The following is a 113,915-nucleotide window of genomic DNA, read 5'->3' as shown; positions in this document are numbered from 1 at the left end:
ATGCCGTCGCGGGCGACGGCGGCCAGCTCGGAGCGTACGACCTCGAGGACCTCGTCGAGCTTGGCCGGCAGGCAGCCGACCTGGACCCCGAAGAGACCCGTCTCGGCGTGGCTGTAGGCGTAGGAGTACACCGAGTAGGCCAGGCCGCGGTGCTCGCGGACCTCCTGGAAGAGCCGCGACGAGGTCGCCCCGCCGACCGCGGTGTTGACCACCTCGAAGGCGAAGCGGCGGTCGTCGCCACGCTGCAGGCCCTCGCGGGCCAGGATGACGTTGACCTGCTCGAGCGGGCGTTCGGTGCTGATCTCGCCGGCGACGACCTCGAGCGGCGAGCCTTCGCGTGGAGGCACCGGCGCCGCCGAGCCCTGCAGGAACCCCTGCCCGGAGAACGCCTTCTCCACCATCGCCACGACCTCGTCGTGGTCGACGTTGCCGGCGACCGAGACGACCATCCGGGGCGCGACGTAGTGCTCCTGGTAGAAGTCGTCGATCTCGTCGCGGGTCAGCCCGGAGATCGAGGCCTCCGTGCCGGCGATGCCGCGCCCGAGCGGCGTCTCGGCACCCCATGCCTGCTCGGCGACGAGGTTGTGGATGACGTCGTCGGGGTCGTCGTCGTGCATCGCGATCTCGTCGAGGATCACGTCGCGCTCCGCCTCGACGTCCTCGGCCGTGATCAGGGACGAGGTCAGCATGTCGCCGACGACGTCGATGGCGAGCGGCAGGTCGACGTCGAGCACCCGCGCGTGGAAGCAGGTGTACTCCTTGGCCGTGTAGGCGTTGAACTCGCCGCCGACGCGGTCCAGCGAGGACGAGATCTCCAAGGCCGTACGTGACGGGGTGCCCTTGAACAGCAGGTGCTCGAGGAAGTGGGAGCAGCCGTGCTGGCGCGCGGTCTCGTCCCGGGATCCGACGCCGATGAAGACGCCGACGGCGGCCGAGCGGACCCCGGCCATCTGCTCGGTCACGATCCGCAGGCCCGAGGGGTGGACCGTACGCCGTACCAGCGACGTCACCGCGCCGTTGACCTCGGTCTGCTCGAGCGTGACGGTGGTGCCCGGCTCCTGGTTATAGCCGGAGGACCGGCCGACACCCATGTGTCGACCGGTCCCCCAGGTAGTGCGTGACGCCAAGGTCACTCCTCGTCTGCGGCCTCGGTGGCGGTCTCAGCCGGGGTCTCCTCGGCGGGAGCCTCCTCCTCGAGCACCGGGGCGAGCGAGAGCTTGCCGCGGTCGTCGATCTCGGCGATCTCGACCTGGATCTTCTGGCCGACCTCGACGACGTCCTCGACCGACTCCACGCGCTTGCCGCCGTTGAGGGCGCGCAGCTTGGTGATGTGGAGCAGGCCGTCCTTGCCCGGGAGCAGGGCGACGAAGGCGCCGAAGTTGGTCGTCTTCACGACCGTGCCGAGGTAGCGCTCGCCGACCTCGGGCATGGTCGGGTTGGCGATCGCGTTGATCGCCGAGCGGGCGGCCTCGGCAGCAGCGCCGTCGGTCGCACCGATCAGGACCGTGCCGTCGTCCTCGATGGAGATCTGGGCGCCGGTGTCCTCCTGGATCTGGTTGATCACCTTGCCCTTCGGGCCGATGACCTCGCCGATCTTGTCCACGGGGACCTTCACGGTGATGATCCGCGGAGCGGTCGGAGCCATCTCCTCGACGCCGCCGATGGCCTCGTGCATGACGTCCAGGATGGTCATCCGGGCGTCCTTGGCCTGGTTCAGCGCCTGAGCGAGGACCTCGGCGGGGATGCCGTCGAGCTTGGTGTCGAGCTGCAGCGCGGTGACGAACTCCGGGGTGCCGGCGACCTTGAAGTCCATGTCGCCGTAGGCGTCCTCGGCACCGAGGATGTCGGTGATCGCGACGTACTTCGTCTCGCCGTCGATCTCACCGGAGATCAGCCCCATCGCGATGCCGGCGACCGGGGCCTTCAGCGGGACACCGGCGTTGAGCAGCGACATCGTCGAGGCGCAGACCGAGCCCATCGAGGTGGAGCCGTTGGAGCCCATCGCCTCGGAGAGCTGGCGGATCGCGTAGGGGAACTCCTCGCGGCTCGGGATCACCGGCAGGAGCGCGCGGCGGGCGAGCGCACCGTGGCCGACCTCGCGGCGCTTGGGCGAGCCGACGCGGCCGGTCTCACCGGTGGAGAACGGCGGGAAGACGTACTTGTGCATGTAGCGGCGCGACTTCTCCGGGGAGAGGGTGTCGAGCTGCTGCTCCATCTTGAGCATGTCGAGGGTGGTGACGCCCAGGATCTGGGTCTCGCCACGCTCGAAGAGCGCGGAGCCGTGGACCCGCGGGATCACGCCGACCTCGGAGTGCAGCGGACGGATGTCGGCCAGGCCGCGACCGTCGATGCGGACCTTGTCGCGCAGGACCTGCTCGCGCACGGCCTTCTTGGTGATGGCCCGGTACGCCGCGCCGATCTCACCCTCACGGCCCTCGAACTGCGCGCCGATCTTCTCGATCAGGGACGCCTTGATCCGGTCGGCCTCGTCCTCGCGCTCGTGCTTGGACAGCGTGCGCTCACGCTTGCCACCCACGGTGTAGAGGTCGCGCACGTCGGCGCCGACGGTGGCCTCGACGGCCTCGTAGACGTCGTCCTGGTAGTCCAGGAAGATCGGGTAGTCCTGCACCGGCTTGGCGGCCTGCTTGGCCAGCTCGGCCTGGGCCTCGACCAGCTGCTTGATGAACGGCTTGGCGGCGTCCAGACCACCGGCCACGATCGGCTCGGTCGGCGCCTGCGCACCGGACTGGACCAGGTCCCAGGTCTGCTCGGTGGACTCGGCCTCCACCATCATGATGGCGACGTCGCCGGCGTCGGTGACGCGGCCGGCGACGACCATGTCGAAGACCGCGTTCTCGAGCTGGCTGTGGGTCGGGAACGCGACCCACTGGCCCTCGATCAGGGCGACGCGCACGCCGCCGACCGGACCGGAGAACGGCAGGCCGGAGAGCTGGGTGGACATCGACGCCGCGTTGATCGCGAGCACGTCGTAGGGCTGGTCGGGGTCGAGCGCCATGACGGTGATGACGACCTGGACCTCGTTGCGCAGACCCTTCTTGAAGGTCGGGCGCAGCGGGCGGTCGATCAGGCGGCAGGTGAGGATCGCGTCCTCGCCCGGGCGGCCCTCGGAACGGAAGAAGGAGCCGGGGATCTTGCCCGCGGCGTACATCCGCTCCTCGACGTCGATGGTGAGCGGGAAGAAGTCGAAGTGGTCCTTCGGCTGCTTCGAGACGGTGGTCGCCGACAGCAGCATCGTCTCGTCGTCGAGGTAGGCGGTCACGGAACCCGCGGCCTGCCGAGCGAGGAGCCCGGTCTCGAACTTGACGGTGCGGGTGCCGAACTTGCCGTTGTCGATGGTGGTCTCGACGGCAGTGATGACTGGTTCGGTCAAGGAATTCGTCCTTAGTCTTTGTCGCGGAGCGTCCCCGCGCCGGGCGTGTGCGCTCGTTGCGCACAGGGCCGGTCTTCGATCGAGACCCTCAGCCTTCGCGGCGGATGCCGCAATCTGGGAGTCACTACCGAGGACCGAGCCGGTCGGGCGGGCCGCTCCTGGTGATGATCTTTTCTTCGTACGCCGGCCGGTGGCCGTAGCACTCTCGGTCCAGCCTATCCGTCGACCACCCGAAACGTGGAACGCGCGCCCCCGACGCGTCTCAGACGACGGTGACGGGGTGGCGTACGACGGCGTCGAAGAAGTAGCCGCCAGGGTTGTGGGCGGCGACGTCGGGCTGGGTGCGGCCGGCCCGGTCGGTGGCGCGGACGAGGACCTCGTACGCCCCGGGCGCCGGGTTGCGCCAGGTGTGGTCCCACTGCGCCCAGCCGAGGCCGTGGCCGCCGGTGGGACGGCCGGGCGCGTGCGGCACGGCCAGCGCCCAGGTCCGGCCGCCGTCGGTGCTGATCTCGACGCGCGCGATCGGCGCCGCACCGGACCAGGAGCGGCCGCTCAGCACGATCCGCTCCCCCGCCGGGATCTCGGCGTTCCACTCCAGCTCGAGGGCCGAGCGGACGGGGTTGACGGTGAGCGGGCCGTCGACGTTGTACCACTTGGTGTCCCACGGCGAGGTCAGCACGCTCGTGGACACCTCCAGCGAGCCGAGCCACTTGATCGAGGCGATCCCGATCCAGCCGGGCAGCAGCAGCCGTAGCGGATACCCGTGGTCGGGCAGCAGGTCCTCACCGTTGGCGCCCCACACCAGCAGGGCGTCGTCGTAGGCCTTCTCGATCGGGAACGGCCGGCGCACCCGGCCGTAGTCGACGCCCTTGTCCACATAGCTGGCGTCGAGCCCGGTCGCCTGCACCGAGACCGCGTCCTGGCGGACACCGACCGCGGTGAGGACGTCTTGGAGGCGTACGCCCCTCCAGCGGACCGCGCCCACCGCGCCCAGCGTCCACTTGGTGCCGCTGACCTCCTGGCCCTGCTGGGTGGCGAAGAAGCTGCGGCCGTTGCCGGTGCACTCGTGGACCGAGGTCGTCTCGACGTGCCGGAAGGCTTTGAGGTCGTCGAGGGTGAGCTGCACCCCGGCGGGGTCGCGCAGGCCGTCGCCGAAGATCTCCAGCCGGTACGTCCCGGCGTCGATCCGCGGGGTCGCGGTGTGGTTGCGCACGAACAGGTCGGCCTGCGGAGTCAGGTAGCGGCGCGGGTCGACCGAGTCCCAGCGGGTCTCGGCGTTGGTGCCGTAGTCGACGAAGCGCTCGACCGGCAGCGGCTTGAGGATGGCCGGGGCACCGGCCGCGGCGCCGGTCGTGACGGACTGGGTGGCCTGGGTGGTGCCCACCGCGGCCGCGCCGAGCGCGGAGGCCGTGAGGAAGGAGCGGCGGTTCAACCCTGCGCGTGTCATGCCCGCCAGATTAACACTACTAACTTGATATAGATAGTTCTCCGGACCCTCGGGGCACCCCGGGAAAACGAACAGCGGCCGCCCGGTGATCCGGGCGGCCGCTGCGTACGAAGATCAAGCGATCAACGACGAAGGCCGAGCTTCTCGATGATCGAGCGGTAGCGCTCGATGTCCTTCTTCTGAAGGTAGTTGAGAAGGCGGCGGCGCTGGCCGACGAGCAGCAGCAGACCACGACGGCTGTGGTGGTCGTGCTTGTGCTCCTTGAGGTGGTCGGTCAGGTGGGAGATGCGGTGCGACAGCAGCGCGATCTGCACCTCCGGCGAGCCGGTGTCACCCTCGGTCGTGGCGTACTCGGCGATGATCTTCTTCTTGGTCTCCGCGTCAGTTCCAACTGCCATGCGAAGGCTCCCTTCCGGCCCGTGGGCCTACTCGTTGCGCGGCGCGCCCGGGCCTGTTCACCGGGGCACTCTTGGTCCGCGGCCGATTTCACGGCTTGAGCTGCCGACCCCATGGGACGGCAACCCGAGAAGATTAACAGCGAGCCGGGGTGCGCCCCGAATCGCCGCCGGATCAGGCCACCAGCACGAGTCGTGCCACCAGCCGGCGCAACCTCCACCACAGCTTCATCGCATCCTCACCCTCGCCCTCGCCTCTCCGCCATATGGATCGACGCTGCAGATCCGGGATCGGTTGCATCGGTCGGGTCATGGCTTGTCGGCGGTACCCGCGGACGCGCTCGGTGATGCGCTCGGGGACGCACTCGGTGAGCTCGTCGCAACCCCGGGTAGCGAGACCTCCGGCACGGTGGCCAGCGGCGGCTCCTGGATCGCCGGCGCGTCCTCGGCCCCCTCGGCGAAGGCGTTGGGGTCGAGCGCGGTGTCCGGCTGGACGCGGCTGGGCAGCGGGAAGACGTTGTAGAGCTGCGCGGCACCGTTGGACCAGGGATAGAAGATCCGCGGCTGGAGCGGCTCGCCGGTCATCTCGTCGGTGCAGGCGACCTCGGCCATGTCGAGCTCGTCGACGGCCAGCGGCGGAAGCGGCGCGGCAGTCGTCGAGGTGCAGTCGGGCTGGGTGACGACGTCGATCGGCTTGCCGTCCTGGTCGAAGAGCTGGACGCCGGTCAGCGGCTTGCCCGAGGCGTCGTAGGGATAGATGTTGCTGACCCACCTGCCGTCGGAGTAGATCCCCGCCTGCTCCTCGATCGGCGTGGCATAGCCGCCCGCACCTGCCTCGTTGAAGCCGTCGCTCCACCCGCGGTCGTACTCGGAGCCGCCGACGCCACCGCTCGCCCAGGTCATGAAGAGCACGAACACGGCGAACGCGTTGAGGACCAGGAGCACGACCCGCGCGAGGGTCCCGCGCTCGCCACCCGGCCAGACCCGGCCGGCGCCGATGAGCATGCTGACCGCCACCGCGACGATGAGGAGCACGACCGCGGGCGCGCTCGACATGCTCCAGCCGAACATCGCCGAGACCAGCCAGACCGCGGCCCAGGCACGCACGATCCACCACAGCGGCCGCAGCCAGGCGACCACAGGACGCAGATCCGTGCGCAGCAGCTCACCGAGCTTGGCGACCCCGGCATCGAAGCGGGCGTGGCCGGCGTCCAGGAACCCGTCGACCTGCTCCGCGAGGCCGCGAGGCGGCCTCGCGCCCGCGGGGATCCCCGCGGCCGCCCGCAGCTCCTTGGCGTACTCCACCGGATCCCCGAGAGCATCGGGCCCGCGCTCCTCGACCAGCTCGGTGAAGTCGGCCTCGAGCCCGTCGGTGATGTCGCTCAGCACCTCCGGGTCGAGGTCGGCGAGCTCGCGGCGTACGCGAGCCAGGAAGAGCCGCACCTCCGGTGCGACGTTCGCCTCTGCATCTGTGGTCGTCATGCGCGTGCCCCTTGAAGGATCTGGGTGACAGTGGTGGAGAAGTGGGACCAGTCCTCGCGCTGTTGCTTGAGCTGGCCTTGCCCGGCGGGCGTGATGCCGTAGTACTTGCGGTGCGGACCGGACTCCGACGGCACGACGTAGGAGGTCAGGGAACCGGCGGCGTACAGCCGCCGCAGGGTGCCGTAGACCGACGCGTCCCCGACATCCGTGAGCCCGCTGTCGCGGAGCTTGCGGACGATGTCATAGCCGTACGCGTCCTCGCCGTCGACGACGGCCAGCACGGTCAGGTCGAGCACCCCTTTGAGCAGCTGGGTGGTATCCATGCTTGGCACACTACTACGCAGTGCGCACTACTTGCCAGAGCATTGCACCGCGCGCCGCCGAGAAGCCGTGGCTCTCAGCGGCACGGAGGCGAGCTCAGCGAACTAGGACCGCCCGCGTACGTCGCGGACGAAGTCCTTCCAGGCGGCCGTGTCGCTCGCCGGGCCGGAGCCGCGGGCCGGGCCGGTGAAGGTGCGGACCTGGACGGGCTGAGCCAGCCGGCCAGCAGGCGAGGCGGGGACGATCCGGGTCTGGGCGGTCGGCACGGCGACACTCGACCGCAACTGCTGACCGTAGCCGCCGGGAGCGTTCCCCGCCGCGCTGTCGGAGATGAGCGTGGACATCGAGGTGTATTCGACCCGGTTGCCGGGAACCGCGAGCCAGATCAGCGCGATCAGGAGCCCGATCGCCCACCCGTAGGTCACCCCGTACGCAGCGCCCGTCTCGAGCACCTCGCCGAGCGAGGCACGCACCTGGGCCGAGCGGCCGTCGGTGAAGTAGGTGTAGAGGGCGCCGGCGAGCTGGCCCGCGGCGGTGGCGACGATCGCGGCGAACCAGCAGCCGAGGAACACCGGCCAGAACGCCCGCGGCCAGATGCCGACGGTGCCGAGCCAGGTCAGCAGTCCGGTGAGCACGAAGACGGTCGCGGTGAGGATGGCGGAGAGCACCAGCGCATCGCCGGAGAAGAGACCACCGAACGACTCCTCGCCGAAGTAGGCCAGGCGGTCACCGAGCAGCGTGGCCGCCCACCCGGCCGAGTCGGTGCCGTTCTCCTCGGCCCAGCCGGAGAACGGCGCCGAGCCGGAGAGGAACTGCAGGACCCAGAGCCCGCCGGTGACGAGGACCGCGTTGATGAAGGCCGGGATGCCCCCGCGGGCACGGTCGGCCTCGACCTCGGTCTCGAAGGCGGACGTCGGGGTGGCATGGGGCTCCATGACAGACAATTCAACCGCACCTGGAACCCGGTGGGTAGAGCCTCCGCGCTACTGCGGCATGAGGATCTCGCGCGCCCGCTCGACGTCGGCGCGCATCTGCTCCACGAGCGCGTCGATCCCCTCGAACGCGACCATGCCGCGCAGCCGCTCCACGAAGGCGACCTCGACCTCGACCCCGTAGAGCTCCAGGTCGTCGCGGTCGAGCACGTAGGACTCGACCCGGCGCCCGACCACGCCCTCGAAGGTGGGGTTGGTGCCGACCGAGATCGCGGCCGGGAACTGCTCCCCCGTGTCGCGCCGGGTCAGCCAGCCCGCGTAGATGCCGTCGGGCGGCACCGCGGTCAGCGAGTCGGTGGGCACGTTGGCGGTCGGGAAGCCGAGCTCGCGGCCACGCTGGTCGCCCTTCACGACGACGCCACGCACGGAGTAGGGACGACCCAGCGCCTCCGCGGCTCCGGTGACGTCGCCGGCCGCCAGGCACGTACGGATGTAGGTCGAGGACCACACCTGGGGCCCGCCGTCGAGCGGGATCCCCTCGGCGGAGAAGTCGTGGATCTTGCCGTAGGCGACCAGGTCGGCGACGTCGCCGGCGGCCTTGCAGCCATAGCGGAAGTTGGCGCCGACCACGCACGCCTCGGCGTGCAGCGCGTCGACGAGCACCCGCTGGGCGAACTCGTCGGGCGTCCAGTTGGCCATCTCCATGTCGAAGGGCAGCGCGAGCACGGCGTCGGCACCGGCGGCGAGCAGCAGCTCGGCGCGCACCTCCATCGTGGTGAGCACACCAGGGGCGTGCTCGGGCCGCAGCACCGCCATCGGGTGCGGGTCGAAGGTGACCGCCACCAGGGTGAGGTCCTTGGCGTCCGCCACCTCGCGTCCCCGGCGCAGCACATGCTGGTGTCCGAGGTGGACTCCGTCGAAGTTGCCGATCACGACACAGGTGCGGCCGAGGTCGGACGGCACCTCGCTCAGACTTCTCCAGAACACGCCGCCAGAATATCCATGCTCGGACCCCTTCCCGGATCCGGGCCACCTGGCAACCAACCAGTAACGTGTTCTACCCCATGCTCGTTGGGGGAACCATGGAGAGCCTCGTACGCAGAGCCGCCAGGTCCCTCGCCCCACTGGTCCTTCTCGGTGGCGTCCTGAGCGCTCCGGCCGCGGCCGCCGAGCCGCCTGCGGCGTACGACGCGACGGTGCGGATCACCGAGCACGGGATCCCGCACATCACCGCCCGCGACTGGGGCTCGTTGGGCTACGGCAGCGGCTGGGCGACCGCCGGGGAGGCGACCTGCACCCTCGCCGACATCCTGCTCAGCGCCCGCGGCGAGCGCTCCCGATGGCTGGGTGCGGAGGCGACGTACGACGACGCGGTCTCCAAGCCGGCGACCAACCTCGACTCCGACGTGCTGGTCGGCGACCTGCACAACCGCCGCGTGGTCGAGAGGCTGCTCGACTCCCCCGCCGGACCTTCGGCGCGGGCACGGGAGATGGTGCGCGGCTACGCCGCCGGGGTCAACGAGTGGCTGCGTACGCACGAGGTCACCGACCCCGCCTGCGCCGACGCTCCCTATCTCCGGCCCGACGTCACCGAGACGGACATCTGGTACGGCGTCTACCTGGCCAACCTGATCGCCTCGGCCGGGCAGTTCGTCGGCGAGATCAACCAGGCCGCTCCCCCGTCGCTGGCCGACCCTGGGCTTCCCGGCTTGCCGAAGACCGCCGCCGAGGTGCCGGCGGCGGCCGCGAAGGTCGACAAGGAGGCGCTGCTGGCCTCGCTGGGCCGCGACCCGGAGCGCGCCTTCGGGTCCAACGCGACCGCGATCGGCGGTGAGGCCAGCTCGACCGGTGCCGGGATGCTGCTCGGCAACCCGCACTTCCCCTGGCAGGGCCGCTACCGGTTCACCCAGCAGCACCTGACGATCCCCGGTGAGTACGACGTGGCCGGCGCCTCGCTGATCGGCTCACCGGTGGTCAACATCGGCTGGAACGACGACGTCGCCTGGAGCCACACGGTCTCGACCGCCTATCGCTTCACGCCGTACGAGTACACGACCCTCGGGCCCGGCACCCGATACCTCACCCCGGACGGTGTGCGGAGCGCCGAGCGGCGCGAGGTGGAGTCGAGGTGAAGACCGCCTCGGGCACGACCACGGTCACCGAGGACCTCTACCGCACCCCCGAGGGCTACGTCATCGACTCCCCGTCGCAGCTGATGGCCTGGGGACCGCAGAGCTTCTGGGCGATCCGGGACGCCAACGCCGAGCACCTCCGCACCCTCGACACGTTCCTCGGCATGGGCGACGCGTCCTCCGTCGAGGACCTGCTGGAGCGCCAGGACGCGGGCGGCGGGATGCCGTGGGTCAACACGATCGCGGCCGACCGGCACGGCGACGCCCTCTACGCCGACCACTCGGTCGTCCCGCACGTCACCGACGAGCACGCCTCGCGCTGCATGACCGTCGTCGGCCGGCTGCTGAACACGGTCGCCGGCCTGCCCGGCCTCGACGGCAACCGTGCCGGCTCCTCGTGCGCCTGGGGCACCGACGCCGACGCCCAGCGTCCGGGGATCTTCGGCGACCGGCACCTCCCCGACGTCGTACGCCGCGACTGGGTCATGAACGCCAACGACTCCTTCTGGCTGCCCAACCCCGAGTCCCCGCTGGAGGGCTACCCCGCGATCATCGGCTGCGAGCGCTGCGAGCGGACGATGCGTACGCAGATGGTGGCTCGCTACGTCATGGACCGGCTCGCCGCCGAGGGCGTCGAGACGCCGGCCTCGCTGGCGGAGCACCAGCACGACAACCGGCAGCGGACGGCCGAGGTGATGAAGGCCGACGGCGCGCTCGACCGGGTCTGCCGGCTCACCGGCGAGCAGGAGGCGTGTGCGGTCCTGGCCGCGTGGGACGGGCGCTCGGACGCGACCTCGGTCGGCACCGCCATCTTCACCGAGTTCGTCAAGCGCGCCCCGAGCGGGATCCAGCTCTGGCGCGTCCCGTTCAATGCCGACGACCCGCTGAACACCCCGCGCGGGCTGCGCACCACACCGAGCACGGTCAAGGCGATGAAGGACGCGATCACGGCCGTCGAGGCGACCGGCCTCCCGATCGACTCGCCCTGGGGCGCCTACCAGGTCGCCGCAGACCGCGGCGCTCCCCCGCTCCCTCTGGGCGGCGGCGAGGGCAACCTGGCCGGCAACGCCAACGCGCTGGCCTCCCGCAAGCCGACCCACAACCTCGGCTATGCCCGGCCGATCACCTACGGCTCCTCGCACATCCAGGCCGTCTCGTTCGGACCCGACGGCGTCGAGCCCCGCACGATCCTCACCTACGGCCAGTACGAGGACCCCGGGTCACCGTGGTCCAGCGACCAGACCCGGCTCTTCTCCGAGGAGAAGTGGGTCAGCTTCCCGTGGACCGACGCCGAGATCCGGGCCGACCTCGTCCAGACCGTACACCTGCGCTGACCCTCCCCGCCGAGGCGTCACCCCCGCAGGCCGAAGCGTCACTGCGTGGAATGTCAGCCGACGAAGACCGCCGTCGCCTTGGCGGTCTCGGGCCCGACCGGCTCGTAGAGTGCCAGGAACTCGCCGTCGGGGGCGAAGACGCCGGTGAGCCCGTCGAGCGCGACCTTGAGCTTGCGGCCGTAGCGGACGTCCTGGGCCTGCTCCTCGGAGAGGTCGTAGGGGGTGAACGCGGCGCGGGCGGCGTCGGCCAGCGGCAGCACCGCGAACTCGTCGGAGAGCTCCTCGAGCGTCCGGGCGACGTCGAGCCCGTACGGCCCCACCGCGGTCCGGCGCAGCATCGTCAGGTGTCCACCGACCCCGAGCGCCTCCCCGACGTCACGGGCGATCGCGCGGATGTAGGTGCCCGAGGAGCAGCGCACGGCGATGTCTACGTCGACCACGTCGGCCTCGCGCCGGATCTCACCGACGGTGAGCTCGTGCACCGTGACCGGCCGCGCCTTCAGCTCGACCTGCTCCCCGTCGCGTACGCGCTGGTAGGCACGCTTGCCGTCGACCTTGATCGCCGACACCGCGGTCGGCACCTGGAGGATGTCACCGACCTGGCTCGCGAACGCGCTGCGTACGCGCTCTTCGTCGAGGCCGGCGGCCGAGCTCGTCGAGACCACCTCGCCCTCGGCGTCGTCGGTGGTCGTGGAGACCCCGAGCCGCACGGTCGCCGAGTAGGCCTTCTCGGTCAGCATCAGATGACCGAGGAGGCGGGTGGCCCGCTCGACCCCCAGGACGAGTACGCCGGTGGCCATCGGGTCCAGCGTGCCGGCATGCCCGACCTTGCGGGTGCCCGCCAGCCGGCGTACGCGCGCGACGACGTCGTGGGAGGTGACGCCGGCGGGCTTGTCGACGACGACGAGACCGGAGCGAGCGCTCACTCCTCGTCGTCCTCGTCCCACTCGTCCTCGGTCTCACGAGGCTTCTTGTAGGGGTCGGGCTCGCCGGCGTAGGTGGTGCCGCGGGAGGCGGCGACCGCGTCGTCCTGCGCCTTGGCGCGGGCGAGCACGTCGTCGAGGTGGCGGGCCGTCTCGGGCAGCGCGTCGTGGATGAACTCCAGCGTCGGAGCGGTGCGGGTGCCGAGCTGCTTGGCCACCTCGGAGCGGATCAGCCCCTTGGCGGACTCCAGCGCCGCGGCCGTGCCGGCCAGCTCCGCCTCCGAGTCGGCGCCCAGGACGGTGTAGAAGATCGTCGCCTGCTGGCTGTCGCCGGTCACCCGGACGTCGGTGACGGTGACGAACCCGATCCGCGGGTCCTTGATCCGCCGCTCCAGCATCTGCGCCACGATGACCTTGATCCGGTCAGCGATCCGGCGAACTCGTGGGCTACTCATGTTCACACTCTCTCAAATAATCGAAGCAAATCGAGACGTTGGCCGGGCCGCGACTGCGACCCGGCCAACGTCAGAGGCTTGTTCAGCCCCGGGGAATCTCCACCATCTCGAAGGCTTCGATGATGTCGCCTTCCTTGATGTCCTGGAAGTTCTTCAGGACCAGACCGCACTCGAAGCCCTCGCGGACCTCGGCGGCGTCGTCCTTCTCACGGCGCAGCGAGGCGAGGTCGAGGTTGTCGGCCGCCACGGCGCCGTCGCGCAGGACGCGAACCTTGGCGTTGCGGCGGATGAGACCCTCGGTGACCATACAACCGGCGATGTTTCCGGCCTTCGACGAGCGGAAGATCGCGCGGATCTCCGCCTTGCCGAGGACCCTCTCCTCGTATTCCGGCTTGAGCATGCCCTTGAGGGCCGCCTCGATCTCCTCGATCGCCTGGTAGATGACCGAGTAGTAGCGGATCTCGACACCCTCGCGGTCGGCCAGCTCCGTCGCCTTGCCCTGCGGGCGGACGTTGAAGCCGATGATGATCGCGTCGGAGGCAGCCGCCAGGTCGACGTTGGTCTCGGTGATCGCACCGACACCGCGGTCGATGACCCGGATGCCGACCTCGTCGCCGACGTCGATCTTGGCCAGCGCGTCCTCGAGCGCCTCGACCGAACCGGACACGTCGCCCTTGAGGATGAGGTTGAGCTCCTGGCTCTCGCCCTTCTCCATGGAGGCCATGAAGTCCTCCAGCGTGCGGCGTACGCGGCGCTTGGCCTGCTGCGCGGCACGCTCGCGTGCCTCGCGCTTCTCGGCGATCTGGCGAGCCATCCGGTCGTCCTCGACGACCAGGAAGCTCTGACCCGCACCCGGCACCGCCGAGAGACCCAGGACCATCGCCGGACGCGACGGGGTCGCCTCGGTGATCTCGTGGCCGTACTCGTCGATCATCGCGCGGACGCGGCCGTGGGCCGGGCCGGCGACGATGGACTCACCCACGCGCAGCGTGCCGCGCTGGACCAGGATGGTCGCGACCGGGCCGCGACCGCGGTCGAGGTGAGCCTCGATCACGATGCCCTGCGCGTCCTGGCTGGCGTTGGCCTGCAGGTCGAGCGAGGCGTCGGCGGTCAGCACGACGGCCTCGAGGAGACCATCGATGTTGATCCGCGACTTCGCCGAGATCTCGACGAACATGGTGTCGCCGCCGTACTCCTCGGGGATGAGGCCGTACTCGGTCAGCTGGCCACGGACCTTGGTCGGGTCCGCCTCCGGCTTGTCGATCTTGTTGATCGCGACCACGATCGGGACACCGGCCGCCTTGGCGTGGTTGAGCGCCTCGATCGTCTGCGGCATCACACCGTCGTCGGCCGCGACCACGAGGATCGCGAGGTCCGAGGACTGCGAACCACGGGCACGCATGGCGGTGAACGCCTCGTGACCCGGGGTGTCGATGAAGGTGATCTTGCGCTCTTCGCCGTCGACCTCGGTCGAGACCTGGTAGGCACCGATGTGCTGGGTGATGCCACCGGCCTCGCCCTCGATGACGTTGGCGTCACGGATGGCGTCGAGCAGCTTGGTCTTACCGTGGTCGACGTGACCCATGACGGTGACGACCGGCGGCCGGACCGTCCAGTCGGACTCGTCGCCCTCGTCGCCGAGCTCGATGTCGAAGGACTCGAGCAGCTCGCGGTCCTCGTCCTCGGGGGAGACGACCTGGACGACGTAGTTGAGCTCCTCACCGAGCAGCTCGAGGGTCTCGTCGTTGACGGACTCGGTCGCGGTGACCATCTCACCGAGGCCGAACAGCATCTGCACCAGCTGAGCCGGCTCGACGTTGATCTTCTCGGCGAAGTCGGTCAGGCTCGCGCCGCGAGCCAGGCGCACGGTCTCACCGTTGCCCTTGCGTACGCGGATGCCACCGATCGTCGGGGCCTCCATGGCCTCGAACTCCTGGCGACGCGCCCGCTTCGACTTCCGGCCACGGCGCGAGGGACCACCCGGGCGACCGAAGGCACCCTGGGTCGTGCCGCGACCACCGGGGCGACCGGCACCGGGACGACCGCCACCGGGACCGCCGCCGAAGCCGCCGCCACCGGGACGACCGGCACCGCCGCCGCCACCGGGACGACCGGCACCACCCGGACGACCGCCGCCACCGGGACGACCCGGGGCACCGGCACGACCACCGGGACCGCCACCAGGACGGGCACCGAACGCGGCCGGGGACTTCGGCATCATCGCCGGGTTGGGACGCGGCATGCCGGGACGGCCACCGGCCTGGCCACCCTCACGGGCGGCCGCGGGACGCGGCGGACGCTGGTCGCCACCGGCCGGGGCACCGCCCTGGCCGCCGCCCTGGGCTCCACCCTGGCCGCTGGGACGCGGACGCCCCATGCCCTGGTTGGAGGAGAACGGGTTGTTGCCCGGGCGCGGAGCGCCGGGCTTGCCGACCGGACGCGGACCGGGACGACCGGCACCGGCGCCGCCGGTGCCACCCGCACCACCGCGGGCCGCGGGGGCCTGCGGACGAGCGCCCGGCTTCGGGGCACCCGGCTTGGGCGCGCCCGGCTTCGGGGCGGTCTTCGGGCTGGGCTTGGGAGCGGACGCCGCGGGGGCTGCCGGAGCCTCGGCCTTCTTGGCCGGCGGCTTCGGGCCGGGCTTGGGCGCTGCCGGCTTGGTCTCGGCAGGCGCCTCGGCAGGCTTCTCGGGCGCCTTGTCGGCGGCCTTCTTCGGGGCCGCGGGCTTGGGCGCTGCCGGCTTGGGGCCGGGCTTGGGGGCAGCCGGCTTCTCGACGGTGGACGCGGAACCGCCCTTGCCGCCGGCCTTCAGGCCGGGGCCGATCTCCTTGCGGAAACGCATCTCCGCAGGCAGCTCGACGGTCGAGCTCGCCGACTTGACGAACTCTCCCATCTCCTTGAACTTCTCGAGAACGAACTTGCTCTCGACTCCGAACTCCTTGGCGAGTTCGTGGACTCGGGTCTTAGCCACGCTTCTCCTTCTGGCCACAGACCCAAATCCGGGTGAAAACTGTGACCACTAGTGGGTGTAGAACACGCTCATCGCGAAGTACTCATCGAGTGCTCATGAGCTTTTGCTCCAATTCCTGGTCAGTTGACCGTCGGCGACGGTCGTGGGTGTCTGGCGCGTGTCGAGGTAGTCCTCCACCGGTGCGCTGGAAAGCCCGCCCTCGGCCCCCTTACCTTTCGGGAACAGGGCCCGGGTGAACGCCTTCCGGCGCACCGCGAGTTCGTAGCACTCACGCGTGGGGTGCAGGTGCGCCCCTCGCCCGGGTGCGGTGGCTGTCGGATCGGGCACGACGGCCGGCTGGCCGTCGCGGTCCGAGCCGGCGGTCACCCGCAACAACTCGCGCTTGGCGGCTCGCTTCCCGCAACCCACGCACGTACGGACAGGTCCGTTCTGCGTAGTTTCTTCGAGGCGTGCCACCGATCCTTAACACTACCGCTTCCGGGGTTCGGTAGACGAAACCGGGGCACAGGTCGTTCTTATTCCGTGACCGATCGTCACAGGATGGCGGCGATCTCCGGCCAGGCCAGCCTGCCCAGGTCGCGGTCGGCATCCTCCGAGCCGCCCCAGGCGAGCCTGGTGCTCGGCGGCAGAACGGGCTCGCCCGGAAGCACGACCCGATGCCCGGCCTCGGGGTGGGTGACCACGATCGTCTCCAGGTCGTGAGCCGTACGCCGCCGCCGGACCGCCTCCGCGAAGAGGACCGACGGCCACAGCTCGTCGTCTCCCCCGGCGACCAGGACGACCTCACCGGCGATGCGCTCGACCGGGATGGTCGCGGCGGGCACCCGGTCGGCGTACTTCTCCAGGGCCGAGAGGTAGGCCTCGCAGAACGACGCGAGCTCGCCGTCCGCCTCCTTCACGGCATCGTCGACGGCCTCGTCGTCGAAGGGCACGAACGGCACCGGCTCGCCGCGCAGCGTCCACGACGACCGCTGCGGCCGCTCGTCGCTCAGCCCGGCCCAGGAGACGTACGTCGGGGAGATCCCGACCACGGCGTCGATCTCGGGGTGCAGGGTGCCGAGCAGCAGCGCGGCCTGGGCACCCCAGGAAGCGCCGAGCACGACCAGCCGCTCGTAGCGGGCGTGGAGGTCGCCGAGGACGTCGTCGAACGTCTCCAGCGGCATGAGCCGGGCCTCGTTCGGCTGGCCGGGTCCGCCGAAGTAGCGGATCGACGCCGCGGCCACGCCGTGGGCGGCGAGCATCCGGCACCGGTCGGTCTCGATCCGGCCCGAGGACCCCGACAGGACGAGTACGCCGGTGGTCGCCCCTTCCGGCTCCAGCAGGATGCCGTCGGGGTCGGTCAGAGTGGTCTCACGCACGATCAGGCGACCGGGGTCTCCTCGTCGGAACGGATGTCGATGCGCCAGCCGGTGAGCCGGGCGGCCAGGCGGGCGTTCTGCCCCTCCTTGCCGATCGCCAGCGAGAGCTGGTAGTCGGGCACCACGACGCGGGCGGACTTGGTCGCCTCGTCGATGATCTCGACCGAGGAGACGCGGGCCGGGGAGAGCGCGGAGGCGACGAGCACCTTCGGGTCCTCGGACCAGTCGACGATGTCGATCTTCTCGCCCTGCAGCTCCGACATCACCTGACGGACCCGCTGGCCCATCGGTCCGATGCAGGCGCCCTTGGCGTTGACACCGGGGACGGTCGACTTGACCGCGATCTTGGTGCGGTGACCGGCCTCGCGGGCGATCGCGGCGATCTCCACGGTGCCGTCGGCGATCTCGGGCACCTCGAAGGAGAAGAGCTTCTTGACCAGGTTGGGGTGGGAGCGCGAGAGCGTGATCTGCGGGCCGCGCATGCCCTTGCGCACGCTCACCACGAGCGCCTTGATCCGGGTGCCGTGGCCGTAGTCCTCGCCGGGCACGCGCTCGGAGAGCGGGATGACGCCCTCGAGCCGGCCAAGGTCGACGAGCACGTCGTCGGGGTTGCGCCCCTGCTGGATGACGCCGGAGAGGATGTCGCCCTCCTTGCCGGAGAACTCGCCGAACTTCACGTCGTCCTCGGCGTCGCGCAGCCGCTGCAGCACGATCTGCTTCGCGGTCGTGGCGGCGATCCGGCCGAAGCCCTCGGGCGTGTCGTCGTACTCCCCGATCACGTTGCCCTCGTCGTCGACCTCGGAGGCCAGCACACGTACGTGGCCGGTCTTGCGGTCCAGGTCGACCCGGGCCTTCGTCTGGGCGCCCTCGGTCTTGTGGTAGGCCGTCAGCAGCCCCTGCTCGATGGCCTCGACGAGCACATCGAGCGAGATCTCGCGCTCCCGCTCCAGCATCCGCAGGATGCTCATATCGATGTCCATGGCCTACTCCCCCTCGTCGATCCGCTTGAACTCGATCTGCACAAGCGCCTTCTTCACGTCGTTGTACGCCACGTCACGGCGCTTGCCGCTCACCTCGAGCGTCGCGCGCTCCTCGTCGGACTCCTTGACGCGTCCGGTGAACGTGGAGCCGTCGGTGGCGGTGACCTTGACCAGGCGACCCTTGTTGCGGCGCCAGTGGCGCGGCAGGGTCAGCGGCCGGTCGACACCGGGAGAGGTCACCTCGAGGGTGTAGGGCTGCTCGCCCATGACGTCGGACTCGTCGAGGACCCGGTTGACCTCACGGGTGGCCTCGGTGACCTCTTCATGGGTGATCCCGCCGTCCTTGTCGACGGCGATCCGCAGGATCCGGCGCTTGCCGGCCGGCGTGATCTCCACGGCCTCGATGTCCAGGCCCAGGGCCAGGAGCGGGTCGGCGAGGGCCTTCTCGATGGCACTCGCGATCGCGTCCTTCCGCTCAGCACTCAACGCGATCTCCCCCTGCATCCTGTTGTCCGGTCCTGTTGTGGCTGGTCCGATTGTCCGGGCCTCCGAGCACACGGCGTCCCTGACGAAACCATACCTGTACGCCTCGGGTGTCCCGAAACAGCGCGCGGCTGTGTTGGAAAGCCGCTGACGCGACTCCCGCCGGGTGTCGTTAGGGTTCCTCACGTGACCAGCGCACGTGCCCTCCGGATGCTCTCTCGGCGCACCGCTGTGGGTGTCGCCGCGGTTGCCCCGCTGGCCGCCTCGGCGTGTTCGGCCTCGGAGATGCTGGATCCTGTCAAAGCACCCCCGCCCAGCACTCCCCCGGCCCCCGCCAATCCCGACCAGAGTGTGATCGACGCCACGGTCGCGGCGATCCTCGGGGCCGACGAGGGCGCACCGGCGGCCTTCGTCCAGCTCCACCGGGCGCACATCGAGGCGCTGGCCCCGACCAAGGGCGTGACCGCGGACCCCGCGACCGGGCGCTGGCAGGACCGTCAGCTGGCCCTGGTCACGAAGCTGACCACCGCGGCCGGCCGCGCGGTCGACCCTCAGCTGGTCACACTGCTCGCCTCGGCCGCCGCCGGCCAGCAGCAGCTCCTGCACGGACGGGGTCTGGCATGACCACCGCGGACACGGCCTCGACGGAGGCCGTCCAGGCGGCCCTCGCGGTCGAGCACGCCGCGATCTTCGTCCTCGGCGCCCTGGGCGGGCGCACCTCCGCCTCCTCGGCGCCGGCCCTCGCGCGGGCGCTCACGGATGCGTACGACGACCACGTGAACGCGCGCGAGGCGCTGGCCGCGCACGTGGTGGCTGCCGGGATCGAGCCGGTCGCGCCCTCGGCCGTCTACGACCTGCCCGGCCGGATCGGGACGGAGGCGGGCATCGGCGCCGCGGCGCTGCGGCTGGAGAAAGACATCACCGCCACGTATCTCGCGCTGGCCCCCAAGGCGACCGGCACCCATCGGACGCTGCTCATCCAGCTGCTGTGCCGGGCGGCGGCGCGCCAGCTCGACCTGGGCGCGAAGCCGACGGCGTTCCCCGGGACCTGAACCGGGCACCTGCCCGAAAAGCCGAGATGGGCCCGCGAACCGTCCGGCGCGGGAGACTCCCGAGATGTCTCCCGAGACCGGGCGGCTCGCGGGCCAGGTTTTTGGCCTGGACACGAGGCCTGAGAAGCCGCCTGCGGCGGAACCTCTCTTGCAGAAGTATGCAATCCCCGCCCAGAACCGCCCAGACCCGCAAAAGCGCATTGCAAGAACTTGCAACTTTTGGAGGAGTCATTCCCAGGAGCGAACGAGGTGGTGTATGTCGCTCAACTGTTCGGCCACGGCGTCCGGCGAGCCTTCGCTGTGGCCCACCTGGCTGCTCGGGATGTTGCTGTGGGGGATGTGGATCGCCCGCATACCGGCCTTCTGAGCACCGTACACATCATCGAAGAGCCTGTCGCCCACGTAGACACATCGAGATGGATCCGAGACCTTCACCGCCTCCATCGCCGCGTGGAACGCCTCCTCAGCTGGCTTCGTCCAGGGCACCTCGGAGGTGTAGACGTCACCGTCGAGCAGGTCGAGCACGCCGTCGCGCTCGAAGAACCCGCGGTGCCACGCGCGCGGCCAGATCGTGTTGGACAGCACCCCGACGCGTACGCCGTCGGCGCGGAGCGCCTCCCACAGCGGCCCGACCTCGGGGTCGGTCAGCGTGTGCGGCTCCCAGAACTCGTAGTAGGCGTGGAGCAGGTCCGGGTCGTGCTCGAGCCCGGCCTCGGCGAAGAGGTCGTCGATCGTGGAGCTGTGCTGATGGTCGCGGCTGCGCGCCCAGATCGTCTCGCCGGCCTGGTGCAGCCTGGACGCGTTGACCGGATGGTCGTCGTCGCAGGCGCCCTTCACCGCCTGGGCCAGCGCCAGCGACTCCGCATGGAAGTCGATGTCGTGCCACTTCGTCAGCGTTCCGCCCCAGTCGAAGATCACCGCGTCGATCGCCATGGCCCGACCCTAGCGGCGCTCAGCGGGACGGTCGCGCCGATTCCACGGCCTCGATGAGCTGCTCGCGGAAGTCGGGGTGGGCGCAGCGGTCGATGATCCGGCGGGCCCGGGCGGCCGGCGAGAGACCACGCAGGTCGGCGACGCCCTGCTCGGTGACGACGACCTGGACGTCGTGGGCGGTGTGGTCGACCCGGCTGACGAACGGCACGATGCGCGAGACCGTTCCCTGCTCGGCGGTCGAGGGCGCGACGAAGAAGTTGAGGTGGGCGTTGCTCGCGAAGTCGCCCGAGCTCCCGACGGCGTTGACGTTGCCGTGGATGTCGGCCTGCTCCATCGGGTCGATCGCGATCAGGCCGAGCCGGCGGATGACCTCGGGATGGTTGGAGATCTCCTGCGGCCGCAGCAGGATCCGGCCCTTGTAGTGGTGGACGTCGCCGCCGAACCGCCGGGTGCCCGCCTCGGAGAGGCCGAAGGCGGTCGCCGAGACCCCGATCAGCTTCCCGGAGTCGAGGAGATCGAGGAGACCGTCCCGGATCGTGTCGGTGTAGGCCGTCAGGTGCTCGAACTCGGCCTTCTGGAGGCTGGCGAGGACCGCGTCGGCGACAGGCCCGGCACCGGCGTGGAGCGGGAGCAGGCTGGGATGCAGGCGGTCGTGACGTACCTCGTGGCGGAGGAAGTCCACGACCAGATCGGCCATCGCGTGGCTCTCGTCCCCGATCGGGCTCGGTGGGGTGCCCGGGTCGGGAAGGTCGGTCTCGACGACGGCGACCACCTTGGCGGGATCGACGAGCAGGTAGGGGTCACCGATGCGCTGCATCGGCGTCGTCAGCTGGATCGGCGCCCGCAGCGGCGGCAGCCGGTTGCCGTGATGGATGTCGTGGAACCCCTCGAACCCGCGCGGGTGGCGGCTGTTGACCTCGAGGACCACCTTGTCGGCGAGGTCGAGCCAGGTCTGGTTGTTACCGACACTGCTCCCGGGCACGAGCAGCCCGTTGGGCAGGATCGCGGCCACCTCGACCACCGCGACGTCGAGAGCGCCGTAGAACCCGGAGACGGCGTGCTGGGCGACCCGGGAGTGGCGTACGTCGACGTCCTCCGGCCACTCCCGCACCTCGCCCAGCGCCTCCGGCACCGCCTTCGGATGCCCGGCCCCGGCGAACCCGGAGAGCGCCACGGCCTCCCCCGGCCCGATCTGCGCCGCCGCCTCTTCCGCGCTCATCACGCGCGTGGCGAGCGCGTCGTCGAGAATCCTGTCCCCCGTCATGGGGTCGATCTTGCCGCAATCTCCACCGCCGAACCCGCAGAAGTGGCGGCCGAGAATGCAGTTGTGGGCGACGAGACTCGAGTTTCGTCGCCCACAACTACAGATTCGGCGGGTGGGTCAGCCTGCGACGACCTCGGTCAGGTGGGCGACGGCGTCGCCGAGGGCGACCTCGGTCTTCTCGCCGCTCTTGCGGTCCTTGACCTCGATCTTGCCCTCGACCAGGCCCTTGCCGACCGTGACGATGGTCGGGACGCCGATGAGCTCGGCGTCCTTGAACTTCACGCCGGGCGAGACCTTGGGGCGGTCGTCGTAGAGCACGTCGATGCCGGCGGCCTCGAGCTCCTCGGCGAGCTTCGCCGCGGCCTCGAAGACGGCGGCGTCCTTGCCGGTGGCGACCAGGTGGACGTCGTACGGAGCCACGTTGCGCGGCCAGCACAGACCGATGTCGTCGAGGGTGCCCTCGGCGATGGCGGCCACGGCGCGGGTGACGCCGATGCCGTAAGAGCCCATGGTGACGGTGACCAGCTTGCCGTTCTCGTCGAGCACCTGCAGGCCGAGCGCGTCGGCGTACTTGCGGCCGAGCTGGAACACGTGGCCCATCTCGATACCGCGGGCCAGGGTGAGCGGGCCGGAGCCGTCGGGAGCCAGGTCGCCCTCGCGGACCTCCGCGGCCTCGATGGTGCCGTCGGGGGTGAAGTCGCGACCGGCGACCAGGTCGATGACGTGCTTGCCCTCGACGTTGGCGCCGGTGACCCAGCGGGTGCCGGTGACCACGCGCGGGTCGACCAGGTAGCGGATCCCGGACTCGGACTTCTCGCCGAGCACCTCGGGCCCGATGTAGCCCTTCACGAGCGACGCGTGCTTCTTGAGCTCGACGTCGTCCATGGGCTCGACCTCGATCGGCTCCAGCTGGCCCTCGAGGCGCTTGATGTCGACGTCGCGGTCGCCGGGCAGGCCGATGGCGAGCGGCTCGGAGGTGCCGTCGGGGTGGCGCAGCATCACGAGCACGTTCTTCAGCGTGTCGCCGGCCTCCCAGGGACGGTCCTCGCGCGGGTACGCCTCGTTGAGGTGGTCGACGAGAGTCTGGATCGTCGGCGTGTCGGGGGTGTCCTCGGCGTGAGCGGCCGGGACGCCCTCGTAGGAGATCGGCTCGGGGGCCAGCGTCGTGACCGCCTCGACGTTGGCGGCGTAGCCGCCGGGCGAGCGTACGAAGGTGTCCTCACCCGCCTCGGAGACGGCCAGGAACTCCTCGGAGGCCGAGCCGCCCATCGCGCCGGAGGTCGCCTTCACGATGACGTACTCGAACCCGAGGCGGTCGAAGACCTTGACGTACGCCGCGCGGTGGTCCTGGTAGGACTTCTCCAGGCCCTCGTCGGTGTAGTCGAAGGAGTAGGAGTCCTTCATGATGAACTCGCGACCGCGCAGCAGCCCCGCGCGGGGACGCGCCTCGTCGCGGTACTTCGTCTGGATCTGGTAGATCGACAGCGGCAGGTCCTTGTAGGAGCCGTAGAGGTCCTTGACCAGGAGCGTGAACATCTCCTCGTGGGTGGGCCCGAGGAGGTAGTCGGCTTCCTTGCGGTCCTTGAGCCGGAAGATGCCGTCGCCGTACTCCGTCCAGCGGCCGGTCGCCTCGTAGGGCTCGCGGGGCAGCAGCGCCGGGAAGTGCACCTCCTGGGAGCCGATCGCGGCCATCTCCTCGCGGATGATCTCCTCGACCTTGCCGAGCACGCGCAGTCCCAACGGCAGCCACGAGTAGATCCCCGGAGCGGCGCGGCGGATGTAGCCGGCACGGACAAGCAGCTTGTGGCTCGCGACCTCGGCGTCGGCGGGGTCCTCACGCAGAGTCCGCACGAAAAGGGTCGACATACGGGCGATCATGCGGGCAAGCGTACGGCTCGCAGGACCGCACTCGCGAACCGGATGGAATTGGCGTTGCAACCGCCGCGGCACCCCGCGCATCTTGACTTTCATGAGAGGTAACCGAATCCCGGCACTGGCCACGGCCATCCTTGCTGCTCTCATGCTCCCGGTGGCGTTCCTGTCACCGGCTTCTGCCGCTCCATCCGTCAGCGTCCGACCGCTCCCGCTACCCCTGGGAGCGCCACCGACGGTCCCCTACATCGCCGGTTCCGTGGGCGACTACGACGTGATCGACGGGGACACGAAGGTCTCGATCCCGATGACCGCTACCGGCCACGCCAACCTCCTCGGTGCCTCCGGCAACGGCTACCTGGTCCGCGTCTTCCCGGAGCACCGCATCGTGCGTGTGGAGCCGGGGAAGGCTCCGAGGCTGCTCGTCGACCTGGGCCTGTCCGAGGACGCCAGGCTCTCGTCCGACGGCCGCTACCTGCTGCTGCTCACGTATCCGGACAACAACGCCGTCGCGCGGGTCCTGGACGCCGCGACGGGTAAGCAGATCGCTCGCCGCACGTTCCGGGTCCGCTCTCGGGTGATTCCTCTTGACGTACGCGGGACGAAGGTCTTGATCGGTGCCCATGCACCGGCCCGAACCCTCACCTGGAACTGGAGCACCGGAGCCATCACCACGATCGCGAACCGGACGGCGTACGTGGCCTCCTACGCCACCGACCGGCTGGCGACCTACGACACCTTCTCTGGACAGCCGGAGTGCACGTACGTCTCGAAGATCTCAACCCCGACCCGGACGATCTGGCGCACGTGCGCCGAGAAGGTCGTCTCCTTCTCCCCCGACGGCGCTCGGATCGCCACCGCGCAGAACAACGGCGGCGCCGAGCACGTCATGCGCCGCAGCCTCAACGGCACCCTGCTGACCCGCTACACCAACATGAACGGGGTCTGGGTAGGACGTTGGGAGACCAACTCCCGGATCCTGCTGCAGTCCTATCCCAACGACCGTACGACCTCCTGGCTGGTCCGCTGCGAGGCCTCGGCCTGTGAACGCGCCGCCAAGGGACACTTCGAGGACCTGACATGAAGACCACACTCATCCGCGTCCTGGCAGGCATCACCCTGGCCGCCACCGCGCTCTCGCTTCCGACCTCACCGGCATCCGCCGCCACCGATGTCGACGTACGTCCCGGGTCGCTGCCCACGGGCGACCGGCCGGCGATTCCCTACCTGCACCACCCCTCCGACGACTCCTGGTCGGTGGTCGACCCGAAGACGGGCATGAAGACCCCGTTCACCATCGGAGAGGCCGACTCGGTCACGCTCGTGGGCAGGTCGGGCAGCGGGTTCCTGCTGCGGATCCACTACCGGACCGACCGGCTCATCCGTGCCGAGCTGGACAAACCTCAGCGCACGATCATCGACGGGATCCACTACCAGTCGCTGACCAAGATGTCGGCCGACAGCCGCTACCTGCTCACGACCGCCTTCGTCTCCAACGGTACGCAGGTGCAGGTCCGCAACGCGGTCACCGGTGCGATCGTCGCCCGGCACACCTTCCGCAACACGACCGAGCCGAACCCGATCGACGTCAGCGGCACCCGCGTGCTCATCGGCGGGTTCGCTCCCGCGCGCACGATGGTCTGGAACTGGAGCACCGGCACGATCCGGACGATCGCGTCTCGCGCGGCCTACACCGGCGCCTTCAGCACCGACCGGGTGGCGACCTACACCAGGAAGCCGTTCGAGGACGGGGCGTGCACCGTCGTGTCGAGCGTCTCGCAGCCGGGCACCACGCTGTGGCGGTCGTGCACCGAGGCGGTCGGAGCCTTCTCGCCCGACGGCGCCAGGATCGTCACGGAGGCGATCGGATGGGTGGATGGCGCGACAGTGGTACGCCGCCGCAGCGTCCGTGGCACTCTGCTGGCGAACTACCGCAACCCCAACGGTGTCTGGGTGCACGGCTGGGAGAGCAGCACCCGGGTGCTGCTCGAGTCGGCACCCTACGCCGGGTCCAGCTGGCTGGTCCGCTGCGAGGGCACCGCGTGTGAACGCGCCTGGCAGGCGTACTGAATCAGCACATGATCAGAACATGATGGTGGAGAAGCGGGCCGTCTCGAGGAAGCCGGCCCGCTCGTAGGCGCGGCGCGCGGGGGCGTTCCACTCGTTGACGTAGAGGGAGATGCGGGGGGCGATCTCGTTGCGGACGATGTCGCAGACCGCGGCCATCCCGCGAGCGGCGAGGCCCTCACCGCGCCGGTGCGGAGGCACCCAGACACCCTGGATCTGGGCGGCCTCGGGGGTCGCGCAGGCGACCTCGGCCTTGAAGACGACCTCGCCGTCCTCGATCCGGGCGAAGGACCAGCCGCGCGAGATCAGCTGGAGGACCCGGGCACGGTAGAGGTCGCGGCCGCCGCCGGTCTCAGGCGAGATCCCGACCTCTTCGGAGTACATCGCCACGCACGCCGGATAGAGCACCTCCATGTCGGCGCGAACCGTGCGGCGTACGAACGGGTCGGGCTCGACCAGGCTCTGCAGCTGCTGCTCGAGATGCGGCTGCTCCCAGCGCTGGTCGCGCGGCGTCCCCCAGGCATCGCCGATCGATCCCCACAGCGAACGCACCGCGGGCTGCCGCCCGACGATCGTCGAGACGGTGCGTACGCGTCCGCGGGCCCGCTCGCCGAAGGCGGCGGCGTCGTCCTCGGTGGCCTGGATGGGGACCAGGTTGGCGCCGACGTGACAGGCCGCGATCAGGTCTCCGCCGTCCCAGCGCCCCCAGATCTCTCCGCCCAGCCAGCGCGGCTCGAGGTTGGTCGTGCGGGCCCGGTACTCGGCGAACACGTTCACCACCGGATCCAGGGCGGTCAGCTCCAGGAACGCGCTGAGATCCCCCGCATGCAGCGGGCGGATTCCCTGGCGCGTCGTGAGCATGTCACCGAGCCTAGGGCCAATCTGGTCGTACGTCCCCCTGCGGCTCGCTGGCCGGATCACCCGAAGATGCGCTCGATGGTGTGCATTCGCTCGCGGACGGTCTTGAGGCGTACGTCCTGGCCGGCCTCGCCGGTGTCGCCCCAGACCGCCCGGCCCACCATCACGCCGCCGGCGCCGAGGGCGCGGATCCGCGGCAGACGGTCGCTGAAGTCGTCCCAGCCCATGCCGTCCGACCGCGCGACCCAGGGCGCTCCCCCGAACTCGGCGCTCTCGATGGCCGCGAGGCCCTCGTCGCTGACCTTCAGCTTGAGCACGATGCCGCCGCACCGCGAGCGCGCGCCGAGAGCGGCCAGGTCGTCGAGGCAGCCCGGCGTCGTGCAGTAGGGCTCGAGGAAGACCCGCTCGTAGCCGGGAAGACGGTCGAGGATGGCCAGCGCCGTCGACGCGCAGCCGCCCTGGTGGTCGTCGAACCCGACCTTCACCGCGTCGGTCGACCGCTCCGGGACGACGAGATCCTCGACGGTGTCGATGTCCGGGAGCCCCGCGCAGGCGAGCCCGCGACGTACGCCGCCGTGCCCTTGGGTGGGACGTACGACGATCCCCCAACCAGGGGTGTCGGCCACCAGATCGAGGAGCTCGGGCCTGATGTCGGCCGAGTCCGGGGCGCGGAAGAGGGCGTCGTCCGCGTGATCGATGGCAAGCCAGAAATTGGTCACTGTAGTCGCCAGTCTGAGAAGGGAAGAGATGACGTGTGGAGGCGCTAGGCGAAGCCTAAGCAGCCCGGGCGCGCATCAGCGGCATCTCCGGTTAATTGCAGATTTCGAGTCGCGGGCGCGGCCCGTCAGTACTCGCCGCCGTCCGCGACGATGCACTGGCCGTTGATGGCGGCGGCGCCGTCGGAGGCCAGGAAGACGCACACCTTGGCGACGGCGTCGGCGGTGACGAACCGGTGCCCAGGGATGCGCGCCGCCCGGTAGGCGATGTACTGGTCGACGGTCACCCCCTCCTTGCGCGCGTGCTTGACGAACACCTGCCGGGAGGACTCGCTCCACATCGGCCCGGGGGCGACGACGTTGGCCCTGACGATGCCCGCCTCCTCCTGCGCGATCGCCTGGGCGAGCCCGGTCAGCGCGTGCTTGGAGACGCCGTAGGCGGCCCGTCGCGAGGGCGTCCGGATCCCGAAGACGGAGCTGACCAGGACGACCGCCCCGGAGCGGGCCGCCCGCAGCTTCGGCAGGGCGAGCGAGGCCGTGCGCCACACCGAGGACAGGTTGAGGTCGAGGGTGAGCTGCCACTCGGACCGGTCGATCTCGGCGACCGTGTCAGGGCTCGGGTTGATGCCGGAGCAGTTGATGAGGCCCGACAGGGTGTCGAACCCGGCGAGCGTCTCGGCCAGGGCGTCGACGCCCTCGTCGGTGGTCAGGTCGGCCGCCACCCGCGCCACCGCCCCGGTCTCGTCGGCGAGGTAGGCCAGCTCGGTCGTACGGCTGTAGCCGTGCACGATCACAGGAATGCCTTCGGCGCTCAGCCGGCGCGCGACCGCACTGCCGAGGTCGCCCGTGGCTCCGAGGACAAGAACCGGTGGCCGAGGTTGTGCACCCGGCGACTCAGGCTGTGTGCTCATGGCGCTCCTTGATCCGTTGGATCGCCGTCCTCACCACTTCCTCGTGTGCGGGCGGCAGACCAGTGAGAGCTTCGAGGTGGCTCAGGCAAGTGATATCACCCATTTGCCCGAGCCGATATGCGGTTATCGGAATCGCCGGCGCCAGGACCGGGTGATGCAGCCGCCGGACCAGTGCCTCGGTGATGTCGGTGTCCATGCGGAGGGCGTCGCGCTCCCGGCCGATGGACGGCGGATCCTCCTCGTGGTTCAGGATCTGCAGGTAGCCGTCGACCGGGACACGGCCACGCAGGATCAGCTGGTACATCGCCGCCTTCCGCAGGAACAGCGACCGGAACGCCTCCAGCACGAACTCCAGCTCGTCCCAGTAGCGCTCCGGCGCCTGGTCGAGAAGCTCCCCGTAGTCGTCGCGCTCCTCGGTCAGGTAGAGGCAGATCAGCCGGTCCATCCACGACAGGCTCTCGCGTACGCTCAACCGGGCCACGGCGTCGAGGTCACCGGGCTGGAACCCGGCCTTGAGGAAGGTCATCACCATCCCGCCGAGGTGCATGTTGACGAAGCGGGCGCCGTCGAGCGCCATCGCGCGCCCGTCGAGCAGCCGGTCGCGGATGCTCTCGGCCACGAAGTAGCGGTAGAAGGTCTCGTGGGCGAACTCCGCCGACTCCACCGAGTCCTTGGTCCGCCCACTCACTCCGAAGATCTCGGGGTGGTCGAGCAGGTCGGCGATCCATTCGTACGTCAGGAAGTCACGCTGCCGGGTGATGTCGAGATCCCGCTGCAGGTTGGCGAAGAGCCACTCCGAGACGCGCGGCACCGGGATCAGGTCCTGCTCCTGCGACCCCGGTTCGTCCATCCCGGTGAACATGTCCCAGGCGATGTCGCGATAGGTCTGGAACCGCACCCGGCTGGGAATGCGCGAGCTCTTCCGGTCCCAGGGCTGGCCGCAGATGTGCTTGAGGTGGACGGTGTAGCCGTCCCACAGCGTCCGGGGCGCCGGAGCGCCCTCCTCGATGGACGCGTAGAGCTGTTTGAGGACCAGCGGCGTCGCCGGGAAGAAGCCGCCGCCGCGCTCCATCTCCGCCGCCAGGCTGCTCAGCTTGTCGTCGCCGCCACGTTCCGCGGCGAGCGCGCGCACCTCGACCGGGGAGATCGGCTCGACGCGTACGACCACAGGGGCCTCGACGCCGAGGCCCTCCAGGCGTGCGGGGCTGCGCAGCTGCTCGGCGAGCTCGTCCCGCTCCGTCTGCAGGTTGCGCTTGCTGATCACCACGAACCGGCCGCCGCGTCCGAAAGCGGAGCGCAGCTCGCTGAGGTCGGGACGGGTGACGCCGTGCTCCTCGGCGCTGGAGGAGATCAGGTCGAAGTCGTCGATGACGACCGGCGAGCGGTCCTCGCCGACCAGGTCGCCGAAGTCGACCGCGCCGTCACGCAGGCTGATGTAGCGCACCTGCTCCTGCGAGGCGGTCCAGTCCCGGACCTCGATCGTCTTCCCCGAGCCCGAGGGTCCGGTGAGGAAGAAGAGGTTGGACTCGGTGTTCGCGAGCCACCGGCCGAGCGCCTCGATCAGCGGGATCGTGGTCTGCTCGGTCGTCAGCCCGCTCAACGGCGCCACCCGAGCGCGCGGGAAGGTCAGCCGGGCGCTGGTGGACGTGGGCATCGGCGCCGCGTCCGTGTCCGCCGGCGCCAGCACGGGCCCGGGCGGCTCGGTCTCCTCGTCACGCCAGGCGTACGCCTTCCACCACTTCGCCTGCCAGATGCCGGTGTTCTTCCGGATCCACTCTCCCCGGTGGGCCGGGTCGAGGGTGCGGGGCACCGCACCTCCGACGACGCGGATGAGCTCGTCGAGCGGCATCAGCTTCGAACCGGACGTACGCCGGTAGAAGGTGCTCCGGGCCATCGCCACACCGGAACCGCCGTCAGCTTTTCCGGTCACCTGCCGGACCCAGGCGCGCAATTCGCTGTTGAACTGCTCTGGTGAGAGAGATTCGTCGGTCATGTCCCCTCGCCGAGTCGTCGCGAACGCGGTTGAGAGTATCCCGCAGGCGTCCCAATTCTGTCTCAGAAACGTCCCAACTCCGGTGGGACTGTCTTTACATCGTCCCCACTCCCACCCGCCTACTGGCGAGTTGGATGTGGCCTCCGCCACCGTGGAGATGTCCCCGACAGGGACAGCGCCGGCCCCACCTACCGGGCCCCACCGCTGAAGGAGATGACGACCATGAGGAACCACAAGTTCAGCATCGCCACCTTCGCCGTCACGCTTCTCGTCGTGTTCGGCTTCAACCAGCTGCTCAGCGCCGAGCCGCCCACGTGCCAGGCATCCGCCGGCACCTCGTCCGTATCCGTCGTCCTCACGGAAGGAGTGCTGTCATGACCGACTTCCTGCGCCCCGGCGACACCGTCCGGGCTCGCGGCGGCGTCCGCTCCGGAAAGCGCGGTGTCGTCGTCGCCACCGCCGCAGGCCGCACCAAGGTCCGCTTCAAGGGCAGCAGCGGCAGCAGCTGGGTACGCAGCGGCAACCTGAGCTCCACCGGCAGCACGCTGCCCTGGATCCTTCCGGTCAAGGCCGCGCTCGTCCTGTTCCTGGTCGTGCCGGCTGTCCGGTTCGTCGTCGTCTACCTGTGGACCCACGGCGGACTCGACGGCTTCGCCACGGCTCTCGGAACCCAGATGGGCCAGGCGGCGGTCGCCTGGGGTCATCTGATCACCACGGACCCGGTCGGAGCGCTCCTCCACCTCGGGTTCCTCGGCGTGGTCTCGAGGTTGATGCACTGGTGAGACCACCACGACCTTCGAGGCGTACGCAGGGGGACGTCTCGAAGCACAAAACGAGGCCCGGTCCGAGACTTCGGACCGGGCCTCCTTGCGTGCGGGCGGGGCGGCGCGGATGCTGACCGAGGTATCTCGGTGGATGCGCACTGTCATCGTGGAGTTCCACGAGGACAGTGACCGCTCACCGAGTTACCTCGGTGAGCATCCACCCGTCAGCCGCTGACGGAGACCGATGCCCCGGCGCCCTCGACGGGCTCCATGCCCTCGGCGATCTTCATCGCCTCCTCGATGAGCGTCTCGACGATGGCGGACTCGGGGACCGTCTTGATGACCTCGCCCTTGACGAAGATCTGGCCCTTGCCGTTGCCGGAGGCGACGCCGAGGTCGGCCTCGCGGGCCTCCCCGGGGCCGTTGACGACACAGCCCATGACCGCGACCCGCAGCGGGACCTCGAGGCCGTCGAGCCCGGCGGTCACCTGGTCGGCGAGCTTGTAGACGTCGACCTGCGCGCGACCGCAGCTCGGGCAGGAGACGATCTCGAGGCGGCGCGGGCGGAGGTTGAGCGACTCCAGGATCTGCAGGCCGACCTTGACCTCCTCCACCGGCGGCGCGGAGAGCGAGACGCGGATGGTGTCGCCGATGCCCTTGGACAGCAGCGAGCCGAAGGCGACCGACGACTTGATCGTGCCCTGGAAGGCCGGGCCGGCCTCGGTGACGCCGAGGTGGAGCGGCCAGTCGCCGGCCTCGGCGAGGAGCTCGTAGGCGCGGACCATGACCACGGGGTCGTTGTGCTTCACCGAGATCTTGAAGTCGTGGAAGCCGTGCTCCTCGAACAGGGACGCCTCCCAGATCGCCGACTCGACCAGCGCCTCCGGCGTGGCCTTGCCGTACTTCTCCAGCAGCCGCTTGTCGAGCGAGCCGGCGTTGACGCCGATCCGGATCGACGTGCCGTGGTCCTTGGCCGCGGCGGCGATCTCCTTGACCTGGTCGTCGAACTTGCGGATGTTGCCCGGGTTGACCCGGACCGCCGCGCAGCCGGCCTCGATGGCGGCGAAGACGTACTTCGGCTGGAAGTGGATGTCGGCGATCACCGGGATCTGCGACTTCTTCGCGATCGCCGGCAGCGCGTCGGCGTCGTCCTGGCTCGGGCACGCCACCCGGACGATGTCGCAGCCCGACGCGGTCAGCTCCGCGATCTGCTGCAGTGTCGCGTTGACGTCGGAGGTCAGCGTCGTGGTCATCGACTGCACGGAGATGGGGCTCTCGCTGCCCACGCCCACCGAGCCGACCTTGATCTGGCGGGTCTTGCGGCGAGGGGCGAGCACCGGAGCGGGCGCTTCCGGCATACCGAGGGGGATCGACGTCATGTCTACCAATCTTACGGGCGGGTCAGGCTTGGAGATGAAGCGGGACGACGAGGTCGGCGACGATCAGGACAACACCCATCACCAGCAGCGCCGAGGCCACGACGTACGCCACCGGGAGCAGCTTCGCCGGGTCGGCATGACCCGGGTCGGGCCGCCGGAAGACCTTGGCGAACGCGCGGCGTACGCCCTCCCACAGCGCGGTCGCGATGTGACCGCCGTCGAGCGGCAGGAGCGGGACGAAGTTGAAGATGCCGATGAAGAGGTTGAAGCCACCGACCAGGAACGCGAAGCTCGAGACCTTCTCGGCGACGTCGAGGTCGTCGTGGGCGGCGATCTCGCCGGCGATCCGGCCGCCGCCGACGATGCTGACCGGGCTGTCGGCCGAGCGCTCCTCGACGCCGACGATCGCGAGCGCGACGTGCCAGACCTTGACCGGGAGGCGCAGCAGCGAGTGGACGGCGTTCTCCGCCATCGTGCCCATCTCCTTGAGCGCGTAGACCGGCCCCTCCTTGGTCGTCACGATGTGGGACTCGGGCGACATCCCGAAGAAGCCGACCTTGGCGGTCTCCGGATCGGCGCTGGTGTCGTCGACGTCCTTGATCCGCTCCTGGATCACGGTCTGGGTGTGCAGCGTCATCCGCTCGCCGTCGCGCTCGATGACGATGGTCGCGTCACCGTCCATGTTGTCGCGGATCAGCTTCTGGGCGACCGCCCACGAGGTCAGCTCGGTGCCGTTGAACGAGATCAGCTCGTCACCGGGCTTGAGGCCCGCGTCGGCGGCCGGGGTCGGCTTGTCGCTCGGGCGGCACTCGCGGCCCTGGTCCTCCCAGCTCAGCAGGCACTCCTGCAGGCTCGAGACGACCGGATGTCCCGCGTTGACGACGGGCTCGCGGACCCCGTAGATGCCGAAGACGCCCCACAGCACGAAGAACGCGATCGCGATGTTCACCGTGGGCCCACCGGCCATCACGATGACCTTCTTCCACCACGACATCTTGTAGAAGAGCCGCGGCTCGTCCTCGGGGCGGATCAGCTCCCACTCGGCCGAGCGGGCGTCGCTGATCAGCTGGGTGAACATGCCGGTGTTGGACTTGCGCACCTTCAGCGCGCCGTCCTCGGTGCGCTCCCCCAGCTGCTCGGCGCCGGGAGGCAGCATGCCGACGATCTTCACGAAGCCGCCGAGCGGGATCGCCTTGAGGCCGTACTCCGTCTCGCCGACCTGCTTCGACCACACCGTCGGCCCGAAGCCGATGAAGTATTGCGTCACTTTCCCGCCGAACGCCTTCGCCGGGATCATGTGGCCGAGCTCGTGGAGCCCGATCGAGACCAGGATCGCGACGACGAAGCCGATCACGGCCAGCGTGTAGAGCAAGTAGCTCATGAACGGGTCTCCAAGATGCGGGTGGCTTCCTCGCGCGCCCAGGCGTCGGCGGCGAGCACATCCTCGATCGAGAGGCTGCTTTCAGAGCGTACGCCGCCATGGGCTGCCAGCACCTCCGCAATCGTGTCCACGATGCCGGTGAACGGGATCCGGCCCTCGTGGAAGGCGTCGACGCAGACCTCGTTCGCGGCGTTGTAGACGGCGGGGTGGGTGCCGCCGCGGGTGCCGGCCTCGCGGGCCAGTCGCACCGCGGGGAAGGCGGAGTCGTCGAGCGGCTCGAAGCGCCAGTCGGAGGCCTTGGTCCAGTCGATCGGGGTCTCGGCGTCGGCCACCCGCTCGGGCCAGGCCATCCCCATCGAGATCGGCACCAGCATCGTCGGCAGGCCGAGCTGGGCGACGACGGCGCCGTCGGTGAACTCGACCATCGAGTGGATGTACTGCTGCGGGTGGACGACGACCTCGATCCGGTCGAACGGCACGTCGAAGAGCAGATGGGCCTCGATGACCTCGAGGCCCTTGTTGACGAGAGTGGCGGAGTTGGTCGTGATCACCCGCCCCATCGCGAAGTTGGGGTGCTTGAGCGCCTGCGCCGGGGTCACCTCGCCGAGCTCCTCGCGGGAGCGGCCGCGGAACGGGCCGCCCGAGGCGGTGAGCACGAGCTTGCGCACCTCGTTCGCAGCGCCCGCGCGCAGCGACTGCGCGATCGCGGAGTGCTCGGAGTCGACCGGCACGATCTGGCCGTCGCCCGCGACGCGCTTGACCAGCGGCCCGCCGATGATCAGCGACTCCTTGTTGGCGAGGGCGAGGGTGTTGCCGGCCTCCAGCGCGGCCAGCGTCGGGCGGAGTCCGACGGCCCCGGTGATCCCGTTGAGCACCACGTCGGCGGGCTGGGCGGCGGCCTCGACCGACGCCTCCTCCCCCAGCCCGGAGAGCTTGGGCGCGAACTCGGCGACCTGGGCCTCGAACCGCTCCTTGTTGGACCCGCCGGCGGTCAGTCCGACGACCCGGAACCGGTCCGGGTTGGCGCGCACCAGGTCGAGGGCCTGGGTGCCGATGGACCCGGTCGAGCCGAGGATCACCACGTCGCGTGGTCGCTGCTGATTCACCCGCACATTCTCCCAGCAGAGGCTGACAGCGCGCCAAGCGGCCGCCTCCGATATCGCCCGGGATCTTCCCGGGAAATAGCAACAGCCCCGGACTCCCCCACGGGTCCAGGGCTGTGCATGAAACGTTTTGCAACGTCTGCCCACAATTAAGCCACAAAGAGGCACGCGAAAGCAAATCCCGAAACGCGCGTCCCAGTTAAATCCTCGGTTAAATATGGGGCGCCAGGATCACGCCCAGTCGCGGAGCGACGTGACGGACCCAGGACTCGGTCAGGTGCGAGTCGTCGTAGTAGGTCACCTTCTCCCCCACGACCAGCGGGCAACGGTCCTCGGCGCACACGAAACGCTGGGTGTCGACGTACGCCGCCCTGGTGCCCTTCACCGCCGCCTCGGTGAGCGCGTTGCTGCTGGTCTCGCGGGAGTCCGGGTCGCTGAGGCACGACAGCTGGTCGGCCTCGGGAGCGCTGAGGCAGTCGGCCGGGTTGTGGTCGACGGCCGGTACATCGCCGAGGACGACGACCCTGCGCGAGATCTTCCGGAAGTCCTTCACCGTGCTGCGCACGGCGCGCGACCACTGCTCGTCACGGCTCATCCCGGCGTACGTCTTGGGCATGAAGAGCTGCCCGCGCGCGGTCGAGACGATCGTGTCGGGGTCGAGGCGCTCGAGGTGGTCCGTCGACCAGTCGCGGAAGTCGTCGCACTCGGCCTGGGTCATCTTCTTGCCGCGGTGCTGGACCGGGTAGGGCGCGCAGCCGACCTTGACGACCGGCACGACCCGGAAGCCGTTCTCCTTGCCGAGGTCGTCGAAGGCGGTCAGCCACATGCCGGCGTGGGAGTCGCCGACCACGGCGACGGTCTTCTTCGCGTCGGTGTCGCCGAGGGTGCAGTCGGCGCCGCGGGTCTCGCCGTAGTTGGCGTAGCAGTCTCCGTAGGTCTTCTGCCACCGGTCCTCGGTGATCTCCTCGCCCAGGACGGCGGGCGGGATCGGCCCGCCGCGGTCGGCGATCTCGAGAGCGGCGCGGAGCTCGCGCTGCACCTGCGGCGGGCCGCCGGTCTCGGCCGCGGTGTCGGGGACCTCGTTGGCGGCGAACCAGGCCTGCGCCTGGGCGGCCCGCTCCTTCTCCGCGTACGCCGCATAGCCGGTCGTCAGCCAGCCGCTGCCGATCGCCAGCACGAGCGCGGCCGGCCACAGGACGAGCGAGCGCAGGCCGTGAGAGACCATCGGCACCTGCTTGCGCTGGAACGGGAGCTCGACGAAGCGGTGGCTCAGCGCCGAGAGCAGCAGCGCGGCGGCGACCGAGACCGTCATCTCGAGGGCGGCGTTGCCGAGCCTGAGGAGCTCGGGGCCGAGCACGATCAGCGGCCAGTGCCACAGGTAGAGCGAGTAGGAGATGTCGCCGACGTAGCGCAGCGGGCGGACCGCGAGCAGCCTGGCGGTCGGGGCGTTCGCGCCCGAGGCCAGCAGCGCGACCGTGCCGAGGGTAGGCACCAGCGCCTGCCAGCCGGGGAACGGGGTGGCCTCGCTGAACACGACGGTCGACACGACGATCGCCGCGGCTCCGCCGATCCCGGCGGCGATGCTCGCGGCGCCCTTGAGCCGTCCGCCCCAGCAGGCCAGCAGCGCGCCGGCGGCGAGCTCGTAGGCACGGGCCGGCGTGGAGAAGTACGCGGCGGTGGGGTTGTCGCCGGTGGCGTACACCGACCACGCCAGGCTGGCGACCGCGATCACCGCGGCGACGACCGTGAAGCCCTTGCGACCCAGCCTGGGGATGAGCAGCAGCGCCAGGACCGGCCAGACCAGGTAGAACTGCTCCTCCACCGACAGCGACCAGTAGTGCTGGAAGGGCGAGGGCTCGCTGGGCTGGAAGTACTCCACACCCTCGGCGGCGAAGTGCACGTTGGCCAGGAAGAACGCCGCCCAGGTGCCGTCAGCGGCCGCGTCGGTGAGCCTGGTCGTGGGCAGCTGCCAGGCGGCGTACGCCAGGACGACCAGGATCACCAGGGTGGCCGCCGGCAGGATGCGGCGGGCCCGGCGCGCGTAGAACTGCGGGATGCTGACGGTGCCGGACTCGTCGGCCTCGCGCAGCAGCAGCGTGGTGATCAGGAAGCCGGAGAGGACGAAGAAGACGTCGACGCCGACGAACCCGCCCTCGGTGTGCGGGACGCCCGCGTGGGCAGCGACGACCAGACCTACGGCAATGGCCCGGAGACCTTGGACATCTGTCCGCCATTGCTTGGCTGACATGTGGGGTGCACCTCGTGTGGGGGATCGACTGCTTCCATTGCTGGGTCCGCCCCGCGGAGGTACGCGAAACGGCCCTCGATGCTTTCACGGACCCCTCCGGCCCGCACATCGAGGGTCGCACACTCACATGTTTGTCTAGCGGATTACTCGCCGATGAACGACATCACGTGCTTGATCCGGGTGTAGTCCTCGAAGCCGTAGACGGAGAGGTCCTTGCCGTAGCCGGAGTGCTTGAAGCCGCCGTGGGGCATCTCGGAGATGTAGGGGATGTGGGTGTTGATCCAGACCACGCCGAAGTCGAGGCGCTTGCTGACCCGCATCGCGGTGGCGTGGTCTTTGGTCCACACGCTCGAGCCGAGGCCGTAGTCGACGTCGTTGGCGCACCGGAGCGCCTCGACCTCGTCGGCGAACCGCTGCACGGTGATCACCGGGCCGAAGATCTCGTTCTGGATCTGCTCGTCGTCCTGGCGCAGGCCGGCGAGGACCGTGGGCTGGTAGAAGTAGCCGTTCTCGCCACCCTCCACCCGAGCCGGCGCTCCCCCGGCCGCGATCGTGGCGTGGTCCGGGAGCCGGTCGACCATGCCCGCCACCCGGGCGAGCTGGCCGGGGTTGTTGAGCGCGCCGACGTCGCGGTTGTCGGCGGGGAGGCCCACGGTGGTGTTGCGGGCGGCCTCCGCGAGCGCGGCGACGAACTCGTCGTGGATGCCTGCCTGCACCAGGACGCGGGTCGCCGCGGTGCAGTCCTGGCCGGCGTTGAAGTAGCCCGCCGCGGCGATCCCCGCGACCGCCTGGTCGATGTCGGCGTCGTCGAAGACGATCACCGGCGCCTTGCCGCCGAGCTCGAGGTGGACGCGCTTGACGTCGGCCGCGGCGCTCGCGGCGACCTCCATGCCGGCGCGCACCGAGCCGGTGATGGCGACCATCTGCGGCGTCTTGTGGCGGATCAGCGCGCGGCCGGTGTCGCGGTCGCCGGTGACGAGGTTGAGCACACCCGGCGGCAGGAACTCCTGGGCCAGCTCGGCCAGCAGCGACGAGCTGGCCGGGGTCGTGTCGGACGGCTTGAGCACGACCGTGTTGCCAGCGGCGAGGGCCGGGGCGATCTTCCACGACATCATCGCGAGCGGGTAGTTCCACGGCGTGACCTGCCCGATCACGCCGATCGGCTCGCGGCGGATCCAGGAGGTGTGATCCTGCAGGTACTCCCCCGCACTCTTCCCCTCCAGGGTCCGCGCCGCGCCCGCGAAGAACCGGAAGTGGTCGATCGTCGGCGGTAGTTCCTCCTCCAAGGTCAGCCGGTAGGGCTTGCCGGTGTCCTTGACCTCCACCGCGGTCAGCTCCTCGGCGCGGGCCTCCATCGCGTCGGCGATCCGGAGCAGGGCCAGGCTGCGCTCCTGGGGCGTGGTCTCGCCCCAGGTCTCGAAGGCCGAGGCGGCGGCCGCGTACGCCTTGTCGACGTCGGCCTCGGACGACATCGGGGCCTGGGCGTAGACCTCGCCGGTCGCGGGGTCGACGACGTCGTACGTCGCGGAGTCGGCGGCCCCGCACAGCTCGCCGCCGATCACGTTCCTGAAGATCTGGTCAGCCATGCGGTAGAGACTAACTCCTTCCTGTAACAGGGATGTCACAACTGAATCCGAAGTGATATTCGCACTTTGAAACGGATTCGCTTGCGAAAGCGAGATGCGGTAGGTGACCATGGAGTCATGACCGGCAACCACGAACAGCTGCAGCGCGACGCCAAGGACCACCTCTGGATGCACTTCACGCGGCATTCGAGCTACGCCGAGGCGGATGTGCCGATCATCGCCAGGGGCGAGCGCGCCTACATCTACGACGTCGAGGGCAACCGCTACCTCGACGGCCTCGCCGGGCTGTTCGTCACCCAGGTCGGCCACGGGCGTGCCGAGCTCGCCGACGCGGGTGCGAAGCAGGCCAAGCAGCTGGCGTTCCACCCGCTGTGGTCCTACGCCCACGAGCCGGCCATCGAGCTGGCCGCGCGGCTGGCCTCGCTGGCCCCCGGCGACCTCAACCGGGTCTTCTTCACCAACTCCGGCTCCGAGGCCGTCGAGACGGCGTGGAAGCTCGCCAAGAACTACTTCAAGCTGCGCGGCAAGCCGGGCAAGCACAAGGTGATCGGGCGCAACATCGCCTACCACGGCACCACCCACGGGGCGCTGTCGATCACCGGCCTGGCCGACATCAAGGCACCGTTCGAGCCGCTGGTCCCCTCGACGTTCCGGGTGCCGAACACCAACATCTACCGCGCAGCCGAGATCACCGGCGGCCTGATGGACGGCAGCGACCCGGAGGCGTTCGGCCGCTGGTGCGCCGACCAGATCGACGTCGCGATCCGCGCCGAGGGGCCCGACACGGTCGCGGCGGTCTTCCTGGAGCCGGTGCAGAACTCGGGCGGCTGCTTCCCGCCTCCCCCGGGCTACTTCCAGCGAGTGCGGGAGATCTGCGACGAGCACGACGTGCTCCTCGTCTCCGACGAGGTCATCTGCGCCTACGGGCGGCTCGGCACGATGTTCGGCGCGGAGCGGTTCGGCTACGTCCCCGACATGATCACCTCGGCCAAGGGCCTGACCTCGGGCTACGCCCCGCTGGGCGCCACGATCATCTCCGACCGGCTGATGGCTCCCTTCCTCGAGGGCGAGGAGACCTTCTACCACGGCTACACCTTCGGCGGTCACCCCGTCTCCACCGCGGTGGCGCTGGCCAACCTCGACGTCTTCGAGGCCGAGGACCTGCTCGGCAACGTACGCCGCAACGAGGCCGCGTTCCTGGCCACGCTGGAGAAGCTGAAGGACCTGCCGGTCGTCGGCGACGTACGCGGCACCGGCTACTTCTACGGCATCGAGCTGGTCAAGGACCGCGATACCCGCGAGACGTTCACCACCGAGGAGTGCGAGCGCATTCTCTACGGCTACGTCTCCAAGGCGCTGTGGTCCGAGGGCCTCTACTGCCGAGCCGACGACCGCGGCGAGCCCGTCATCCAGCTCTCCCCGCCGCTGACCGTGGGTCAGGCCGAGTTCGACGAGATGGAGCAGATCCTGCGCCGGGTGCTGGAGAAGGCATCTCAGATGCTGTGATCCGCGGCCACGGCGACTGCTCCTCGAGGGCGTAGGCCAGCTCGAGGAGCGTCCGCTCGTCGCCGTACGCCGCGGAGAGCTGCACCCCGATCGGCAGTCCCTCCTCGCTGATCGCCATCGGCAGCGAGATCGCCGGCGCGCCGGTGATGTTCTGCAGCGGCGTGAACGCGACGTGCCGCCGGAGCCTGTCGACGAGGTCGTCGAACGGCACGTTCGGCGAGAGGTGGCCCAGCTGCGGGGTGACGCCGGCGACGACCGGGCACAGCACCACGTCGTGGTGGTCGAAGACGGCAGCGTAGGCCGCCGCGGCCCGCCGCAGGCGGTGCAGCGCGGCCGGCGTCCGGCGCCAGCCGCCGGCGGTGAACTCGCGACGCAGCCCGTCGGTGAGCCCGTCGAGGAGGCTGGTGTCGAGGGTCCGGTCGATGGTCAGCCGGCCCAGATTGCCGGCGAGGAAGGCGAGCAGGCCCCAGTAGGTCAGGAAGTCGTCGACGAAGCGTGCGTCGACCGGGATCGGGACCGGCTCGACGGTGTGGCCCTGCTCCTCGAGGAACGTGGCGGTCCGCTCGACGGCCGCCTTCGTCGGGGTGTCCACGACGGCGTCGGTCACCGACTCCATGATCATCGCGACCCGGAGCCGCCGCCGCGCGGGTCCCTCGACCAGCCCGAGGGGCGGGAGTGCCGGGTTGCGCCAGTGCCGCTCGAGCGCCGCGTGGAAGGTGGCCGTGTCGCGGACGGTGCGTGTCAGCACGCCTTCGCTGACCATGTTGATCGGCAGGGTGCGGGCCGTCTCGCCGTCGACGTGCCGCCCCCGGCTGGGCTTGAGCCCGACCAGCCCGGCGGCCGCGGCCGGGATCCGGATGGAACCGCCGCCGTCGTTGGCGTGCGCGATCGGCACGGCGCCGGCGGCGACCAGGGCCGCCGCGCCACCGGAGGACGCCCCGACCGAGTAGCGGGCGTTCCAGGGGTTGAGGGTCGGCGGCCCGCTTCGGAACTCCGTGGTCGCGTTGAGCCCGAACTCCGGCATCCGGCTCTTGCCCAGCACCGTCACCCCGCTGCTGAGGAACTGCGTCGCGTAGCGACCGTCGCGCTTGGCCGGCTGCGCCCGGATCGCCTCCGACCCGTGGTTGGTCGGCATCCCGAGCAGGTCGGTGTTGTCCTTGAGCAGGGTCGGGACACCGTGCAGCAGACCGCTGCCGTCCGCTGCCCGACGGGGCGAGTCGTAGGCCTCGTACGCCATCGCCTGGAGCGTCGGAGCGACCTGGCGCAGCCGGGCGACCGCCGCCGCCTCGACCTCGGCCGCGCTCAGGTCGCCGGTCCGGACGAGACGGGCGAGCTCGACGGCGTCGTGGTCGGCGAGGGCGTCGTCGGTGAAGGCGTGTACGCGGGTCGGTGCGGTCATGTCGGACAGCGTGCTGGATCAACTCCGAAAAGTCTAGAAGATCTTCCAGACTTTATGCTGGGCGCCATGAAGCGACGGCACGGCGACAGCGCCAGGCAGCGACGCGACGCCCTCGTCCGCGCCACGATCGAGGTGGCGGCGGAGAAGGGCATGTCCGGAGTGACCCACCGCGCCGTGACCGAGCGAGCCGGGCTGCCGCTGGCGACCGTCGGCTACTTCTTCGACTCGATCACGGACCTGGCCGCCGAGGCGTTGCGCACCGGCGTGGCCGAGGACGTCGCCCGGCTGCGTACGCTCGCCGACGATCTGGCCGCGACGGAGTCCGGCACCGACGCGATGGCCGAGGCCTTCGCGGCGGCGCTGATGTCACCGCCGGCAGACGCGCTCGCGTTCCTCGAGGGGCTGCTCCACGCCGCCCGCGACCCGGAGTTCCGTCCGGTGGTGGCCGAGGTGCTCACCGCCGGCCGCGACGTCGCGGAGCGCGCGGCGACGGTCGCGGGGGCGACCCGGACCGACCCCGGCTCGGTCCTCGCCCTCGTGCACGGCTACCTGCTGCACGCGCTCGCGGCCCCCGACCTGGTCGATCCCGACGCCCTCCTGCGCGGGCTCCGCGCGCTCGTCATCGGCACCCTGGTCGAGAGCGGCGAGGTCCCGCTGGCCCTACGGCTGGCGGGGCGCAGGTCAGCCGACGACGCGGACCTCGCTCCCTAGCACCGCGCCGTCCTGCAGGGTCAGGTGGTCGCCGGACCAGAAGCGACCCGGGTCGTAGTAGTTGGTGGGGCGCTCGTCGTCCAGCAGGCCCATCTCCTGGTAGGTGGCCGCGACGACCTCGGCACAGTAGACCTGCTCGATCCCGGCCTTGGAGCGGAACCTCCCGCGCGCCCAGCGCCCGGCCAGCGCGGCGGTCGAGGGGAACGGGGTGCCGTCGAGGCGCGCGATCGTCCGCAGCAGGGCGTCCTCCCGCTTGCGGTCGATGTCGGCGGTGAGCTGGCGCAGCCAGACCTGCTGCTCGTAGCGCCCGGCCCACTGCTCGACCGCCGCCCGCAGATCATGGAGCTGTACGCCGCGGTGATGGGTGCCGGTGTAGAGATCGAGCAGCCCCTTGCCGAGCTCAGCGTGCCACATCAGCGGCGGCAGGTCGTCGAGCACGACCGCCATCCCGACATGGTTGACCGGGGCGTTGCTGAGCATCCGGATCGCCCGGTCGGCGACCGACCGGCCCCGGAAGAGCCACAGATCACCGGTGCGGGTCTGGTCCACGGCGTCGGCAAGGGAGATAGTGGTGTCGTCAGACATCTCGAGCAGGGGGTCCTCAATGGGTTTCGGCAGTGCACGCGTGTGGAAGATCGTCGGTCTCGCCGGTCTGGCCGGGGTCACCGCGACAGGCGTCATCATCGCGCGCAACCACCGCCAGCGTACGCAGCGCACGCCGGAGGAGATCCACGCCAAGCTCCGCGAGCGGGTCGCGGCGGCTCAGGAAGCTGCCTGAGCGCGGTGCAGGGATACCCGGTTAACCGGGGATTCCAGCACTTCTCAGGCATTGCAACACCCGAGAAGTGCAGGAAACACCCGTACGCCGTGATGCATGAGGCTCGAGTGACTCGCGCCTAGGAGTCGAACCCGAGCCCGAGCCGGTCCATCGTCCGCAGGAACAGGTCGCGGCGGCCACCGTTGGCGTCCGCCTTACCGAGCGAGCGGACCATCATCGAGATGCCCGCGTAGCGCGCCGGCTCGGGCGGGAACGGCAGCGGCTTGGAGCGCACCATCTCCAGCGACGTACGCTCCGTCTGCTCGCCGCTCAGCAGGTCGAGCATCACCTGGGCACCGAAGCGGGTGGCCCCGACGCCGAGACCGGTGTAGCCGAGCGCGTAGGCCACGCGGCCGGCGTACGCCTTCCCGAAGAAGGCAGAGAAGCGGGTGCAGGTGTCGATGACACCGGCCCAGCGGTGGGTGAAGCGCAGCCCCTCGAGCTGCGGGAAGGTCTCGAAGAAGTGCGTCGCGAGCTTGTCGTGGGTCGCGCCGGTCTCCAGCTCCGGCGAGATCTTCGAACCGAAGTGGTAGATCGCGTCGTAGCCGCCCCACAGGATCCGGTTGTCCCTGGTCAGGCGGTAGTAGTGGAAGTGGTTGGCGGAGTCGCTGACCCCCTGCCGGTTGGCCCAGCCGATCGCGTCCATCTGCGACGGCGAGAGCGGCTCGGTCATGAGTACGTAGTCGTAGACCGGCACGGTCATCATCTTCAGTCGTCGCAGCAACGGCGGGAAGGCGTTGGTGGCCAGTGCCACCCGCCCGGCCCGCACCGACCCGGTGAGGGTCGAGACCCGCATCCCCGCCCCGTCCCGGGCGAGACCGGTGACCGCGGAGCCCTCGTGGATCGCCACACCGGCGTCCAGGCAGGCCTGCCGCAGCCCCCACGCCAAGCGTGCGGGCTCGACGGTCGCCGTGTCGCCGAGCACCTCCAGCCCACCGAGGTACGTCGGTGACCGGACCTCGTCCCGCGCCCCGGCCTCGTCCAGCAGCCGGTGCTTGATGCCGTGCTCGGTCAGCGCGGCCGACCACTCGGCGAGATCGTCGACCTCGTGCGGCCGGGTGGCGACGTTGAGGGCGCCGGCGAGCCGCCAGTCGCAGTCGATGCCGTGCTCCTGGATCGTCGCCGCCATCTCGTCGAGGTTCTGCTGGCCGAGCCGGTCCAGCGTCGCGAGCTCGTCGGGCCAGCGCTCCAGACCGTTCCAGAATCCGTGGGTCAGGGAGGCCTCGGCGAAGCCGCCGTTGCGCCCGGAGGCCTGGTCGCCGCACTGGCCGGCCTCCAGCAGCACCACTGACCACGACGGAAACCGCGTCCGCGCCAGCAGCGCGGTCCACAGCCCCGAGTAGCCGCCTCCGACGACCACCAGATCCGCCGACGCCACCCCGAGCAAGGGCGGCAGCGGCGCGGGCTTGGCGGGATCGTCGAGCCAGTAGACGGCGGGCTTCGCATCGGTCAGCGACACATGGTTCACGACGCCCACTATGGCAACTTCGCAGACACTCAGCCACACAGAATGTACGGAATCATGGAAATTGTTCGTTACACACGACGGATTTCGTTGCATCCGGCGTTGGAAAACGGGTTGACTGACCCGCATGACCACTCGCAAGCGCAACGGGGGCGCTCACCTCGACGAGGTCAACAAGCTCATCATCGAGCAGCTCCAGCAGGACGGCCGGCGCAGCTACGCCGCGATCGGCAAGGAGGTCGGCCTCAGCGAGGCCGCGGTGCGGCAGCGCGTGCAGCGCCTCGTCGACAGCGGCGTCATGCAGGTCGTCGCGGTCACCGACCCGCTCGAGCTCGGCTTCGCGCGGCAGGCCATGATCGGCGTACGCACCTCCGGGCCGATCGAGGGCATCGCCGACGAACTCGGCAAGCTCGACGAGGTCGACTACATCGTCATCACCGCCGGCTCCTACGACCTGCTCGTCGAGGTCGTGGCCGAGAGCGACGAGGCGCTCCTCAACCTGGTCTCCAGCAAGATCCGCGCCATCGAGGGCGTGGTGAGCACCGAGACGTTCATGTACCTCCACCTGCACAAGCAGACCTACGCGTGGGGCGTCCGGTGAGCCACCGATACCCCGGCATCAGCCTGTGGCACGAGACCGCCGGCGACGACTGGGAGCCGCGTCCGGCTCTGATGGGCGACCTCGAGGTCGACGTCGCGATCGTCGGCGCCGGCTACACCGGGCTGTGGACGGCCTACTACCTGGCCGAGGCCCGGCCCGACCTGAAGATCGCGATCCTCGAGGCCGAGGTCGCCGGGTTCGGCGCATCGGGCCGCAACGGCGGCTGGTGCTCGGCCCTCTTCCCGGCCTCGCTCGACAAGGTCGCGGCAGGCTCCAGCAGGGACGCCGCGCTCGCCCAGGACCGGGCGATGCGGGCGACCGTCGACGAGGTGATCCGGGTCGCCGAGGCGGAGGGGATCGACGCCGACATCGCCAAGGGAGGCACGGTCGTCGTGGCCCGTACGACCGCACAGCTCGAGCGCGCCCGGCACGAGGTGAAGCACGCCCGCTCCTGGGGCCTCGGCGACGCCGAGATCTCGCTGCTGGACCAGGACGCCGCCAGGAAGCGGCTCGCGGCGACCGGCACCCTCGGGGCGACCTACACCCCCGACTGCGCCGCGATCCATCCCGCCAAGCTCGTCCGCGGTCTCGCCCGCGCCGTCGAGGCCCGCGGCGTCACGATCTACGAGCAGACCCGGGTCACCGCGATCGAGCCGCACCTGCTGCGGACCGAGCGCGACGTGGTCAGCGCCGACGTCGTCGTACGCGCCACCGAGGGCTACACCCCGACCTTGGCCGGTCTCGAGCGCGAGGTCGTCCCGGTGCGCTCCCTGATCATCGCCACCGAGCCGCTGACCGACCTGGTCTGGTCGAGCATCGGCCTGGAGGAGCGCGAGACGTTCTCCGACGGCCGCCACCTGCTGATCTACGGGCAGCGCACCGCGGACGACCGGCTGGTCTTCGGCGGGCGGGGCGCACCGTACTCCTTCGGGTCGAAGATCACCCACGCGGACGCCTCCGACCTGCGCACCCACCGTCGCCTGGAGGCGACCCTGGTCGAGATGTTCCCGGCCGTACGCGGCCACAAGGTGACCCACCGGTGGGGCGGTGTCCTCGGCATCCCGCGCGACTGGCACGCCTCGGTCGGCTACGACCCGGCCAGCGGCATCGCCCATGCCGGCGGTTACGTCGGCGACGGGGTCGCGACCACCAACCTCGCCGGCCGTACGCTGCGCGACCTGATCATCGGCACCGACTCCGACCTCACCGCACTCCCCTGGGTCGGACACGTCTCCCCACGCTGGGAGCCGGAGCCGCTGCGGTGGCTCGGCGTCAACGCCGGGCTGCGCGCCATGACCGTGGCCGACGCCGAGGAGACCGCCACCGGCAAGGGCTCGCTGCTGGCCCGGGCCGTCGCACCGCTCGTCGGCGGTCACTGACACCTCCGCTCATCGATGCCGCTCCGGGATACCTGGAGCGGCATTGTCGTCTGTCGAGACCCCGTTGCGACGCTCTTGTCATTCCCAGGAAACTCTAGTTGTTTTATTGGGAAAGACCTATTCAGAGTCTCGTCTCGGAGGTGACCCGCAGTGATCCTGCAACGCCGTACCATCAGATCCCGTCTCGACAGACCCCGGCGCAGAAGGCTGCTCCCCGCGGCAGCCGCACTTGTCATCGCCGCCGGCGTGCTGACCTTGACGCCCTCGACCGCCGTCGCCGAGGACGACGCCCCGGTCACCAGCGACACCGGGGTCGGCGAGCTGCTGACGCAGCTGAAGACGGGCAGCGACATCCTGACCAACAAGGACGCGGTCGAGGGCGGTGACGGCAAGGACTACTGGATCAAGAACCATGTCGACTCCAGCCTGCTGCCGCCCAACCTGCTCCAGCAGCTCGGCGTCGACCAAGCCCTCATCGACCTCGGACTGGGCGGGCGCGACTCCGGCGGCACCGTCGAGGACGACGGCCTGCGCCACGAGTACCTGGTCGTATGGGCCGGCGACAACAACATCCTCGACAAGTCCGGCTCCGAGCTGCTCGACCTGCCCACGTCGATCGGTCTTGACCTGATCGGGCAGAAGAACCTCATCGGTCCCGACTTCTTCGCCGTCGTCGACGTGACCAAGGGCGCGAAGTCGTACGGCAAGGTCGTCAACACCGCCACCGTCGGGCCGCTGGTGGAGAACGAGCCGCACCACATGCAGTACCTGTGGCACAAGGGCGACAACATCTTCGCCGGTGGTCTCTTCACCGACGTGACGTACGTCCTGGACACCTCGCAGCTGCCGAAGCTGCAGCTCAAGGGGATCAACCTGCCGACCGACACGCTGTGCGGGTCGGTGCCGGACGCCTACTGGGTGACGAAGGACCACAAGGCGTACGGCACCTACATGGGTGGGCCGGACGTCCCCGGTCCCTGCACCTACACCGACGGCTCGGTGCGGATCGGCAACGGGTTCGCGGGCTCGCCGGGTGAGCTGGTCCGGCTCGACGAGAACGGCAAGACAATCGCCGAGGCGCCGGCCGCGACGACGAAGGCCGAGACCGAGCAGCGGTGCGACAGCATCCCGCTGCTCTCCCTGCCGACCTGCGCCAACCCGCACGGCGTCCAGGCCCGCGAGGACCTCGACACGCTGGTGACCAGCGACTACAACGAGCCGCGCAACATCATCCTCAACCCGGTGCAGCCGCTCTCGTCGTACCTGCGGCGGCCGACCGTGAGGTTCTGGGACATCTCGGAGAAGGACAAGCCGAAGCTGAAGTCGGTGACGTTCCTGCCCGACGGGCCGCGCAAGGGTCGGGTCGCGCACCACGAGGAGTCGCGGGCCGCGATGGAGGTCACCGTGACCAACCGGCCCGGTCACAGGGGTGCGTTCGCGGAGACGATGCAGGGCGGCGCGATCTACTACACGCCCGACATCACCGTGGACGAGCCGAAGTGGCAGCAGGTCTTCGACCTCGGCATCACCAACAAGCAGGTCGACCCGACCAGCGACGCCTACGGCGGCGGCAGCAACGGCGCCTGGATCCAGACGTCGCTGGACGACAAGTACCTCTATCACGCGGTCGCGGGCCGCGGCGCCACCAGCGACGACAAGGGCTCCAAGCCCTACATCCTGACGCTGGACATCCAGAAGCTGCTCGCCTCCGGCGACAGCCCGGCCTGCCGGATCGACACGCTCGAGGAGAGCTACTCCGGCGGCGCGGAGAGTGACTGCCCGGCGGTCGTCGACACCCTGGAGGCACCCGGCGGCCCGCACTGGGGCGCGCTCGACAACCTCGAGCTCGGCTCGGACGGCTACTACCACGAGACCACGGACGTGAAGCGGCTGGCGTACTCCAACTACTTCGTCGCCCGCACCGGCCTCAACGGTGACCACCGGCTGTGCCTGGTCGACATCGAGGACGGCAAGCTGACTCGTGATGAGGAGTTCCGGGACGAGAACACCGGCAACACCTGCATCGAGTTCAACCGGGACTCGTGGCCGCACGGCGCCTGGGGCCCGGCGAAGCCGCACTCGATGCTCTTCGTCACCGCGGACGCGGACATCAAGTGACGCTCGGTGACGACACCACCTGGCGGGACCGCATCCTGCGGTCCCGCCGGGTCGGCGTGCTCGTGGTCGCCGTGCTGCTCGCCGTCGGGGGCATCGGCTATGTCCTGTACGCCGGCTCGTCCGGCTCCTCCGGGGCCGAGGCGGACCGGTGGTCCCGTTCGGTGGCCGAACCTGCCCCGCTGCAGGTGCTGGGCGGAGAGCGCCGGCCCGGGTTCCCGTCGGTGCAGCGGATCGAGCACGACGGACTGGTGTTCACGGTGACCGTGGCGCCGGCGCTGCCCGGCCGCAACCTGGTACGCGTCGACGCACTGCCTCTCGAAGGCCATGAGCACGAGGCGGCCGACGAGGAGCTGACGGTCGAGGTCGACGGCGGCGCGGCGCCGGTCGAACCGACGAAGCGGCCCGGTTCCGACGGGCTGTGGGCGGTCGTCGACCTGCCGTCGGGTAATCCCACGGTGCTGGTCGCGCACGGGCCCGAACACCGGATCCCGGTGATGCTGGAGACCGGCTCGACGGGGTCGGCCGACGCTCTCTGGGCCGGCCCGGACGGACCGGAGTGCCTTCAGGCCGCCACGGCCGCGGTCCTGGCCGGCGGCAAGGCGCCGACCTCCTGCCCGGCTTCGTCTCTTCGGGGATCCGACCGGGCCGGGCTGACCAGCATCGTCACCACTCTCGCCTCCCGCGGGGTCGAGGAGATCGCGCTCTCCGCCGACTCCTCGCCCCGCTCGGCGGCCGCCTCGCGGCTCGTCCGGCGGCTGGCGGCAGCGGAAGGGGTCCGGGTCGTCCCGCCGTCCGCTCGTCCTGGCCGCCGCAGCGCCCTGGTGGTCGTCGCCGGCTGGCAACCCGCGGCGGAGCGTCTCGCCGCGGTCGCCGGCCTGCCGGTCGAGAAGCAGGCGCTGCGCTCGGACGGGGTCTGGCTGGCGCCCTGGCTCCTCTCCCCCGGTGTGGTCGACTCGACCACGGGCGCGGTGATCCCGCTCGACTTCGACATCCGTGACGAAGCGGCGCAGCGGTACAGCCAGACGCTGGCGAAGTACTTCCCCGAGCAGGCGCCGACCGGGTCGGCCTACCTCGCCTGGCGCCGGGCCCGCGAGGGCGCCAACGCGCGCGGGGAGTCGGCCTTCTATGCCGCTTCGCGGGCTGCGTACATGCCTGCCGAGCCGGGCCACAGCAGCCACGAGACGACCGTCTCCTGGTTCCCCGGCGGCACGGTCACCCGGATCAGCCTCCCCACCGGTTAGCCCCATCAGAAAGGTCCCACCATGTCCCTTCTCGATCGCCTCGGCACCAGTCGTGGCATCTCCCCCGACCTCTCGATCGCCCAGGCTCCGCCCACGGAGACCGAGTCACCGGCGCAGGTCCGCGTCATCGTCGTCGGCGCCCTCGCGACCATCGCACTCGGTGCTTACGTCCTGCTCCAGAAGGGCACCCTGCCCGCCATCCTGCTCACTCTCGGCGTCGCACTCGGGTTCGTGCTGTTCCACAGCCGCTTCGGGTTCACCTCGGCCTGGCGACAGCTCGTCTCGGTGCGGCAGGGCACCTCGCTGCGGGCGCACATGCTGATGCTCGCCGTCGCGGTGACGCTGTTCGCCCCGATCCTGGCCAACCAGTGGACCTACCAGGGCGTCCCGGCGGCCGGAGCGGTGGCACCGATCGGCTTCGGTCTCTTCATCGGCGCCTTCCTCTTCGGCGCCGGGATGCAGCTCGGCGGCGCCTGCGCCTCCGGCACGCTCTTCGCGATCGGCAGCGGGCAGAGCGCGATCCTGCTGACCCTCGGCGGCTTCATCGTCGGCTCCCTCCTCGGCGCCCTCACGCTGCCGTGGTGGAACGGGCTGCCCGCGCAGGAGCCGGTCGATCTCGCGGTCACGTTCGGTGGGTACGCCGGCGGCTGGGCCGCGACGCTCGTCATCATCGGGCTCGTGGTCGCGGTGACGTACCTCGTGGGCCGTGGCCGCGAGAAGCCGCCGGTCGACCGCGCACCGGTGGCCACCGGGTTCGCCCGGGCGCTGCGCGGCTCCTGGCCCCTGTGGGTCGGCGCGATCGGGCTGGCCCTGCTCAACGCACTGACCCTCTACTTCTCCGGAAGCCCGTGGGGAATCACCTTCGCCTTCGCGCTGTGGGGCTCCAAGCTCCTCGACGCGGTCGGGGTCGACGTACTGTCCTGGACGTTCTGGCAGGACCCCGCAAACCTGGCCAAGTACGAGGCCGGCATCTTCGTCGAGAAGACCTCGATCATGGACCTCGGCATCGTGCTCGGCGCGCTGCTCGCCTCCGCTGCCGCCGGCTCCTGGCTGCTGCACCGCCGGATCCCGCTGAAGCTCGCCGTCGGCGCGGTGATCGGCGGGATCCTGATGGGCTACGGCGCCCGGATCGCGGGCGGCTGCAACATCGGCGCCTACTTCTCCGGCATCGCCTCGATGAGCCTGCACGGCTGGCTCTGGGGCCTCACCGCGATCGCTGGCACGTTCGGCGGCCTGGCGCTGCGGCCGCTCTTCGGTCTCCCCAACCCAAAGCCGACCGACTCCGTCTGCTGACCGTCGCTGCGCGACAGGTGCGGATCCGCTCGGTGCTGGTCCGCACCTTCGACATCTCCGCAGGACCCGGGCGTTAGGCTGCCGATGTCGCATCGGGATCTCGGGGGAACCATGGCTGTCTCGTCCGGCGCCAAGAAGGCGCTCGTCTCTGTCGGCGTGCTAGCCGTCATCGGTGCCTTGCTCGTCGGGATCGGGCACTGGCGAGCCCACGACCTGATGGCCGGTGACGTCGTCTGGCACACGAAGGTCGACGACGGCCCGCAGGAGGCGGTTGTCGTACGGGACCGGATCTACACGTACGAAGACGATCGGCTCGCAATTCGTGACCTCTCTACTGGCAGGACTGTCGCAGAGGAGTACCAGGACGGGATCTTGGCTCACGTCGGAGACAGTGGTCATGTGGCGCTCGTCGACCTCGAACACGTCACCGTGTACGACCGGGACGGCAGACAACAGTGGCACCGAGCCCTCGACGACATCTACCAGCCGATCGCGATCAGCCTCGACGGCCAAGTGGACGCGATCGTCTGCTCCGAGCAGAAGAAGTGCTCGACAGTTCACTTCGACGCCTCCGGACGTGAGACCTCCCGTACGCAGCGGAGCTCGCCGGACCTCGCGGCGCCGGCGTTCATCGGCTACGGCACCTTGGAGGACCCGCTCGTACGGCGGGTCCCGACGATCGCGACCGATATCGAACCGGAGTCACACACGGTCCACCAGACGCGTGACGGCAAGCCGCTGGGTTCTCCGATCCAAGTCATGGATGACCATGTCGCGGCCCAGGTCGGCGATCTCCTCGTCGGAGTCGACCGCAAGGACGGCACCTGCACTTTCACGGCAACCCGAGCAGGAGCACCGGCCTGGAAGACCAGCACACGGTGCCCCGACCTCGGGTTCCCCGAGGTCGACGTCTTCGCCAACCGCATCTACCTCAACGACCGCTCAGAGGACGCTTACGAGATCGTCACCGCAGATCTCCAGGGTCGGCAGGCCAGCAGCTTCCGCATCAGAACCGGACCGACGTCCGAGTCGGAGCGACTACAGCTGTCGCCGACGCCGAACTCGGTCGTACTCACCTTGACCGACCAGATCTCGGCCTACTCGCCCACGACCGGGAAGCGCCTGTGGGTCAAGAAGCTGAATCGCACCTCCCACGACGCCCTCGAGAAGACCAAGAAGATCTATCCCGGCATCGATGTCAGCGGTCCGGTCATCGACCACTACGACAACGCCCCGCGGACGCTGGCAGAGCTCGCCGTCGGACGGGACGTACCGTCATATGTGCACACCTTCATCGACGCCGAGTCCGGGGACGAGTCGGCTGAGCTCGCCGCACCGTACGGCTCGATCATGCAAGGCCTCGACGACGGCAGGGTCCTCGTTCTCGGACCCGACGACATGTGGCTGGTCTCCCCCTAGGGAGCCGAATAAACCTGTTGCGTACGCCGGTCGCGGTCCTCCACCATGGACCGCGACCGGCGTCCTCGTCCACGAGGCGCACCTGAGCGAGAGGAGCAGACCGATGACCGTCGTTGTCCTGTGCCTGCCCACAGACCACATCTCTCGCATCAGGAGCACCCGAAGTGACTCAGGAGAACATCTCCGCTGATCCCATCGACGGGATCGACCCGAATTTCGTCTTCGACTTCCAGGCCTACGACGACTTGGAGGACGGACAACGCTGGTCCACCTGGCTCTCCGTGGAGCCGCTCTCCCGTGGGCCGGAGCCGCGCCCGGACTGGGTGGTGACCTCTCAGGGCGCCATCGACACCGAGCTCGGCGTACTCAAGACCGGCAAGGAGGCCGACGCCTTCCTGATCGTGCGCGCCGACCCGCTGTTCCCGGAGCAGGAGGCGCTGATGGTCGCCAAGCGCTATCGCGACAGCGACCATCGCAGCTTCCACAGGGCCGCGAGCTACACCGAAGGCCGTTCGGTCAAGCGCTCCCGTGACGAGCGCGCGCTGAAGAAGAACTCGACCTTCGGCCGCGAGGTCGCCAAGGCCGAGTGGGCCAACGCCGAGTGGAACGCGCTCGTACGCTGCTGGAACCTCGGCCTCCCGGTCCCCTACCCCGTGCAGATCGACGGGACCGAGATCCTGATGGAGTGGATCGCGGTCGAGGACGAGCTCGGGGAGCTCGAGACGGCGCCGCGTCTCGCCCAGACCCGCCCGGAGCGCCACGTCCTGGAGATGTGGTGGGACGGGCTCGTCGAGGCGCTGGCCACGATGGTGCAGGCGGGCTTGGTCCACGGCGACCTCTCGCCCTACAACATCCTGGCCCAGCAGGACCGGCTCGTGATCATCGACCTCCCCCAGATCATCGACCTGGTCGGCAACCCGCTGGGTTTCGACTTCCTGCTCCGCGACATCACCAACGTCGCGAAGTGGTTCCAGGCCAGGGGCCTGGAGGTCGATGAGCAGGAGGTCTACGCCGACCTGATGGCCCACGCCTTCTGAGTCCGCTCGCGTGATGCCAGGAGCGACCTGGAGGTCCCGCTCCTGGCATCACAGTGCTTCCGCTCAGGCGAACGAACAGACCTTGGGCGCCCCTTTGAAGAAGAGGCGCCCCAGAATCACGCCGCCCAAGAACTGGGTGCGGATCTTGACCCCCGAGGGATGCACGAGGTCGGCGGAGTCGAAGTCGGGGTTGGCCGCGGTGACCATGCCGTTCAGATTCTCACGCTCGCTGATCCGCCACCCGTGCTCGACGAGGTGGTCGAGGATCTCGACATACCCGACAGCCGCTGGCCGGCTCACCTCGTCGTAGGCAACGGGTTCTGTCGCCGTCCATTCGAACCACGCCTCGGCCTGGACCAGCCGTCCGTCCGATGAGTCGTAGCCGCACTCCCCGACGTCGGCGTCATGCGTCCTTCGCAGACCTTCCGGCGTCGGGATCGCGTTGACCTGCTCCAGATGCGGCGCGAGCCGCTCCCGTCGTACCTCGAGCGCCTTCTCGTCGGTGACGATCTCAGGTGTGCTGTCAGCAGCCGCGTCCCGGATCACGATCCCGGCCACGAGGAGGCAGACGCACAAGACCGCCAGAGCGACGCCGATCTCGACCAGCACCGGGTGGGAGCCTGCCACCCGGCGGAATCTCGCCAGCGACACCTGACCACCTCCCTACCGGCAGCCCGACGTCGGACCGTGTGCAGACGATATCTCCACTGTCGGTCGGTAGGTTGATCTCATGAAGCATCACCGGGGACGCCATGTCGACATCGAGTCGGTCGCGGAGCTCGATGGCCACCTGGCGGCCGGGGCGGACACCCTGAAGGGATGGCGGCTGCGGTCGCTGGATCTGACGTCCCGTTCCGGCACGCTGCGGGAGACCGAGCTCGCCGGGGCGACGTTCCTCGGGTGCACCTTCGCACCCGGCGACGTCGACTACGCCGAGGACGAGGGCGCGCTGGTCATGCCGGTGATCCCGGAGGTCCCGGTCGACGTCTACCGCTCCCGGCTCTACACCCCCGAGGAGCTCTACGACGACCCGGTCTACGCCCGGAGCCTCGACGCGAAGGCGTACGCCTGGCTGCAGCAGCCGCTCGACGCCGACGACGAGCTCGCGATCACCCTCCACGACCACGCGATCGACTCCGCCCTGGAGGCGTGGGTGCGCGCACGACGCGACGAAGGGACCCGGATCGTCGGGATGATGGGCGGGCACGCGCTGCAGCGTGGCGAGGAGACGTACGCGACCGCTGCCCGCCTCGCCCAGCACCTGGCCGGCCGACACGTGGTCGCCACCGGCGGCGGCCCGGGAGCGATGGAGGCCGCCAACCTCGGTGCCTTCCTCGCCGGGGCGCCGAAGACCGCGTTGGAGGACGCCCTCGAGTCGCTGGCGACGGTGCCGTCGTTCCGGCCCTCGATCGGGGCCTGGGCGGAGGTGGCCCTCGACGTGCGCAACCGGGTCGAGGGCAGGCCCGGTCGGTCGCTCGGGATCCCGACCTGGCACTACGGACACGAGCCGCCCAACGTGTTCGCCGGGGCGATCGCTAAGTACTTCCGCAACGCCACCCGGGAGGCGGTGCTCCTGGAGGTCTGCGACGGCGGCATCGTCTTCCTGCCGGGGGCCGGCGGCACCGTCCAGGAGGTCTTCCAGGACGCCTGCGAGAACTACTACGCCGACATCAGCGCGGTCGCGCCGATGGTGCTGGTCGGGCGACGCTACTGGACCGAGGAGCTGCCGGTCTGGCCGCTCCTGCAGGCCCTCGCGCGCGGCCGCGCGATGGAGGACCACATCCACCTCGTCGACACCGCCGAGGAGGTCCTCGAGGTCATCGCGGCCGGCGTGACCGGATGACGTCGCGGTAGTGGTCCACCAGGGCCGCGTTCACCGCGCCCCAGGACTTGTGCGCGACGCTCTTGCGGGCCTCCCGCCCCATCCGCAGGCGCAGCTGCGGGTCGTTGTGGAGCAGCGCGACGTGGGAGCCGAGTTCGTCGCGGCAACCGGGCTCGTAGAAGAAGCCGGTGACACCGTCGGCGACCAGGTCCAGCGGCCCACCTGAGCGGGGCGCGACCACCGGGACGCCGGAGGCGAGCGCCTCCTGGACCGCCTGGCAGAAGGTCTCGTGGGAGCCGGTGTGCACGAACACGTCGAGCGAGGCGTACGCAGCCCCCAGCTCCTCCCCCTGCAGCACGCCCAGGAAGGTCGCGTTCGGGAGCAGCTGACGCAGCTCCTTCTCCTGCGGGCCACCGCCGACGAGCACGACCTTGTACGCCGGGTTGTGCGCCAGCGCCGCGAGGAGATGCAGCTCCTTCTCCTGGGCGAGCCGGCCGACGTACCCGACGATCGTCTCGCCGTTGGGCGCGAGCTGGGCACGCAGGTCGTGGTCGACGCGGCTCGGGTGGAACAGCTCGACGTCGACGCCGCGCGGCCACAGGCCGGTACGCTGCACGCCCAGGCCCTCGAGCTGGGTGAGCGCCGAGGAGCTCGGCGCCAGGGTGCGGTCGGCGGCCGAGTGCGCCTGCCGGGTGAGCATCGCGGCCGCCTGCGGGCCACCGACGGCCTTGTACTTGTCCCAGAAGCCGACCAGGTCGGTCTGGTAGATCGCCACGCTCGGGATGCCGAGCTCCTTGGCGACCAGCACCGCCTGCCGCCCGAGCAGCGCGGGCGAGGCGACGTGGACGACGTCGGGGCTGAACCGGCGCATCACCGCGCGCAGCTTGCGCCGAGTCTCGAGACCGACGCGGAAGTCCTTGTAGACCCAGAACGTCGCGCCCCGGGTGCGGGTCACCGGGAACCCGGCGTACTCGCTGGGGCCGGTGGGCGCGACGACCTCGACCGTGTGGCCGTCGACCGCGAGATGCTCGAGCACGCGGCGTACGGAGTTCGTCACGCCGTTGACCTGCGGCAGGAACGACTCCGTGACGATGAGGACACGGAGCGGTTCTGAGTTGGCGGCGACCAGCGGGACCCGATCGAGGCTGATGCTCATGTTTCCGATGGTGAGCGCCATCCGGCAACGTGATCCCCGACTTGGTTGACAGGTCGGTGAACCTACCGTGGCCAGAACTCCGTGCCGGACGACAGATAGTCCAGGCGGTGTCATCAGCGGAAACGTTGCGTGACCCGCAGAGATCTGTCACCACAATCCCTCCGCGACCGAGACAGGCTCAGGGGGTTGCCGCCCGCCCGCTCGCTTGCCACGATCGCGGCATGACCACCGATGACGAGCACATCCGGCCCGATGGCGTCGACGACCTCACCGTCGAGGCGCTCGGCACCATCAGCGAGGCACTCGAAGCGATCGAGATCGCCCGCGGTCATCTGTACGCCCTGCACCGGATCACCGGCACCGCCGACCTCACCCTCGGCAAGGGCGTCCAGCAGCTGCGCGAGGCCGGCCACACCGACCTGGCGGACAGGTTCGAGCGCGAGCTCGTCGGCCGCAACGTGCTCGACGGCAGGTGGACCTTCCAGATCGTCGAGGAGTACGACGACGGCTACTACGCCACGTTCAAGCGGCTGGAGAAGGAGGCGCGGGACGCCCTCGTCGAGGGCAAGCGGCACCTCTACGAGTCGGAGATGAAGGAGGCCCGCCGCACCCCAGGCCAGCACGGCCACGAGCGCCGGCCCACACCAGGGGCTTGAGCCGGGCGGTACCCGGGCTACTCAGCGGCGGCGAGCTGGCCGCAGGCGCCGTCGATCTCGCGACCGCGGGTGTCGCGGACGGTGGTGGAGATGCCCTTGGCCTCGAGACGGCGTACGAACTCACGCTCGTCGGCCGGGTCGGAGGCGGTCCACTTCGAGCCGGGGGTGGGGTTGAGCGGGATCAGGTTGACGTGGACCCAGCCCCAGTCGCCGTAGGAGTTGAGGACGTCGGCGAGGAGGTCGGCGCGCCAGGCCTGGTCGTTGATGCCGCGCATCATCGCGTACTCGATGGAGACGCGGCGCTTCGTCACGCGCGCGTAGTTCCAGGCGGCCTCGACGGTCTCGGCGACCGAGAAGCGGGTGTTGATCGGGACCAGCTCGTTGCGCAGCTCGTCGTCGGGCGCGTGCAGCGAGAGGGCGAGGGTGACCGGGATGCCCTCCTCGGTGAGCTGCTTGATCCGGGGCACGAGGCCGACGGTGGAGACGGTCACGTGGCGGGCGGAGAGGCCCAGGCCCTCGGGGGCGGGCGAGGTGAGGCGGCGTACGGCTCCCATCATGGCCTTGTAGTTGGCCATCGGCTCCCCCATACCCATGAAGACCACGTTGGAGAGGCGGCCGGGGCCGCCGGGGATCTCGCCGCTAGCCATCTGCCGGGCGGCGACCACGACCTGGTGGACGATCTCGGCGGTCGACATGTTGCGCTCGAGGCCGCCCTGGCCGGTGGCGCAGAACGGGCAGGCCATGCCGCAGCCGGCCTGGGAGGAGATGCAGACGGTGGCGCGGTCGGTGTAGCGCATCAGCACCGACTCGACCAGCGCGCCGTCGAAGAGCTTCCACAGCGTCTTGCGGGTGGTGCCCTTGTCGGCCTCCTGCTGACGGATCGGCGTCATCAGGTCGGGCAGGAACGTGTCGACGAGCTCCTGGCGCTGTGCCGCGGGCAGGTCGGTCATCTTCTCGGGGTCGTCGACCAGACGCTCGAAGTAGTGCACCGAGAGCTGCTTGGCCCGGAACCCGGGCAGCCCTGCCTCCTTCGCCGCTTCCTGACGGCCGGCCAGATCGAGGTCGGCCAGGTGGCGCGGCGGCTTGCCGCGACCCTTGGGCGGCGCCATCACCAACGGCAGGCGGCGCCCCTCCATCGCGGCGGCCTCTGCCTCGGGGCTGTGCGGGGCCGGTACGGTCACGGGGTCGGGCTGGGTCACCCCTCCAGTGTCCCACCGGGGTGCGGCGTACGGCGAAACCTCGATCCGGCCTGGCCCGTCAGCCCGTCTTGAGCAGGATCCAGAACACCGCGGCGCCGACTCCGACGACGACCACCACGGTCAGGATGATCCCCAACCAGACGAACTGGGCCAGTCGGCGGGTCTTGCGCGGGACCAGCAGTGCCAGCGGCACCAGCAAGGTCAGCGCGACCCACGGGAACAGCTCCTCGGCCCGCTCCTGTCCGACCACCCACGTCAGCAGAGCGCCCCAGGTGCCCGGCACCAGGATCGCGTACGCCAGGCCGAGATAGAACCCGACCAGTGCTGCCACGGTCGGGTGCGAGTCCTGCAGCCACGCCCACACGCCACCGGACCCCGAGGACTCCTCCTCCGGGCCGTGATCAGCCTCGACGTCTGGATCGGGGTCCACGTCGAGGTCCGCGGGACGCTGGGTCACCCTTCAACCGTAACGCCGAACTCCGTCACCCTTGGTAAAGAATCGCCGCCACGACGAACTGGCGCGAATCCACCCGATCAGACGTCGACGGTGAAGACATCCGGGAAGCCGAGGTCTCGCCAGCGGGCGAGATCGGGCGGCGTGCCGGTGAGCTCGCTCGCCAGCACGGTCCACGCGGTGCCGTGGCCGACGAGCACGACGTCCTCGCCCGAGTGGGCCGAAAGGATCCCGGTCACGGCCTTCGTCACCCGGGCGCGGCAGTCGTCGAGCGGCTCCCAGCCGTCGTACGCAGCCACCGTCGGCTCCGCGAACGCGCGCTCGACCGTGGCCTCGAAGTCGTCGACCCAGCCGGGGCCGCGGCGGTGCTCGCGGAGCGCCTCGACGACGCCGACGTCACCGTCGGTGAGCAGCTGGGCGGTCTGCTGGGCCTTGGGCTCGGGCGAGGAGTACCACGCCGCGCCGGCCGGCAGTCGGTCGCGCAGCGCCCACACGTCGTCGAACCCGGCCGGGTCCAGCTCCCACTGGTCCGCGGTGACACCGCGGACCTGGACGGGGCGGCCGTGGCGTACGAGGAAGAGCATCAGAAGACGGCGTAATGGAGGATCAGCCAGACCGGGGCGACGGTCGCCAGGAGCGAGTCGAGGCGGTCCATGAGGCCGCCGTGGCCGGGGATGATCTGGCTCATGTCCTTGATGCCGAGGTCGCGCTTGATGACCGACTCGACCAGGTCGCCCAGGACGGCCATCACGCAGGCGACCACGCCGAGCGCGACACCGACCCACCACTCTCCGTCGAGCAGCCACACGACCAGGCCGACACCGGTGGCGACGGTGAACACGACCGACCCGGCGAAGCCCTCCCAGGACTTCTTCGGGGAGATGACCGGCGCCATCGGGTGCCGACCGAAGAGGACCCCGGCGATGTAGCCGCCGATGTCGGACATGATCGTCAGCAGGACCCAGACGATGATGCCGCGTACGCCGTCGTCGGAGAGCCCGCCCGAGGTCCAGTCGCCGCCCTCGCCGAGCATGAGCGCGACGAACGAGCCCAGGAACGGCAGGTAGAACAGCGTGAGCACGGCGGCGGCGGAGGTGCGTACGTAGCCTTCGACGCCGCGCCGCAGGACCCAGAGCATGATCACCAGCGCCGAGACCGCGGTGGCGGTCACCAGCGCGTCGGCACCGAGGAAGTACGCCACCAGGACCATCACCGTGCCGCCGATCATCAGCGGCTGCTCGGGGACGTCCATGTCCTTGGCCATCAGGCCGCGGTGGAGCTCCCAGACCGCGGCCACGACCGCCGCGACGACGATCAGCATGAACGCCGTCTTCACGAACATCAGGCTCAGCGCCACGACCGCCAGGAGGACGACGGCGGAGCCGATCGCGGCGGGCAGGTTGCGGCCGGCGCGGCCGTAGTCCTTCTTCGGCGGCTCGGAAGCTGACGAAGAAGGAGACGGCGGCGTCTGGCTCACAAGGGATTCCTTCATGCTCAGGTCCTCTTTCTGGGTCTCGATCCGCGGCGCTCGTGGGACTCGACTGCGTCGCTCGGTGGATCTCGACACGCGGTCGCCGCTTCGCAGGCTCAGCGGCGCGCTCGCTCGATCTCTTCGCGTTGTGACCCTGCGACTTCGTCGCAGGGTCACAGGCTCAGACCTCCAGCAGCTCGGCTTCCTTGGACTTGAGCAGCTCGTCGATCGCGTCGGTGTGCTTCTTGGTGAGGCCGTCGAGGCGCTTCTCGGCACCGGTGACGTCGTCCTTGCTCGCCTCGCCGTCCTTCTCCAGCTTCTCCAGGCCCTGCTTGGCCTTCTGGCGCACCTGGCGCACCGAGACCCGGCCCTGCTCGGCCTTCTCCTTGGCGAGCTTGATGTATTCCTTGCGGCGCTCCTCGGTGAGCTCGGGGAAGACCGCGCGCAGGATCTTGCCGTCGTTGGACGGGTTGACGCCGAGGTCGGAGTCGCGGATCGCCTTCTCGACGTTGGCCATCGCACCGATGTCGAAGGGGGCGATGTTGATGATCCGCGGCTCGGGGCTGGTGAAGGAGGCGAGCTGCTGGATCGGCGTCGGGGTGCCGTAGTAGTCGACCAGGATCTTGTTGAACATCTGCGGGGTGGCCCGGCCGGCGCGGATGGTGGCGAAGTCCTCACGCGTGGAGTCCACCGACTTCGCCATCTTGCTGTCGGCCTCGTTGAGGATGTCGTTGATCACCAGATGCTCCTGTGCGCTCGTAAGTGTTGTGGGTGTGGGGTGGCGTGTGGCTCGTGCCGCTCAGCCGGCGGTGACGAGCGTACCGATCTTCTCACCCTGGACGATGCGGTAGATCGCCCCCTCGTCCTCCGCGCCGTAGACCACGATCGGCATCTTGTTCTCCATGCAGAGGGCGAACGCGGTGGCGTCGGCGATCTTGAGCTGCTTCTGCAGCGCCTCGCCGAAGGTGAGCTCATCGTACTTCGTCGCCGTCGGATCCTTCTTCGGGTCGGCGGTGTAGATGCCGTCGACGCCGTTCTTGGCCATCAGGACGACCTCGGCGTGGACCTCGAGTGCCCGCTGGGCGGCGACGGTGTCGGTGGAGAAGAAGGGCATGCCGGAGCCGGCTCCGAAGATCACGACTCGACCCTTCTCGAGGTGGCGCATGGCCTTGCGCGGGATGTAGGGCTCGGCGACCTGACCCATGGTGATCGCGGTCTGCACCCGGGTGTCGACGCCCTCCTTCTCGAGGAAATCCTGCAGCGCGAGGCAGTTCATGACGGTGCCGAGCATGCCCATGTAGTCGGCGCGGGCCCGGTCCATGCCGGCCTGCTGCAGCTCGGCGCCGCGGAAGAAGTTGCCGCCACCGACGACGATCGCGACCTGCACGCCGGAGGCGGCGACGGCGGCGATCTCCTTGGCGATCGAGGCGACCACGATGGGGTCGACGCCGACCTCGCCACCGCCGAAGTTCTCTCCGGACAGCTTGATCAGGATGCGCTGGTAGCGGGTCATGCCGTGGCCTTTCCTCGGGCGACGTCGTGCGGGGTGGTGCAGATGTTCTCGGCGTACGAAAGAGCCGGTCCGATGATGACCATTCGGTTCATCGGACCGGCTCCTTTCGTCGTACGTTGCTGCTCAACCTAACGGATCACGCCTTCACGGCGTGGTGTCAGGCTCGGTTCAAGCGCCGACGTCGAAGCGGGCGAACTGCTTCACCTGCGTGTTGGCGGCGTCCAGGACCTGCTTGACGGACTTCTTCGACTCGAAGACCGACTCCTGGTCGAGCAGGACGATCTCCTTGAAGAACGCCTTGATGCGGCCCTCGACGATCTTGGCGACGGCAGCCTCGGGCTTGCCCTCCTCGAGCGTCTTCTTGGTGAGGACGTTCTTCTCGGCCTCGACCACGTCGGCCGGGACCTCGTCGGAGGTGAGGTACTGCGCCTTGAGCGCGGCGGCCTGCTGGGCAGCCTGCTTGGCGGCCGCCTCGTCACCCTCGTAGGCGACCAGGACGCCGAGGCTCGGCGGCAGGTCGGAGGCCTTCTTGTGGAGGTAGACCGTGGTCTGGCCCTCGAAGTAGGCGACCTGGCCGAGCTCGATCTTCTCGCCGATGGTGCGGGCGAGCTCCTCGACGGTCTCGCCGACCGTCTTGTCGCCGAGCGAGACGCCCTTGAGGGTCTCCAGGTCGTTGACCTTGTTGGCGTCGGCGGCGTCGGCGATCTGCTGAGCGGCGGTGACGAAGCCCTCGTTCTTGGCGACGAAGTCGGTCTCCGAGAGGAGGCTGACCAGCGCGTTGCCCGACGCGGCGACGAGGCCGGCCGAGGTGGTGCGCTCCGCAGCGCGGGCGGCAGCCTTGGCCGCACCCTTGACGCGGAGGAGCTCCACAGCCTTGTCGAAGTCGCCGTCGGTCTCGTCGAGCGCCTTCTTGCAGTCCATCATGCCGGCCTGGGTCAGCTCACGGAGCTTCTTGACGTCGGCAGCGGTGTAAGCCATGTGTGTCTTCCTCTGACTTGTGAGTGGCTTGGGGTGGACGATGAGGCTCAGGCCTCGGCCGGGGCCTCGGGGGTCTCGGCGGGGGTCTCCTCGGCGGCCTCAGCAGCCGGGGTCTCCTCGGCCTTGGCCTCCTCGGCGCCCGGGGTCGCCAGCAGCTCGCGCTCCCACTCGGCCAGGGGCTCCTCGGCGGTGGCGCCCTCGGTGCCCTCGCTCTTGCCACCGGAGCGGGCGATGAGGCCCTCGGCGACGGCGTCGGCGACCACGCGGGTCAGCAGGCCGACGGCGCGGATGGCGTCGTCGTTGCCCGGGATCGGGAAGTCCACCTCGTCGGGGTCGCAGTTGGTGTCCAGGATGCCGACGATCGGGATCCGGAGCTTGCGAGCCTCCTCGACGGCGAGGTGCTCCTTCTTGGTGTCGACGATCCACACGGCGGACGGGGTGCGGCCCATCTCGCGGATGCCGCCCAGGGTCTTCTCGAGCTTGTCGCGCTCCCGCTTCATCTGCAGGAGCTCCTTCTTCGTGCGGCCCGAGCCGGCGACGTCGTCGAAGTTGACCTCGTCGAGCTCCTTGAGGCGGTTGATCCGCTGGTGCACGGTCTGGAAGTTGGTGAGCATGCCGCCCAGCCAGCGCTGGTTGACGTAGGGCATACCGACGCGGGTCGCCTGCTCGGCGATGGCCTCCTGGGCCTGCTTCTTGGTGCCCACGAACATGATCGTGCCGCCCTTGGCCACGGTCTCCTTGATGAAGGCGTAGCTGCGGTCGATGTAGGCCAGCGACTGCTGCAGGTCGATGATGTAGATGCCGTTGCGGTCGGTGAGGATGAACCGCTTCATCTTCGGGTTCCAGCGACGGGTCTGGTGTCCGAAGTGGACGCCGCTCTCGAGGAGCTGGCGCATGGTCACGACTGCCATGATGTTTTTTCTCCTAGGTGGTGGCCCGCGTTGCACCGCTGGTGGCTCGACCTTGCGTTTCTCGAGGTCGGGCGGGTGTCGGCGCGAGCCGGTCGGTTTTCAGTTTCGCGCCCATCGGTGGTGACGGGCCCTGACGCCTGCACGCGGTCCGACCTGAGCAGGGTGCTCAGGACTGAGGGCCGCGCCCGCGGGCGACCGGTGTCTCGGAGCGAGAAACCGTCGCGGTCTGCTGGCGTGCGAAGTCAGCCCACAGGGGGCTGCCGTCCCAAGACTAGCCGCCGACCACGGTCTCGGGCCAATCCCGCCTTGACGGGCCGATAGGTGTCCACAGGGGTATCTCGGGACCGAGTTGTCCACAGGCCGCGCGGAGCCCGTTGTGCCGGTCCTCGATCCGAGGTTGTCTGCTCGTCATGACCTCGTTTCGCCTCTCCGACCGGGCCCGCGCCCTCGTCGCGGCCCTGTTCCTCGTCGTCCTCATCGCCCCGTCAGACCCAGCCTTCGGAACGCCACGTGCCGAGGTGGCGCCGTCCGGCGCCTCGCTGGGTGGGGCTGTGGGTCACGACGAGGGTCCGGGTCCGGTCGGAGCCGCCGAGGAGATGCCTCAGGGCGAATGGCCGCTGGCTCCGCAGCCGGAGATCGTGCGCCGCTTCGACCCTCCAGACGCTCCCTGGGCCGCGGGTCATCGCGGCGTCGACCTGGTGGGAGCGCCCGGGGCGGTCGTTCGCGCCGCGATGGCGGGCACGGTCGCCTTCGTCGGCGTGATCGCCGGCAAGCCGGTGGTGAGCGTCGACCACGGTGCCACGCGGACCACCTACGAGCCCGTGGTCGCCACCGTGGCCGAGGGCGACCCGGTCGCGGCCGGTGCTGCTCTCGGCCGGCTCGGCGTCGCGGGCTCCCACTGCTTCCCGGGCGCGTGCCTGCACTGGGGATGGATCCGCAACGCCGACGCATTACCTCGCTAATGGATACAATACCCTATGAGCGCAAACGTCAACGACATCGCCCGCGAATATCTTCGTGTCAGCAAGGACAGCAGCGGCCGGGCTCGCTCCGTCACAGAGCAGCACACCGACAACGAGAGTGCGGCCGAGAGCAACGGCTGGACGCTGGGCGAGCCGTACGCCGACAACGACCGCTCGGCGTCGCGATACGCGACCAAGGTCCGGGGCGACTTCAAGCGCCTCCTGGAGGACCTGGAGACGGGCAGGTTCGGCGCAGGCGTATTGATCATCTGGGAGCCCTCCCGAGGATCCAGGCGCAACTCCGAGTGGGCGGCGTTCCTGGACCTGCTGCGCGACCAGCGCGTGAAGGTCCACGTGACCTCTCACGGACGCACCTACGACCCCACCAACGCGCGCGACATGCGGAACCTTCAGGAGGACGGGGTGGACTCTGAGTACGAGTCCGCCAAGATCTCCGCTCGTTCGACGCGCGCCCACCGTGAGCACGCAGTGGCCGGGAAGCCCACCGGCCGGACGCCAGTCGGCTACGTACGCACCTACGACCCGCAGACCCGACGCTTCGTCTCCCAGGACCCCGACCCCGAGACCGCGCCGATGATCAAGGAACTCTTCGACCGCATCGCCGCCGGCCACTCGCTGCGCTCGATCGCGCTGGACTTCGAGGCCCGTGGGTATGTCAACGGCAAGGGCACGCCCTACACGATCCAGCACCTGCGCACGCTCGCTCGATCCTGGGCCTACACGGGCCTACGAGTCCACATCCCTGGCCGCACTCCGAGCACCAACACCAACGTCATCCATCGACCCGACGTACAACTCACCGAGGCCACGTGGGAGCCGCTGGTGAGTCGCGAGACCTTCTATGCCGTCCAGAACATCCTCGATGATCCCGCCCGCCTTGTTGCCCGACCGGCGCGGGCCGCTCACCTGCTCTCCATGATTGCCAAGTGCGACGTGTGTGACGACGTGCTGACTGTCCGGTTCGCTGCCAGCGAGAAGCGTCAGCCGTCGTACGCCTGCCGCAAGAGCGCGCACGTCCGCGTCATCGAGTCCGACCTGGACGAGGTCGCTGAGGCCGTCATCGTCGGCTACCTCGCCCGCGAAGACCTCGAGGCCACCATCGACGCCAAGAAGAACCCAGGCGAGGACCTACAGACCATCCGCGACGAGATCGCCACTCTGCGCCGCCGTCTCGATGACCTGGCCGACGACACCTCACTCTCCGAGCGGGTCCTGTCACGGCGGGCCGCCGCCCTGGAGAAGGAACTGAACGACCTGATCGAGCGGGAGAAGGCTGCGAGCACGCCCGCCGTGCTCCGTGGCCTCATCGAGCCCGGGAAGGGTGCCGAGCTGCGTTGGAAGGCACTGCCCCTCGAGGTCAAGCGTCAGGTGGCCCGGATCCTGCTCTCACCGGACCTGATCGGCGAACTGCGGGTGACCCGCTCCCCTGACAGTCGGCCCTGCGACGCAAGTGACCGGATCATCTGGCGTCGTTCCTGAGCCATCCACCGGCGGGATTCCACGGTCATCGCTGTACTAATCGCACTTGTTACCGGGGCACGCTCAGCGACCCAGATTTTGTTACCGATCGCAGCGACTAACTTCGGGCTAAACGTGTCTGGAGCGGTGTGCTTACCGCGTCCAAACCCGGCAGTTGTCGGGGCCTTACTCAACACTTACACAACAAGTTGAAGCAGCGTACCGGAGGGCTTGAATCCCGCCAAGAACCCAGCCCGCCGGCACGCCCTAGGCCCCAGAAGGGACGTGTCCCACTGTGTCACAGACACGAGAAGCCGTCACCAGCCGACCCCGGGCATCGGAGGTCCGGCACCTGCGAGCGAGGCTCGGAGTTGCCACGCGGCGCGGCTCCGAAAGTGATCAGGTCGAGATCCGCCGAGACCTCGCCGTCGCGAAGATCGCTCAGTACGTCGAGCGCGTTGTATCCGAGGCTCCCCCGCTAACCGATGAGCAGCGCGAACGCCTCGCTGCACTTCTCGGCGGCGCTGCATGAGCGATCCAACCCGCGCTCCCCGCCTCGTCGTCGCACCCGACCACCGTCAGGTGCCTATGAAGCTGCTGTGGCTGGAGACCATCGCCACGCACCCCGACCTGTCCAACGGTGCCGTTCGTACGGGTGTCCGCTTGGCCAAGTACGCCGACCAGCACGGTCATGACGCATACCCCGGCCCCGCGAGGCTGGCGCAGGACACCACAGCAGATTGGAGCACCATGCCTCAGGGCAAGCGAGACAACCGCCTCCGCACGATCAAGAAGCACCTGGCCGAACTGGTCACGGCTGGCGTGGTCGAGCAGGCCACCATTGGCGGCTCCGGCGATGAGGGCAGGCGTGCCACCGAGTATCGACTGGTCGAGTGGTGGACCCGTGAACCTGAAACCACGGGTGACTCTGAAGACACGGGTGATTCCACGTACACGGGTACGGGTGATTCCACGGCCACGGGTACCCGTGGCGCTGAAGTCACTCCACCCCTGCACCACCCCTCCAGTACCCCTGCACTCTCGATCGTTCCTCCCGTCGATGCATGCCACCTCAACGCGGTCATCGACCGCATCGATGAGTACATGGACGACACCGAGCTGGCCGACCTCGCGGAGCAGCATGACCCAGACTGCTGGGACAAGCACCTCGACGGCGCGCTCGATCAACTCAACCCGACCGAGCGCTCGGCGGTACTTCACCCCTACGTCACATCGCCCGATCGATGGCAGTCGATCTACGAGGACGTGGTGACCCGCGCCTTCGCGGCGTACGACGCCGAGCACTGGCCCCATCTGGCCGCAGTCTGACAGGAGCGAGCCATGACAGCAGGACAGCGAGGCAGCCTCCCCGCCATCGGCTCAACACGAGCCTGGAGCGGGGCGGCTGTCACCGCCGCGCGTACCTACCTGGCCACGATCACCAAGTGGCCCACCCGCTGCGGACAGTGCGGCAAGCGGGTCGACAAGACCAAGCCCTGGGTAGTCGGACACATCAAGTCCCGAGCCACCCACCCCGCACTCACCTGGGACCCCAGCAACTGGCGAGTCGAGCACAGGAAGTGCAGCGACAAGACCGGACAGTCCGTCGTCATCGAGAAGGCACGCGAACAAGGACGACGCGACGCACGAACCGCGATCACACCACCACCGACCACCGATTTTCCCCACCACACCACACCCACAGAACCTCCGCCCCTTCAAAGATCTCTCTCCGATCGACCGGTGGAGCCCAACGCGGCCCTGCTGTGGTCCAGTCACGACCTGCGGGCGCATGTGTGGCTCGAGGATCTGGCGGTGCTTCCGGAGGATGCTGCGCCGCCGCTGTACATGACTCCGGTGCCGGAGGCTGCGGTCTGTTCGTACGGCTGGGAGGGCTGCACGCACCTCGAGGACGGGGTGGCGGCGGTGCCGTGGATCGAGTCGACACAGCAGATCACGATGCGCTGGTGGCAGAAGCTCAGCCTGGTCCGCCAGTTGGAGCATGACGCCGAGGGCGACCTGTGCCATCGGAAGAAGATCGAGAGCGCACCTCGCCGTGCGGGCAAGTCGGTGGGCCTGCGTGGCGGCGCGCTTTGGCGTATGGCGGTCGGGCCGTCGCTGTTCGGCGAGCCTCAGAACGTCATCCACACGGGCTCTGACCTGAACATCTGCCGCGAGGTCCAGCGTGGGGCGTGGAACTGGGCCGAGGCGTACGGCTGGACGGTCACCAAGGGCAACGGCAAGGAGGCCGTGGAGACGGACCTGGCTCGCTGGCTGGTCCGCGCCCAGGACGGCGTCTACGGCTACGACTGCTCCCTGGGTCTGGGCGATGAGTGCTGGGACGTGAAGCCCGACACCATCAACGAGGGCCTGGAGCCCGCCACCCTCGAGCGGGTCAACCCGCAGCTCGTTCTCACCTCGACGGCCCACCGTCGCGCCACGTCTCTGATGCGGACCGAGCTGGCGAATGCGCTCACGCTCGCTGACCCGGATGTCCTGTTGCTGCTGTGGGGTGCCCTGGCCGACTGCGACCCGAGCGACCCGGCTGTGTGGCGGGCAGCATCTCCGCACTGGTCCACGGACCGCGAACGGATGATCCGGGCGAAGTACGCCGCTGCGCTGGCAGGCGAGGATGACCCCGAGTTCGATGACCCGGACCCGATGCGTGGGTTCATGGCGCAGTACCTCAACGTGTGGACGATCGCCGAGAAGCGTCTGGTGGGTCGCCCGGTGCTGGAGGCGGACGCCTGGTCGGCGCTCTACTCCCCTGCCCCGGCGACGGCTCCCGATGCTGTCGCGGTCGAATCGTGGTTCGAGCAGGGTGTGTCTCTGGCGGAGGCGTGGCGCGCCACGGATGGCACTGTCACAGTCCGAGTGACCGACTTCGCCACCGTGGACGAGGTGGCGCGTCAGGTGTCACTCCTGGGCGTGCGTCGGCCGGCCATCGTCGGTTCGTCACTGGCGGATCATCCCGCGTGGCGCGCCAACCGGGTCCGTATCGAGTCGACCTCGTCCGCCATGCGTGCGCAGGTGGGCGAGCTGATGCGGGTCTTGCGTGAGGGCACGCTGCGTCACACGGCCTCAGAGGCGCTGTCGGGCCAAGTGCTGGCGCTGCGTGTCTCGCCGGGTGTCGACGGCCCAAGGATCCGGAGCACTGAGCGTGCTGACGCGATCAAGGCCGCGACGCGGGCAGCCTCGGCCGCCGCTGCCGTCGTACGCCGCCAGGTGGTCACCCCGAGCCGGTACCGCACACAAGTCTCTTGATGTCAAGCATCTCAGTTTGAAAGATTCTTGATGTCAAGATAACATTGCCTTGTGGGGTTGATGAGACGAATCAGTGACAGGCTGGCGGCCGGCAAGGCCATCCAGCTCGCCGCTGCGTCCACAGCCCTGGAGAGTGCCCAGTTCGCCGCCATCGGCCCGGAGTCCATCCCCGCCTCTTTCTTCGGCCTGTCGGCGTATTCGGATCCCGTGGCCGTTGAAGCCCCGGTCTCTCGTCGCTCGGCTCTACAGGTCCCCGCCATCAAGCGCGCGCGTGACCTGGTCCCGGGAACGCTGGGCACTCTCCCCGTCGACCTCTACGGGCCACAGAACACGCTCTCCTACTCCGAGCTGCTGGCTCAGCCTGAGCGCAACACCCCGCGCTCGGTGACCATGGCGAAGACGTACGAGGATCTGTGGTTCGAGGGCGTGGCCTGGTGGTACATCACTGAGTTCGGGTGGCACGGCTACCCGACCAAGGTTCGCCGCCTCGAGCCGCGCACCGTCGATGTGCGCATCGACGGCAAGGTGTACGTCACCCAGGACGGCAACCAGGGCATGACGTGGGAGTACGCCCCCGACGCCCGTCTGATCCGCTTCGACTCCCCCACCGAGGCGGTTCTGACGGCCGGCGCACGTGCGATCCGCGCATCTCTGACACTCGATGCGGCCGCCCTGCGGTACGCCGATGGCTCTCCGATGGCGGACTACTTCGAGCCCAGTGACGGCTACGACCCGGACCAGGACGAGGTCGACGCGGCCCTGGATCAGTGGCTGGCCGCTCGCCATCAGCGCTCGACCGGGTACGTCCCTGCCGGGTTCGACTACCACCTGAACCCCTTCGACGCGCAGAAGCTCCAGTTGGCTGAGGCTCGCCAGCACGCCGTCCTCGAGCTGTCCCGCGTGACCGGTGTCGACCCCGAAGACCTCGCAGTCTCGACCACCAGCCGCACCTACCAGAACTCGCAGGACCGCTACCAGGCGCGCATCAAGGACACGCTGCGCCCGTTCATGGTCGCTGTCGAGGAACGCCTGTCGATGAACGACGTGTGCCCCCGTGGCTACGACGCTCGCACGCGCGTGGCCGAGTTGCTTCGCGCCGACGACAAGACCCGTTTCGAGTCCTACAAGCTCGGCCTCGAGGTGGGCGCGATCGGCCAGGACGAGATCCGCGATCTCGAGCACAAGGCCCCGTTGACCCAGCCGCCGGCGCTCCCTGCGCCTTCGAGCGAGGAGGCACAGGATGCCTGATACCTACACCTTCGCTGCCAGCGGAGAGCAGTTCTCCGTTGACACCGAGTCCCGCACGATCGAGGGACTCATCGTCCCGTTCGGCGTCAACCCGATCGATGGTCGGGCCGTGACGTTCGCGGCGGGTGACATCGGCTGGTCCAGTTACAAGAGCGTGAAGCTCAACCTGGATCACGACCGCTCCACGTCCTTCGGGTTCGGGCTGAGTCTCGCTGAGACCGACGCCGGGATCCTGGGCAAGTTCAAGGTGGCCGATGGCCCCCGTGGAGACGAGGCGCTGGCACTCGCTGAGAGCGGCGTCTATGACGGCCTGTCCGTCAACCTCTACCGCCCTGAGGGCAAGGAGAAGTTCCACCTGACGCACGTGGCTCTGACCGCAGAGCCCGCCTTCGATGAAGCGCGCGTCTCCAAGATCGCGGCATCCGCTGCGTCCAACCAGGAAGGAGCCCACGTCATGGGCGACACCACCGAGACGGCCGAGGCTCCCCAGGACTTCAGCGCTGTCACCACCGCAATCACCGAGGGCTTCGCGTCCCTCAACGTCCCCTCCCGCGAGGTCGTCCCGGCCGGGGCCCAGACCTCGGTCAAGGAGGCTCCGCTGTACACCTTCGGCGCTCGCAACCCGGGTCAGAAGGAGTTCTCGGCGGACATCTTCGCCGCCGCCAAGGGCGACCACGAGGCCCACGCTCGGCTCGACAAGTTCATCGCTGAGCAGTTCGCCCCGGTTGACAGCCCCGATGTCAACGAGGTCAACCCCACCGGTTACCGGCCCGACCTCTATGTCGACTACATCGAGAAGGCCGCCCCGGTCTACAAGGCGCTCTACGCGGGTGGGCTGAACGACGCGACCCCGTTCGTAGTGCCGAAGTTCTCCAGCTCCACCGACATGGTTGCCGACCACGTCGAGGGTCAGGAGCCCGCCGTGGAGGGCACGTTCGTCACCACCGGCCAGACCGTCACCCCTGGTGCTGTCTCCGGCGAGTACAGCGTGACCCGTGAGGTCATCGACGCCGGCGGAAACCCGCAGGTTTCCGGCCTGATCTGGCGGCAGGCTCAGCGCCTCTACGTGGAGGCGATGGAGACCAAGGCCGCCGCGCTGCTCAACGGTGCTGTGCTCGCCGAGCTCGGCACCCTGATCCCGGCCGGCGACGCCGACATCGTGGGGAAGTACCAGGCCAACCTCAACAGCGCTGTGTTCGAGGACGGCTCGGAGTTCTGGGGCGACGTGCTGTCGCACCGGGACGCCTTCACCACGCTGGCCAACGCCAAGGACGGCCAGGATCGCCCGCTGTTCCCGATGATCAACCCGAGCAACGCCAACGGCACCACCAGTGCCCGCGCTCGATCGCTCACCGTGGCGGGCTACAACCACATCCCGGCCAAGACCCTGGGCGCGACTGGCGTCAACATGAAGTCGTACGTCGGTGACTTCGCCTACGCCCCGTTCTGGGCGTCGGCTCCGCTCCAGATCACCCTCGCGCCCACCGTGGCCAAGGGCCTGTCTGTCGGCCTCTTCGGCTACACCGCCGGCGCGATCCTGGACGCCAACCGCATCCGCAAGATCACCGTCGACATCACGGTCTGATCCGTCATGGCCACGATCCCCGACCTGGCAGCGGTCAAGACGTACCTGGGCACCGATCACTCCTGGAGTGACTCGGAGATCGAGGACACCCTGAACGCCCAGGTCGGGGACCAGGCTAAGAAGTGCACGGTCCCCACCGACGCCGAAGACCCGACGTGGATGCCTGACGCCCTGGCGCAGGCGCTGCTGCGACGCACGCACGTCGCCCTGTCTCTAAAGGCCCTGCCGCTTGCCGTGCAGGTCACCCTCAGCGACGTGAACGCGGCCCAGGTCCGCGTCGGGTCACCGTCCAAGGATCCGCTGGTCTACGACCTCGAGCGGCCCTATCGGAAGCTGGTGCTGGGATGACGGCACGCGAGGACATCGCCGCTGCGGCCAGCACCGTGACCGGGCTGAAGGTGACGCCGTACTACCGGCAGAACCTGACCGCCGGCAACGGCTTCGTGCGGTTCGGCGAGCGCACCCGGCCGAGCAACGGCTTCGGCTGGCTCGACACGTGGGAAATCTGGATTGCCAGCCCTGCCGACATCGAGGCCGCTGAGAAGTGGATCGAGGCCAACCAGGACGCGCTCCTGGCCGCGCTCGATCCCGCCGAAATGCTCGTCACCAGCCTGACCCCGTCCGAGCTTGTGCTCGGTTCCGTCAACACCCCGGGCATCGTCGTACGCGGCGTGCGGGGAGCCTAGAAAGGAACGCCACCATGGCACGCGTTATCCCCCGCCTCATCGCTCTCGACATCGAGACCGTAGACCGCTCCAACGAGGTCTCGGTCGCCAAGATCACCAGCGGTGCGGCTGACTCCGACTTCATGTCCTTCGCCGAGGCCCGCTCCGGCGGCTCGCGTGAGTACGTCCTCGCGATGACCATCGCGCAGGATCACGCCTCGGCCACGCTCTGGGACCTCATCTGGACCGGCGTGGGCACCGAGGTGGACGGCGTCTACGCCCCGTACGGCAACGACCTCCCCAGCGTCTCGCAGCCTCACTACGGCTTCGTGGCCGTCGTCGCTGAGCCTGATGGGGACTTCCTCGGCGCAGAGGCCACCGACTCCACCACCGCCGTGGCGACCATCGAGGTCGAGTGGAAGCTGACCGGCAAGCCCATCAAGATCACGGCCTGACCGATGGCCGGCGAGGGCAGCGTCCAGGGTCTCCGGCAGGTCGTCAAGGGCCTGCTGGAAATCGGCGTTGACCTCGAGGACCTGAAGGACGCCATGGCGGACGTGGCCAAGGCCGCGACCGACGTAGCCCAGGCCGCCGCCCCTACCCGGACAGGCGCTCTCCGCGCCTCCATCCGAGGCAACAGGGCCAAGGGCAAGGCCGTCGTCACCGCTGGCCGCGCCCGCGTCCCGTACGCCGGGGCCATCAACTACGGGTGGCCAGCCCGAGGCATCCGCGGCGTCGGGTTCATGCAGAAGGCCGACGAGGTCGTGGGCCCGCGAGCGGTCCAGATGCTCGAGGACGGCATCAACAAGATCATCCAGGACAAGGGGTTCGACTCATGACATCCGAGAAGACGGCTGACGAGGTCTTCGAGAGCCTCAACGGCTTCGATGAGATCGCGATCGAGAAGGCGTTCGGCGAGATCACCTCGCTGAAGGACAAGCCGATGATGTTCCTCCGCGCGCTGCTGTTCACCGAGCACCGCCGCGAGGGCAAGACCGACAAGGAAGCCAAGCAGGCCGCCATGGACGCGACCATGCGCGAGTTGACCGACTACTTCCGCGCAGACGAGGACATCGACGCGGGGGAAGCCTGACGGCATCCCGCGAGCGGGCAGAGCAACTAGCCGCGTTCTGCCTCGCTACCGGGGTGCCTCCGAGTGAGTACCCACACCTGACCATCGGCGAACGCAACGCCTTCATCGAGCTGAGCAAGAAGAGGAGGAAGTGACCATGGCTGGACCGATCCGCATCAGCATTCTGGCCGAGGCTGAGAAGGCCACCCAGAGCGTCAAGACCTTCTCTTCGACCGTCGACACCGAGATGACTTCGGCGGCGCGCAGCATGGACCGTGCCGAGCGCGCGGCCGACTCGATGGAGCGGGGCATGTCCCGGGCTGGTGAGGGCGCTGACGCGATGGCCACGACCTCGGCCCAGGTGGCCGGCGGTATCGGTGACCTGGCCGGGGCGATGGAGGCCACCGGGGTCATCTCCGAGGGCACCGCCATGCAGATGGAACTTGGTGCCACCGCGATCATGGGTATCACTGGTGCCTCCGACCTGGCGAACGCCGCGTTCGAGAAGATGCCCGGCCTCCAGAAGGCCATCGGCGCGGCCACCAAGTTCATGCTGGGACCGTTCGGCATCATCCTGGCGGTCGTTGCGGCCGTGGCCGCGATCTTCGTCGTGCTCTACAAGAACAACGACCAGTTCCGGGCCTTCGTGGACGAGAAGCTGGTGCCCGCCCTGAAGCGGCTGTGGCAGATGTTCGTAACAGCGATCAAGCCCGCCCTGGACCAGTTGTGGCAGACGATCCAGACATCGGTCCTGCCCGCCCTTGCCCAGGCGTGGCGGATCATCCAGGCCAAGGTCGTGCCGATCCTCGGCCGCTTGTGGCAGACCTTCCAGACGCGCATCCTGCCGGTCCTGGTGAAGGTCGCCCAGTTCATCCTCGGCAAGGTCGTCCCGGCCCTGATCGTCTTCTACGCGCGCTACCTCTCCACGGTCATCCGGGTCGTGGCCCGGGTCGTCGGCTCCATCGCCGGATTCGTCCGCGCCATGGTCAGCCTGGCCGCCGGGATCCGCTCCCGGGCTGCCGCCATCGCCGGGTTCTTCTCCAACATGCGCTCGGCGATCTCCCAGCGAATCTCCACGATCGTCTCCTACTTCCGTGCCATGCCCGGTCGCCTCATCCGCGCCCTGGGCAACCTCGGCGGTCGACTGGTCTCGGCCGGCCGAGACCTGATGCGAGGCTTCATCGACGGCGTGCAGGAGTACGCCTCCCGGCTGATCTCCGCCGTCACGGGACCGATCGGTGATGCGGTCGGCAAGGCCAAGTCGCTGCTTGGCATCAGGTCGCCGTCCAAGGTGTTCGCCGAGATCGGCAAGTTCACCATGCAGGGCTACGCATCCGGGGTCGACAAGTACGCCCGCACCGCTGCCCAGGCCGTCGAGGGTGCCCTGGACCCGCGCGCGCTCTCGCTCGAGGGCGGTGCCGGGGCCGGCGGCGGCCAGCAGGTTTACATCACGATCCAGGCGACCCCTGGTACCGACAAGGTCGCACTGGCCAAGGAGCTGGCGAGCATCCTCCGGGTCGGCAAGGCGGCAGGTGTGAGGTTCTGATGGCGCAGGAGTTCAACACCGCTGACTACCTCCGTCTGGAGATCGAGACGCCGAGCGAGATCCAGAACCTCGTCCAGAACCCGAGCGGGGAGCTCGGGGCGTGGGGCTGGATCACCCCGGTCGACCAGACGGTACTCGAAAGTACGACGAGCGGGGGCGGCCCGGCCCTGATCGTCTCCAGTCCCAACGCCCAGCAGTACCGAGCGCTGACCTCGAAGATGCCTGCCAGCCCTGGGAAGTACTACCAGGGCCGCACCGACATCGTTGCGACCTCGAGCACCGGCGTCTATCACCGACGACTCTCCGAGTTCTACCGGGCAGACGGCACGGTGATCGCGACCTACTACGCCGCGACCTACCTCAACACCCTCGGCGTGAAGTTCTACACCTCGCCGGCCGCGCCGGCAGAGACCGCCTATGTCGCCTTCGGGATCGCCGTGTCGGGCAACGGCAACGTGAACCCGCCCGTCAACTCCTCGGTGACCTTCCGCGAGGTCCAGATGATCGAGACGGCCTCCAACGTCGCGACACAGACCCGGGTCAACCAGGTCCGCAACCCGAGCCTCGAGACGAACCTCAACGGATTCGTTGCCCAGGGCGCGGGCAACACCGTCACCCGTGCGACAGACCAGGCATGGAGGGGCACCTACAGCCTCAAGTCCGTCGTGTCGTCGGCCAACACTCTTTGGGTGCGTGGCCTGCTGGCATCGGCAGGCGGCTACGGCGACCAGGCCCTGACGACCAACAAGCAGTACGTCCTGTCCTTCTACGCGCGCACCAACGCCGCGCGGACACTGGTCGTCGGGACGCGGCTACGGTCCACCACCAGCACCGCCGCCACGAGCTTCAACCGCTCGTTCGCCCTCGCAGCCAACACCTGGACTCGCGTCTCTGTCTCCTTCAACAGCGGCAAGTACAACGTCCTCGACTACATCGCCATGCTGTGCCAGACCAACGGCGGCTCCTGGTGGTTCGACGGGTTCATGCTCGAGCAGACCTCCACCCTCGGTGAGTGGTTCGATGGCTCGAACCCTCCGACCGGCTGGACGGCGAGCTGGAGCGGAACTCCCAACGCCTCCTCTTCGAACGCCGAGTCCCCCACTACGCAGTTCGCCTACGTACCGCCGATCGTCTACACCGACATCCTTGGCTCGGCCAACACGATCTCCGTCCAGCGCAACGAACTGGAGGTGGGCACGCTCCAGGCGAACATCAAGGACACCTCACTGGACCCGTCGACGGCGGACACGATCCGGCCCGGTCGGCGTGTCCGGCTCTCGGCGCTGGTCAGCGGCGCGTGGGAGCCAATCTTCCTCGGGAAGGTCTCCAGCGCGAAGGTCGACTATGACCTTCTTTACGAGGACGAGGCCAAGCGGGCCAACATCACCCTGACCGCCGTCGATGCTGTGAGCGAGCTGGCCAACACCCGCCGGAGCAACGGCGTCGTACTGATCGATGACCTGCCCGAAGTCATGGAGGGCGTGAACGTCCCCTACGACATCAAGGGCGGCATCAACCAGTCCATCGGCACCGCTGAGACGGCCTACGTCAACGACAACGCGAGCGTGCTCGACATCGTTGCAGTGGCTCGTGACACGTGGCTCCAGGAGTGGGGCAAGCCGGCGTACGCCTGGGTGAGTCGCAACGGCGTCCTCAACGTGCAGGAGCAGGGCACCGGCGGCAAGGTCATCGGCACGACCGACCACGACCTGTGGAACGAGAGCGACTATCTGGCCGACTTCGCCGTTGACTACGACACGGACAGGTGCATCAACGAGGTCGTCATCAAGGCTCTCCGGATCACCGGCACAGGCTCCGAGGCCGAGACCGAGGAGTGGACGTTCGGGCCGTACCGCGACGAACCGAGCATCCGAGAGTGGGGTACCCACTCCCAGGAGTTCACCGTCGCCGTGAACCCAGGCACCACGCTCGACACGGCTTACTTCTCCGCGTACGCGAACAGCGTCCTGGCCGCCAACGCGAACCCCGAGAAGAAGGTGAACGCGCTCACCCTGGGCATCTTCAAGGCCGAGGACATTGACAGAATCCCGACCACGCTCTCCTCCAAGGTCCTGGTCGACCTCTACGACCACGTCCGGATCTGGAACGACGAGGCTGGTATCGCGGACAAGCTCCTCAACATCGCCAGCATCGAGCACACCATCACGCCCAAGCGCTGGACGATCGGCGTCGGGTTCGGCTCGCTGGGCGCGGTGGCGAGCCCGAACGCTCAGCCTGCCTTGGCGGGTGCGCCTGCCGCCGGCGGATGGATCAACATCCCCCTGGCCAGCGGCTACCAGGCCGGGGAGGCAGGCGTGCCGCAGTACCGAATCAAGAACGGCGTCGTGTTCCTCCGAGGCAGCATCCAGGAGACGGCCACCGGCACTCTCTCGCTCAACTCCTCGCCGGGCCACACCATCGGGACCCTCCCGCCCGAAGCCCGGCCAGCCGGCGCGGACATCGCGACGCTGACCCCGCCCCAGAACCCCGCCGCCAACCAGGCCCGCCTGTTCGTCTGGACGAACGGGACGGTCAAGGTCTACCTGACCGGGTCCGGCGCGGCGGCGTACGTCTCGCTATATGCCGTCTACCCAGCAGGAGCGTGATCCAATGCCCGAGATCCCCACCGTGTCGACCTGGATGCAGGTCGTTGTCGTCATCGCCGTACTGGGCTACCTCGCCTTCAAGGCGTGGCTAGACAGCGGCCGGACCAAGCAGACCAACGATGCCGTCACCGCCCTCGAGGCGACCCTGACGACGAACAACGGCGGGTCCCATGTGAAGGACCAGCTCGACCGGATCGAGGCCAGTGTGGGCGATCTGGCCGAGCGGGTCACGGTGCTGGAGGGCACCGTGACCCGCCGGCCTAAGGCTGTTGCTCAGGCTGCCGGGGCGAGCCAGGTGACGAGCCACAGGTGATCGAGCGGGCACACGTACGCGGCTACCCACTTACCCCCGTCGCGGTGCTTGGTGGCGTCAGAGGCAGCGAGGCCACAGACGGGGCAATCGTCGGACTGTGCGTCGTTGGTCCAGCTCACGCCGCACCCCCGAGGATCTGCACATGTGTTGCGTAAGTTGATACGGTCACGGCATGGCCCTCCTAAGGGTCCAAGGCGCAGGTGACCGGGGTTCTTTGGCGGAATGACCGGTCACCTGCGTGATTTCAGGTGAACACCTCTGGGTACGTGGATGCTAGTTACAGCCGTGTAGTGCCCCGGGGTGCATCTATGAAAGCACGTCGCAGCGACAACGTCGGCGACAAGCCTGGGAGGTTATCCACACCCCCTGTGGATAACTCGATCGAACCTGTGTACGAGAGGTCGCCAGGGCCGAGTACCGGTGGGTAACTGTCCAGATGAGCGCACTTTTGTGTCTGGAATGAACCACTCGCCGTTATCAAATCGTTACACGACTTCGAGTGAAAGAGGCGTAACCTCTGCGCTTTCACGTAAAAAGTGCTCAACGTCACGCCCAACTCATCAACCTTGGTGACCAGGCAACCGTCGACTAGGGCCGAAAGTCCTCAATCGATCTTCTTGTCGATGAAGTACACGTTCTCCAGCACCAAGTAGCCGATGTCCGATCTGTACGGCGTGAATTCCCTCGGGTTATGGTCCAGCGGCCTCAGCCAGCGACAGAGCGTCGAGGTACTCCCCTGCCCACTCCGCTTCCTCCCAGCCATCTGGCATGGCATGGAGGCCAGCCCGCAAGCTGTCAGCCGCGCGCTGGTGATTGCCGACACCGAGGTGTGCGAGCCCTCCGGAAAGGCGTAGCCAGCTCGGGGTCAGCCAGTAGGCAACTGGTGACGATGCGTCATCGGGCAACGCGGTGGTGAGGTCATCAGCCTTGTTGAGGAGGTCGCCAGCGCCTCGCTGGTCCCCGAGCAGGCCTAGTCCGTGTGCGGCCTTCAGTGCGGCGTCCACCTTGTGCAGGTTGCTGATTCCGGGCGTCTCGTACGCAGCCATGAACCAGCGCGCGATACCTCGGGGGTTCGCCTTCCTGCGTTCTAGCGCTCCACGGAACCCGTGCGTTTGAGAGGCCAGATCGGGATCCCCCAAGGTCAGGGCATCGCGTGCGGCGGTCGATAGCAACGACTCGGCGCGCTTGTCGTTGCGGACCTGGCTGTTCATCCATCCTGCGAACTGGCCGTACTGAGCCGCCACGAGGTGCAGGTCCCTGGCTGCCGGCCCTCGTACGTCGCGAGCGAGGATCTGCACCGTGGCCCACTGGCCTTCGACGGCAGGCAGCAGCGCTGACGCCGGGAGCGAGTCGTCCAGGCGACGGCTGAACGCAAGGGTCCCCGGGAGGGCCTCAACTTGCTCCGCGTCGATCTGGCGCGGAGCCGCGATAGCGGCCGACACGAGAACATCGGTGGGACGCTCGATGACGAGGGAGGCCAGCTCGCCGTTTGCTCCCAGGGCCTCGTCCAGGGTCTGGGCGAGATCCAAGGAGGGACGCCGACGCCCAGTCTCCCACTCCGAGATCTGCGACTTGCTGACGTACGCCAGCGTCGCCAACTGACGCAGGCTGAGACCACGGGAGTTACGCAGCTCCCGCAGCCTCACGCCGAACGTCGGATCAACTACGCGCATCACTCGTCTCATCCCTGATCCACTGAAGGTAGGACTCGCTGCCCTTCAGGATCGGGGTGGCGATTACCTGGGGCTCATCGTAGGTGTGCAGCTCGGTGACTCGAGCGGCCAACTTGTCGAACAGATCCGAGGTGGTCTTGAACTCCAGGCGGAACTCCTCCTCCGTCTCCAGGTTGCCCTCCCACCAGTAGGTGGACGTGATCGGGCCGTCCAGGTGCCCGCAGGCGGCGAGCCGTTCGCCCACGACCTTGGATAGCAGGCCCTGGGCTGCATCTCGGTCGTCAATGGTCACGTGTACGTGAATGAACTCGGGGGTCTCCATACGCCTCAGGCTAGTGGCTGAGGCGATGTCGGACAGCGAACCCCTGCCGCTGTTCCGCCTGACGGTGATGTTCTGGGCTTACCCCGGGGCACCGCGCCAGCGGCGTCCTGGGAGCCAAGCCAACGATGTGACGGGACACGTGATGGACGATCCGATGCTGTGCGACCACTGCGGATTGCGGTGGGGTCCGGCAGGCTCTCATCCACCGTGTCTCGAACTCGAGCCCGAGGAGCGCCGAGCGCTTTACGACGAGATTAGGAAGCGCCCCGTCCAGCAGGAGCGTCCCACGCGCTAGGTCACTGGCTGTGCGGCTTGAATCGGTCAGCGATGTCCCATCACGGGATCTGAGAGTAGGTGGGCTGATTGCGGATGTCGTCCCACGTGAGACAGGCCCCGTCGTCCAGGTCCTCGGCGGTGCATTCGGGTGACCATTTGGAGGCCGGGACGGACGCCCCTGGCTCGACCGGAGCGATCGAACCGGTCAGGGTGGCCGACATTACGACCAGAGCAAGAAGCGCCCGTCTCATGGCTCAGCCCTCCGACCAGAGGCGCTTGATCGTGATGCCGGACAGGTCGGAGATGTACTGACTCAGGTACAGCGGGATGTCGTCTCGCTCCAGGTGCGCCTCGAGCAAGCGCCGGCCGAGGTCGGCCCACTCCGACTCATCGAACGCCGCAGCGGCGGCCCTGTGGCTGGCCAGGGCCTTCTCGATGAAGTTCTCGTCCTCCGTGATCTCGTCGCTGGTGACCATGGGGGCCAACCCGGGATCCGGCATCACGACCACTCCGTGGCCGCACTCGTCGCACGCGAACATCTCGGGGTCGCCGGGCTCGGTGATCACGCCATGCCACGCGTCCTTGTTGCCGCACGAGGGGCATGAGGTGTTGTTCGTGGCCTCGCCACGGGGGGATACTTCGTTCACGGTGTCGCCTACTTCTGCTAGGTGGACGCCTAGGCCCCGGTCGGTGTTCACGCACCACCGGGGCCGTACTAGGCCGGTGTACTAGCGAAGTAATGCCGACGACGTCTACCTCGACCCGCTGCTGCTCGTCGACGCCCCACGCCCGGTCCGGCTGCTCCCCCTCTGGCGGGGCGACCCGGTCCTATAGCCGCGCTCGCCGAACCGTGTGCGTCCCCAGGGCTTGTACACCGACAGCACGACCGCGATCGTCAGGGCGGTCAGGGAGACCGCCGGCGGGAAGCGCAGTCTGCTCACGTCTCCGGTCAGCTCGCCGGTCGCGGCCAGGACCTCGCCGATCGTCCGCACCTCCGCCATGCCTGGCATCAGCACCAGCAGGATCAAGGCGACGAGCACCACGTTGATCACCAGCTTCACCGCGACCCACCAGAACCGCACCAGGCCCCACTTGGTCCCCCAGCCGAGCACCAGTCCGGTCGCCAGCACGATCACGCCGGCGGCGAGCATCGGTCCGGCGAGATACGTGCCGAACACCTGAAGCGCCAGGCCGCGGTCGGCGGCATCGCCCGACCCCGTGCCGATGGCGGCCATGATGCCGACGACAACGTCGACGCCGAGCCACGCTCCCACCCCGAGGAGGTGGAGCACGAGCACTGCCTTGCGTACGCCGGGCCGCAGTCGGGTCGGCCTGCCGGATGTCGGGTTCCTGGTCATGCCATCAGGCTGGCTTGTCGGAGACATGGCGGCGTCCGCGTGGCGGAGGTGGCTGCGTACGCGATCTGGCGTAGGCCCCGAGGCCGTGCCGAATCGGTAGCTGTGGCGGGCGAGACCGTAGTTGTGGGCGACGAAACTCGACTTTCGTCGCCCACAACTCACTTCTCGGCCGCCATTTCTGACGTCTCGGCCAACGCGGCTGACGTCTCGGCGGGTCAGGCGCGGGGGTGGGCCTGGCGGTAGGCCTTACGGAGCCGGTCGCTGCTGACGTGGGTATAGATCTGAGTGGTGGCCAGGCTGGCGTGGCCGAGGAGCTCTTGTACGGAGCGGAGGTCGGCGCCGCCCTCGAGCAGGTGGGTGGCGGTGCTGTGGCGCAGTCCGTGGGGGCCGAGGTCGGGGGCGCCGGGGACGTCGGCGAGGCGGCGGTGGACGAGCGTGCGTACGGCACGCTGGTCGAGGCGGCCGCCGCGGGCTCCGAGGAACAACGCCGGCCCGGAGGACTCGGTGATCAGCTGGGGACGGCCGCGGACGACCCAGCGGTCCAGCGCCCGCGCCGCCGGCCCACCGAAGGGCACCATCCGCTCCTTACGCCCCTTGCCGAGCACGCGGATGACCCGTCGCTCGTAGTCGACGTCGTCGAGGTCGAGCCCGACGAGCTCGCCGACCCGGGCGCCGGTGGCGTAGAGCATCTCCAGTACGGCGATGTCACGCATCCCGACCGCGGTGCCGTCCTCGGCGGCGGCGATCGCAGCGGCGATGAGGGACTCGACCTCGTCGGGACGCAGTACGGGCGGAAGGGTCCGGTGGGCCTTGGGTGAGCCCAGCGCCGCGCCGGCGTCGACCTGCGCGCGTCCGGTCCGGACGAGCCAGCCGCTGAAGACGCGGGCCGCGGTGGCCCTCCGGGCCAGAGTCGTACGCGAGTGGCCGGTCGTCTGCTGCTTGGCCAGCCAGCTGCGCAGCGTGCGCAGGTCGATCGCCTCGGGCTCGGTTCGGCCCATGCGGGCGGCGTGGTCGAGCAGGCTGCGGATGTCGCCCAGGTAGGCCCGAACGGTGTGGTCGGAGAGGCCGCGCTCGGCGCTGAGGTGTCGCTCGTAGTCGCCGAGCAGCGCGGCATAGGCCTCGCCCAGCTCCACGTCCGCGGCCCCGCTCTCCGGGGCGTCCTCGGGATCAGCGCTCACCTGAGCCAGGGTAGATGCTGAGCCTTTCCTCAGGTGCGAGCCGCGCCCGGAGCCAGCTGCCACCCCTCGGGGAACCGCTCGGCGAGCCCGAGCGCCTCGAGGCGTGACAAGGCGGTGCCGGCCGTCTTGGGGTGCAGGCAGGCCGATCTGGCGATGTCGAGCTGGGAGGACGGGCTGCTCACCGGAACCGCGTCGAGGACCTGCTTCTCGACGGAGGTGAGCGAGTCGCGGCGGCGTACGGGGCCTCGGGGCTGGGTAGGGAGGGCCTCCCCCATGTCGCCGACGAGCTCGCGTACATCGAGACCGTCGGTGACGAGGACGCCCTTGCCGTTGCGGAGGAGCTCGTGGGTGCCGACCGAGGTCATCGCCCCGACCTGGCCCGGCACCGCCATCACGGGTGTGTTGATGCTGTAGGCCCAGTGGGCGGTGTTGAGCGAGCCGCTGCGCGCCGCGGCCTCGACGACCACGGTGCCGCGAGCGAGAGCAGCGATGATCCGGTTGCGGGAGAGGAACCGGTAGCGGGTGACCGGGAAGCCGGGAGCGATCTCCGAGATCACCGCTCCGCTCTCGGCGATCGCGTCGATCAGGCGCCGGTTGCGCAGCGGGTAGGGAACGTCGACACCACCGGCCAACACGGCGACGGTGCTCCCGGCTGGGCCGGTGAGCGCGCCGCGGTGCGCGGCCGCGTCGATACCGACCGCTGCGCCCGAGACGGTCACGAAGTCGTTGACCGCGAGGTCCGCAGCGATCCTCGCCGCAGCGTCGGCCCCGTAGGAGGTCGCGTCGCGGGAACCGACGACGGCCACCGAGCGGTCGAGGTCGCTGAGCAGGAGCGGCCCCCGGACCCACAGGCCGAGCGGCGTGCCGGTGCGGTGCTGGAGGGGCTCCTGCCCGGCGAGCCGCTCGACCTGGACGGGCCACTCCTCGTCTCCGGGGATGACGTAGCGGAAGCCGGCGTTGGTTGCCCGCTCCAGGTCGCGGTCGGGGTGGATCTCGGCCAGCCGCGTCCTCGCCTCGAGGCCGTCGTCGCCGAGCTCGGGATCCTCCTCGGCGAAGCGCCGGTAGACCTCGGTGGCGGTGGATCCGACCATGCAGGTGTCGAGCAGTGGGGTGCCGGGCTCGACCAGCTGGGTCAGCGCGATCCGTGCCAGCCGCTCGCGCTCGAGGTCGGTGAAGCCCGGAGCGACGGGCGCCGCGGTCATGCCGACCTCCCCTCGAAGGCCGAGACCGTGAGCGAGCCACCGCCACGCAGCGCGAGCGCCGTCTCGGTCTCGGCGACGCCCGGCCAGTCGACCCCCGCGAGGTCGGCCACCGTCCACGCCAGGCGATGCACCCGCACCGCGCCGCGACGGGTCAGAGCACCCGAGAAGATCCGCGAGTCGATGAGCGCCTCGGCGGCAGGTGGCAGCGGCCAGTGGTCGCGCAGGGCGATCCCGCTGGCCTGGCCGTTGAGCCGCCATCCGAAGTCGGCGTAGCGCTCGCGCTGGCGGCGCCGGGCCGCCGTGACCCGATCGCGGATCTCGGCGCTGGTCTCCGAACCCCACGGGTCGTGGTTCTGCTCGGACATCGGCCGCAACGTGCGGACGATGTCGATGCGGTCGGTGATCGGCCCGGAGACCTTGCGGTCATAGGCCTGGCGTTCGTTGGGCCGGCAGATGCAGCCGTCCTTGGTGATCGAGGCGTCGTAGTTGCCGCACGGGCACGGGTTGGCGGCAAGCACCACCAGCGCACGCGCCGGTAGGGTCACCGACTCCTCGCCGCGGGACACGGTGATGTCGCCGCTCTCCAGCGGCTCGCGCAGGCACTCGATGACGTCGCTCTTGAACAGCGGGAACTCGTCGAGGAACAGCACGCCGGCGTGGGACAGCGAGACCTGGCCAGGTCGGACCCGGCCGCTGCCGCCGCCGATGATGCCGGGTTTCGAGGCGTCGTGATGGGGAGCCGAGAACGGCGGCCGGGTCAGCAGCCCGCGATCGACGTCGAGCACGCCGGCCAGCGACTGCACCGCCATCACCTCGAGCGACTCCTCGCGGGAGAGGTCGGGCAGGATCGTCGGGATCCGCTCGGCGATCGAGGTCTTCCCGCAGCCCTTCGGCCCCTTGAGCAGCAGGTGGTGTCCCCCGGCGGCGGCGACCTCGACCGCGTAGCGCGTCTCGGGCATGCCGCGCAGGTCGGACATGTCCATGTCGTCGAGCCTGCGGTCGCCGCGCCAGCCGAGCAGGCTGCCACCGGTGCCGGTGGCGACCGGCGGCGCGTCCGGCACCGGCTCGCCCCGGAGCTCGGCCACGACCTGGCCGAGCGAGCGGAACCCCAGGATCTCCATCCCCGGCACCATCCGCGCCTCGGCCACCTGCGGCTCCGGCACGACGACCCGGGCGATCCCGGCGTGAGAGGCGGCGAGGACCATCGGCAGCACGCCGGAGGTCGGCCGCAGCCCGCCGTCCAGCGCGAGCTCCCCGATGAAGACCGTACGCTCCAGCCCGGCCGCCTCGATCTCACCGCCTGCTGCGAGGATCGCCAGCGCCATCGCCAGGTCGTAGTGAGAGCCGCCCTTCGGCAGATCGGCCGGGGAGAGCAGCACCGTGATCCGCTTGGTCGCAGGCCAGTCGAGGTCGGAGTTGATGATCGCCATCCGCACCCGGTCACGTCCCTCGGCCAGGACGCTGTCGGCACGCCCGACCAGCGTCACCCCGACCAGGCCCGGCGAGACGTCGGCCTGCACGTCGACCAGGTGGCCGACGGCGCCGCGAAGCGCAACGCCATGAGCTCGCGCGTATCCCATCACAGACCCCTGACGTGCTCGACCAGCGCGGATCCACGCGGCGCGTGCATCACCGCGACCAGGTCTATCCTGATCCCCGGGGCCCGCGCGTCGTGCTGCTGCAGCCAGGCGATCGCCAACCGCTTCAGCCGGTCGAGCTTGGTCTTGTCGACCGCCTCGTGGGGAGTGCCGCAGCCGTCATGGCTGCGCGTCTTCACCTCGCAGACGACGAGCGTGTCGCCGTCACGGAGGACCAGGTCGATCTCTCCGTCGTCGCAGCGCCAGTTGCGGAAGGGGAATCTAGGTAACCTGAGGAACCCGCCATGACTGACCTTCGTACCCACATCGCCGCCGCTGAGATCGCGCTCACGGCTGCCGCGACCGCTGCCCCCGACGAGGTCGACCGCGCCGCAATCCGCGACCTGCAGCACCTCCTGGTGCTCGCCGCCGACGCTGTGCCGTCCGAGTGTCCCGCGCTCCTTGATGAGGCGCTGACGTCGCTGATTCACCGTGCGTGGCCGCGTGAAGCGTCGGACTACATCACCGACGCGATGCTGTCCGTAGCGACGGCTCACGTGATTGCATCGGTGATCGCCGAATGAGCGACAATCGACGCATGAACCACGGCACGGCGTCGCTCCTCCTTCGCCTCTCAGGCAAGGCTGACGATGCGTCTACGGGTCTCGAAACACAGGAGAAGGATCTACGGGAACTAGCCGCGCGTCACGGACTCGACGTGATCGCCGTACACACCGACAACGGGAAGTCTGGTGCTCTGCGGAAGCGTCCCGGTCTTCTGGCGTGGCTGGACGACGCGAAGAGCGAACGGGCTACTCACCTTCTCGCGTGGAAGTTGGACCGTGTATCCCGTGGCGGCACGGCTGCACTCGCAACATTCCTCGACGTCGTAGAGGGAGTAAACGCTGACGGCGAGCCGTCGCATAAGCCGGTTCGTTTCCTGTCCTATAAGGACTCGTTGGATTCGGAATCGGCGACGTGGGATATCCAAGTAGCCGTCATGGGTGCGCTCGCGAAGAGTGAGCGCGACGCTATCCGCGAACGTATCCATTCTCACCGCGCCGAGGTACGGTCAACGCCGGACAGAATCCACGGCGGGCAGCGTCCGGCGTGGGTTATGAAGGTGCCCCGTGAAGGTGGCGGGCACACGTGGGCGCCGGACCCTGAAAAGGCGGCACATGTCCTCTGGGCTGTCGATCACATCATCGACGGTGGATCTATTCTGTCTGTCGCGCGTGGATGGACAGAGCGCGGATGGAAACCAAAGGGCAAATCCTGGTACAGCAACGGCACGCGAAAGATTCTCGAATCCCCGGCGCTTTACGGCGTTATCACGAATGGCGGCGTACGTCGTGACGCTGACGGCGTCGCAGTACGCCTAGATTCTCTCGCGCTCATTTCCTATCCGCGCTGGCTGGAGTTGCAGGAAGCCCTGAGCGCTCGCGCTGTCCGTCGAGACGCACCGGCCGGTAAGCGTTCCCCGGCGCTGCTTTCCGGACTGCTGGAGTGCGCATCATGCGGACGGATCATGTATCCGCATCGTCCGGCACACGCCACTGCCCGCTATCGGTGCCGTGGCGGGTTGCTGTGCCCTGGCCCGGTAACGGTGACAATCGCGCTCGCTGACGATCTGGTAACTCGTTTCGTACTGGCGCTTGTCGGTGGTCTCGTAATCGTCCCTGAACGCCCCGTTATCGATTCGGTGGACGCTGGGGAACTGGCAGCCGTCGAAGACGCTCACAGCGACGTTCAGCGCCGCCTAACGAGTGGTTCCGCGACTGCCGATGACCTGGCGTCGTTCAACGCTCTGACAACGCGCCTTGCTGCGCTCCGGGATAAGGCTGCCGCTGCCGACGCTGCCGCCGAAGTCCAACCGCCTACCGACATGCGCACGATCCGGCAGCGCTACGACGCCGCGAACACCGATAGCGAGCGTAGGCAGATCCTGGCCGATGGTCTGCCGTCGCGCATCGTCGTAAAGCCGGGGATGCAAGGCGGCAAGGTACAACCACTGTCCGAGCGGTTCGACCTGCCCGACGCTGGCGAGTACGCCGCGCAGTTGTGGCGCCAGGTCTGCGAGGACATGTAACACCACAGGATCGCCGTAGACCGGCCCGTGACCCTGTAATGGGGCCACGGGCCGTTCTGCGTCTACTAGGCCGTGTAAACGCGTTCTAGAGCCTCTGGCGCCGCTGCTTATCTCACATCCTGGGAAGTTGCGAGCGATCCCGGCGCCGCTGGGGCTTTCACTTCCTGAGGCGACCGGCGCCGCTGAAACTCATGTGAGCGTTTCGGGCGCGACTGGTCCTCACATAGTCAGGTGAGCGTTTCGGGCGCTGTTGGCCTGTTACGTATCTGTGCCGGTCCGGCGTGACGCCGGGGCGGCTCGCAAGACTTCTTCTCCGGGTTGGTTGGGGGGAGTTGCCCCGTTGTGGAGTGGTGCCCATAGCGGGGCAACTTCTTTTGCCCTAAACGCGTCCCGGTAACCAAATACCTACCGCCGAAAGGAGACCGACGATGGAGTCTTATAAGTGCGACCACTGCGGCAAGGAGTGGACCCGCGAGAACCGGCGCGGACAGAAACCGCTGTATTGCGGCGTACCCTGCCGCAAACGCGCCCACCGCGCCCGTGACCGTGCCCTGATCCATGCGGCGCGCGCCGCTGGACTCGACGCACCGCGTGTAAACGTCGCCGGAGGGCGCTAATCCGTCCCGGACGTTAGGCCGAAGTGCGGTAACTGCGAGACAGGGAAACGACTATGCCCCGGCCCTATATGTATGTAAGAGCGCTGCTGCTATTACACGCAATCTAGTAAGGGAGGAAGTACCTTCCCTGTCTCGCGATTACCGCATTCAGCCTAACGGTGAGACGGCTAGCGCCCGTCCCGACGTATCTCCGACGTAGACCCTGCCCCGCGCTACATGCCCCGGTGTTGCCCTGTCTTACGTCGGGAGTAGGTCCAGACCCACAACGGGTCACCTGTGTTTCGTGCTGGCGTGTAAACGCTGGCGCGTCCTGCGACTGGCAAGAGTCAGCCGTCCCCTGAGAAGAGGAAACCCTTATGTCCGACCCACCACTACCAATCCGTTTCGACGTCGCCGCGTTCTTTGCCGCTGAGCGGTTTCGTATCCACTTCGGCGACCGTGACCCGAAGGAACGCGAACTACGCGGCAGTGTCCGTGTCCCTGGCGACGACAGACCCGCACATGTGAAGGTGCCCGCACCTATCGAACTGTCGCGGTTCTTCAGGACGTCACCCGACGCGCGGCGTACGTCTCGTAACGTCGTTGTGACGCCCGAAGGGAACGTCACGGGCAGCAACATTGCCACTGCCGCCGTACTCGCGTTACAGGCCACTCCTGAGCCGTCTGACACGACGTTTGAGGCTCTGTCGACGTGGCGCCGCGCTTCCTACAAGCCGGACGCCGAGTTTCTGCGTCATCTGTCGATGGCTGCCGGTGTCGTTATCCGGACGCTGCCTCTAGCGGAACGCAAGAAGCGCGCATCGGGTAACGGCATGTCTCGTGAGGAACGGAACGCGCGTCATCGGGAGAACGTGCGTTGCGACGAATGGGGAACCGCGACATGGGCGCTACTGGAGTACGTGTTTTGCCCCGACGCTATGCCGGGTGCCCCTATCGATGTTGACGTTGTCATCGCTAACGGTGATCGTCTGGTAGCCGCATGGTCCGATTACATCGGTGAGGATGAAGAGTTCTTCGTTGAGGACTTCTCTAGGTACGCGATACCGCCGACGCCGCCCCGTGCGTTCTCGCGTCAACGTCTATTCGAAGTGTTCCGTGCTTTAGGTATCGAGCACACAGATTCGAGCGCACGCCGCACGGTGGCGCCGACCCCGGAAAGGGAGTTATTCGATATGTCCACTCTGCCCGTCTTGTCTCGTGACGAGATTCTAGAGACGCTTGTCCGTCTCGCTATCGACGCTGACCCCGCGCGCTTTGGTGCTGAGGCCGAAGGAGTCGATATCACGGTACGAATGAAGCATGGCGGCAAGTTCACTGTGTCTCAGGACGCGCCTACCGATACCGAAGCCGATAACCTGCGTCGGGCGTCAGAACGGATCAAAACGGTTCTTGTGACCGGTCCGCTATCGGCTGGGCGTCTGCGTAACAAGGTGGCGCGCTCTATTCGTGACTACGCCGATGAGGCGATGGAGGCGCTAGAGGCGTCGGGCGTGATCGTCGCGGACACTGACGCTAACGGCATCGTGACGTACTCGCTGGCGCCGTAGTCCGTCTATTCCGACGCCTGAGAAGCAAAGGGGCGTCCCTGGAGCGCTGTAACGCCCTGGGGCGCCCCTGTGGCCATCTAACCCATGAAAGGCCGTCAGATCGCAATCTGAGACCCGGAGACACCCAAGGAGGAATAACCAAATGACCGACTGCCTACCTGCTGCGTCACTGGAGCGCGCATTGTGGCGCCTACGTCGCGCACTACGTGAGGACCGACGCCGAGACCTGGAGCGTGAATGGGAAGCCCGCCAATCCGACGCACGCGCCGCGAAACGTGAGGCTCTAGCCGCACGTAGCGCGCTAGGTAGCGCCGAGAGGCAAGAGGAACACGCCGCCGACAGGATCGACGCTCATACGGCGGATAGGGCGGCGCTGCTGCCCCATCGCCGTAAGCGCCGTAATGGGCAGGTTGCTGCACTACTCGGGACGCCCGGAGTACGCGTAACCCGAACCCTTGCGCCGTACCCCGTGATCGACCACGACGGACAGCAATCCCTACGCCAGATGTTGCGCGCTGCCGATGCTGAGACACGGGCGCAGGTTACAGCGTTCTATAGGACGCATCCCGATATGAAGCGGATACGGCTCTGAATGTCTAGTGAGTAGGTGCTGTTACATAAGAGTAGAGGGGTTACCGGGAAGTCTCCGCGCCCCTCTCTGGGTGTCATCAACCCCGCGCGGCTGTCTCTCGATTAGGGACGAGGGACAGCCGCGCATCCACACATTCTCCGACGCGGTGCGCCCGCGTCGGTTTGGTGAAGGTACGTCCCCTTTTCGGGTACCTCCCAATAGGGACCGGGCGCCGTCGTTTATCGCGGTTACGGACGCGTGACGGCGTCTGGTCCCTTCCCCAATCTTGCAGCGACGGCGTTTCGTGGGTGCGCCGTCGCTGCTTCTAATCCACGCACCCCACATAAGGAATCAATCATGACTAAGCCGTCTGAAATGGCTTCACTCGATATGCAGTTCGCTGGTATCCGAAACGTGGCACAGGGAAGCGTTCAGGGATACCCGCCTGAGGCTGTTAAGGCAGCGCGCGCCGCGCTTGTCTACCTTTCGAAGAAGTACGACGAGATCGTAGAGGCACGCTGGTGACTAACGACGTGCGCGCCGCTGGCATCGCGGCTATCGAGTCCCTGTTCGGCGAGACGGTAGACCCGTCGCGATCCGATGACACAAAGAGCCCTGCGCAGGAGAACGCTGACTTTGGCGGTCTGTTCGGTGAGTCGGGGCCTGAGCCTGAGCCTGTCGACCGCGTGGCCGACGCTCGCGCCGCTATTGAAAAGGCGGAGCAGACCGGAGACCGCACTGATATGGAGGTTGCTAAGGCGCTGGTGGCTGTCGCTGTCCGCGACGGCTACACCGGACCGAAGCCGAGCCCTACGCAGGGAATGGTCCCGGACTACGACCTAGGAAAGCAGACGCTAGGCGACGCTGTCGAGGACATGGTCATGCGCGCCTATGGCACTGGCGACCCCTGGTTCTGAGAAACCACTAAACCCCCTACCTGTAAGGAAACCCGCATGAATATGTCAGAGTCCGTAGCCCGTCTAGAGCGTGCGCGAATCGTTCTACCCGACGCCGTAAAGGATGCTCTCAACGCTGAGCGTCCACTACCCGCTATCCCGTCACTTCAGGCAACCGCACAGGCTTACGCCGCCGCTACGACGGATAAGGCTCGCGCTGCTGTTCTCGCTGACGCCGCCTCACAGGCAATCGCTGTTCAGTCCGGCGTTGCGCGTGCTGTGGAAGAGATCTACGAGAGTGAGACGCTGGAGGTTGTCCGGGCGCACGCGTCGGAGATCTATGTTGCCGCTGAGGTTGCGTCGGTGCTTCACACTGAGGCGCTGTCTGCGGCTGCCCCACTGATCCCTGCGAGCACTGACCCCGAAAACCGGCAGCACACGCCTACGCCGGTCCTGGTCGCTGTCGATAAGGCGTCGGCTGCTGTCGCGGCGCTTAACGGGATTGTCTCGTCTCTGACGGCAATCTACGGATTCGACACTGTAGAGAAGTACCCCGCCGCTTATGTCGTGCTGCCCGACGAGATGAGCGCCGCTGACGCGCTACGACTGCACATGGCGATGCGTAAGGGGGTGCGCGGCAACATCGCGGCTGCGTCCCACTACAGCGCCGTTCACTGGTTCGCCGTCGCCGCCGAGGTCGGGTGCACTTTCGCGCTCCTGCCGCCCGATGAGGCACGGAAGAACAACGGACGCATTGGCGCGCTTCAGAGTGGCGGCATTGAGGCGTCCGCCGAGTGGGAGTGACGCGTGATCCCGCTAGCGGAACTAGCCGACGTACTACGCCTACAGGGCGCAGACGTCAGCATCAATGACCTATTGCGATTCGCTCAGGCTGACCGGGTATCGCCGGGTGTGGCGCGGGTGATCGCTGCGGGGTATGGCATTACCGATCCCATGCTGCCGCTACCTGCCCGATAGGCGCTAGTCCGGTCCTACTACGTGCGCCCCGGTGCCGTGCCCGTGTGGCACTGGCGCCGGGGCGTACTGCTGTGTTTATACAGACCCATTGCCGCACGGCACGGTGCAACGCCGAAACCTGAGGCTGTGTAAACGCGACTGCCATAACTCGCCATAACTGGCGCTATCGCTCGACGTCGGGCGCGTCGTGGTTGTTGGTGCTGTCGCAATGCGGCTGCGGCGCAACGCTGCGGTTGCAACTGTCGCGCTGACTACCCGATGCGCTCGACGTCGCGCTAAGCGGCTTGCTATTGGCGTTGTCTCGCTGGCTCTAACGCATGTCTACGGCTTGCGAGATTGCGTTCTAAGCGCCGTTCGTACTGCGACGGTCTCCCGCTGTCGGTGAGTCGCTGTGAGCGCGTTAGATCGGCTTAGGGGCAGGCACCCATCCCTCCCCCGCACTCCGGTTTCCCATCCTCGGCTTTGGGATCAACACACACGGAGAGTTTCAGAACCAAACGACCTAATGGTCTGAGACCAGAAAACCCCAGAAAGGAGCCCCGAAATGACCACCAAACCTACGCGTGGCCAGGAGTGGCTAAACCGCGTGCTAGATGAGTACGCGCTAGAACTTGACGGCGAAGTGCTCGCCGCTGAAATCGCGGATCTGATGGACCGCGCCGACGCACTGCGCGAAAAGGTCGCGTCCGGTCCCCTGATCCAGGAAAGCCCGCAAGGGGAGAAGGTCGCGCCCGCTGTCGGCGAACTGCGCGCGACTCAGGCGCTACTGCGGCAGTCACTTGCGACGCTGGGAATCAGCGAATGAGAGCGCGCCGAAAGGACAGCGCTAGGCCGCTAACCCCTCGCCAGATCGAAGCCCGCGCCAAAGCCGACGCCGTGGAGTGGCCGTTTGAGCCAGGCTCCGCGTATGTCAGTCACCCGTCGTTTAGCGCTGAATATCAGTACGCGCTGAATACGCCTAGTGATCCGCTGTTCTCGGTTCTCGGGACTCCGGATGCGCTGACCTGGCAAGCGGAGGCACAGACGGACGCGTCGCGGCGCGATATGCCGTGGCGCGAGTTTGTGCGGCGTATGGGTTGGCATCCGCGCGTCGATGAGCCGGTGGGATACAACAATGGCAACTGAGCAATCCCGTACAGGTTCGGCGAAGTGGAAGAACCTACGTCGCAAGATGATCCATCGGTGGCGAAACGCTAGCGATGATGGACTAATCCGCTGCGTGCAATGTGGCGTCGTGACGCTGCTAGACGGCGATCAGTACGCCGACGACTTCCTGAATATTGATCACATCGTGCCGTATGCCGTAGATCCGTCGCTGCAGTTCATTCCGTCGAATCTTCAGCCGATGTGCCGGAAACACAATCTGGCGAAGGGTAAGCGTGTGGAGCCGTTGCCGGTGCCTGTGGATCGTGTGCCGGTACCGCGTACGTCGGCGCACGGTTTCCACGACGAACTAGGCCGATTCAATCCCACATCTAGGGAGTGGCGACGATGACAGAGACATTGAATCAGGAAGACAGCGGATGGACCGCCGACGATATTCAGAACGCGGTTTATGCCGTGCTGGACGAGGCGTTCGCCGGTGAGCCGGAGATCTTCCACCGTGTCATCAATCGGTATGGCGTATTGCTTCGTAGCCGTTCGCAGCGTGAGGCGCTTAGCGTGCTGTGTGCTGAGGGTCTGGCCGAACGCGGTAAGGGCAAGGGACGTAACGGCCGCGCGCGTCCTATTTATCGGAGGGTCGCGCTGTGAACCTCAGAGCCGCTGTCCTGGCCGTGCTTCGTACACATCGTGTTCCTGATGGACTTGTCCCGGCGTCTGTCGCATACGCGCTACGTCGTGACTTCGGGATGATCGCTGATCTAGCCGACGTGGAACGTTGTTTGCAGAGGCTCACGGAGAATGAAGGACCGGCGTGGAAATACGACGATGGAACATGGGTCGCACTGCCGCGTGTTGGTCCTCTGAAGCGCCGGGTAATGCGCCGTGTGCGTTTGCACGGAACCGCTCCGCATCGCGTGCATCGATCGATAAATCACCCGCGTGGTTCCGTGCTGTTGTTCCCTAAGGCTGACTACATCGGAGAGTCTGCCTGACAAGAAATGCCCCGTGTCTCTTATTCAGAGACACGGGGCTTTCTGCGTTTTCTATCCGCCGTCGTCGGAGCGCGACTCCCAATCCCGGTAATCGTCAGCGAACGTGAGGACGTCATGAACCAACTGTTCATGCAGCCGGTTCTCAGCGTCGGGGAGGTCGCCCGCTTCCCATTCGTTCGCTGCCAGCGTCTCTAGTACCGCTTTGGCTCGCTGCCATTCGTCGGCGCTCTGGACCACTGCCTCTAGGCGGCGCTGTAGGTGCTCGTTCATTCGGCACCCTCTGCTAGTGCGAGTGCTTCCCGATATTCGACGCTCCATTCGGCGTTCTGCCAACCGTCCGGAAGCGCCTCTAGTCCTGTACGCAGGTTGTCGGCTGCGTTCGCGTAGTTTCCGAGTCCTAGATAAGCGAGCCCTAGCGGCAGTCGCAACCATGACGGCGTGAGCCAGTAAGCGACGGGGCTAGAGACGTCGTCTTTCCCATCGAGCGCTGTTGTCAGATCGTCAGCCGTTGCGAGTAGCGCCGACGCGCCTTTGTGGTCCCCTAGAAGCCCCATTCCATGCACTGCCTGAATGGCAGCGTCGACCCTGTGTAAGTCGCTGGTCCCTGGCGTCTCATACGCGGCCATAAACCATCGTGCAATGCCGCGTGCGTTGCCTTTGCGACGCTCGACAGCGCCTCTGAAGTTATGACACTGAGAAGCGAGATCTGGAGCGTTGAGCGTCATTGCGTCACGTGCTGCCGTCGACAGCAACGATTCCGCGCGTTTGTCGTTGCGCACCTGGCAGTTAAGCCAACCGGCGAACTGGCCGAACTCTGCCGCCACGATCTGCATTTCGTGCGCCGCTGGTCCGCGTGCGTCGCGAGCGAGAATCTGAACCGTCGCCAACTGGCCCTCGACGGAGGGCAGTAACGCCGACGCCGGTAGCGAGTCGTCTAGGTGCCGACTCAACGCCAGAGCACTTGCTAGAGCGTCGACCTGTTCGGCGTTGATCTGACGCGGCGCGGCCACTGCAGCCGATATCAGTTCGACATTCTCGACACGCGTTTCTGTGACGAGTGCCGATAGTTCGCCGTTCGCGTTTAGTGCGTCATCGAGCGTCGATGCGATATCGAACGAGGGGCGGCGGCGCCCGTTCTCGTATTCGGAGATCTGCGACTTACTCAGGTAGCACAGCGCCGACAGGTCACGCAGACTCAGGCCACGGGCTGTCCGTACCTCCCGAAGCCTGACGCCGAAACTTGGATCAACTACGCGCATTCGTCTCTTCTCTGATCCAGTCGAGATAGGCGTCTAGTCCACCGTTGAGGGGCGACGCGATGACCTGCGGTACGTCGTAGGTGTGAAGTTCCACGACCCGCGCCGTGAGCGTGTCAAGTAGTGCCGTCGTTGTCTTGAAGTCGACGCGCCATTCCTTCTCGGACTGCACAGCACCCTCCCACCAGAAAACGGACTGAATCGGACCCTCTACCTGAGCACACGCGGCCAGTCGTTCTCTTACGATCGCGGCGGCCAACTCCGACGCTGCGCCTTCGTCATCGAAGGTGACAGCCACCGTACAAAACTCCGTCGTCTCAGTCATGGGTCAAGCCTAGTGGTCGTCGGAACGTCGGACAGCGAACCTCTGCCGTCGACCTAGCGGCGCGTGGTGTTCTCGGATCACCCCGGAGCGCTGACGGTAGGGGTGTGGATGCTGTCGGCGCTCTGGGAGCCAGACGAGCGAGTGACGGGGTAGCCGGGTGTCAGAGAACGACGCGAACAAGTGCGACACGTGCGGGCTGCGGTGGGGCGGCATCGGCTCACACCCGCCATGCCTGAAGTTGTCGCCTGAAGAACGCCGCGCGTTGGGCGCTACGGCTGCCCTGGCGCGTCCTGTCGAGCGCGACGGCGACGAAGCGCGCACCACCTGACCCGAGCCCCACTGCAACCCCGTGCCGACGCTGGCACGGGGCTTTTGTGCGTTCTGGCGCCTGTCCTCCTGTCGCGCGGTGTGTGCGGCGTCTTACGCATGGGTTGTGTGGGGGTGTCGCTGGCTCTATGGTTACGCAGTAGGCCCTTCCAGTTGCGGTCGAGCAGGGTCATCCCTGCTTCGACCAGATGCCTCTCGGCGACCGATTCGCCGTAGTTTCCCAGCGCGATCCGCGCCGGTGCCGTTGAACTCATCGTGGACCTCCTGCCCTTCGGCTTCGAGGTCCAGACTCATCGCGAGCACCGACAGTTCGGTCCGGTTCCGGGGCGCCTGGGGATAACCCAGGATCGAGACCGGCCTGTGGACGGCAACTGGCCCCCGGATCCAGGCACCGTCAGTCCAGCGGCTGGTCGATATCGGTCGGGTTGAGCGTCTCCACGTTGACGTCCTTGAAGGTGAGCACCTTGACCGCCTTCGCGAACCGTGCGGGCCGGTACATGTCCCACACCCAGACGTCGTTCATCGACACCTCGAAGTAGACGTCCCCCGAGTCCGTGCGCGCCCGCACGTCGACCTGGTTGCACAGGTAGAAGCGGCGGTCGGTCTCGACGACGTACTTGAAGATGCCGACCACGTCGCGATACTCGCGGTAGAGGGTCAGCTCCATCTCGGTCTCGTACTTCTCGAGATCCTCCGCGCTCATGCCGCCGCCTCCGTCGAGGAAAGCGGAGAATACGGACGCGGCGGCCTGAGATCCATGGTCGCTCGCTGACGCTCGCTCATGTTCAGGACTCTAAGGCCAAGACCGGCGAAGTGCCGGGAAGACTCCACGAGCGGCGGTGATATGCCGACGGGCCCAGCCGCTCGAGCGCGGCGATGTGGGCGGGCGCGGAGTAGCCCTTGTTGTCGGCCCACGCGTAGTCGGGGTACTCCTCGTGCAGCGCGACCATCAGCGCGTCGCGCGAGGTCTTCGCCAGGATCGAGGCGGCGGCGACGGCGGCGCACTTCATGTCGGCCTTGATCATCGTCGTCACCGGCGGCACCTCGACCTCCTCCATCATCGCGGAGACCTCACCGAAGAGCCCCTCCTGCACCGGCGGGCTCAGGTAGTTGTGGTTGCCGTCGAGCAGCAGCGCGTCGGGACGTACGTCCAGAGCACCCAGCGCCCGCTGACCGGCCAGCCGCATCGCGGCCATGATCCCGACCTCGTCGATCTCCGAGGCCAGCGCGTGCCCGACGGCCGAGTCGACCGCCCAGCGGCGCACCTTCGGCGCGAGCGTCTCGCGGGCCTCGGGAGTGAGCAGCTTGGAGTCGCGTACGCCCTGGGGTGCTGTCCGCGTCGCCGCGGAGATCACCACGATCCCGATCGAGACCGGCCCGCAGAGCGCGCCGCGCCCCACCTCGTCGACGGCACCGAGATAGGTGATGCCGTCGCGCAGCATCGATCGCTCGACACGCAGGTTGGGGGCACTGCTCACTGTGATGGCACGTCCTCGAAGCTCTTGGGTCGGTGGATCCATTTTGCCCGATCCAGCGGCCAGCCGAGAGCGACGACCTTGCCGACGACGTTCTCCTCCGGCACCCACGGCACCAGGGCACAGTCGGTCTCGTTGGCGGTGCACATGTGGACGGTCGAGTCGGCGGAGTTGGCCCGGTTGTCACCCATCACGAACAGCGACCCCTCGGGCACCGGACCGACCTCCCAGTGACGGCTCCCGGGCATCGGTCCGAAGCACTCGCCCTCCTTGTTGGGGCGGCCGCACTTGGTCTCGGAGGGTCGAGCGTACGGCTCGTCGATCGGGACACCGTTGACGATCAGCCGACCCTGCTTGTCACAGCACTCGATCACGTCGCCGGGGACCCCGATGACGCGCTTCACCAGGTGGCCGCCCTCGGGGTAGAGACCGATGACCGCGAGCCCCTGGCCGATGATGTTGTCGGGGCCGGCCGACTCGTCGACCCCCAGCCAGGAGCCCGGGTCGGAGAAGACCACGACATCGCCGCGCTGCGGGGTGCCGGAGAGCCAGTAGGACGGCTTCTCGACGAGCACCCGGTCGTCGGTGGCCACCGACGGACCACCCTGCAGGCCGGGCTCCATGGACTCGGACGGGATGTAGAAGGCCTGCACGAACAGCGCCTTCACGACGACCGCGACGAGCACCGCCAGCACGACCAGGACGATGCCCTCCTGCCATGCCGACAGGCGCGGCTTGTGCTCCTCCTCCTCGCGGCGCGGGCCGCGCCCGTGGCCCGCCTGCTCGGGGGTCCAGCGCGGTGCCTGGGGAGAAGACGAGAACGACCGCGATCCCCCCATGTCGGGCCCGTCCCAGCGGGCCTGGGGCCCGACGCCGACGGAAGGATCGCGGTCGTTCGAAGTCACGCGGTGAGTCTAGAGAGTTCCTCCACAACGAGCCTCATCGACTCGCATTGCTCAGGAAACCCTCAGACCTCCGAGGCTCACGCCTCGGCCTGGGGCAGATCGGGCTCGCAACGCTTCGCCGATCAGGCCCCAGCCGCTCACGCCTCGCGGCGCTCCTTGATCTTCGCCTTCTTGCCGCGCAGGTTGCGCAGGTAGTAGAGCTTCGCGCGACGGACGTCACCGCGGGTGACGACCTCGATCTGCTCGAAGATCGGGGAGTGCAGCGGGAAGGTGCGCTCGACACCCACGCCGAAGGAGACCTTGCGGACGGTGAAGGTGCGGCCGATGCCGGCACCGTGGATGCGGATCACGACGCCCTGGAAGATCTGGACGCGGGACCGGTTGCCCTCGACGACCTTGACGTGCACCTTGACGGTGTCACCGGCGCGGAACTCCGGCAGGTCGTCGCGCTTGGAGGCGTTGCCGACCTCAGCGAGTACGTTGCTCATCATCTCTCCTCGCGCTCGCCACAGGTCGATCGCGGTCATCCATGCCCTGGTCAGGGCGATCTTTGGCGGTGGCCCAGTCACGTTGGCCGGCGGCGTACGGTTCCCCCTGTGGCAGGAGCCGTCGCGACACCTCCGGGTGTCTTCTTCGGAGCGTGCTTCGGCCGACTGGACCGGCTCACAAGTCTGCCACAGCGCCGCGGACCGCCGAGAATCGAGACGTACGCAGCGGCTGGACGCCCGTGCAAGGATTCCCCCGTGACCGACACCGACTGGCCGCCGCACACCTATGAGACGCGCCCCTACCGGCAGCGGATCCCGCGCGGGCCACGTGCGGACCGGCTGCTCCGCGAGGTCACGGTGGCCCTGCCGCCCCACATCGCCGACCTCGACCTGGTCCTCGAGCGACCGGTGGCGGCGATGACGACCGCCAGCGCCGGCGCGCTGCGTCACCTCGACCTGGTCCACGGCCGGACGATGGACGGGCTCAACCACCTGCAGCTGCGCACCGAGGCGATCGACTCCTCCAAGATCGAGCACGTCGAGGCGAGCCTGGCCGACTACGGGCGCGCGCTGCTCGGGATCGGAGCCAACGCCTCCGCAACCTCGATGGCGTCCGCGACCCAGGCGATGGAGCGGCTGATCCGGGAGGCCGACACCACCCGCAAGATCACCTCCGACGCGATCCTGCGCGCCCACCACGACCTGTTCGCGCGCCATCCCGACGAGGCCGCCAACGCCGGGCGGTTCCGGGTCGTTCAGAACTGGGTCGGCGGCTCGGACTACGCGCCCCGCGACACCCTGCACGTGCCACCGCCGCCGGAGACGGTGGTCGACTACATCGAGGACCTGGTCGCCTTCGCCAACAGGGACGACCTCGCCCCGATCGCGCAGGCGGCGATCGTGCACGCCCAGTTCGAGTCGATCCACCCGTTCATCGACGGCAACGGCCGCATCGGTCGGGCGCTCATCCACGCCGTCCTCCGGCGGCGCCGTGCCTCGCGCCACCTGACCGTGCCGATCGCCTCGGCCCTGGTCGCCCACCGCGACCGCTACTTCGCCGCCCTCAACGACTACCGGGCCGGCACCGCGGCCACGATCATCGCCATGCTGGCCGCGTCCACCACCATCGCCACGACCGAGTCGTGGAAGACGGCCGAGACGCTGGAGGGCATCCGGGCGGCCTGGGGCGAGACGGCCGGCAACCCGCGGCCGGGGACTGCTGCGTACCGGCTTCTCGACCTGCTCACCGAGGAGCCCATCGTCAACGTCGAGCTCGTGACCAAGCAGCTGGAGCTCGAGGACTCTGCGGGGACGATCGAGGGCCTGGAGCGGGTCGGCGTCCTCACCCGCGCCAAGCGCACCCGCCGCTCCCCCGTATGGCTCGCACCCGCGGTGCTGGCCGAGGTCGAGGACCTCAGCGCTCGCATCCAGCACCAGGCGAGGCAGCTGCCGTACGGGCCGCGGTGATGTCGGATGCTGACCGAGTTACCTCGGTGAACATCCCGCACGTACGCAGCGAGGCCCGCCCCGGCGAACCGGGACGGACCTCGCGAGACAGCGTCGGAGATCAGCCGAGCTCGGAGTAGCCCGGCTCGTGGAGCACGGTGTCGATGCCCGCGACCTCGTCCTCCTCGGTGGCGCGGAAGCCGATGGTCTTCTCGATCGCGAAGCCGATGACGTACGCGATCACGAAGGAGAACGCGATGACGGTGATCGAGGAGAGCAGCTGCGCACCGAACTGGGCGAAGCCGAGCCCGTCGAGGATCGTGTCGCGACCGACCAGGTCGGCCGAGCCGAAGATACCGACCCAGAGGCAGCCGATGAACCCGGCGACGAGGTGGATGCCGACCACGTCGAGGGTGTCGTCGAAGCCGAGCTTGAACTTCAGCTCGATCGCGACGGCACAGATGGCACCAGCGACCAGGCCGAGCACGAGGGCCCAGACCGGGGTGAGGAACGCACAGGCCGGGGTGATGGCGACCAGACCGGTGACGATGCCGGACGCAGCGCCGACGGCGGTCGGCTTGCCGTCCTTGAACTGCTCGACGACGAGCCAGCCGATCATGGCGGCGGCCGGGGCGAGGAGCGTGTTGAGGAAGATCAGCGAGGTCTGGCCCTCACCGGCACCGAAGACACCGGTGTTGAAGCCGAACCAGCCGAACCAGAGGATCGCTGCACCGATCAGCACCAGCGGTACGTTGTGAGCGACCGTCTCCTCCTTGGAGAAGCCGACCTTGCGGCGACCGAGCACGAGCGCCAGCGCGAGGGCTGCAGCACCGGCGGACTGGTGGATGACCGTACCGCCGGCCCAGTCGAGCGCAGCGCCGAGACCGTAGACGTTGTTGGCGAGCCAGCCGTAGAAGTTGCCCTCGGCGTCGATGCCCCAGATCCAGCGGAAGGTCGGGAAGACGACGAAGGTGGAGAACAGCGCGGCGAAGATCATCCAGGGCCAGAAGCGGGCACGGTCGGCGACCGCACCGGAGACCAGCGCGACGGTGATGATGCAGAACGCGACCAGGAACGCGTGACCGCCGAAGAGGTTGGCGGTCTCCTCGCCGGCAGCCCCGGAGGCAAGGCTCGTCATGCCGAAGTCCTCGAACGGGTTGCCGAAGAACTGGCTGCCGCCGCTGGTGCCGTTACCGGCGATGCCGGTGCCTCCGTAGAGGACGTAGAGGATGGTGACGACGGCGATCGAGCCGAAGCTCAGCATCATCATGGAGACGACGGACTTGGCCTTCACCAGACCGCCGTAGAAGAAGGCGAGGCCGGGGGTCATGAAGATGACCAGGGCCGCGCACAAGAGTTGCCACGCAAGTTCGACAGACATTCAGTGCCTCATTGATTGAGTCTCGGATGGGGCTGTGACGTCACGCGAGCCACATCGCTCGTCGCACGTATTGCCCGGCATCGTTGCGACGCTTCGTTTCAGAGACAGATGTCTAGTGTTACGGAAAAGTAACAGAGTTGGCGGTTGCCGAACCGTTACCGCCGACGACCGCGGGTCTTCGTCAGGATGACGGCGCCCGGTGGCGCGTCGAGATCGCGGCGCAGCCGGAACCCGGCCTTCTTGTAGATCTTCTGGTTGCGCTCGCTCTTCGCACCGGTGAACAGCGAGAGGGTCGTGGCACCTGCCGGAGCCACCGCCTGGATGTGATCGAGCAGCTGGCGGCCGAGGCCTCGTCCCTGCAGATCGGGGGCGGTCATCAGCCGGCCGATCTCCCAGACGTCGCCATCGAGCCGGGCACGGACCGAGCCGACCAGCCGGCCACCGGAGCGGACGACGTAGACGTCGTGGGTCTCCAGCGCGCGCACCGTGTCGTCGAGCGACTCGTGCAGCGGTGGGATCGCGACGCCCGGGTTGTCGTGCATCTCCTGGACCCAGCAGGCGAGCTGCAGCGTGTGCAGCTCCGGCGCGTCGGCGCGTACGGCGGGCACGATCTCCCACTCCGTGGCCGCCTGGGAGGCGTGGAGCAGGTCGGGGCGGCGTACGGACGTTCTCTCCACCGCCTGCTCGTGCCGCCACTCGGCGATGCGCTTGTGATCACCGCTGAGCAGCACCTTCGGGACCTCGAGACCGCGCCAGGAGGCGGGCTTGGTGTAGACCGGGTACTCGAGCAGGCCGTCCTCGTGGGACTCCTCCACCAGCGACTCGGCGTTGCCCATGAACCCGGGGAGCAGGCGTACGACGGCCTCCGTGATCGCCATCGCGGCGACCTCTCCCCCGTTGAGTACGTAGTCGCCCAGCGAGATCTCGCGGACCTCGGCGCGGGTGGCGGCGTGGTCGAGCACGCGCTGGTCGATGCCCTCGTAGCGGCCGAGCAGGAAGACGAGGCGGTCCCTTGTCGAGAGCTCGCGCGCGAGGCTCTGGGTGAACGGCTCACCGCTCGGCGTCGTCACGATGACCGTCGCGCCGTCGATCGCCAGCTCGTCGAAGGCCTCGCCGAACGGCTCCGGCTTCATCACCATCCCGGCGCCACCGCCATAAGGGGTGTCGTCGACGGTGCGGTGCTTGTCGTGGGTCCAGGCGCGTACGTCGTGGACGTGCATCTCCAGCAGCCCGGACTCGATCGCCTTGCCCGGCAGGCTCAGCCGGAGCGGCGCGAGGTAGTCGGGGAAGATGGTGAGGTAGTCGAGCCTCACTTCGCGTCGTCCTCGTCCTCGGTGCTCTCGGGGAAGGGCGTGACGAGCCCGGGGCGGTCGGCGATGACGACCTTCTTCTCGGTCAGGTCGACGACCGGCACCAGCGCCTTCACGAACGGCACCAGCGCGTCGCGGCGGTCAGGGGTGCGGATCGTCAGCAGATCCTGTGCGCCGCCGTGGACCAGCGACTTCACCGTGCCGAGCTCGCGGCCCTCCTCGTCGAAGGCGGTCAGACCGATCAGCTGGTGGTCGTAGTACTCGTCGGGGTCCTCGGGCGACTCCTCGGCCGGGACGTCGGCGAAGAGCAGCGTCCCCCGGGCCGCCTCGGCCTCGTTGCGGTCGGTGATCTCCTCGAAGGCGACCTGGAGCACCTGCCCGTGCCACCGGGCGCCCTCCACGGTCAGCCGCTTCGCGGCGTACGCCGATCCCTTGGGCGGCTGCGTCCGCAGCACCGTCCCCTCGGCGAACCGCCTGTCGGGCTCGTCGGTCCGCACCTCGACGGTCACGAATCCGCGGATCCCGTGCGGCTTGCCGATCCGTCCGACCAGCACCTCGATCAACTCCACGAGGTGAGCCTAGAGGGTCGCGTACGTCGGGCCGAACTCCTCGGTGCTGGCTGCCGGGCCGGCTGTAACACGCTGTTCGTAGCACTATCCGGTCGTTCAGATAGGGTGAGTAGTACTACGAACGACGTGTTACACGGGGAACCGGCCCCCGAAAACGAGCAACGGGCGCCACTCCCGAAGGAGTGACGCCCGTTGTGAGTTGGTGCAGCCGGTGCTCAGCGACCGCCGTCGACATCGACGAAGTCGATCCGCGCGCCGCCCTTGCCGGCCAGCGCGGAGATGACCGTGCGGAACGCGGTGGCGGTGCGGCCGCCGCGGCCGATCACCTTGCCGAGGTCGTCGGGGTGGACCCGGACCTCGAGGACGGAGCCGCGACGAAGCTGCTTGTCGCGCACGCTCACCTCGTCCGGGTTGTCGACGACTCCTCGGACGAGGTGCTCGAGAGCTTCGGCGAGCATGCTGCTCAGGCCTCGGCCTCAGCGGCGGCCGGAGTCTCCTCGGCCTTGGGCTCCTCGGCCGGAGCCTCCTCAGCCTTGGGCTCCTCGGCGGCCTTCTCGTCCTTCTTGGCGGACTTCTTGGTGACGGCCTCGGCACCGGCGGAGGCGTGCGCCTCGGCGAGGGCCTTGTTGAAGAGCTCGAGCTTGTCGGGCTTCGGCGGGGCGACCTTGAGGGTGCCCTCGGCGCCCGGGAGGCCCTTGAACTTCTGCCAGTCGCCGGTCACCTTGAGGATCGCCTCGAGAGCCGGGGTCGGCTGGGCGCCGACGCCGAGCCAGTACTGGGCGCGCTCGGAGTCGACCTGGATGAAGCTCGGCTCCTCCTTGGGACGGTAGAGACCGATCTCCTCGATGACAGCGCCGTCGCGCTTCTTGCGGGAGTCGACGACGACGATGCGGTACTGCGGAACCCGGATCTTGCCCAGGCGCTTCAAGCGGATCTTGACAGCCACTGTTGGTGGTATTCCTTCGGAATCGAATATGGGTGAAGAGGCCCGTGTCGGTGTGGGGACACCCGTCAGGCAGCTTCGGCGGGCACTGTCGCGCGGGGTGAGAGGGTCCCTGCGCACAGGACACGCGCACAAGTTTGCCAGAGGTCCCCGGAACCGGCGAAATCTCAGGAGGTCACGCGTAGATCTTCCCGCGGAGCACGACGGCCGTCGGACGGCCGAGGACGGTGAGGTCGTCGAGGGGGTTGGTGTCGTAGACGACGAAGTCGGCCGGGTCACCCTCGGCGAGGCCGGGGTTCCAGCCGAGCCACTCCCGCGCGCGCCAGGAGGCGGCCCCGAGCACGACGTCGGCGGGGAGGCCGAGACCGTGCATCGCCAGGACCTCCTTGGGCAGTACGCCGTGCAGCTGGTCGCCCGCGCCGTCGGACCCGGCGTAGAGGGCGACGCCCGCCTCGTAGGCGCTCATGATCGTCTCGCGACGGCGCGCGTAGAGGTCGTCCATGGTGGCGGCGTACGTCGGGAACTTCGGCTCCGCGGCCGCGGCCAGACCGGGGAAGATCTCCAGCTGGGCGACGGTCGGGACGAGTGCGGTGCCCTGCTCGGCCATCGCCTCGACGAGGTCAGGGGTGAGGCCGGTGCCGTGCTCGATGCAGTCGATCCCGGCCTCGATCAAGCCCGGGAGGACCTCGTGGCCGAAGCAGTGGGCGGTCACCCGGGCGTCGTTGTCGTGGGCCACCTTGATCGCCTCGGCGAACGACTCGGCAGGAAAGGACGGCTTCAGGTCCCCCTCGGCGCGGTCGATCCAGTCGCCGACGAGCTTGACCCAGCCGTCGCCGGAGCGGGCCTGCCGCTCGACGGCCTCGGCCAGACCGTCGGGCTCGACCTCGTCGGCGTAGTTGCGCATGTAGCGCTTCGTACGTCCGATGTGGCGGCCGGCGCGGATCAGCCGTGGCAGGTCGTCGCGGGACTGCACCCAGCGGGTGTCGGCGGCGGAGCCCGCGTCCCGGATCAGCAGGGCGCCCGCGTCGCGGTCAGCGATCGCCTGGGCCTCGGCGGTCTCCGCGTCGACCGCCCCGTCGGGCCCCAGGCCGATGTGGCAGTGGGCGTCGACGAGACCCGGGACGATCCAGCCGGAGGCGCCGGTCTCCGCCCCCGACGGCCGCTCGTAGGTGATGCGGCCGTCGAGGACGTAGAGGTCCCGCACCTCTCCATCGGGAAGGACCGGACCGGAGAAGCGCAGAGCAGTCATGTGACGCAGGTTACCTACTCGCCGGGACCTTCACCCCGGCCGCCTCGAGGATCGGGAAGTGCTGGGCCAGCGGGATCACCTGACCGGTGACGACGTTGTTCTCGTCCCACCCGATGGAGGTCGGTACGCCGACGAGCTCGCCGTCGTCGTTGACCGCGGAGCCACCGGAGTTGCCGCTGGAGATCCGGGCGGTGACGTCGAAGACGGCCCGCTCCTCCCCCTCGAACGACAAGATGGTCGCGACGTTGCCCTCGGCGACCGTCGGCGGCTGGAAGAGCACGCCCTCCTTGTCGGCGAAGCTCTCCTTCGGCAGCATCGGGAAGCCGATCGTCGCGATGAAGTCACCACGGTCGACCGCATCGGAGTCACCGAGCGAGATGGTCGGCAGGTCCAGCGAGGACGGGTCCACCGCGTTGCCCTCGGCGTCGGCGACGATCTGCACGACCGCGCTGTCGACCTCGCCGTCGGACTCGATGACCTTGGCGACGTAGTCGGGCTCGCCGACCTTGTAGCCCTCAGCCGGGTCGGTCATGTGGATGTTGACGAACTCGGGCGACACCTCGCCCCGCGCGGCGTACTCCGGGATCTTCGCCGGGTCGGCGACGTGGGCGTTGGTGAGGATCTTGCCGTCGGAGGTGACGATCGAACCGGAGCCCATGGCGATGGTGTCCTGGGTCGGCGCGTAGGTGATCCAGACGGCCGCCCGCTGCGCGCTGTTGAGCTCCTCCTTGGTCAGGCCGGTGTCCTGGGCGGCCGAGTCGCCACCGGGTACGACGAACATCGCGATGACGAGTCCGATGACCACGACGGCGGCCGCTGCCCCGATCCCACCCCACAGCAGGAGCTTGTTACGGCGCTTGGCGGCGGCGCGGGCGACCTCGACCTCGGCAGCGTAGATCGGGATCACCTTGAGGATCTCGCCGGCGACCGGGTGGCCGAGGCGGATCTCGGTCTCCTCGTCGATGTCCTCGCGCGCCAGCGGCTTCCCCTTGAGGAAGGAGCCGGTCTGGGAGGCGTTCTCGAACGTCCAGCCACCGGGCTTGGCGACCAGCCGGGCGTGCTGGCGCGAGACGCCCTGGTCCTCCAGCACGACCGAGTTGTCGGCCGCACGGCCGATGGTCACCGTGACCGGGTGGCGGAAGCGGTGCTCCTTGCCCTCGGCCACCAGCAGCAGGTCGGGGCCGGTCGGTGGCGTCGGCGCCTGGCCGGGCGCAGCGGGCCGCGCCATCCCGGGCGCGATCGTCATCTCGGAGATCCCGTCGTCCGCCGACTGAGCCGGGGGCGCGGGCGGCTGGTGGCCGGGAACCCCAGGGCCCACTGCGGGCACCCCAGCGGGCGGGGCCGCGGGCGCTCCCGGACCGGCGAGACCCGCCGGTGGAGGCGGAGGAGCCGGTGCCTGGGCACGCGGAGCACCGGCCGCGACCGGCGCGTCGTCGAGCGTCACGGTGATCGTCGAGCCCGGCCCGGCCGGGCCCAGCTGGATCTCGGTCGCCCCGGTCAACGGCACCTCGGTGACGCGGCTGCCGGCGACGTACGTCCCGCCGGCGGAGCCCACGTCGACCAGCTTCCACCCGGAGGGGTCCGGGCGGAGCTCGGCATGAGCACGCGAGACCGAGGAGGACGAGAGCACCACGTCGGCATCGATCGAACGTCCGATCCTGACGATCTTGTCGGGCGGGAAGCTGAGCGCACGTCCCGATACGTCTACGCGAAGCGTCTGCATGGACAGATCATGCACCGAAACGGCCCGATCCAAGTGTCGCGAATCGAAGATTCGCCGAACTCGGACCGGGCCGTCTCATCTAGCGGCGGGTCTTCAGACCGTGTCCGTACGCAAACAGCGGGTCGTAGTCCGAATCGCCGATGTTGATCGGCTCCTGGTCGACCGAGCGGGGCCAGGTCACCGGGAGCTTCCCGGTGAACGCACGCTTGCCGAAGAGCACGTCGGCAACCCCCTTGCCCTCGGTGCCCGGCAGCCAGGAGGCGACCAGCGCGTCGATCTGCCTGAGGAGCTCGGGCGGGATGATCATCGGGCGCCCGGAGACGACCAGGACCGTGCAGGTCGCCGCGGCCGCGCAGACGGTCTGGATCGCGGCGGTGTCGGCGTCGCTGAGGTGCATCGTCAGCGCCGGTCGGAGCACGCCGCCCTCGCCCGGGTCGTAGCCCCAGCGCGGGCCGCCGACGTCACCGAAGCCCTCGGCGTACGGGTGCTCGCCGACGACCACGACACCGTGAGCCCCGGCGGGAACCGGCGCGGAGGCGTCGGGCGAGTGGGTCACCTCGCCACGGGCGGCGGACTCGATCCCGTCGAGGATCGTGTCGCCGGGGATCTGGTGGGTCGAGTTGCCCTGCCAGGTGATCGTCCAGCCGCCTGCCTGGTCGCCGATGCTGTCGGCCTTGCTGCCGGCGACGTAGACGTCGTCGCCGCCGTCGAGCGGGAGCGTGTGTCGGCCGTTCTTCAGCAGGACCTGCGACTTCGCCACCGCCTCTCGGGCGACCCGACGGTGGGCGGCGCTGCCGATCTCGTCGATGTTGCGCCGGTCGGTGAACGGCTTCTCGAAGAGGCCGAGGTCGAACTTCGCGGTCAGGATCCGGGAGACCGCGTCGTCGATGCGGGCCATCGGGACGGCGCCGCTCTCGACCGCTGCGATCAGCGTCTCGATGAACTGCGGGTAGCCGACCGTGTCGCCGGAGAACGGCTCCATGAACATGTCGACACCGGCGTTGACCGAGATGGCCACCTGCTCGGCGTACGTCCCCGGGATCTGGTGGATCGCCCGCCAGTCGGAGATCACCAGGCCGTCGAAGCCTTGCTTCTCCTTCAGCCAGCCGGTGACGAGCTCCTCGTGGGCGTGCATCTTGAGGGGGTTGCCGAGGCCGTCCTCGGTCCAGTCGACGCTGGAGAAGGACGGCATCACCGACCCGACGTCGTGCTTCTTGATCGCGGTGACGTACGGCGAGAGCGCCAGCTTCCCGAACTCCGAGCGCGAGGCCTGGGTGATGCCCTGGTCGATCGTGTAGTCGCCCTCTCCGGTGCCGAAGGTCGTGAACCCGTCGCCGGCGAAGTGCTTGGCGGTCGCCAGCACGCGGTCGGGGTCGTCGAGGTCGCCGCGGTCGCCCTGGAACCCCTCGATCATCTGCGCCATCCTGGCGGCGAGCTTCGGGTCCTCGCCGAAGGACTCGTACGTCCTCCCCCACCGGTCGTCGCGGGCGACGCAGATGCACGGGGCGAACGTCCACTGCGGCCCGGAGGCGCGGGTCTCCTCGGCCGTGATGTGCCCGATCCGCTCGGCGAGCTCCGGGTCGCGGGTGGCGCCCAGGCCGATGTTGTGCGGGAACACGGTCGCGCCGTTGAGGTTGCCGTGGCCGTGGACCGAGTCCACGCCGTAGAGCAGCGGGATCCCGAGCCGGGTCGAGAGCGCCTGCTCCTGGAAGGCGTCGACCGTGTCGGCCCAGGCCTCGGGAGTGTTCTCGGCCGGGGTCGAGCCGCCGCCGGACAGCACCGAGCCGAGCCCGAGCGTGGCGATCTGGCTGGGATCTGCGGCGACGTCGGCGCGCTCGGCCTGGGCCATCTGGCCGACCTTCTCGGCCAGGGTCATCCGGGCGAGCAGGTCGGCGACGCGGGTCTTCGTGGAGAGTCGGGGGTTCTGGTACGGCAGCGCGTGGCCCGAGCGGGTGGCTGCGGTGGTGACTTCGGTGCCGGCTTCGGCGCCGGCCGTGGAACTCGCCGAAGCCGCGCTGGACGCGGGAGTGACGAGGAGCGTGGCGCAGAGCAGGCCGGCGAGAGCCGAGGCTCCGCCGATCGCGCCGCGCTGTCTGGGTGATCGCACGGGACAGGCCTCCTGAGAGTGATCTGCCGACGCCTCGGCGGTGAGGCGCCAGAGCTCGTGAGAGCGCTCCCAGCGTGACGGCGATCACACCCGAGGTCAATGGCTACGCACGCGTAACCGGGCGAAATCCTCAGATCTGGTCAAGCAGCCAGGACGGGCCGAGCGCCGTGGCGCCGCCGCAGCGAGCCTGCAGCATCCGGTCGGCGGTCACCAGCGTCACCCGGTCACCCTTCTCCAGCGCCTCCCGCACGGTCGCGACGATCGCGGCGTCGCCGTCCTTGGGCGCGTGGACGGTGTGCACGTGGGCGTCCCGCCCCGGACGTACGCCGCCCTTGGCCTGTCCCTCCAGGACCAGGACGATCCGGTCTTGCGGGAGATCGGCGACCAGCAGCGCCTCGTGGAGCCGGCGCGCGGCGCCCGCACGGTCCTTCCACCAGCCGTCGGGGCGGGCACCGACGACGTTGGCGCCGTCGACGACCAGGACCGTTGCCACTTACTTGAGGAACTTGGAGAAGTCGGCCGGAAGGTTGAGCTCGGCGGCCGCCTTCTCGTAGTCGATCTCCTCGCCCCCGGGCACCCCGAACGGGTTGGCGGCTGCCGGCTTCTTCTCGGCTGCGGCCTTGGCCTGCTGGGCGGCCTTGGCCGGGTTGCCGGACTTGCGAGCGCCCTTGCCCTTCTTCTTCTGGGCCACCTGCTTGGCGCCGGCACGCTTGCCGAAGCCGGCACCGGGGGCGCCCGGCATCCCGGGCATGCCGCCGCCGGCGGCGAGCTGCTTCATCATCTTCGACGCCTCGGTGAAGCGCTGGATGAGCTGGTTGACGTCGGAGACCTGGCGGCCCGAGCCCTTCGCGATGCGGGCGCGGCGGGAGCCGTCGAGGATCTTCGGGTTGGCACGCTCGGCCGGGGTCATCGACTGGATGATCGCCTTGATCCGGTCGATCTCGCGCTCGTCGAAGTTGTCGAGCTGCTCACGGAACTGGCCCATGCCCGGCAGCATGCCCATCAGCTTCGACATCGAGCCGAGCTTCTGGAGCTGCTGCATCTGCTTGAGGAAGTCCTCGAGCGTGAACTCGCCGGTCGCGAGCTTGGCCGCGTCCTGCTGCGCCTGCGCCTGGTCGAAGGTCTTCTCGGCCTTCTCGATCAGGGTGAGCATGTCGCCCATGTCGAGGATGCGGCCGGCCATCCGGTCGGGGTGGAACAGGTCGAAGTCGGTCATCTTCTCGCCGTTGGAGGCGAACATGACCGGCTTGCCGGTGATCTGGACGATGGAGAGCGCCGCACCACCGCGGGCGTCACCGTCGAGCTTGGTGAGGACGACGCCGTCGTAGCCGACGCCGTCGAGGAAGGCCTGCGCGGTGTTGACCGCGTCCTGACCGATCATCGCGTCGACGACGAAGAGGACTTCGTCGGGGTTGACCGCCGCCTTGATGTCGGCGGCCTGCTTCATCAGCTCCTCGTCGATGCCGAGGCGGCCGGCGGTGTCGACGATGACCACGTCGTGGAGCTTGCGCTTGGCCTCCTCGACGGCTTCGCGGGCGACCTCGACCGGGTTGCCGACACCGTTGCCCGGCTGCGGCGCGAAGACGGGGACGTTGACCCGCTCACCGTTGACCTGGAGCTGGTTGACCGCGTTGGGTCGCTGCAGGTCGGCGGCCACCAGCAGCGGCGCCTTGCCCTGCTCCTTCAGCCACAGCGCGAGCTTCGCGGCCAGGGTGGTCTTACCGGCACCCTGCAGACCGGCGAGCATGATGACCGTCGGGCCGGTCTTGGCGTAGCGCAGGCGGCGGGTCTCACCACCGAGGATCGTGACCAGCTCGTCGTTGACGATCTTGACGATCTGCTGGGCCGGGTTCAGCGCCTGGCTGACCTCCTCGCCGCGCGCCCGCTCCTTGACCCGGGCGACGAACTCGCGCACCACCGGCAACGCGACGTCGGCCTCGAGCAGCGCGATCCGGATCTCGCGAGCGGTGGCATCGATGTCGGCATCGGTGAGGCGGCCCTTGCCCCGGATGTTCTTGAACGTCGTGGCGAGCCGGTCGGAGAGCGTGGCGAACAAAGCGGTCCTTCAGCAGAGTGGTTGTCCTGCAAAGACTAACGAACGGTTGTACGTCAGGTGCTATTCGAGGGCCGCCCGGACCGCGTGCGCCGCCTCGGCCGCGCGCTGCTCGGCGAGGGCGCCGGCGGAGGCCTCCTGCAGGTAGAACACGTCGACGGCCTGCGGGCCGAGGGTGGAGATGTGGGCGGAGCGGACGGCGATCTCCATCCGGGCCAGCGCGGCGGCGACGGTGTAGACGACCCCGGGGCGGTCGATGGTGCGTACCTCGAGGACGGTGGCCGTGCTGGAGGCCTCGGGCCGGACCACGACCGAGGGCTCGCTCCCCCGCGCGGCCGCGCTGGGCGCCAGCCGGGTCGCCGGGTCGAGGCGGCCCTCGGTGATCGCCGAGAACCGGGTACGCAGCACCGCGGCGTCCACGTAGGAGTCGTCGAGGTCCCAGACGCTGACCCCGAAACCGCCTTGCGGCCAGGCACGGCAGGCCCGGACCGGAAGTCGCGCGACCGCGAACGTGGCAGCGAGGTCGGCGAGCAGGCCGAGCCGGTCGGGCGCGATCGCCCACACCCGGGCGCCGTCGGCGAGCGGCTCGGTGCGGAAGGACGCCGCCCCGGAACGTACGTTCTCGGGGATCTCGACGGCGGCCTGCGGCCGCTCCCCCGCGGCGATGCCGGTATCGAGGACCCGCCCGGCCCACCGGGAGAGGTCGAGGATGAGCCGGGCCCGCCAGCTGGTCCAGGCCTGGGCGCTGGTGGCCCGGGCGTCGGCCTCGGTGAGCGCGGTGAGCAGCGCGAGCGCCTCCGCGTCGCCCATCGTGTCCACCACGAGGTCGACGGTCGCCGGGTCGTCGGGGTCGCGGGTGGTCGCGGTCGTGGAGAGCAGCAGGTGCCAGCGCACCAGCAGCGCGATCAGGTTGACCTCCTCGTCGGGGAAGCCCATCCGGGAGGCGATCCGGCGGGCGATCGGCTCCCCCGCGACGCTGTGCTCGGTCAGCGACCCCTTGCCGATGTCGTGGAGCAGCGCCGCGACCAGCAGCACGTCGGGGCGGGCGACGCGCGGCAGCAGCGCGGCCGCCTCGATGCAGGTCTCGATGGTGTGCCGGTCGACGGTGAAGCGGTGGATGATCGAGGCGTGCGGCAGCAGCCGGATCCGCTCCCACTCGGGCAGGATCCGGGAGACCGCACCGGTCTCCTCCAACGTCTCCCAGACCGCGAGCAGGCCGCGTCCGGCGCCGAGCAGCCGGAGGAAGAGGTGACGCGCCTCCTCCGGCCACGGCTCGGCCAGCGCCGGGGTGTCCCGGGCCAGTCGTGCGGCGGTCGGCGGCGCCAGCGCGACGCCGTGCTCGGCGGCGAGCGCCGAGGCGC

General features: G+C 68.7%; 108 protein-coding genes and 1 pseudogene (2 of these 109 only partly in view). 43 read left to right on the top strand and 66 right to left on the bottom strand.

The genetic code is table 11. From position 1 onward, the window contains the following. From G5C66_RS08175 to G5C66_RS08140, 8 genes are all read right to left on the bottom strand, one after another. A protein-coding gene (locus tag G5C66_RS08175) for a M16 family metallopeptidase (RefSeq protein WP_420901731.1) crosses the window boundary here: on the bottom strand, positions 1-1,133 show its 5' portion. It extends 238 nt beyond the left edge of the window; only the first 1,133 of its 1,371 coding nucleotides appear in the window; the start codon lies at positions 1,131-1,133; the stop codon falls past the left edge of the window. Next, a complete protein-coding gene (locus tag G5C66_RS08170) occupies positions 1,130-3,391 on the bottom strand; it encodes a polyribonucleotide nucleotidyltransferase (RefSeq protein ID WP_165110453.1) in 2,262 nt (753 codons plus the stop codon). The genes G5C66_RS08175 and G5C66_RS08170 overlap by 4 nt, the downstream gene beginning before the upstream one ends. A 262-nt stretch (positions 3,392-3,653) precedes the next feature. Continuing rightward, the gene (locus G5C66_RS08165) at positions 3,654-4,838 is read right to left on the bottom strand and encodes a molybdopterin-dependent oxidoreductase (protein WP_165110452.1); all 1,185 of its coding nucleotides are present in this window, start codon (positions 4,836-4,838) and stop codon (positions 3,654-3,656) included. A 122-nt stretch (positions 4,839-4,960) separates the two neighbouring features. After that, positions 4,961-5,236 (bottom strand): 30S ribosomal protein S15, encoded by a 276-nt coding sequence (rpsO, locus tag G5C66_RS08160; protein WP_008363208.1) that lies wholly within the window; start codon positions 5,234-5,236, stop codon positions 4,961-4,963. A gap of 306 nt (positions 5,237-5,542) precedes the next feature. Beyond that, entirely contained in the window at positions 5,543-6,715 is a 1,173-nt protein-coding gene (locus G5C66_RS08155) for a DUF1700 domain-containing protein (protein WP_165110451.1), read from the bottom strand. Continuing rightward, entirely contained in the window at positions 6,712-7,038 is a 327-nt protein-coding gene (locus G5C66_RS08150) for a PadR family transcriptional regulator (RefSeq protein ID WP_206443830.1), read from the bottom strand. The genes G5C66_RS08155 and G5C66_RS08150 overlap by 4 nt, the downstream gene beginning before the upstream one ends. A 102-nt stretch (positions 7,039-7,140) precedes the next feature. Beyond that, complete coding sequence (locus G5C66_RS08145) at positions 7,141-7,971, bottom strand: hypothetical protein (RefSeq protein WP_165110449.1); 831 nt, start codon at positions 7,969-7,971, stop codon at positions 7,141-7,143. Positions 7,972-8,019: 48 nt separating this feature from the next. After that, positions 8,020-8,955 carry a bifunctional riboflavin kinase/FAD synthetase gene (locus tag G5C66_RS08140; protein WP_338144108.1) on the bottom strand — a complete coding sequence of 312 codons (936 nt, stop codon included), beginning with the start codon at positions 8,953-8,955 and terminating at the stop codon, positions 8,020-8,022. A gap of 77 nt (positions 8,956-9,032) precedes the next feature. Between G5C66_RS08140 and G5C66_RS27060 the strand changes: the two are divergent. Further along, positions 9,033-11,434 (top strand): annotated as a pseudogene (locus G5C66_RS27060) (penicillin acylase family protein). Between the two features lie 53 nt (positions 11,435-11,487). Here G5C66_RS27060 and truB read toward each other — a convergent pair. The 7 genes from truB to rimP all read right to left on the bottom strand — a co-directional run bounded on the left by truB (position 11,488) and on the right by rimP (position 18,607). Next, the gene (gene truB, locus G5C66_RS08130) at positions 11,488-12,360 is read right to left on the bottom strand and encodes a tRNA pseudouridine(55) synthase TruB (RefSeq protein WP_165110448.1); all 873 of its coding nucleotides are present in this window, start codon (positions 12,358-12,360) and stop codon (positions 11,488-11,490) included. Further along, positions 12,357-12,818: a 30S ribosome-binding factor RbfA gene (rbfA, locus tag G5C66_RS08125; RefSeq protein ID WP_338144106.1), complete on the bottom strand. Its 462-nt coding sequence runs from the start codon at positions 12,816-12,818 to the stop codon at positions 12,357-12,359. Before rbfA ends, truB begins: the two co-directional genes overlap by 4 nt. Positions 12,819-12,894: 76 nt before the next feature. After that, positions 12,895-15,783: a translation initiation factor IF-2 gene (gene infB, locus G5C66_RS08120; RefSeq protein WP_165110446.1), complete on the bottom strand. Its 2,889-nt coding sequence runs from the start codon at positions 15,781-15,783 to the stop codon at positions 12,895-12,897. 93 nt (positions 15,784-15,876) lie between these two features. Further along, on the bottom strand, positions 15,877-16,239 hold the full coding sequence (locus G5C66_RS08115) for a DUF448 domain-containing protein (RefSeq protein WP_165110445.1): 363 nt from the start codon (positions 16,237-16,239) through the stop codon (positions 15,877-15,879). Between the two features lie 77 nt (positions 16,240-16,316). Further along, entirely contained in the window at positions 16,317-17,141 is an 825-nt protein-coding gene (locus G5C66_RS08110; protein WP_165110444.1) for an alpha/beta fold hydrolase, read from the bottom strand. Between the two features lie 2 nt (positions 17,142-17,143). Beyond that, the gene (nusA, locus tag G5C66_RS08105) at positions 17,144-18,121 is read right to left on the bottom strand and encodes a transcription termination factor NusA (RefSeq protein WP_165110443.1); all 978 of its coding nucleotides are present in this window, start codon (positions 18,119-18,121) and stop codon (positions 17,144-17,146) included. 3 nt (positions 18,122-18,124) lie between these two features. Next, complete coding sequence (rimP, locus tag G5C66_RS08100) at positions 18,125-18,607, bottom strand: ribosome maturation factor RimP (RefSeq protein WP_420901730.1); 483 nt, start codon at positions 18,605-18,607, stop codon at positions 18,125-18,127. Positions 18,608-18,790: 183 nt separating this feature from the next. On the opposite strand from rimP, the gene G5C66_RS08095 reads away from it, so the two are divergent. Then, positions 18,791-19,228, top strand: coding sequence for a hypothetical protein (locus G5C66_RS08095; protein ID WP_165110441.1), 438 nt, complete (start codon positions 18,791-18,793; stop codon positions 19,226-19,228). After that, positions 19,225-19,656, top strand: coding sequence for a DUF4439 domain-containing protein (locus G5C66_RS08090; protein ID WP_165110440.1), 432 nt, complete (start codon positions 19,225-19,227; stop codon positions 19,654-19,656). Before G5C66_RS08095 ends, G5C66_RS08090 begins: the two co-directional genes overlap by 4 nt. Before the next feature lie 228 nt (positions 19,657-19,884). Here the strand turns inward: G5C66_RS08090 and G5C66_RS08085 are convergent, their stop codons facing one another. The 3 genes from G5C66_RS08085 to G5C66_RS08075 form a co-directional block, all read right to left on the bottom strand. Further along, entirely contained in the window at positions 19,885-20,589 is a 705-nt protein-coding gene (locus tag G5C66_RS08085; protein ID WP_165110439.1) for an HAD family hydrolase, read from the bottom strand. A 19-nt stretch (positions 20,590-20,608) separates the two neighbouring features. Next, positions 20,609-21,853 carry an acetyl-CoA hydrolase/transferase C-terminal domain-containing protein gene (locus tag G5C66_RS08080; protein WP_165110438.1) on the bottom strand — a complete coding sequence of 415 codons (1,245 nt, stop codon included), beginning with the start codon at positions 21,851-21,853 and terminating at the stop codon, positions 20,609-20,611. Positions 21,854-21,970: 117 nt separating this feature from the next. Next, positions 21,971-23,731, bottom strand: a complete 1,761-nt coding sequence (locus G5C66_RS08075) for a proline--tRNA ligase (protein WP_165110437.1) — start codon at positions 23,729-23,731, stop codon at positions 21,971-21,973. A gap of 91 nt (positions 23,732-23,822) precedes the next feature. Here G5C66_RS08075 and G5C66_RS08070 point away from each other — a divergent pair, with 91 nt between their 5' ends. Then, positions 23,823-24,809 carry a hypothetical protein gene (locus G5C66_RS08070; RefSeq protein WP_165110436.1) on the top strand — a complete coding sequence of 329 codons (987 nt, stop codon included), beginning with the start codon at positions 23,823-23,825 and terminating at the stop codon, positions 24,807-24,809. After that, entirely contained in the window at positions 24,806-25,795 is a 990-nt protein-coding gene (locus G5C66_RS08065; RefSeq protein WP_165110435.1) for a hypothetical protein, read from the top strand. The genes G5C66_RS08070 and G5C66_RS08065 overlap by 4 nt, the downstream gene beginning before the upstream one ends. A gap of 12 nt (positions 25,796-25,807) precedes the next feature. Here G5C66_RS08065 and G5C66_RS08060 read toward each other — a convergent pair whose 3' ends face one another. The 4 genes from G5C66_RS08060 to G5C66_RS08045 form a co-directional block, all read right to left on the bottom strand. Next, on the bottom strand, positions 25,808-26,653 hold the full coding sequence (locus G5C66_RS08060) for a GNAT family N-acetyltransferase (protein ID WP_165110434.1): 846 nt from the start codon (positions 26,651-26,653) through the stop codon (positions 25,808-25,810). Positions 26,654-26,709: 56 nt separating this feature from the next. After that, complete coding sequence (locus G5C66_RS08055) at positions 26,710-27,369, bottom strand: hypothetical protein (RefSeq protein WP_165110433.1); 660 nt, start codon at positions 27,367-27,369, stop codon at positions 26,710-26,712. 125 nt (positions 27,370-27,494) lie between these two features. Further along, a complete protein-coding gene (locus G5C66_RS08050; RefSeq protein WP_165110432.1) occupies positions 27,495-28,277 on the bottom strand; it encodes an SDR family NAD(P)-dependent oxidoreductase in 783 nt (260 codons plus the stop codon). Next, the gene (locus G5C66_RS08045) at positions 28,261-30,270 is read right to left on the bottom strand and encodes a hypothetical protein (protein ID WP_165110431.1); all 2,010 of its coding nucleotides are present in this window, start codon (positions 30,268-30,270) and stop codon (positions 28,261-28,263) included. The genes G5C66_RS08050 and G5C66_RS08045 overlap by 17 nt, the downstream gene beginning before the upstream one ends. A gap of 222 nt (positions 30,271-30,492) precedes the next feature. Between G5C66_RS08045 and G5C66_RS08040 the strand changes: the two genes are divergently transcribed. Together G5C66_RS08040 and G5C66_RS08035 are read left to right on the top strand one after the other, a co-directional pair. Continuing rightward, a complete protein-coding gene (locus tag G5C66_RS08040; RefSeq protein ID WP_165110430.1) occupies positions 30,493-30,648 on the top strand; it encodes a hypothetical protein in 156 nt (51 codons plus the stop codon). Further along, positions 30,645-31,052, top strand: a complete 408-nt coding sequence (locus tag G5C66_RS08035; RefSeq protein WP_165110429.1) for a hypothetical protein — start codon at positions 30,645-30,647, stop codon at positions 31,050-31,052. Before G5C66_RS08040 ends, G5C66_RS08035 begins: the two co-directional genes overlap by 4 nt. 206 nt (positions 31,053-31,258) lie before the next feature. Here G5C66_RS08035 and ispG read toward each other — a convergent pair whose 3' ends face one another. From ispG to G5C66_RS08010, 5 genes are all read right to left on the bottom strand, one after another. Then, positions 31,259-32,413: a flavodoxin-dependent (E)-4-hydroxy-3-methylbut-2-enyl-diphosphate synthase gene (gene ispG / locus G5C66_RS08030; RefSeq protein ID WP_165110428.1), complete on the bottom strand. Its 1,155-nt coding sequence runs from the start codon at positions 32,411-32,413 to the stop codon at positions 31,259-31,261. Between the two features lie 22 nt (positions 32,414-32,435). After that, on the bottom strand, positions 32,436-33,794 hold the full coding sequence (locus tag G5C66_RS08025) for a M50 family metallopeptidase (RefSeq protein ID WP_165110427.1): 1,359 nt from the start codon (positions 33,792-33,794) through the stop codon (positions 32,436-32,438). Then, positions 33,791-34,900, bottom strand: coding sequence for a 1-deoxy-D-xylulose-5-phosphate reductoisomerase (gene dxr / locus G5C66_RS08020; RefSeq protein WP_338144105.1), 1,110 nt, complete (start codon positions 34,898-34,900; stop codon positions 33,791-33,793). The genes G5C66_RS08025 and dxr overlap by 4 nt, the downstream gene beginning before the upstream one ends. 208 nt (positions 34,901-35,108) lie before the next feature. Continuing rightward, entirely contained in the window at positions 35,109-37,145 is a 2,037-nt protein-coding gene (locus G5C66_RS08015) for an acyltransferase family protein (protein ID WP_165110426.1), read from the bottom strand. Between the two features lie 143 nt (positions 37,146-37,288). Beyond that, positions 37,289-38,731: a gamma-aminobutyraldehyde dehydrogenase gene (locus G5C66_RS08010; protein ID WP_165110425.1), complete on the bottom strand. Its 1,443-nt coding sequence runs from the start codon at positions 38,729-38,731 to the stop codon at positions 37,289-37,291. A 117-nt stretch (positions 38,732-38,848) separates the two neighbouring features. On the opposite strand from G5C66_RS08010, the gene G5C66_RS08005 reads away from it, so the two are divergent. Further along, positions 38,849-40,237 (top strand): aspartate aminotransferase family protein, encoded by a 1,389-nt coding sequence (locus G5C66_RS08005; protein ID WP_165110424.1) that lies wholly within the window; start codon positions 38,849-38,851, stop codon positions 40,235-40,237. Here G5C66_RS08005 and G5C66_RS08000 read toward each other — a convergent pair. Next, complete coding sequence (locus G5C66_RS08000; protein ID WP_241248321.1) at positions 40,137-41,636, bottom strand: amidase; 1,500 nt, start codon at positions 41,634-41,636, stop codon at positions 40,137-40,139. The two genes, G5C66_RS08005 and G5C66_RS08000, sit on opposite strands and share 101 nt — an antisense overlap. A 66-nt stretch (positions 41,637-41,702) precedes the next feature. Here G5C66_RS08000 and G5C66_RS07995 point away from each other — a divergent pair, with 66 nt between their 5' ends. Further along, complete coding sequence (locus G5C66_RS07995; RefSeq protein ID WP_165110423.1) at positions 41,703-42,347, top strand: TetR/AcrR family transcriptional regulator; 645 nt, start codon at positions 41,703-41,705, stop codon at positions 42,345-42,347. Here G5C66_RS07995 and G5C66_RS07990 read toward each other — a convergent pair. Beyond that, a complete protein-coding gene (locus G5C66_RS07990) occupies positions 42,318-42,932 on the bottom strand; it encodes a hypothetical protein (protein ID WP_165110422.1) in 615 nt (204 codons plus the stop codon). The genes G5C66_RS07995 and G5C66_RS07990 overlap by 30 nt on opposite strands. Positions 42,933-42,951: 19 nt before the next feature. Here G5C66_RS07990 and G5C66_RS07985 point away from each other — a divergent pair, with 19 nt between their 5' ends. Further along, entirely contained in the window at positions 42,952-43,125 is a 174-nt protein-coding gene (locus G5C66_RS07985) for a hypothetical protein (RefSeq protein ID WP_165110421.1), read from the top strand. 118 nt (positions 43,126-43,243) lie between these two features. Here the strand turns inward: G5C66_RS07985 and G5C66_RS07980 are convergent, their stop codons facing one another. Then, positions 43,244-44,632 (bottom strand): NAD(P)/FAD-dependent oxidoreductase, encoded by a 1,389-nt coding sequence (locus G5C66_RS07980; protein ID WP_338144104.1) that lies wholly within the window; start codon positions 44,630-44,632, stop codon positions 43,244-43,246. 124 nt (positions 44,633-44,756) lie between these two features. Between G5C66_RS07980 and G5C66_RS07975 the strand changes: the two genes are divergently transcribed. The 7 genes from G5C66_RS07975 to G5C66_RS07945 all read left to right on the top strand — a co-directional run bounded on the left by G5C66_RS07975 (position 44,757) and on the right by G5C66_RS07945 (position 53,717). Further along, positions 44,757-45,230, top strand: a complete 474-nt coding sequence (locus G5C66_RS07975) for an Lrp/AsnC family transcriptional regulator (protein WP_008363265.1) — start codon at positions 44,757-44,759, stop codon at positions 45,228-45,230. Continuing rightward, the gene (locus G5C66_RS07970; protein ID WP_165110419.1) at positions 45,227-46,609 is read left to right on the top strand and encodes an FAD-dependent oxidoreductase; all 1,383 of its coding nucleotides are present in this window, start codon (positions 45,227-45,229) and stop codon (positions 46,607-46,609) included. The genes G5C66_RS07975 and G5C66_RS07970 overlap by 4 nt, the downstream gene beginning before the upstream one ends. A 246-nt stretch (positions 46,610-46,855) precedes the next feature. After that, positions 46,856-48,727 (top strand): hypothetical protein, encoded by a 1,872-nt coding sequence (locus G5C66_RS07965; RefSeq protein ID WP_206443829.1) that lies wholly within the window; start codon positions 46,856-46,858, stop codon positions 48,725-48,727. Beyond that, the gene (locus G5C66_RS07960) at positions 48,724-49,968 is read left to right on the top strand and encodes an ABC transporter substrate-binding protein (RefSeq protein WP_165110418.1); all 1,245 of its coding nucleotides are present in this window, start codon (positions 48,724-48,726) and stop codon (positions 49,966-49,968) included. Before G5C66_RS07965 ends, G5C66_RS07960 begins: the two co-directional genes overlap by 4 nt. A gap of 21 nt (positions 49,969-49,989) precedes the next feature. Continuing rightward, the gene (locus G5C66_RS07955) at positions 49,990-51,261 is read left to right on the top strand and encodes a YeeE/YedE family protein (protein WP_206443828.1); all 1,272 of its coding nucleotides are present in this window, start codon (positions 49,990-49,992) and stop codon (positions 51,259-51,261) included. Positions 51,262-51,372: 111 nt separating this feature from the next. After that, positions 51,373-52,680 carry a PQQ-binding-like beta-propeller repeat protein gene (locus G5C66_RS07950; protein ID WP_165110417.1) on the top strand — a complete coding sequence of 436 codons (1,308 nt, stop codon included), beginning with the start codon at positions 51,373-51,375 and terminating at the stop codon, positions 52,678-52,680. Between the two features lie 164 nt (positions 52,681-52,844). Next, positions 52,845-53,717 (top strand): RIO1 family regulatory kinase/ATPase domain-containing protein, encoded by an 873-nt coding sequence (locus G5C66_RS07945; protein WP_165110416.1) that lies wholly within the window; start codon positions 52,845-52,847, stop codon positions 53,715-53,717. Positions 53,718-53,780: 63 nt separating this feature from the next. Here the strand turns inward: G5C66_RS07945 and G5C66_RS07940 are convergent, their stop codons facing one another. Next, on the bottom strand, positions 53,781-54,344 hold the full coding sequence (locus tag G5C66_RS07940) for a hypothetical protein (RefSeq protein WP_165110415.1): 564 nt from the start codon (positions 54,342-54,344) through the stop codon (positions 53,781-53,783). A 103-nt stretch (positions 54,345-54,447) separates the two neighbouring features. On the opposite strand from G5C66_RS07940, the gene G5C66_RS07935 reads away from it, so the two are divergent. Beyond that, complete coding sequence (locus tag G5C66_RS07935; RefSeq protein ID WP_165110414.1) at positions 54,448-55,560, top strand: LOG family protein; 1,113 nt, start codon at positions 54,448-54,450, stop codon at positions 55,558-55,560. Here the strand turns inward: G5C66_RS07935 and G5C66_RS07930 are convergent. Next, positions 55,535-56,695 carry a glycosyltransferase family 4 protein gene (locus G5C66_RS07930; protein WP_165110413.1) on the bottom strand — a complete coding sequence of 387 codons (1,161 nt, stop codon included), beginning with the start codon at positions 56,693-56,695 and terminating at the stop codon, positions 55,535-55,537. The two genes, G5C66_RS07935 and G5C66_RS07930, sit on opposite strands and share 26 nt — an antisense overlap. A 221-nt stretch (positions 56,696-56,916) precedes the next feature. Here G5C66_RS07930 and G5C66_RS07925 point away from each other — a divergent pair, with 221 nt between their 5' ends. Then, complete coding sequence (locus tag G5C66_RS07925) at positions 56,917-57,351, top strand: hypothetical protein (RefSeq protein ID WP_165110412.1); 435 nt, start codon at positions 56,917-56,919, stop codon at positions 57,349-57,351. A gap of 17 nt (positions 57,352-57,368) precedes the next feature. Here G5C66_RS07925 and rlmN read toward each other — a convergent pair whose 3' ends face one another. From rlmN to rpsB, 8 genes are all read right to left on the bottom strand, one after another. Continuing rightward, positions 57,369-58,487 (bottom strand): dual-specificity RNA methyltransferase RlmN, encoded by a 1,119-nt coding sequence (gene rlmN / locus G5C66_RS07920; protein ID WP_165110483.1) that lies wholly within the window; start codon positions 58,485-58,487, stop codon positions 57,369-57,371. Positions 58,488-58,608: 121 nt separating this feature from the next. Then, positions 58,609-59,007 carry a hypothetical protein gene (locus tag G5C66_RS07915; RefSeq protein ID WP_165110411.1) on the bottom strand — a complete coding sequence of 133 codons (399 nt, stop codon included), beginning with the start codon at positions 59,005-59,007 and terminating at the stop codon, positions 58,609-58,611. 77 nt (positions 59,008-59,084) lie between these two features. Then, positions 59,085-59,588, bottom strand: a complete 504-nt coding sequence (locus G5C66_RS07910) for a histidine phosphatase family protein (protein WP_165110410.1) — start codon at positions 59,586-59,588, stop codon at positions 59,085-59,087. Beyond that, the gene (locus tag G5C66_RS07905) at positions 59,588-60,496 is read right to left on the bottom strand and encodes a phosphatidate cytidylyltransferase (protein WP_165110409.1); all 909 of its coding nucleotides are present in this window, start codon (positions 60,494-60,496) and stop codon (positions 59,588-59,590) included. The genes G5C66_RS07910 and G5C66_RS07905 overlap by 1 nt, the downstream gene beginning before the upstream one ends. A 160-nt stretch (positions 60,497-60,656) precedes the next feature. Then, entirely contained in the window at positions 60,657-61,211 is a 555-nt protein-coding gene (gene frr / locus G5C66_RS07900) for a ribosome recycling factor (protein ID WP_338144110.1), read from the bottom strand. Between the two features lie 63 nt (positions 61,212-61,274). Beyond that, positions 61,275-61,988: a UMP kinase gene (gene pyrH / locus G5C66_RS07895; protein ID WP_165110407.1), complete on the bottom strand. Its 714-nt coding sequence runs from the start codon at positions 61,986-61,988 to the stop codon at positions 61,275-61,277. A gap of 168 nt (positions 61,989-62,156) precedes the next feature. Further along, a complete protein-coding gene (gene tsf, locus G5C66_RS07890; protein WP_165110406.1) occupies positions 62,157-62,966 on the bottom strand; it encodes a translation elongation factor Ts in 810 nt (269 codons plus the stop codon). Between the two features lie 47 nt (positions 62,967-63,013). Further along, positions 63,014-63,877, bottom strand: coding sequence for a 30S ribosomal protein S2 (gene rpsB / locus G5C66_RS07885; protein WP_206443826.1), 864 nt, complete (start codon positions 63,875-63,877; stop codon positions 63,014-63,016). 410 nt (positions 63,878-64,287) lie between these two features. On the opposite strand from rpsB, the gene G5C66_RS07880 reads away from it, so the two are divergent. From G5C66_RS07880 to G5C66_RS07815, 14 genes are all read left to right on the top strand, one after another. Then, on the top strand, positions 64,288-64,839 hold the full coding sequence (locus G5C66_RS07880; RefSeq protein WP_165110405.1) for a peptidoglycan DD-metalloendopeptidase family protein: 552 nt from the start codon (positions 64,288-64,290) through the stop codon (positions 64,837-64,839). Positions 64,840-64,854: 15 nt separating this feature from the next. Beyond that, positions 64,855-66,339, top strand: coding sequence for a recombinase family protein (locus G5C66_RS07875; RefSeq protein ID WP_165110404.1), 1,485 nt, complete (start codon positions 64,855-64,857; stop codon positions 66,337-66,339). Between the two features lie 507 nt (positions 66,340-66,846). Next, on the top strand, positions 66,847-67,647 hold the full coding sequence (locus G5C66_RS07870; protein ID WP_165110403.1) for a hypothetical protein: 801 nt from the start codon (positions 66,847-66,849) through the stop codon (positions 67,645-67,647). 414 nt (positions 67,648-68,061) lie between these two features. Further along, positions 68,062-69,582: an HNH endonuclease gene (locus G5C66_RS07865; protein ID WP_165110402.1), complete on the top strand. Its 1,521-nt coding sequence runs from the start codon at positions 68,062-68,064 to the stop codon at positions 69,580-69,582. Positions 69,583-69,642: 60 nt separating this feature from the next. After that, positions 69,643-70,830: a phage portal protein gene (locus tag G5C66_RS07860; protein ID WP_165110401.1), complete on the top strand. Its 1,188-nt coding sequence runs from the start codon at positions 69,643-69,645 to the stop codon at positions 70,828-70,830. Further along, complete coding sequence (locus G5C66_RS07855) at positions 70,823-72,415, top strand: HK97 family phage prohead protease (protein WP_165110400.1); 1,593 nt, start codon at positions 70,823-70,825, stop codon at positions 72,413-72,415. Before G5C66_RS07860 ends, G5C66_RS07855 begins: the two co-directional genes overlap by 8 nt. Before the next feature lie 6 nt (positions 72,416-72,421). After that, positions 72,422-72,763 carry a hypothetical protein gene (locus tag G5C66_RS07850; RefSeq protein ID WP_165110399.1) on the top strand — a complete coding sequence of 114 codons (342 nt, stop codon included), beginning with the start codon at positions 72,422-72,424 and terminating at the stop codon, positions 72,761-72,763. Next, positions 72,760-73,101, top strand: a complete 342-nt coding sequence (locus G5C66_RS07845; protein ID WP_165110398.1) for a hypothetical protein — start codon at positions 72,760-72,762, stop codon at positions 73,099-73,101. The genes G5C66_RS07850 and G5C66_RS07845 overlap by 4 nt, the downstream gene beginning before the upstream one ends. Before the next feature lie 14 nt (positions 73,102-73,115). Further along, on the top strand, positions 73,116-73,535 hold the full coding sequence (locus G5C66_RS07840; RefSeq protein ID WP_165110397.1) for a hypothetical protein: 420 nt from the start codon (positions 73,116-73,118) through the stop codon (positions 73,533-73,535). A gap of 3 nt (positions 73,536-73,538) precedes the next feature. Next, positions 73,539-73,919, top strand: a complete 381-nt coding sequence (locus tag G5C66_RS25565) for an HK97 gp10 family phage protein (protein ID WP_206443825.1) — start codon at positions 73,539-73,541, stop codon at positions 73,917-73,919. Beyond that, a complete protein-coding gene (locus tag G5C66_RS07830; protein WP_165110396.1) occupies positions 73,916-74,173 on the top strand; it encodes a hypothetical protein in 258 nt (85 codons plus the stop codon). Before G5C66_RS25565 ends, G5C66_RS07830 begins: the two co-directional genes overlap by 4 nt. Positions 74,174-74,309: 136 nt before the next feature. Beyond that, positions 74,310-75,698, top strand: a complete 1,389-nt coding sequence (locus G5C66_RS07825; RefSeq protein ID WP_165110395.1) for a phage tail protein — start codon at positions 74,310-74,312, stop codon at positions 75,696-75,698. Next, on the top strand, positions 75,698-78,304 hold the full coding sequence (locus G5C66_RS07820) for a carbohydrate binding domain-containing protein (protein WP_165110394.1): 2,607 nt from the start codon (positions 75,698-75,700) through the stop codon (positions 78,302-78,304). The genes G5C66_RS07825 and G5C66_RS07820 overlap by 1 nt, the downstream gene beginning before the upstream one ends. A gap of 4 nt (positions 78,305-78,308) precedes the next feature. Continuing rightward, positions 78,309-78,617, top strand: coding sequence for a hypothetical protein (locus G5C66_RS07815; RefSeq protein WP_165110393.1), 309 nt, complete (start codon positions 78,309-78,311; stop codon positions 78,615-78,617). Positions 78,618-79,306: 689 nt separating this feature from the next. On the opposite strand, the gene G5C66_RS07810 is transcribed toward G5C66_RS07815, so the two are convergent. The 8 genes from G5C66_RS07810 to G5C66_RS26430 all read right to left on the bottom strand — a co-directional run bounded on the left by G5C66_RS07810 (position 79,307) and on the right by G5C66_RS26430 (position 86,529). Continuing rightward, positions 79,307-80,290, bottom strand: a complete 984-nt coding sequence (locus G5C66_RS07810) for a helix-turn-helix domain-containing protein (protein WP_165110392.1) — start codon at positions 80,288-80,290, stop codon at positions 79,307-79,309. Then, positions 80,277-80,612: a divalent-cation tolerance protein CutA gene (cutA, locus tag G5C66_RS07805; protein WP_165110391.1), complete on the bottom strand. Its 336-nt coding sequence runs from the start codon at positions 80,610-80,612 to the stop codon at positions 80,277-80,279. The genes G5C66_RS07810 and cutA (G5C66_RS07805) overlap by 14 nt, the downstream gene beginning before the upstream one ends. Before the next feature lie 530 nt (positions 80,613-81,142). Next, positions 81,143-81,535 carry a hypothetical protein gene (locus G5C66_RS07800; protein WP_165110390.1) on the bottom strand — a complete coding sequence of 131 codons (393 nt, stop codon included), beginning with the start codon at positions 81,533-81,535 and terminating at the stop codon, positions 81,143-81,145. A 105-nt stretch (positions 81,536-81,640) separates the two neighbouring features. Then, entirely contained in the window at positions 81,641-82,246 is a 606-nt protein-coding gene (locus tag G5C66_RS07795; protein ID WP_206443824.1) for a hypothetical protein, read from the bottom strand. A gap of 215 nt (positions 82,247-82,461) precedes the next feature. Next, positions 82,462-83,424 carry a tyrosine recombinase XerC gene (locus G5C66_RS07790; protein WP_338144103.1) on the bottom strand — a complete coding sequence of 321 codons (963 nt, stop codon included), beginning with the start codon at positions 83,422-83,424 and terminating at the stop codon, positions 82,462-82,464. Between the two features lie 29 nt (positions 83,425-83,453). After that, on the bottom strand, positions 83,454-84,626 hold the full coding sequence (gene dprA, locus G5C66_RS07785) for a DNA-processing protein DprA (protein ID WP_165110389.1): 1,173 nt from the start codon (positions 84,624-84,626) through the stop codon (positions 83,454-83,456). Further along, complete coding sequence (locus tag G5C66_RS07780) at positions 84,623-86,206, bottom strand: YifB family Mg chelatase-like AAA ATPase (protein WP_206443823.1); 1,584 nt, start codon at positions 86,204-86,206, stop codon at positions 84,623-84,625. The genes dprA and G5C66_RS07780 overlap by 4 nt, the downstream gene beginning before the upstream one ends. After that, positions 86,206-86,529: a YraN family protein gene (locus G5C66_RS26430; protein WP_338144102.1), complete on the bottom strand. Its 324-nt coding sequence runs from the start codon at positions 86,527-86,529 to the stop codon at positions 86,206-86,208. The genes G5C66_RS07780 and G5C66_RS26430 overlap by 1 nt, the downstream gene beginning before the upstream one ends. On the opposite strand from G5C66_RS26430, the gene G5C66_RS07770 reads away from it, so the two are divergent. The 9 genes from G5C66_RS07770 (at position 86,509) to G5C66_RS07730 (ending at position 94,653) form a co-directional block, all read left to right on the top strand. Continuing rightward, a complete protein-coding gene (locus tag G5C66_RS07770) occupies positions 86,509-86,787 on the top strand; it encodes a hypothetical protein (protein WP_165110387.1) in 279 nt (92 codons plus the stop codon). The two genes, G5C66_RS26430 and G5C66_RS07770, sit on opposite strands and share 21 nt — an antisense overlap. Positions 86,788-86,801: 14 nt before the next feature. Then, on the top strand, positions 86,802-88,292 hold the full coding sequence (locus G5C66_RS07765) for a recombinase family protein (protein ID WP_165110386.1): 1,491 nt from the start codon (positions 86,802-86,804) through the stop codon (positions 88,290-88,292). 973 nt (positions 88,293-89,265) lie between these two features. After that, complete coding sequence (locus tag G5C66_RS07760; RefSeq protein WP_165110385.1) at positions 89,266-90,456, top strand: hypothetical protein; 1,191 nt, start codon at positions 89,266-89,268, stop codon at positions 90,454-90,456. A gap of 928 nt (positions 90,457-91,384) precedes the next feature. Further along, positions 91,385-91,552: a hypothetical protein gene (locus G5C66_RS07755; RefSeq protein WP_165110384.1), complete on the top strand. Its 168-nt coding sequence runs from the start codon at positions 91,385-91,387 to the stop codon at positions 91,550-91,552. After that, positions 91,549-91,944, top strand: coding sequence for a hypothetical protein (locus G5C66_RS07750; RefSeq protein ID WP_165110383.1), 396 nt, complete (start codon positions 91,549-91,551; stop codon positions 91,942-91,944). The genes G5C66_RS07755 and G5C66_RS07750 overlap by 4 nt, the downstream gene beginning before the upstream one ends. Before the next feature lie 36 nt (positions 91,945-91,980). After that, positions 91,981-92,727, top strand: a complete 747-nt coding sequence (locus G5C66_RS07745) for a hypothetical protein (protein ID WP_165110382.1) — start codon at positions 91,981-91,983, stop codon at positions 92,725-92,727. Positions 92,728-93,445: 718 nt separating this feature from the next. Next, positions 93,446-93,706 carry a hypothetical protein gene (locus G5C66_RS07740; protein WP_165110381.1) on the top strand — a complete coding sequence of 87 codons (261 nt, stop codon included), beginning with the start codon at positions 93,446-93,448 and terminating at the stop codon, positions 93,704-93,706. Between the two features lie 429 nt (positions 93,707-94,135). Continuing rightward, a complete protein-coding gene (locus tag G5C66_RS07735) occupies positions 94,136-94,396 on the top strand; it encodes an HNH endonuclease (RefSeq protein ID WP_165110380.1) in 261 nt (86 codons plus the stop codon). Further along, entirely contained in the window at positions 94,393-94,653 is a 261-nt protein-coding gene (locus G5C66_RS07730; RefSeq protein ID WP_165110379.1) for a hypothetical protein, read from the top strand. The genes G5C66_RS07735 and G5C66_RS07730 overlap by 4 nt, the downstream gene beginning before the upstream one ends. Positions 94,654-95,048: 395 nt before the next feature. On the opposite strand, the gene G5C66_RS07725 is transcribed toward G5C66_RS07730, so the two are convergent. From G5C66_RS07725 to rplS, 7 genes are all read right to left on the bottom strand, one after another. Further along, entirely contained in the window at positions 95,049-95,267 is a 219-nt protein-coding gene (locus tag G5C66_RS07725; protein WP_165110378.1) for a hypothetical protein, read from the bottom strand. Continuing rightward, on the bottom strand, positions 95,264-96,256 hold the full coding sequence (locus G5C66_RS07720; protein WP_165110377.1) for a helix-turn-helix domain-containing protein: 993 nt from the start codon (positions 96,254-96,256) through the stop codon (positions 95,264-95,266). Before G5C66_RS07720 ends, G5C66_RS07725 begins: the two co-directional genes overlap by 4 nt. Continuing rightward, a complete protein-coding gene (gene cutA / locus G5C66_RS07715) occupies positions 96,243-96,578 on the bottom strand; it encodes a divalent-cation tolerance protein CutA (protein WP_165110376.1) in 336 nt (111 codons plus the stop codon). Before cutA (G5C66_RS07715) ends, G5C66_RS07720 begins: the two co-directional genes overlap by 14 nt. A gap of 721 nt (positions 96,579-97,299) precedes the next feature. Next, positions 97,300-97,608 (bottom strand): DUF2469 domain-containing protein, encoded by a 309-nt coding sequence (locus tag G5C66_RS07705; protein WP_045550889.1) that lies wholly within the window; start codon positions 97,606-97,608, stop codon positions 97,300-97,302. A gap of 82 nt (positions 97,609-97,690) precedes the next feature. Then, positions 97,691-98,383 (bottom strand): ribonuclease HII, encoded by a 693-nt coding sequence (locus G5C66_RS07700; protein ID WP_338144101.1) that lies wholly within the window; start codon positions 98,381-98,383, stop codon positions 97,691-97,693. Beyond that, positions 98,380-99,285: a signal peptidase I gene (gene lepB, locus G5C66_RS07695; RefSeq protein WP_165110375.1), complete on the bottom strand. Its 906-nt coding sequence runs from the start codon at positions 99,283-99,285 to the stop codon at positions 98,380-98,382. The genes G5C66_RS07700 and lepB overlap by 4 nt, the downstream gene beginning before the upstream one ends. Positions 99,286-99,422: 137 nt before the next feature. Continuing rightward, the gene (gene rplS / locus G5C66_RS07690) at positions 99,423-99,773 is read right to left on the bottom strand and encodes a 50S ribosomal protein L19 (RefSeq protein ID WP_165110374.1); all 351 of its coding nucleotides are present in this window, start codon (positions 99,771-99,773) and stop codon (positions 99,423-99,425) included. A 255-nt stretch (positions 99,774-100,028) separates the two neighbouring features. On the opposite strand from rplS, the gene G5C66_RS07685 reads away from it, so the two are divergent. Beyond that, positions 100,029-101,240: a Fic family protein gene (locus tag G5C66_RS07685; protein ID WP_165110373.1), complete on the top strand. Its 1,212-nt coding sequence runs from the start codon at positions 100,029-100,031 to the stop codon at positions 101,238-101,240. A 100-nt stretch (positions 101,241-101,340) separates the two neighbouring features. On the opposite strand, the gene G5C66_RS07680 is transcribed toward G5C66_RS07685, so the two are convergent. The 11 genes from G5C66_RS07680 to G5C66_RS07630 form a co-directional block, all read right to left on the bottom strand. Further along, a complete protein-coding gene (locus G5C66_RS07680) occupies positions 101,341-102,600 on the bottom strand; it encodes an ammonium transporter (protein ID WP_165110372.1) in 1,260 nt (419 codons plus the stop codon). A gap of 155 nt (positions 102,601-102,755) precedes the next feature. After that, a complete protein-coding gene (gene trmD, locus G5C66_RS26745; protein ID WP_165110371.1) occupies positions 102,756-103,913 on the bottom strand; it encodes a tRNA (guanosine(37)-N1)-methyltransferase TrmD in 1,158 nt (385 codons plus the stop codon). After that, positions 103,910-104,479 (bottom strand): ribosome maturation factor RimM, encoded by a 570-nt coding sequence (rimM, locus tag G5C66_RS07670; protein ID WP_338144100.1) that lies wholly within the window; start codon positions 104,477-104,479, stop codon positions 103,910-103,912. Before rimM ends, trmD begins: the two co-directional genes overlap by 4 nt. A gap of 215 nt (positions 104,480-104,694) precedes the next feature. Then, positions 104,695-104,937, bottom strand: a complete 243-nt coding sequence (locus G5C66_RS07665; RefSeq protein WP_008363327.1) for an RNA-binding protein — start codon at positions 104,935-104,937, stop codon at positions 104,695-104,697. Positions 104,938-104,942: 5 nt separating this feature from the next. Next, positions 104,943-105,425 (bottom strand): 30S ribosomal protein S16, encoded by a 483-nt coding sequence (gene rpsP, locus G5C66_RS07660; protein WP_165110370.1) that lies wholly within the window; start codon positions 105,423-105,425, stop codon positions 104,943-104,945. A gap of 172 nt (positions 105,426-105,597) precedes the next feature. Continuing rightward, positions 105,598-106,671 (bottom strand): amidohydrolase family protein, encoded by a 1,074-nt coding sequence (locus tag G5C66_RS07655; RefSeq protein WP_165110369.1) that lies wholly within the window; start codon positions 106,669-106,671, stop codon positions 105,598-105,600. Between the two features lie 10 nt (positions 106,672-106,681). Continuing rightward, positions 106,682-108,394, bottom strand: coding sequence for an FHA domain-containing protein (locus G5C66_RS07650; protein ID WP_165110368.1), 1,713 nt, complete (start codon positions 108,392-108,394; stop codon positions 106,682-106,684). Between the two features lie 79 nt (positions 108,395-108,473). Further along, complete coding sequence (locus tag G5C66_RS07645) at positions 108,474-110,501, bottom strand: glycoside hydrolase family 3 N-terminal domain-containing protein (RefSeq protein WP_165110367.1); 2,028 nt, start codon at positions 110,499-110,501, stop codon at positions 108,474-108,476. A 130-nt stretch (positions 110,502-110,631) separates the two neighbouring features. Beyond that, entirely contained in the window at positions 110,632-110,994 is a 363-nt protein-coding gene (locus tag G5C66_RS07640) for a hypothetical protein (protein WP_165110366.1), read from the bottom strand. Beyond that, positions 110,995-112,557 carry a signal recognition particle protein gene (ffh, locus tag G5C66_RS07635; protein ID WP_165110365.1) on the bottom strand — a complete coding sequence of 521 codons (1,563 nt, stop codon included), beginning with the start codon at positions 112,555-112,557 and terminating at the stop codon, positions 110,995-110,997. A gap of 60 nt (positions 112,558-112,617) precedes the next feature. Further along, positions 112,618-113,915: the 3' portion of a [protein-PII] uridylyltransferase gene (locus G5C66_RS07630; RefSeq protein ID WP_165110364.1), read on the bottom strand. It continues 913 nt past the right edge of the window; 1,298 of the gene's 2,211 nt are visible here — the last part of the coding sequence; the start codon falls outside the window, past its right edge — the gene reads right to left on this strand; it ends in the stop codon at positions 112,618-112,620.

The organism is Nocardioides turkmenicus, from assembly GCF_011045035.1.
In the GTDB taxonomy this organism is placed as follows: domain Bacteria; phylum Actinomycetota; class Actinomycetes; order Propionibacteriales; family Nocardioidaceae; genus Nocardioides; species Nocardioides turkmenicus.
This window is presented reverse-complemented; position numbering and strand designations above follow the sequence as displayed.

What these genes read in the sequence shown, in the direction of transcription:
- G5C66_RS08085 (WP_165110439.1), bottom strand. Translation starts at nt 20,589, where the DNA reads ATGGCGATCGACGCGGTGATCTTCGACTGGGGCGGAACGCTGACGAAG.
- G5C66_RS07740 (WP_165110381.1), top strand. Translation starts at nt 93,446, where the DNA reads ATGACCACCAAACCTACGCGTGGCCAGGAGTGGCTAAACCGCGTGCTA.
- tsf (WP_165110406.1), bottom strand. Translation starts at nt 62,966, where the DNA reads ATGGCTTACACCGCTGCCGACGTCAAGAAGCTCCGTGAGCTGACCCAG.
- G5C66_RS08050 (WP_165110432.1), bottom strand. Translation starts at nt 28,277, where the DNA reads ATGAGCACACAGCCTGAGTCGCCGGGTGCACAACCTCGGCCACCGGTT.
- G5C66_RS08045 (WP_165110431.1), bottom strand. Translation starts at nt 30,270, where the DNA reads ATGACCGACGAATCTCTCTCACCAGAGCAGTTCAACAGCGAATTGCGC.
- G5C66_RS07820 (WP_165110394.1), top strand. Translation starts at nt 75,698, where the DNA reads ATGGCGCAGGAGTTCAACACCGCTGACTACCTCCGTCTGGAGATCGAG.
- G5C66_RS08035 (WP_165110429.1), top strand. Translation starts at nt 30,645, where the DNA reads ATGACCGACTTCCTGCGCCCCGGCGACACCGTCCGGGCTCGCGGCGGC.
- G5C66_RS07880 (WP_165110405.1), top strand. Translation starts at nt 64,288, where the DNA reads ATGACCTCGTTTCGCCTCTCCGACCGGGCCCGCGCCCTCGTCGCGGCC.
- G5C66_RS07995 (WP_165110423.1), top strand. Translation starts at nt 41,703, where the DNA reads ATGAAGCGACGGCACGGCGACAGCGCCAGGCAGCGACGCGACGCCCTC.
- G5C66_RS07650 (WP_165110368.1), bottom strand. Translation starts at nt 108,394, where the DNA reads ATGCAGACGCTTCGCGTAGACGTATCGGGACGTGCGCTCAGCTTCCCG.
- G5C66_RS07795 (WP_206443824.1), bottom strand. Translation starts at nt 82,246, where the DNA reads ATGACCAGGAACCCGACATCCGGCAGGCCGACCCGACTGCGGCCCGGC.
- G5C66_RS07725 (WP_165110378.1), bottom strand. Translation starts at nt 95,267, where the DNA reads ATGAACGAGCACCTACAGCGCCGCCTAGAGGCAGTGGTCCAGAGCGCC.
- G5C66_RS07990 (WP_165110422.1), bottom strand. Translation starts at nt 42,932, where the DNA reads ATGTCTGACGACACCACTATCTCCCTTGCCGACGCCGTGGACCAGACC.
- G5C66_RS08070 (WP_165110436.1), top strand. Translation starts at nt 23,823, where the DNA reads ATGAGAGGTAACCGAATCCCGGCACTGGCCACGGCCATCCTTGCTGCT.
- G5C66_RS08080 (WP_165110438.1), bottom strand. Translation starts at nt 21,853, where the DNA reads ATGACGGGGGACAGGATTCTCGACGACGCGCTCGCCACGCGCGTGATG.
- G5C66_RS08010 (WP_165110425.1), bottom strand. Translation starts at nt 38,731, where the DNA reads ATGGCTGACCAGATCTTCAGGAACGTGATCGGCGGCGAGCTGTGCGGG.
- G5C66_RS07655 (WP_165110369.1), bottom strand. Translation starts at nt 106,671, where the DNA reads ATGACTGCTCTGCGCTTCTCCGGTCCGGTCCTTCCCGATGGAGAGGTG.
- G5C66_RS07745 (WP_165110382.1), top strand. Translation starts at nt 91,981, where the DNA reads ATGAATATGTCAGAGTCCGTAGCCCGTCTAGAGCGTGCGCGAATCGTT.
- G5C66_RS08090 (WP_165110440.1), top strand. Translation starts at nt 19,225, where the DNA reads ATGACCACCGCGGACACGGCCTCGACGGAGGCCGTCCAGGCGGCCCTC.
- G5C66_RS07770 (WP_165110387.1), top strand. Translation starts at nt 86,509, where the DNA reads ATGACTGACCTTCGTACCCACATCGCCGCCGCTGAGATCGCGCTCACG.
- G5C66_RS08060 (WP_165110434.1), bottom strand. Translation starts at nt 26,653, where the DNA reads ATGCTCACGACGCGCCAGGGAATCCGCCCGCTGCATGCGGGGGATCTC.
- G5C66_RS07720 (WP_165110377.1), bottom strand. Translation starts at nt 96,256, where the DNA reads ATGCGCGTAGTTGATCCAAGTTTCGGCGTCAGGCTTCGGGAGGTACGG.
- G5C66_RS07705 (WP_045550889.1), bottom strand. Translation starts at nt 97,608, where the DNA reads ATGAGCGCGGAGGATCTCGAGAAGTACGAGACCGAGATGGAGCTGACC.
- ispG (WP_165110428.1), bottom strand. Translation starts at nt 32,413, where the DNA reads ATGACGTCGATCCCCCTCGGTATGCCGGAAGCGCCCGCTCCGGTGCTC.
- G5C66_RS08000 (WP_241248321.1), bottom strand. Translation starts at nt 41,636, where the DNA reads ATGACCGCACCGACCCGCGTACACGCCTTCACCGACGACGCCCTCGCC.
- G5C66_RS07875 (WP_165110404.1), top strand. Translation starts at nt 64,855, where the DNA reads ATGAGCGCAAACGTCAACGACATCGCCCGCGAATATCTTCGTGTCAGC.
- G5C66_RS08005 (WP_165110424.1), top strand. Translation starts at nt 38,849, where the DNA reads ATGACCGGCAACCACGAACAGCTGCAGCGCGACGCCAAGGACCACCTC.
- G5C66_RS07850 (WP_165110399.1), top strand. Translation starts at nt 72,422, where the DNA reads ATGGCCACGATCCCCGACCTGGCAGCGGTCAAGACGTACCTGGGCACC.
- G5C66_RS07755 (WP_165110384.1), top strand. Translation starts at nt 91,385, where the DNA reads ATGACTAAGCCGTCTGAAATGGCTTCACTCGATATGCAGTTCGCTGGT.
- G5C66_RS07905 (WP_165110409.1), bottom strand. Translation starts at nt 60,496, where the DNA reads ATGAAGGAATCCCTTGTGAGCCAGACGCCGCCGTCTCCTTCTTCGTCA.
- G5C66_RS07910 (WP_165110410.1), bottom strand. Translation starts at nt 59,588, where the DNA reads ATGCTCTTCCTCGTACGCCACGGCCGCCCCGTCCAGGTCCGCGGTGTC.
- G5C66_RS07930 (WP_165110413.1), bottom strand. Translation starts at nt 56,695, where the DNA reads ATGAGCATCAGCCTCGATCGGGTCCCGCTGGTCGCCGCCAACTCAGAA.
- rpsO (WP_008363208.1), bottom strand. Translation starts at nt 5,236, where the DNA reads ATGGCAGTTGGAACTGACGCGGAGACCAAGAAGAAGATCATCGCCGAG.
- G5C66_RS07935 (WP_165110414.1), top strand. Translation starts at nt 54,448, where the DNA reads ATGAAGCATCACCGGGGACGCCATGTCGACATCGAGTCGGTCGCGGAG.
- G5C66_RS07830 (WP_165110396.1), top strand. Translation starts at nt 73,916, where the DNA reads ATGACATCCGAGAAGACGGCTGACGAGGTCTTCGAGAGCCTCAACGGC.
- nusA (WP_165110443.1), bottom strand. Translation starts at nt 18,121, where the DNA reads ATGGACATCGATATGAGCATCCTGCGGATGCTGGAGCGGGAGCGCGAG.
- G5C66_RS07985 (WP_165110421.1), top strand. Translation starts at nt 42,952, where the DNA reads ATGGGTTTCGGCAGTGCACGCGTGTGGAAGATCGTCGGTCTCGCCGGT.
- G5C66_RS08150 (WP_206443830.1), bottom strand. Translation starts at nt 7,038, where the DNA reads ATGGATACCACCCAGCTGCTCAAAGGGGTGCTCGACCTGACCGTGCTG.
- G5C66_RS07870 (WP_165110403.1), top strand. Translation starts at nt 66,847, where the DNA reads ATGAGCGATCCAACCCGCGCTCCCCGCCTCGTCGTCGCACCCGACCAC.
- G5C66_RS07845 (WP_165110398.1), top strand. Translation starts at nt 72,760, where the DNA reads ATGACGGCACGCGAGGACATCGCCGCTGCGGCCAGCACCGTGACCGGG.
- G5C66_RS07665 (WP_008363327.1), bottom strand. Translation starts at nt 104,937, where the DNA reads ATGCTCGCCGAAGCTCTCGAGCACCTCGTCCGAGGAGTCGTCGACAAC.
- G5C66_RS07780 (WP_206443823.1), bottom strand. Translation starts at nt 86,206, where the DNA reads ATGGGATACGCGCGAGCTCATGGCGTTGCGCTTCGCGGCGCCGTCGGC.
- pyrH (WP_165110407.1), bottom strand. Translation starts at nt 61,988, where the DNA reads ATGACCCGCTACCAGCGCATCCTGATCAAGCTGTCCGGAGAGAACTTC.
- G5C66_RS08025 (WP_165110427.1), bottom strand. Translation starts at nt 33,794, where the DNA reads ATGAGCTACTTGCTCTACACGCTGGCCGTGATCGGCTTCGTCGTCGCG.
- G5C66_RS08015 (WP_165110426.1), bottom strand. Translation starts at nt 37,145, where the DNA reads ATGTCAGCCAAGCAATGGCGGACAGATGTCCAAGGTCTCCGGGCCATT.
- G5C66_RS08040 (WP_165110430.1), top strand. Translation starts at nt 30,493, where the DNA reads ATGAGGAACCACAAGTTCAGCATCGCCACCTTCGCCGTCACGCTTCTC.
- G5C66_RS07810 (WP_165110392.1), bottom strand. Translation starts at nt 80,290, where the DNA reads ATGCGCGTAGTTGATCCGACGTTCGGCGTGAGGCTGCGGGAGCTGCGT.
- cutA (WP_165110391.1), bottom strand. Translation starts at nt 80,612, where the DNA reads ATGGAGACCCCCGAGTTCATTCACGTACACGTGACCATTGACGACCGA.
- cutA (WP_165110376.1), bottom strand. Translation starts at nt 96,578, where the DNA reads ATGACTGAGACGACGGAGTTTTGTACGGTGGCTGTCACCTTCGATGAC.
- rlmN (WP_165110483.1), bottom strand. Translation starts at nt 58,487, where the DNA reads ATGGAGGGGCGCCGCCTGCCGTTGGTGATGGCGCCGCCCAAGGGTCGC.
- G5C66_RS07840 (WP_165110397.1), top strand. Translation starts at nt 73,116, where the DNA reads ATGGCACGCGTTATCCCCCGCCTCATCGCTCTCGACATCGAGACCGTA.
- rplS (WP_165110374.1), bottom strand. Translation starts at nt 99,773, where the DNA reads ATGAGCAACGTACTCGCTGAGGTCGGCAACGCCTCCAAGCGCGACGAC.
- G5C66_RS07975 (WP_008363265.1), top strand. Translation starts at nt 44,757, where the DNA reads ATGACCACTCGCAAGCGCAACGGGGGCGCTCACCTCGACGAGGTCAAC.
- G5C66_RS07950 (WP_165110417.1), top strand. Translation starts at nt 51,373, where the DNA reads ATGGCTGTCTCGTCCGGCGCCAAGAAGGCGCTCGTCTCTGTCGGCGTG.
- G5C66_RS07925 (WP_165110412.1), top strand. Translation starts at nt 56,917, where the DNA reads ATGACCACCGATGACGAGCACATCCGGCCCGATGGCGTCGACGACCTC.
- G5C66_RS07815 (WP_165110393.1), top strand. Translation starts at nt 78,309, where the DNA reads ATGCCCGAGATCCCCACCGTGTCGACCTGGATGCAGGTCGTTGTCGTC.
- G5C66_RS08165 (WP_165110452.1), bottom strand. Translation starts at nt 4,838, where the DNA reads ATGACACGCGCAGGGTTGAACCGCCGCTCCTTCCTCACGGCCTCCGCG.
- G5C66_RS25565 (WP_206443825.1), top strand. Translation starts at nt 73,539, where the DNA reads ATGGCCGGCGAGGGCAGCGTCCAGGGTCTCCGGCAGGTCGTCAAGGGC.
- G5C66_RS08075 (WP_165110437.1), bottom strand. Translation starts at nt 23,731, where the DNA reads ATGATCGCCCGTATGTCGACCCTTTTCGTGCGGACTCTGCGTGAGGAC.
- G5C66_RS08155 (WP_165110451.1), bottom strand. Translation starts at nt 6,715, where the DNA reads ATGACGACCACAGATGCAGAGGCGAACGTCGCACCGGAGGTGCGGCTC.
- G5C66_RS07855 (WP_165110400.1), top strand. Translation starts at nt 70,823, where the DNA reads ATGCCTGATACCTACACCTTCGCTGCCAGCGGAGAGCAGTTCTCCGTT.
- G5C66_RS07760 (WP_165110385.1), top strand. Translation starts at nt 89,266, where the DNA reads ATGTCCGACCCACCACTACCAATCCGTTTCGACGTCGCCGCGTTCTTT.
- G5C66_RS08145 (WP_165110449.1), bottom strand. Translation starts at nt 7,971, where the DNA reads ATGGAGCCCCATGCCACCCCGACGTCCGCCTTCGAGACCGAGGTCGAG.
- G5C66_RS07680 (WP_165110372.1), bottom strand. Translation starts at nt 102,600, where the DNA reads ATGTCTGTCGAACTTGCGTGGCAACTCTTGTGCGCGGCCCTGGTCATC.
- G5C66_RS08065 (WP_165110435.1), top strand. Translation starts at nt 24,806, where the DNA reads ATGAAGACCACACTCATCCGCGTCCTGGCAGGCATCACCCTGGCCGCC.
- G5C66_RS07955 (WP_206443828.1), top strand. Translation starts at nt 49,990, where the DNA reads ATGTCCCTTCTCGATCGCCTCGGCACCAGTCGTGGCATCTCCCCCGAC.
- rpsB (WP_206443826.1), bottom strand. Translation starts at nt 63,877, where the DNA reads ATGGCAGTCGTGACCATGCGCCAGCTCCTCGAGAGCGGCGTCCACTTC.
- dprA (WP_165110389.1), bottom strand. Translation starts at nt 84,626, where the DNA reads ATGACCGCGGCGCCCGTCGCTCCGGGCTTCACCGACCTCGAGCGCGAG.
- G5C66_RS07730 (WP_165110379.1), top strand. Translation starts at nt 94,393, where the DNA reads ATGACAGAGACATTGAATCAGGAAGACAGCGGATGGACCGCCGACGAT.
- G5C66_RS07860 (WP_165110401.1), top strand. Translation starts at nt 69,643, where the DNA reads ATGAGACGAATCAGTGACAGGCTGGCGGCCGGCAAGGCCATCCAGCTC.
- G5C66_RS07765 (WP_165110386.1), top strand. Translation starts at nt 86,802, where the DNA reads ATGAACCACGGCACGGCGTCGCTCCTCCTTCGCCTCTCAGGCAAGGCT.
- G5C66_RS07825 (WP_165110395.1), top strand. Translation starts at nt 74,310, where the DNA reads ATGGCTGGACCGATCCGCATCAGCATTCTGGCCGAGGCTGAGAAGGCC.